Annotated in this window: 106 protein-coding genes (1 of these 106 cut by a window edge); 40 read left to right on the top strand and 66 right to left on the bottom strand. The window is 74.0% G+C overall.

Going from position 1 to position 113,353, the window contains the following annotated elements:
- Both hemG and hemQ read left to right on the top strand, forming a co-directional pair.
- Window positions 1-591, top strand: partial view of a protoporphyrinogen oxidase gene (gene hemG / locus CHF15_RS08260; protein WP_089222980.1) — the end only. 855 nt of this gene lie to the left of the window's left edge; 591 of the gene's 1,446 nt are visible here — the last part of the coding sequence; the start codon falls outside the window, past its left edge; it ends in the stop codon at window positions 589-591.
- 4 nt (window positions 592-595) lie between these two features.
- On the top strand, window positions 596-1,327 hold the full coding sequence (hemQ, locus tag CHF15_RS08255) for a hydrogen peroxide-dependent heme synthase (protein WP_018563206.1): 732 nt from the start codon (window positions 596-598) through the stop codon (window positions 1,325-1,327).
- 302 nt (window positions 1,328-1,629) lie between these two features.
- Here hemQ and CHF15_RS08250 read toward each other — a convergent pair whose 3' ends face one another.
- The 5 genes from CHF15_RS08250 to CHF15_RS08230 form a co-directional block, all read right to left on the bottom strand.
- Complete coding sequence (locus CHF15_RS08250; RefSeq protein ID WP_089222979.1) at window positions 1,630-2,379, bottom strand: TIGR04222 domain-containing membrane protein; 750 nt, start codon at window positions 2,377-2,379, stop codon at window positions 1,630-1,632.
- A 272-nt stretch (window positions 2,380-2,651) separates the two neighbouring features.
- Complete coding sequence (locus tag CHF15_RS08245) at window positions 2,652-3,809, bottom strand: DUF1996 domain-containing protein (protein ID WP_245938723.1); 1,158 nt, start codon at window positions 3,807-3,809, stop codon at window positions 2,652-2,654.
- Window positions 3,810-3,823: 14 nt separating this feature from the next.
- Window positions 3,824-4,561 (bottom strand): DUF4142 domain-containing protein, encoded by a 738-nt coding sequence (locus CHF15_RS08240; protein ID WP_089222977.1) that lies wholly within the window; start codon window positions 4,559-4,561, stop codon window positions 3,824-3,826.
- Window positions 4,562-4,722: 161 nt separating this feature from the next.
- Window positions 4,723-6,108, bottom strand: a complete 1,386-nt coding sequence (locus CHF15_RS08235) for a DUF692 domain-containing protein (RefSeq protein WP_089222976.1) — start codon at window positions 6,106-6,108, stop codon at window positions 4,723-4,725.
- A 107-nt stretch (window positions 6,109-6,215) separates the two neighbouring features.
- Window positions 6,216-6,896: an aminoacyl-tRNA hydrolase gene (locus CHF15_RS08230; RefSeq protein WP_089222975.1), complete on the bottom strand. Its 681-nt coding sequence runs from the start codon at window positions 6,894-6,896 to the stop codon at window positions 6,216-6,218.
- 68 nt (window positions 6,897-6,964) lie between these two features.
- Between CHF15_RS08230 and CHF15_RS08225 the strand changes: the two genes are divergently transcribed.
- Genes CHF15_RS08225 through CHF15_RS08215 form a run of 3 tightly spaced genes read left to right on the top strand, consistent with a single transcriptional unit; the run spans window position 6,965 to window position 9,133 of the window.
- Window positions 6,965-7,639, top strand: coding sequence for an AIM24 family protein (locus CHF15_RS08225; RefSeq protein ID WP_089222974.1), 675 nt, complete (start codon window positions 6,965-6,967; stop codon window positions 7,637-7,639).
- Window position 7,640: 1 nt separating this feature from the next.
- Window positions 7,641-8,465, top strand: a complete 825-nt coding sequence (locus tag CHF15_RS08220; protein ID WP_089222973.1) for an ABC transporter ATP-binding protein — start codon at window positions 7,641-7,643, stop codon at window positions 8,463-8,465.
- Window positions 8,462-9,133: an ABC transporter gene (locus CHF15_RS08215; RefSeq protein ID WP_089222972.1), complete on the top strand. Its 672-nt coding sequence runs from the start codon at window positions 8,462-8,464 to the stop codon at window positions 9,131-9,133. The genes CHF15_RS08220 and CHF15_RS08215 overlap by 4 nt, the downstream gene beginning before the upstream one ends.
- A gap of 26 nt (window positions 9,134-9,159) precedes the next feature.
- Here the strand turns inward: CHF15_RS08215 and CHF15_RS08210 are convergent, their stop codons facing one another.
- The 6 genes from CHF15_RS08210 to CHF15_RS08185 form a co-directional block, all read right to left on the bottom strand.
- On the bottom strand, window positions 9,160-9,783 hold the full coding sequence (locus CHF15_RS08210; protein ID WP_089222971.1) for a LysE family translocator: 624 nt from the start codon (window positions 9,781-9,783) through the stop codon (window positions 9,160-9,162).
- A gap of 4 nt (window positions 9,784-9,787) precedes the next feature.
- Window positions 9,788-11,860, bottom strand: coding sequence for a spermine/spermidine synthase domain-containing protein (locus tag CHF15_RS08205; protein WP_089222970.1), 2,073 nt, complete (start codon window positions 11,858-11,860; stop codon window positions 9,788-9,790).
- A 98-nt stretch (window positions 11,861-11,958) separates the two neighbouring features.
- Window positions 11,959-12,366 (bottom strand): peptide-methionine (R)-S-oxide reductase MsrB, encoded by a 408-nt coding sequence (gene msrB, locus CHF15_RS08200; RefSeq protein WP_018563195.1) that lies wholly within the window; start codon window positions 12,364-12,366, stop codon window positions 11,959-11,961.
- 14 nt (window positions 12,367-12,380) lie between these two features.
- Window positions 12,381-13,772: a UDP-N-acetylmuramate--L-alanine ligase gene (murC, locus tag CHF15_RS08195; protein ID WP_089222969.1), complete on the bottom strand. Its 1,392-nt coding sequence runs from the start codon at window positions 13,770-13,772 to the stop codon at window positions 12,381-12,383.
- A 79-nt stretch (window positions 13,773-13,851) separates the two neighbouring features.
- Entirely contained in the window at window positions 13,852-14,325 is a 474-nt protein-coding gene (locus tag CHF15_RS08190; protein WP_089222968.1) for an indole-3-glycerol phosphate synthase, read from the bottom strand.
- Between the two features lie 186 nt (window positions 14,326-14,511).
- The gene (locus CHF15_RS08185; protein WP_089222967.1) at window positions 14,512-15,282 is read right to left on the bottom strand and encodes a pyrimidine reductase family protein; all 771 of its coding nucleotides are present in this window, start codon (window positions 15,280-15,282) and stop codon (window positions 14,512-14,514) included.
- A gap of 86 nt (window positions 15,283-15,368) precedes the next feature.
- On the opposite strand from CHF15_RS08185, the gene zapE reads away from it, so the two are divergent.
- From zapE to CHF15_RS08170, 3 genes are all read left to right on the top strand, one after another.
- Window positions 15,369-16,475, top strand: coding sequence for a cell division protein ZapE (zapE, locus tag CHF15_RS08180; protein ID WP_179279698.1), 1,107 nt, complete (start codon window positions 15,369-15,371; stop codon window positions 16,473-16,475).
- A 145-nt stretch (window positions 16,476-16,620) separates the two neighbouring features.
- On the top strand, window positions 16,621-18,000 hold the full coding sequence (locus tag CHF15_RS08175; protein ID WP_089222966.1) for an alkaline phosphatase PhoX: 1,380 nt from the start codon (window positions 16,621-16,623) through the stop codon (window positions 17,998-18,000).
- Between the two features lie 65 nt (window positions 18,001-18,065).
- Complete coding sequence (locus tag CHF15_RS08170) at window positions 18,066-18,944, top strand: PPK2 family polyphosphate kinase (RefSeq protein ID WP_089222965.1); 879 nt, start codon at window positions 18,066-18,068, stop codon at window positions 18,942-18,944.
- Between the two features lie 16 nt (window positions 18,945-18,960).
- On the opposite strand, the gene CHF15_RS44755 is transcribed toward CHF15_RS08170, so the two are convergent.
- The 3 genes from CHF15_RS44755 to CHF15_RS08160 are packed head-to-tail and all read right to left on the bottom strand — an operon-like array spanning window position 18,961 to window position 21,806.
- Window positions 18,961-19,098: a hypothetical protein gene (locus CHF15_RS44755; protein ID WP_179279697.1), complete on the bottom strand. Its 138-nt coding sequence runs from the start codon at window positions 19,096-19,098 to the stop codon at window positions 18,961-18,963.
- A gap of 13 nt (window positions 19,099-19,111) precedes the next feature.
- Window positions 19,112-20,869, bottom strand: a complete 1,758-nt coding sequence (treZ, locus tag CHF15_RS08165) for a malto-oligosyltrehalose trehalohydrolase (RefSeq protein ID WP_089222964.1) — start codon at window positions 20,867-20,869, stop codon at window positions 19,112-19,114.
- 28 nt (window positions 20,870-20,897) lie between these two features.
- Window positions 20,898-21,806 carry a GNAT family N-acetyltransferase gene (locus CHF15_RS08160; RefSeq protein ID WP_089222963.1) on the bottom strand — a complete coding sequence of 303 codons (909 nt, stop codon included), beginning with the start codon at window positions 21,804-21,806 and terminating at the stop codon, window positions 20,898-20,900.
- A 238-nt stretch (window positions 21,807-22,044) separates the two neighbouring features.
- Here CHF15_RS08160 and CHF15_RS08155 point away from each other — a divergent pair, with 238 nt between their 5' ends.
- Window positions 22,045-22,599: a DUF1707 and FHA domain-containing protein gene (locus CHF15_RS08155; protein WP_089222962.1), complete on the top strand. Its 555-nt coding sequence runs from the start codon at window positions 22,045-22,047 to the stop codon at window positions 22,597-22,599.
- Between the two features lie 21 nt (window positions 22,600-22,620).
- Here CHF15_RS08155 and CHF15_RS08150 read toward each other — a convergent pair whose 3' ends face one another.
- From CHF15_RS08150 to glgX, 4 genes are all read right to left on the bottom strand, one after another.
- Window positions 22,621-23,157 (bottom strand): hypothetical protein, encoded by a 537-nt coding sequence (locus CHF15_RS08150; RefSeq protein WP_089222961.1) that lies wholly within the window; start codon window positions 23,155-23,157, stop codon window positions 22,621-22,623.
- A gap of 44 nt (window positions 23,158-23,201) precedes the next feature.
- Window positions 23,202-23,684, bottom strand: a complete 483-nt coding sequence (locus CHF15_RS08145; RefSeq protein WP_245938722.1) for a VOC family protein — start codon at window positions 23,682-23,684, stop codon at window positions 23,202-23,204.
- A 182-nt stretch (window positions 23,685-23,866) separates the two neighbouring features.
- Window positions 23,867-26,269 (bottom strand): malto-oligosyltrehalose synthase, encoded by a 2,403-nt coding sequence (gene treY, locus CHF15_RS08140; protein ID WP_089222959.1) that lies wholly within the window; start codon window positions 26,267-26,269, stop codon window positions 23,867-23,869.
- Between the two features lie 51 nt (window positions 26,270-26,320).
- The gene (gene glgX / locus CHF15_RS08135) at window positions 26,321-28,441 is read right to left on the bottom strand and encodes a glycogen debranching protein GlgX (RefSeq protein WP_089222958.1); all 2,121 of its coding nucleotides are present in this window, start codon (window positions 28,439-28,441) and stop codon (window positions 26,321-26,323) included.
- 234 nt (window positions 28,442-28,675) lie between these two features.
- On the opposite strand from glgX, the gene CHF15_RS08130 reads away from it, so the two are divergent.
- The 4 genes from CHF15_RS08130 (at window position 28,676) to CHF15_RS08115 (ending at window position 33,147) form a co-directional block, all read left to right on the top strand.
- Complete coding sequence (locus tag CHF15_RS08130) at window positions 28,676-29,515, top strand: Tat pathway signal sequence domain protein (RefSeq protein WP_245938721.1); 840 nt, start codon at window positions 28,676-28,678, stop codon at window positions 29,513-29,515.
- A 19-nt stretch (window positions 29,516-29,534) separates the two neighbouring features.
- Window positions 29,535-30,827: a copper amine oxidase gene (locus CHF15_RS08125; protein ID WP_089222957.1), complete on the top strand. Its 1,293-nt coding sequence runs from the start codon at window positions 29,535-29,537 to the stop codon at window positions 30,825-30,827.
- Between the two features lie 124 nt (window positions 30,828-30,951).
- Entirely contained in the window at window positions 30,952-32,199 is a 1,248-nt protein-coding gene (locus CHF15_RS08120; RefSeq protein ID WP_089222956.1) for an SAV2148 family HEPN domain-containing protein, read from the top strand.
- A 234-nt stretch (window positions 32,200-32,433) separates the two neighbouring features.
- Window positions 32,434-33,147 carry a 3'-5' exonuclease gene (locus tag CHF15_RS08115; RefSeq protein ID WP_018563177.1) on the top strand — a complete coding sequence of 238 codons (714 nt, stop codon included), beginning with the start codon at window positions 32,434-32,436 and terminating at the stop codon, window positions 33,145-33,147.
- Here CHF15_RS08115 and CHF15_RS08110 read toward each other — a convergent pair.
- Window positions 33,128-34,780 carry a hypothetical protein gene (locus CHF15_RS08110; protein WP_143681538.1) on the bottom strand — a complete coding sequence of 551 codons (1,653 nt, stop codon included), beginning with the start codon at window positions 34,778-34,780 and terminating at the stop codon, window positions 33,128-33,130. The genes CHF15_RS08115 and CHF15_RS08110 overlap by 20 nt on opposite strands.
- Window positions 34,781-34,837: 57 nt before the next feature.
- The gene (locus CHF15_RS08105; RefSeq protein ID WP_089222954.1) at window positions 34,838-35,698 is read right to left on the bottom strand and encodes a phosphotransferase enzyme family protein; all 861 of its coding nucleotides are present in this window, start codon (window positions 35,696-35,698) and stop codon (window positions 34,838-34,840) included.
- Window positions 35,699-35,731: 33 nt separating this feature from the next.
- Between CHF15_RS08105 and CHF15_RS08100 the strand changes: the two genes are divergently transcribed.
- The 3 genes from CHF15_RS08100 to CHF15_RS08090 all read left to right on the top strand — a co-directional run bounded on the left by CHF15_RS08100 (window position 35,732) and on the right by CHF15_RS08090 (window position 37,523).
- Window positions 35,732-36,088 (top strand): hypothetical protein, encoded by a 357-nt coding sequence (locus CHF15_RS08100; protein WP_089222953.1) that lies wholly within the window; start codon window positions 35,732-35,734, stop codon window positions 36,086-36,088.
- A 167-nt stretch (window positions 36,089-36,255) separates the two neighbouring features.
- A complete protein-coding gene (locus CHF15_RS08095) occupies window positions 36,256-37,155 on the top strand; it encodes a hypothetical protein (protein ID WP_089222952.1) in 900 nt (299 codons plus the stop codon).
- Window positions 37,156-37,223: 68 nt separating this feature from the next.
- Window positions 37,224-37,523: a YciI family protein gene (locus CHF15_RS08090; protein WP_089222951.1), complete on the top strand. Its 300-nt coding sequence runs from the start codon at window positions 37,224-37,226 to the stop codon at window positions 37,521-37,523.
- An 18-nt stretch (window positions 37,524-37,541) separates the two neighbouring features.
- Here CHF15_RS08090 and CHF15_RS46375 read toward each other — a convergent pair whose 3' ends face one another.
- From CHF15_RS46375 to CHF15_RS44750, 8 genes are all read right to left on the bottom strand, one after another.
- Window positions 37,542-41,225 carry a CHAT domain-containing protein gene (locus CHF15_RS46375; protein WP_089222950.1) on the bottom strand — a complete coding sequence of 1,228 codons (3,684 nt, stop codon included), beginning with the start codon at window positions 41,223-41,225 and terminating at the stop codon, window positions 37,542-37,544.
- Window positions 41,226-41,345: 120 nt separating this feature from the next.
- Window positions 41,346-42,410 carry a carboxylate-amine ligase gene (locus tag CHF15_RS08080; protein ID WP_322975674.1) on the bottom strand — a complete coding sequence of 355 codons (1,065 nt, stop codon included), beginning with the start codon at window positions 42,408-42,410 and terminating at the stop codon, window positions 41,346-41,348.
- Between the two features lie 57 nt (window positions 42,411-42,467).
- Entirely contained in the window at window positions 42,468-43,700 is a 1,233-nt protein-coding gene (locus CHF15_RS08075) for a condensation domain-containing protein (RefSeq protein WP_089222948.1), read from the bottom strand.
- A gap of 28 nt (window positions 43,701-43,728) precedes the next feature.
- A complete protein-coding gene (locus CHF15_RS08070; RefSeq protein WP_089222947.1) occupies window positions 43,729-44,640 on the bottom strand; it encodes an NAD-dependent epimerase/dehydratase family protein in 912 nt (303 codons plus the stop codon).
- A complete protein-coding gene (locus CHF15_RS08065) occupies window positions 44,637-45,785 on the bottom strand; it encodes a GNAT family N-acetyltransferase (protein WP_089222946.1) in 1,149 nt (382 codons plus the stop codon). The genes CHF15_RS08070 and CHF15_RS08065 overlap by 4 nt, the downstream gene beginning before the upstream one ends.
- On the bottom strand, window positions 45,782-47,023 hold the full coding sequence (locus CHF15_RS08060; protein ID WP_089222945.1) for an aminotransferase class I/II-fold pyridoxal phosphate-dependent enzyme: 1,242 nt from the start codon (window positions 47,021-47,023) through the stop codon (window positions 45,782-45,784). Before CHF15_RS08060 ends, CHF15_RS08065 begins: the two co-directional genes overlap by 4 nt.
- A 16-nt stretch (window positions 47,024-47,039) precedes the next feature.
- Entirely contained in the window at window positions 47,040-48,287 is a 1,248-nt protein-coding gene (locus CHF15_RS08055; protein WP_089222944.1) for a cytochrome P450, read from the bottom strand.
- A 316-nt stretch (window positions 48,288-48,603) separates the two neighbouring features.
- The gene (locus tag CHF15_RS44750) at window positions 48,604-48,777 is read right to left on the bottom strand and encodes a hypothetical protein (protein WP_179279696.1); all 174 of its coding nucleotides are present in this window, start codon (window positions 48,775-48,777) and stop codon (window positions 48,604-48,606) included.
- A 177-nt stretch (window positions 48,778-48,954) separates the two neighbouring features.
- On the opposite strand from CHF15_RS44750, the gene CHF15_RS08050 reads away from it, so the two are divergent.
- From CHF15_RS08050 to CHF15_RS44350, 8 genes are all read left to right on the top strand, one after another.
- On the top strand, window positions 48,955-50,067 hold the full coding sequence (locus CHF15_RS08050; protein WP_089223129.1) for an LLM class flavin-dependent oxidoreductase: 1,113 nt from the start codon (window positions 48,955-48,957) through the stop codon (window positions 50,065-50,067).
- Window positions 50,064-50,696: an FMN reductase gene (locus CHF15_RS08045; RefSeq protein WP_089222943.1), complete on the top strand. Its 633-nt coding sequence runs from the start codon at window positions 50,064-50,066 to the stop codon at window positions 50,694-50,696. The genes CHF15_RS08050 and CHF15_RS08045 overlap by 4 nt, the downstream gene beginning before the upstream one ends.
- An 8-nt stretch (window positions 50,697-50,704) precedes the next feature.
- Window positions 50,705-51,028 carry a GNAT family N-acetyltransferase gene (locus tag CHF15_RS08040; RefSeq protein ID WP_089222942.1) on the top strand — a complete coding sequence of 108 codons (324 nt, stop codon included), beginning with the start codon at window positions 50,705-50,707 and terminating at the stop codon, window positions 51,026-51,028.
- A gap of 143 nt (window positions 51,029-51,171) precedes the next feature.
- Window positions 51,172-52,161, top strand: coding sequence for a pirin family protein (locus CHF15_RS08035; protein WP_089223128.1), 990 nt, complete (start codon window positions 51,172-51,174; stop codon window positions 52,159-52,161).
- Complete coding sequence (locus tag CHF15_RS08030; protein ID WP_089222941.1) at window positions 52,158-52,526, top strand: tetratricopeptide repeat protein; 369 nt, start codon at window positions 52,158-52,160, stop codon at window positions 52,524-52,526. The genes CHF15_RS08035 and CHF15_RS08030 overlap by 4 nt, the downstream gene beginning before the upstream one ends.
- A gap of 128 nt (window positions 52,527-52,654) precedes the next feature.
- Entirely contained in the window at window positions 52,655-53,380 is a 726-nt protein-coding gene (locus CHF15_RS08025) for a VC0807 family protein (protein WP_245938719.1), read from the top strand.
- Between the two features lie 118 nt (window positions 53,381-53,498).
- On the top strand, window positions 53,499-54,896 hold the full coding sequence (locus CHF15_RS08020) for a carboxylesterase family protein (protein ID WP_089222939.1): 1,398 nt from the start codon (window positions 53,499-53,501) through the stop codon (window positions 54,894-54,896).
- Between the two features lie 49 nt (window positions 54,897-54,945).
- A complete protein-coding gene (locus CHF15_RS44350) occupies window positions 54,946-55,143 on the top strand; it encodes a hypothetical protein (RefSeq protein WP_143681537.1) in 198 nt (65 codons plus the stop codon).
- 108 nt (window positions 55,144-55,251) lie between these two features.
- Here CHF15_RS44350 and CHF15_RS08015 read toward each other — a convergent pair whose 3' ends face one another.
- Together CHF15_RS08015 and CHF15_RS08010 are read right to left on the bottom strand one after the other, a co-directional pair.
- Complete coding sequence (locus CHF15_RS08015) at window positions 55,252-57,474, bottom strand: MMPL family transporter (RefSeq protein WP_089222938.1); 2,223 nt, start codon at window positions 57,472-57,474, stop codon at window positions 55,252-55,254.
- Window positions 57,475-57,899: 425 nt separating this feature from the next.
- Window positions 57,900-59,111 (bottom strand): pyridoxal phosphate-dependent aminotransferase, encoded by a 1,212-nt coding sequence (locus CHF15_RS08010; protein ID WP_089222937.1) that lies wholly within the window; start codon window positions 59,109-59,111, stop codon window positions 57,900-57,902.
- A gap of 107 nt (window positions 59,112-59,218) precedes the next feature.
- Between CHF15_RS08010 and CHF15_RS08005 the strand changes: the two genes are divergently transcribed.
- On the top strand, window positions 59,219-59,830 hold the full coding sequence (locus CHF15_RS08005; RefSeq protein ID WP_375815373.1) for a winged helix-turn-helix transcriptional regulator: 612 nt from the start codon (window positions 59,219-59,221) through the stop codon (window positions 59,828-59,830).
- Between the two features lie 19 nt (window positions 59,831-59,849).
- Window positions 59,850-60,644, top strand: coding sequence for a class I SAM-dependent methyltransferase (locus tag CHF15_RS08000; protein ID WP_089222936.1), 795 nt, complete (start codon window positions 59,850-59,852; stop codon window positions 60,642-60,644).
- A 716-nt stretch (window positions 60,645-61,360) separates the two neighbouring features.
- Here CHF15_RS08000 and lepB read toward each other — a convergent pair.
- A complete protein-coding gene (gene lepB / locus CHF15_RS07995) occupies window positions 61,361-62,032 on the bottom strand; it encodes a signal peptidase I (RefSeq protein ID WP_245938718.1) in 672 nt (223 codons plus the stop codon).
- 112 nt (window positions 62,033-62,144) lie between these two features.
- On the opposite strand from lepB, the gene CHF15_RS07990 reads away from it, so the two are divergent.
- Both CHF15_RS07990 and CHF15_RS07985 read left to right on the top strand, forming a co-directional pair.
- On the top strand, window positions 62,145-63,620 hold the full coding sequence (locus tag CHF15_RS07990; RefSeq protein WP_179279695.1) for a glycosyltransferase family 39 protein: 1,476 nt from the start codon (window positions 62,145-62,147) through the stop codon (window positions 63,618-63,620).
- A gap of 183 nt (window positions 63,621-63,803) precedes the next feature.
- Window positions 63,804-64,655: an LLM class flavin-dependent oxidoreductase gene (locus tag CHF15_RS07985; protein ID WP_089222935.1), complete on the top strand. Its 852-nt coding sequence runs from the start codon at window positions 63,804-63,806 to the stop codon at window positions 64,653-64,655.
- Between the two features lie 42 nt (window positions 64,656-64,697).
- Here CHF15_RS07985 and CHF15_RS07980 read toward each other — a convergent pair whose 3' ends face one another.
- From CHF15_RS07980 to CHF15_RS07915, 15 genes are all read right to left on the bottom strand, one after another.
- A complete protein-coding gene (locus tag CHF15_RS07980; RefSeq protein ID WP_089222934.1) occupies window positions 64,698-65,453 on the bottom strand; it encodes a sirohydrochlorin chelatase in 756 nt (251 codons plus the stop codon).
- 2 nt (window positions 65,454-65,455) lie between these two features.
- Window positions 65,456-66,349, bottom strand: a complete 894-nt coding sequence (locus tag CHF15_RS07975; protein WP_089222933.1) for an ABC transporter permease — start codon at window positions 66,347-66,349, stop codon at window positions 65,456-65,458.
- Complete coding sequence (locus CHF15_RS07970; RefSeq protein WP_089222932.1) at window positions 66,336-67,130, bottom strand: ABC transporter ATP-binding protein; 795 nt, start codon at window positions 67,128-67,130, stop codon at window positions 66,336-66,338. Before CHF15_RS07970 ends, CHF15_RS07975 begins: the two co-directional genes overlap by 14 nt.
- A 53-nt stretch (window positions 67,131-67,183) precedes the next feature.
- Window positions 67,184-68,260 (bottom strand): ABC transporter substrate-binding protein, encoded by a 1,077-nt coding sequence (locus tag CHF15_RS07965; protein WP_089222931.1) that lies wholly within the window; start codon window positions 68,258-68,260, stop codon window positions 67,184-67,186.
- A 275-nt stretch (window positions 68,261-68,535) separates the two neighbouring features.
- A complete protein-coding gene (locus CHF15_RS07960; protein ID WP_089222930.1) occupies window positions 68,536-69,888 on the bottom strand; it encodes a sulfate adenylyltransferase subunit 1 in 1,353 nt (450 codons plus the stop codon).
- 2 nt (window positions 69,889-69,890) lie between these two features.
- A complete protein-coding gene (cysD, locus tag CHF15_RS07955) occupies window positions 69,891-70,826 on the bottom strand; it encodes a sulfate adenylyltransferase subunit CysD (RefSeq protein ID WP_089222929.1) in 936 nt (311 codons plus the stop codon).
- A 145-nt stretch (window positions 70,827-70,971) separates the two neighbouring features.
- Window positions 70,972-71,517 (bottom strand): adenylyl-sulfate kinase, encoded by a 546-nt coding sequence (gene cysC, locus CHF15_RS07950; protein ID WP_089222928.1) that lies wholly within the window; start codon window positions 71,515-71,517, stop codon window positions 70,972-70,974.
- Between the two features lie 32 nt (window positions 71,518-71,549).
- Complete coding sequence (locus CHF15_RS07945) at window positions 71,550-72,257, bottom strand: phosphoadenylyl-sulfate reductase (protein WP_089222927.1); 708 nt, start codon at window positions 72,255-72,257, stop codon at window positions 71,550-71,552.
- Window positions 72,254-72,433, bottom strand: coding sequence for a hypothetical protein (locus tag CHF15_RS07940; RefSeq protein WP_089222926.1), 180 nt, complete (start codon window positions 72,431-72,433; stop codon window positions 72,254-72,256). Before CHF15_RS07940 ends, CHF15_RS07945 begins: the two co-directional genes overlap by 4 nt.
- On the bottom strand, window positions 72,430-74,127 hold the full coding sequence (locus CHF15_RS07935; protein WP_089222925.1) for a nitrite/sulfite reductase: 1,698 nt from the start codon (window positions 74,125-74,127) through the stop codon (window positions 72,430-72,432). The genes CHF15_RS07940 and CHF15_RS07935 overlap by 4 nt, the downstream gene beginning before the upstream one ends.
- 169 nt (window positions 74,128-74,296) lie before the next feature.
- Complete coding sequence (locus tag CHF15_RS46575; protein ID WP_322975673.1) at window positions 74,297-74,380, bottom strand: putative leader peptide; 84 nt, start codon at window positions 74,378-74,380, stop codon at window positions 74,297-74,299.
- Between the two features lie 93 nt (window positions 74,381-74,473).
- Window positions 74,474-75,511: a carbohydrate kinase family protein gene (locus CHF15_RS07930; protein ID WP_089222924.1), complete on the bottom strand. Its 1,038-nt coding sequence runs from the start codon at window positions 75,509-75,511 to the stop codon at window positions 74,474-74,476.
- A 201-nt stretch (window positions 75,512-75,712) separates the two neighbouring features.
- Window positions 75,713-76,291, bottom strand: coding sequence for a GNAT family N-acetyltransferase (locus CHF15_RS07925; RefSeq protein WP_179279694.1), 579 nt, complete (start codon window positions 76,289-76,291; stop codon window positions 75,713-75,715).
- Between the two features lie 247 nt (window positions 76,292-76,538).
- Window positions 76,539-77,831: a helix-turn-helix domain-containing protein gene (locus CHF15_RS07920; protein WP_179279693.1), complete on the bottom strand. Its 1,293-nt coding sequence runs from the start codon at window positions 77,829-77,831 to the stop codon at window positions 76,539-76,541.
- A gap of 356 nt (window positions 77,832-78,187) precedes the next feature.
- On the bottom strand, window positions 78,188-79,822 hold the full coding sequence (locus tag CHF15_RS07915) for an acyl-CoA dehydrogenase family protein (protein ID WP_089222922.1): 1,635 nt from the start codon (window positions 79,820-79,822) through the stop codon (window positions 78,188-78,190).
- A gap of 18 nt (window positions 79,823-79,840) precedes the next feature.
- On the opposite strand from CHF15_RS07915, the gene CHF15_RS07910 reads away from it, so the two are divergent.
- Complete coding sequence (locus tag CHF15_RS07910) at window positions 79,841-81,001, top strand: YihY/virulence factor BrkB family protein (RefSeq protein ID WP_089222921.1); 1,161 nt, start codon at window positions 79,841-79,843, stop codon at window positions 80,999-81,001.
- Window positions 81,002-81,045: 44 nt separating this feature from the next.
- Complete coding sequence (locus tag CHF15_RS07905; protein WP_089222920.1) at window positions 81,046-81,723, top strand: helix-turn-helix transcriptional regulator; 678 nt, start codon at window positions 81,046-81,048, stop codon at window positions 81,721-81,723.
- Between the two features lie 638 nt (window positions 81,724-82,361).
- Here the strand turns inward: CHF15_RS07905 and CHF15_RS07900 are convergent.
- From CHF15_RS07900 to CHF15_RS07880, 5 genes are all read right to left on the bottom strand, one after another.
- A complete protein-coding gene (locus tag CHF15_RS07900) occupies window positions 82,362-82,754 on the bottom strand; it encodes a VOC family protein (RefSeq protein ID WP_179279692.1) in 393 nt (130 codons plus the stop codon).
- A 73-nt stretch (window positions 82,755-82,827) separates the two neighbouring features.
- Window positions 82,828-83,292: a hypothetical protein gene (locus CHF15_RS07895; RefSeq protein WP_089222918.1), complete on the bottom strand. Its 465-nt coding sequence runs from the start codon at window positions 83,290-83,292 to the stop codon at window positions 82,828-82,830.
- Window positions 83,276-83,794, bottom strand: coding sequence for an RNA polymerase sigma factor (locus tag CHF15_RS07890; RefSeq protein WP_375820182.1), 519 nt, complete (start codon window positions 83,792-83,794; stop codon window positions 83,276-83,278). Before CHF15_RS07890 ends, CHF15_RS07895 begins: the two co-directional genes overlap by 17 nt.
- An 82-nt stretch (window positions 83,795-83,876) precedes the next feature.
- Window positions 83,877-84,509: a class F sortase gene (locus CHF15_RS07885; protein ID WP_089222916.1), complete on the bottom strand. Its 633-nt coding sequence runs from the start codon at window positions 84,507-84,509 to the stop codon at window positions 83,877-83,879.
- Complete coding sequence (locus tag CHF15_RS07880; RefSeq protein WP_089222915.1) at window positions 84,506-84,823, bottom strand: LPXTG cell wall anchor domain-containing protein; 318 nt, start codon at window positions 84,821-84,823, stop codon at window positions 84,506-84,508. Before CHF15_RS07880 ends, CHF15_RS07885 begins: the two co-directional genes overlap by 4 nt.
- Before the next feature lie 287 nt (window positions 84,824-85,110).
- Here CHF15_RS07880 and CHF15_RS07875 point away from each other — a divergent pair, with 287 nt between their 5' ends.
- Together CHF15_RS07875 and rsgA are read left to right on the top strand one after the other, a co-directional pair.
- Window positions 85,111-86,175 carry a hypothetical protein gene (locus CHF15_RS07875; protein WP_089222914.1) on the top strand — a complete coding sequence of 355 codons (1,065 nt, stop codon included), beginning with the start codon at window positions 85,111-85,113 and terminating at the stop codon, window positions 86,173-86,175.
- A 231-nt stretch (window positions 86,176-86,406) separates the two neighbouring features.
- Complete coding sequence (gene rsgA / locus CHF15_RS07870) at window positions 86,407-87,528, top strand: ribosome small subunit-dependent GTPase A (RefSeq protein ID WP_089222913.1); 1,122 nt, start codon at window positions 86,407-86,409, stop codon at window positions 87,526-87,528.
- Window positions 87,529-87,570: 42 nt separating this feature from the next.
- Here the strand turns inward: rsgA and CHF15_RS46370 are convergent, their stop codons facing one another.
- The 5 genes from CHF15_RS46370 to CHF15_RS07850 all read right to left on the bottom strand — a co-directional run bounded on the left by CHF15_RS46370 (window position 87,571) and on the right by CHF15_RS07850 (window position 93,300).
- A complete protein-coding gene (locus CHF15_RS46370) occupies window positions 87,571-87,705 on the bottom strand; it encodes a hypothetical protein (RefSeq protein ID WP_018563125.1) in 135 nt (44 codons plus the stop codon).
- Window positions 87,706-87,846: 141 nt separating this feature from the next.
- Window positions 87,847-89,256 (bottom strand): GH1 family beta-glucosidase, encoded by a 1,410-nt coding sequence (locus CHF15_RS07865; RefSeq protein WP_089222912.1) that lies wholly within the window; start codon window positions 89,254-89,256, stop codon window positions 87,847-87,849.
- A 769-nt stretch (window positions 89,257-90,025) separates the two neighbouring features.
- A complete protein-coding gene (locus tag CHF15_RS07860) occupies window positions 90,026-90,931 on the bottom strand; it encodes a carbohydrate ABC transporter permease (protein WP_089222911.1) in 906 nt (301 codons plus the stop codon).
- Window positions 90,928-91,893: a carbohydrate ABC transporter permease gene (locus CHF15_RS07855; protein ID WP_089222910.1), complete on the bottom strand. Its 966-nt coding sequence runs from the start codon at window positions 91,891-91,893 to the stop codon at window positions 90,928-90,930. Before CHF15_RS07855 ends, CHF15_RS07860 begins: the two co-directional genes overlap by 4 nt.
- A 102-nt stretch (window positions 91,894-91,995) precedes the next feature.
- Window positions 91,996-93,300: an ABC transporter substrate-binding protein gene (locus CHF15_RS07850; protein ID WP_089222909.1), complete on the bottom strand. Its 1,305-nt coding sequence runs from the start codon at window positions 93,298-93,300 to the stop codon at window positions 91,996-91,998.
- 473 nt (window positions 93,301-93,773) lie between these two features.
- Between CHF15_RS07850 and CHF15_RS07845 the strand changes: the two genes are divergently transcribed.
- The 3 genes from CHF15_RS07845 (at window position 93,774) to CHF15_RS07835 (ending at window position 95,772) form a co-directional block, all read left to right on the top strand.
- The gene (locus CHF15_RS07845) at window positions 93,774-94,796 is read left to right on the top strand and encodes a hypothetical protein (protein WP_089222908.1); all 1,023 of its coding nucleotides are present in this window, start codon (window positions 93,774-93,776) and stop codon (window positions 94,794-94,796) included.
- 60 nt (window positions 94,797-94,856) lie between these two features.
- Entirely contained in the window at window positions 94,857-95,297 is a 441-nt protein-coding gene (locus CHF15_RS07840) for a roadblock/LC7 domain-containing protein (protein ID WP_089222907.1), read from the top strand.
- An 85-nt stretch (window positions 95,298-95,382) separates the two neighbouring features.
- Window positions 95,383-95,772: a hypothetical protein gene (locus CHF15_RS07835; RefSeq protein WP_089223123.1), complete on the top strand. Its 390-nt coding sequence runs from the start codon at window positions 95,383-95,385 to the stop codon at window positions 95,770-95,772.
- Between the two features lie 11 nt (window positions 95,773-95,783).
- Here the strand turns inward: CHF15_RS07835 and CHF15_RS07830 are convergent, their stop codons facing one another.
- The 4 genes from CHF15_RS07830 to CHF15_RS07815 all read right to left on the bottom strand — a co-directional run bounded on the left by CHF15_RS07830 (window position 95,784) and on the right by CHF15_RS07815 (window position 99,517).
- The gene (locus CHF15_RS07830) at window positions 95,784-96,833 is read right to left on the bottom strand and encodes a LacI family DNA-binding transcriptional regulator (RefSeq protein WP_089222906.1); all 1,050 of its coding nucleotides are present in this window, start codon (window positions 96,831-96,833) and stop codon (window positions 95,784-95,786) included.
- A 141-nt stretch (window positions 96,834-96,974) separates the two neighbouring features.
- Window positions 96,975-97,781, bottom strand: coding sequence for a polysaccharide deacetylase family protein (locus CHF15_RS07825; protein WP_245938717.1), 807 nt, complete (start codon window positions 97,779-97,781; stop codon window positions 96,975-96,977).
- Between the two features lie 184 nt (window positions 97,782-97,965).
- Window positions 97,966-98,448: a DUF456 domain-containing protein gene (locus CHF15_RS07820; RefSeq protein WP_089222904.1), complete on the bottom strand. Its 483-nt coding sequence runs from the start codon at window positions 98,446-98,448 to the stop codon at window positions 97,966-97,968.
- A gap of 79 nt (window positions 98,449-98,527) precedes the next feature.
- Window positions 98,528-99,517, bottom strand: a complete 990-nt coding sequence (locus tag CHF15_RS07815; RefSeq protein WP_089223122.1) for a helix-turn-helix domain-containing protein — start codon at window positions 99,515-99,517, stop codon at window positions 98,528-98,530.
- 224 nt (window positions 99,518-99,741) lie between these two features.
- On the opposite strand from CHF15_RS07815, the gene CHF15_RS07810 reads away from it, so the two are divergent.
- Window positions 99,742-101,154 carry a protein phosphatase 2C domain-containing protein gene (locus tag CHF15_RS07810; protein ID WP_089222903.1) on the top strand — a complete coding sequence of 471 codons (1,413 nt, stop codon included), beginning with the start codon at window positions 99,742-99,744 and terminating at the stop codon, window positions 101,152-101,154.
- Here the strand turns inward: CHF15_RS07810 and CHF15_RS07805 are convergent.
- Window positions 101,112-104,291, bottom strand: coding sequence for an alpha-mannosidase (locus tag CHF15_RS07805; protein ID WP_089222902.1), 3,180 nt, complete (start codon window positions 104,289-104,291; stop codon window positions 101,112-101,114). The genes CHF15_RS07810 and CHF15_RS07805 overlap by 43 nt on opposite strands.
- A 90-nt stretch (window positions 104,292-104,381) precedes the next feature.
- On the opposite strand from CHF15_RS07805, the gene CHF15_RS07800 reads away from it, so the two are divergent.
- The gene (locus tag CHF15_RS07800) at window positions 104,382-105,797 is read left to right on the top strand and encodes a glycoside hydrolase family 47 protein (protein ID WP_245938716.1); all 1,416 of its coding nucleotides are present in this window, start codon (window positions 104,382-104,384) and stop codon (window positions 105,795-105,797) included.
- Window positions 105,798-105,840: 43 nt separating this feature from the next.
- Here CHF15_RS07800 and CHF15_RS07795 read toward each other — a convergent pair whose 3' ends face one another.
- Entirely contained in the window at window positions 105,841-106,335 is a 495-nt protein-coding gene (locus CHF15_RS07795) for an OsmC family protein (RefSeq protein ID WP_089222900.1), read from the bottom strand.
- 2 nt (window positions 106,336-106,337) lie between these two features.
- On the bottom strand, window positions 106,338-106,991 hold the full coding sequence (locus tag CHF15_RS07790) for a GntR family transcriptional regulator (RefSeq protein ID WP_089222899.1): 654 nt from the start codon (window positions 106,989-106,991) through the stop codon (window positions 106,338-106,340).
- Window positions 106,992-107,156: 165 nt separating this feature from the next.
- Between CHF15_RS07790 and CHF15_RS07785 the strand changes: the two genes are divergently transcribed.
- A complete protein-coding gene (locus tag CHF15_RS07785) occupies window positions 107,157-107,606 on the top strand; it encodes an ATP-binding protein (protein WP_089222898.1) in 450 nt (149 codons plus the stop codon).
- A gap of 106 nt (window positions 107,607-107,712) precedes the next feature.
- On the opposite strand, the gene CHF15_RS07780 is transcribed toward CHF15_RS07785, so the two are convergent.
- Window positions 107,713-108,750, bottom strand: a complete 1,038-nt coding sequence (locus tag CHF15_RS07780; RefSeq protein ID WP_089222897.1) for a DUF2637 domain-containing protein — start codon at window positions 108,748-108,750, stop codon at window positions 107,713-107,715.
- A gap of 387 nt (window positions 108,751-109,137) precedes the next feature.
- On the opposite strand from CHF15_RS07780, the gene CHF15_RS07775 reads away from it, so the two are divergent.
- Window positions 109,138-109,950: a GntR family transcriptional regulator gene (locus CHF15_RS07775; protein ID WP_089222896.1), complete on the top strand. Its 813-nt coding sequence runs from the start codon at window positions 109,138-109,140 to the stop codon at window positions 109,948-109,950.
- 3 nt (window positions 109,951-109,953) lie between these two features.
- Here the strand turns inward: CHF15_RS07775 and CHF15_RS07770 are convergent, their stop codons facing one another.
- Complete coding sequence (locus CHF15_RS07770; RefSeq protein ID WP_179279704.1) at window positions 109,954-110,733, bottom strand: hypothetical protein; 780 nt, start codon at window positions 110,731-110,733, stop codon at window positions 109,954-109,956.
- Window positions 110,734-110,973: 240 nt separating this feature from the next.
- Between CHF15_RS07770 and CHF15_RS07765 the strand changes: the two genes are divergently transcribed.
- Complete coding sequence (locus tag CHF15_RS07765) at window positions 110,974-111,348, top strand: peptidoglycan-binding domain-containing protein (protein WP_089222894.1); 375 nt, start codon at window positions 110,974-110,976, stop codon at window positions 111,346-111,348.
- Window positions 111,349-111,615: 267 nt separating this feature from the next.
- Here CHF15_RS07765 and CHF15_RS07760 read toward each other — a convergent pair whose 3' ends face one another.
- A complete protein-coding gene (locus CHF15_RS07760) occupies window positions 111,616-113,262 on the bottom strand; it encodes a PucR family transcriptional regulator (RefSeq protein WP_089222893.1) in 1,647 nt (548 codons plus the stop codon).
- Window positions 113,263-113,353 lie beyond the last annotated feature (91 nt).

The following is a 113,353-nucleotide window of genomic DNA, read 5'->3' as shown; positions in this document are numbered from 1 at the left end:
CCCGCCCCGGCCGCGGCCAGGCTGCTGGCCGCCGAGTCGCCGGGCGCCGCCACGGAGCTGTCGGCGGTGGAGTACGCGAGCGTCGCCCTGGTCACCATGGCCTTCCGGCGCCGCGAGATCGCCCACGCGCTGCCCGGCAGCGGCTTCCTCGTCCCCCCGGTGGACGGGCGCACCATCAAGGCGTCCACGTTCTCCAGCCAGAAGTGGCACTGGAGCGGCGCCGCCGACTCCGACGTCTACGTGCTGCGCACCTCGATCGGGCGGCACGGCCAGGAGGCCGACCTCGCCTGGGACGACACCGATCTCGTCCGCCTCTCCCGCGAGGACCTCGGCGAGGCCGTCGGACTCACCGCGGCCCCCGTCGCGGCCCGTGTCACCCGCTGGGACGGCGGCCTGCCGCAGTACCCGGTCGGCCACCTGGCCCGGGTCACGCGGCTGCGCGAGCACGTCGCGAAGCTGCCCGGCCTCGAGATGTGCGGCGCCCTGTACGAGGGCGTGGGCATCCCGGCCTGCGTTTCGAGCGCGCGCGGCGCGGCCACGCAGGTCCTGGGCACCCTGCGGCGGGCCGCGGAACCCGGCGCGGGACAATAGCCCCATGACCGACTCCACTGCTTCCGCCGCCCCCGCCAAGGCCCCCAACGCCGGCAAGAAGGCCAAGGACCTCAACGAGGTCATCCGCTACACCCTCTGGTCGGTGTTCCGGCTGCGCGACGTCCTCCCCGACGACCGCATCCGCTACGCGGAGGAGGTGGAGGAGCTCTTCGCGCAGCTCGCCGAGAAGGACGTCACGGTCCGCGGCACGTACGACCTGTCCGGGCTGCGCGCCGACGCGGACGTCATGATCTGGTGGCACTCCGAGACCGCGGACGCCCTCCAGGACGCCTACAACCGCTTCCGCCGCACCCTGCTGGGGCGCCGGCTGGAGCCCGTGTGGTCGAACATGGCACTGCACCGCCCGGCGGAGTTCAACAAGAGCCACATCCCCGCCTTCCTCGCCGACGAGACGGCCCGCGACTACGTCTCCGTCTACCCCTTCGTCCGCTCCTACGACTGGTACCTCCTGCCCGACGAGGACCGCCGCCGCATGCTGGCCGACCACGGCAAGATGGCGCGGGGTTACCCGGACGTGCGGGCGAACACGGTGGCGTCGTTCTCGCTGGGCGACTACGAGTGGATCCTGGCCTTCGAGTCGGACGAACTGCACCGCATCGTGGACCTGATGCGTCACCTGCGGGCTTCGGAGGCGCGTATGCACGTCCGCGAGGAGGTGCCGTTCTACACCGGCCGCCGCAAGTCGGTGGCGGATCTGGTGGCGGGCCTGGCCTGACGCCCTGCCCCGCGGGGGCTGTCCCGGGGTGGCGCGTTCCGGACGGAGTCCGGCGGGCCGGTCGAAGCCTGGGAGGCCCTCCGGGGCCGAGCAGCGCGGGGGCGGGCGCAAGGAGGTTCTGCCGCGGCAAGCTGGCGTGGGGCGACCCCGACGTGCGGGCGAACTGCACCGTATCGGTGGACCTGATGCGTCATCTGCGGGCTTTGGAGGCGCGTGTGCCCGTCCGCGATGAGGCGCCCTTCCCCACCGGCCGCCGCAAGCTGCTGGCGGGTCTGGCCTGACGCCCGGCCCCGCGCGGCGCGTCAGCTCAGGGCCGCGCGGAGTGCGGGATCGGGGAGGGTGGAGGGGCCCCGGACGGCGAGCGCGGTGAGGATCTGCCGGCTGTCGTCGGGGGCCGGGCCGTGGGGGACGTCGACGGCGCGCAGCAGGTCCCGGCCCGCGGGCGCGGCCCAGCGGGTGTACGCGTGGATCTCGAAGCGCGCGACGGCCAGGCAGCCGAGGGCGGCCGGCAGGGGGAGCGCGAACCACGGCAGCACCGACCGGTCGGCGGGGCTGAGGGTCGTCGCGGCCGCGGGCATGACCAGGACGAGGGCGGCGGCCGCGCGGACCTCGCGGATGGCGGCGGAGATCGACTCCCGGGCCGCCGTGGGCACCGCGAGCCCCGCGTCGGTGAGCCGCTGCGCCAGCGCGCGGACGCCGTCGGAGGTGGCGTGCGCCGCGCGTATCGAGGGGACGGGGGCCTGACCCTCGGGACCGGTGGCGGCGATCAGGGAGCGCTCCACGGCATCCCGGCCGTCGGGGTCCACGACCGTCGCCCAGCCGGTCCTGGCGAGCAGCAGACGGCGTTCGCGGCCCATCATGACCATCGTCAGCTCGGTGACCCGGCGCGGTCCGCCGGACAGGAAGGCCATCTCGTAGAGCCCGAGCGTGTGGTCGGCGGCCGGTGCGGCGGCCCCGTCAGGCAGATCGGCCGCGGCGACCGCCGCCCTGCACAGGCGTGTGCAGGAGACGATCGCCGCGGCCCAGGCCACGAGCAGGAAGAGCATCCACATGGGGGAGTTCTAGGCCGTGTCGTCAAACGCCCGCCTGCCCCGCGGCGCCTGGCACGGCACCTCGCTGCGTTGTCGAATCGTCCGAGTAGCCCACTACGAGGACGACTCTCCGCCTTGCGATGCACCGCACCAGACACCGCGGGGCCCGCCCTCCGGGCGGCCGGCGCTCGTTTGACGACACGGCCTAGCGGACCCCCGCAGGAGGTCCGCCCGCGGGGTCCCGGATCGGGGCGGGCGGACCGGTGCCGGCGGGGGCCGTGCGCGCTACGGCGTCAGCCGCAGTTGCGGTTGCCGTTGATGCAGCTCACGACCTGGTTCATCAGGCGCGTCGGCATGAAGTTGGCGAAGTCCGCGTGGTCCGTGACCGGCTTGTGCAGCTGCTCGGGGAAGCTGTCGAGCGCGAAGTTCGGACCCTGCGGGACCTTGTAGGTCAGCCGCATCTTCAGCTGGGGCACGGCCTTGAAGCCGGCCTGGCACCGTCCCGCGCCGTCGGCGAAGACGATGTGCGTGCGGTGGTTGGCGCTGTCGGCGTTCGTCCCGTCCCAGCAGTTGGGGAAGTTCAGGGTGCGGACCACGCGGCTGCCCTGCGGGCACAGCGGGTACTTGTCGGTGAGCTGGCGGTTCTCGAAGCCCGTGCAGCTCCACGACGCCTTGGCGTTGGCGACGCCGTTGGTGAAGGACTTGGCGTCACCCATGATGACCCGCAGGGTGGACGGCATCGCCGTCACCTTGGACGTCGGGCTGCCGCCGAAGACCAGCTGGACCGAGGTCGCCTGCAGGATGGTGCCGGTGTTGCCGTCGGCGTCCGGCGCGTCGTTCGCGGAGCGGGTGCGAAGGACCGGCCAGAAGTACGTCGACTTGTCCCCGCGGGCGCAGGTGGTGCCGGCCGCGGCCAGGGACTCGTTCGTCGAGAAGCCGTCGGTGCTCAGGTTGCCGACGTAGTCGTGGACGTGGTGCGCGCCGTTGGCGACGCCGGGGGCCACGATGAAGTTGTCGGGGTTGTGGTGCTTGTTCTCGTTGCGGCCGCAGCGGGCCGTGAACGTGCCGCGCGAGGCGCCCCGCTGGTTCGCCGCCCGCTGGACGTTGGGCTTGACGGAGCGGATGTCGGCGAAGTCCTCGCGGGAGGGGCCGTTGGTCTGCGAGCCGCCGCCGGCGGGCGCGGACGCCGAGGCCGAGGCGGACGCGGAGGGAGCCGCGGAGCCGTTCTGGCCGCCGTTGTTCTGGCCCCCGTTGTCCGCCTTGGTGCTGTTCCCCGGGCTCGGGCTCTGCCAGCCGCCCGAGTGGCCGGAGTTGGACCGCCAGTGTGCCGAGGCCGATCCGGTGACCAGGGCGAAGGTTCCGCCGGAGCCGAGCAGTGCCAGCACGGCTATCAGCACGAGTTGCTTGGTGCTCAACCTGCGCCGGTGGTTCATGTGTTGTCGTGTGGGCATGGGATCGCTCATTTCTACTGCGACGGCTGGGGGGATGAGGCCGCTGGGGGAAGTGAGTACGTCGGGGAGGGGGTGACGATGAGGGTCGGCTCACCGGGGGCAGGCGAGACCGGCACCGCCGCTGCGGGGTTGGTGGGGCTGGCGGTCGTGTCCACGGCGACCTGGTCGAAGTTGACCATCCCGGTCTTCTCCAGAACGGTGATGTGGTCGAGCACCGTCGCGTTCGCCTGGTCGGCCAGTTCCCGTACCAGCGAATTGCGGGTGGTGGCACGCACCTGGGCCACGACCGAGAACACCTGGCCGTGGGCGAGCCTCAGGATATTCGCGAACTTCTGGTCGAAATCCTGCCCGCTCGCCGATGACATGGTGGCCAGAAAGCCCATTTGCTGCTGTGTGGGCTGGTTGGGAAGGGTGATGCCCAATTGGGGCGCGATCGTACGGCACGTGGCGTCGAGGCTCGTGTGCCCGTCGATGAGGTGCTGCCCCGCGCGCTTGACCGCGGGTGTCGTCCCCTTCTGCAGGCCCATCTGCCCGGCGGGGAACTCCCACAAGCCGGCCAGTCGGACCTTGGTGACGAAGGTGCGGTCCAGCTGGGTGAGCGGACCGTACTGCGTGGACACGGTCTGGGCGCCGGCCGCGGTCACGGCCGGGCTGTTCAGCCCGGACATGACGGGGTAGGCCAGTGCGGCGAGGGTGACCACGAGAGCCCCGACCACGAGGCTGAGTCCGGTGGCGTAACGGGTGGATCGCATGGGACCGCACGTTAGTGCGTTTGAACCGTCCAAGGCGAGGAACAGTCACGTATTCGCGAATTCCATGAATCGCGGCCCGGACCTTGATACGTTGTTGCCTTTTCGCGCCCGATGACCCCCGCCGCCATTTCCGCCGCAGGTCGGAGGCCTCTTGAAAAAGATTATGGCAGCTTTGAACGGAGCGTGTCCCGCATACGTATGAATACGTGTGAGGGCTGTCGCGGCCCTGGAAAAACCCTTCCGCGCAGCCGCGGCCTGCGGGCCGGGAGCGGTGCCGGGCCCGACCGTTCCCGCCACCACGCGGCCAACTGCCGCGTGACCGTGGGACCGTGCGTTCCGCCCCGGCCGTCGAGGACGTATGCGGCGAAGTCCAGGGCGTCGCGGCGGTAGCCGCCCGCGAACGGCCGCACGACGGCGTAGCGCAGGAACGCCGGGCGGTACGCGGCCCCCAGGATCTCCGGCAGTTCGGGCGCCACCTTGGCGACGACGCCCGCGCGCTTGGCGGCCAGCGCGCGGCTCTGCACGCCGATCCGGGTCCGGTCGAAGCCCTCCGGCACCGGTGTCCCGGCCACGAGTGCGGACAGCAGCGCGGTCTGGCGGAGCGCGAGGCGCTGGCGGGCCGCCCCGGACGCCCCGGCCGCCCCGGACGCCCCGGGCGCCGCGGCGGCCCTGCCGGGCACGTCCGGCGGCACCTCCGGGCGCACGCCGGTTCCGGCGTCCACCACGCGGCGTATCGCGGCCAGTTCGCCGGCCAGCTCCCCGTCCGAGGGGAAGTCGTCGTCGCGCTCCAGCAGCACACCGGGCGGGCAGGCCCGCTCGTACAGCGCCGCCAGCACCTCCAGGACTGCCTCGGGGACGGGATGCGCGTGGCTGTCGTGCCACACGCCGTCCTTCTCGAAACCGCCCGCCACATGGACGTAGGCGATCGCGTGCACCGGCAGCGCGTCGAGCGCCGCGAGGGGGTCCTCACCGCGGTTGACGTGGTTCGTGTGCAGGTTGGCGACGTCGATCAGCAGACGTACCCCGGTCCGCTCGACGAGCTCGGCGAGGAAGGCGCCCTCGCTCATCTCCTCGTCGGGCCAGGCCACCAGTGCCGCGATGTTCTCCAGCGCGAGCGGCACCGGCAGCGCGTCCTGCGCGATGCGCACGTTCTCGCACAGCACGTCCAGCGCGTCCCGGGTCCGCGGCACGGGCAGCAGGTGCCCCGCCTCCAGGCGCGCCGAGCCGGTCAGCTCCCCGCCGCCGCGGACGAAGGCGATGTGCTCGGTGACCAGCGGCGCGCCCAGCGCCTGCGCGCGCTGCGCGAGCGCGGCCAGCCGGTCCGCGCCGGGCCGCTCGGCGCCCCCGAGGCCGAGCGAGACTCCGTGCGGGACGACCGTGACACCGCGCTCGCGCAGTCGCAGCAGGGAGTCGGGCAGAGCGCCGGGGCAGACGTTCTCGGCGACCGCCTCGACCCAGTCGACGCGGCCGGCCTCCGCGAGCGCCTCGACCGCCGCCGCGATCTCCGGCCGCCAGCCGATGCCCGTGCCCAGATACGAGTGCTCCATGCGCCCCCCTTCCTCCTGCGGGGGTTCTCGCCCGGCGCGGGGCCGGTGAACCCCGGGGAGGCGGGTTTCAGAGCTTGATTTGAGCTTGGGGCCCCGAGCCTGCGGCCTCAGCGGCGCAGCGCGGGATGGTCCGCCACGACGGTGCACGACCCCGGGGCGATCTCGGTGAACCCCGCGTCGCGCACCACGGGCAGCCCGGAGGCGGTGAGCGCCTCCCAGCGGTCCTGCGGCGCCGTGCGCACCGCCAGCGGGAAACCGGTGTCGCGCCAGTGCGCGCGCTCGGCGGCGGACAGCGCGAGCCAGGCGAGCTGGGCGCCGTGCCCGGCCTGCGCCATGGCCTTGCCGGCCGACATCTGCACCCCCGGGTTGAGCCAGAGCACCGGCGTCCCGCCCTCCGGCGCCACGGGCGGCTCCGGGTCCTCCAGTTCCGTCCCGGACACCTGCAGCCGCGCCAGGTCCTTGGGCCAGCCGTCCAGCGGCACCGGCGGGAAGACGCGGATCTCGGCGGACTTGCCGGTGACCGTGATGCCGGGAAGCGTCTCGGCCCGCCGCCACTCGGCGCCGCGCGCCCGCCGTACGACCTTGCGGATGCGGGCGTCCTCCCAGCCGCGTACCGCCTCGGCCCACTCCCCGTCCGCGAGGGTGGCGCGCTCGTCGGAGCGCAGCAGGAGCACGGCGCGGGCGGCCGTCTCCAGTGCGTCGGTGCGCGCCGGCGGGGCGGCCCGCTCGATGCGGACGACCAGGGGCAGGACGAACTGGGGTGCGGCGTCACGAGGATCGGTTGTCACCTCGACAGTCTGCCACCCGACCCCGGAAGAGCTTGTCGGAGCCGATCCCTCCGGGCCAGGATGCCGGGGTGCACAGCGACCTCTTCGCGACCGAGAACACGGCGCAGCCGGCCACCGAGCCCGGCATGACCCTCCAGAACGCCAAGTCGATCAAGTACGCGGTGAACGGCGAGTGCCTGGCCCGCCAGGGCTCGATGATCGCCTTCCGCGGCAACCTGCAGTTCGAGGTGAAGGGCCAGGGCGTCGGCAAGTTCCTCAAGCGCGCCTTCACCGGCGAGGGCCTGCCGCTGATGTCGGTCCGCGGCCAGGGCGAGGCCTGGTTCGCGCACGAGGCCGCCAACTGCTTCGTCGTCGACCTCGACCCGGGCGACAGCCTCACCGTCAACGGCCGCAACGTGCTGGTCTTCGACTCGACCCTCTCCTACGAGATAAAGGTCGTGAAGGGTGCCGGGATGGCCGGCGGCGGCCTGTTCAACAGCGTCTTCACCGGGCACGGCCGCCTCGGCGTCATGTGCGAGGGCAACCCGATCGTCATCCCGGTCACCCCGCAGGCCCCGGTCTACGTCGACACCGACGCCGTCGTCGGCTGGAGCGCGCAGCTGCAGACCTCCCTGCACCGCTCGCAGAGCTTCGGCTCGATGCTGCGCGGCGGCTCGGGCGAGGCCGTGCAGCTGATGCTGCAGGGGGAGGGCTTCGTGATCGTCCGGCCCAGCGAGTCCACACCTCACCAGCCCTCCAACTGACGTGCGGCTGGAGGCGGTCGGCCGCCGGTACGGGGCGCGCGGGCCCTGGGTGCTGCGAGGGGTCGACCTCGACGTGCCCGGGGGACAGGTGCTGCGCGTCGAGGGGGCGAACGGCAGCGGCAAGTCCACGGTCCTGCGGATCCTCGCCGGCATCGACCGCCCCACCACGGGCCGGGTCAGCGGACGCCCGCGCACCGCGTACGTGCCCGAGCGCTTCCCGCCGGCGCTGCCCTTCGACGCGCACGGCTACCTCGTGCACCTCGGGCGGGTGCACGGGCTCGGCGGCCGCACCGCCGCCCGGCGGGCCGAGCGCTGGCTGGAGTGCTTCGGCATCGCGGGGTACGCCCGTACCCCGCTCGCCCAGCTGTCCAAGGGCACCTGCCAGAAGGTGGCGGTCGCCCAGGCACTGGTGGCCGAGCCCGAACTCCTCGTCCTCGACGAGGCGTGGACCGGGCTCGACGAGGACGCACGCGCCGTCCTCGATGACGCCGTGCGCGCCCGGAGCGCCGCCGGCGGCACCGTCGTCTTCGTCGACCACGACCCGCGCCGGCTGGCCGCCGACACCACGGCGGCCCACCGCGTCCAGGACGCCCGGCTCGTGCCGGTGCCGCCGGACGCCGCCGGCGGGCCGCGCGTCGTCATCGAGGCCACCGGCGGCGGGGTGCCGCCGGCCGGGCTCGCGTACGAGCCCGCCGCGCCCGGCACGCTGCAGGTGACCGTCCCGGCCGCCGAGTCCGACGCCGTCCTGCGGCGGCTGCTCGCCGCGGCCCCGCCCTGGCACATCCGCTCGGTACGTCCCGCGCAGCCGCCCACGGAGCCCGCATGACCGCGACCCTGCACTACCGGACCGCCCTGCTCCTGCGGTCCTTCCGCTGGCTGCCGCCGCTGCTGCTGCACCTGGCCGTCATGGCGATCGGTCTCGCCGCGGGGCCGCGACCGCTGCTGGACTCCCTCGGCTGGAGCGCCGCCGCGCTGCTCCCGGCCGCGGCCTGGCTGGTGCGGGTCAGCGTGACGGCGGAGCCGCCGGCCGCACGTGCCTGTGTGGCGGCCGCCACCGGACCGGGGCGGGCCCACACGGCGGGCGTCCTGGCGGCGCTGCTGTGCTCGGTGGTCCTGGGCGCGGTGAGCACCGCCGTGGTCGTCGCCGTCGCCGACCCGCACACCACGGACCACCTGAAGGCCGTACCGGTCGTCCCGGCGGCCGCGGCCGGTCTCCTGGCCGCCCTGGTGACCGCGCTGCTCGGCACCGCCGTCGGCGCCCTCACCAACCCCCCGGTGCTGCTCCGCCCCGGATGGGCGGTGCCCGTCACGGCCCTCACCGCGGTCCTGGTCCTCGTGGCCGCCGGATCGCCCGCCAACGCCGCGGTCACCGGGCTCGTCACCGGTTCCCGTACCGGCGTCGTCCCGTTCCCGCCGGCGCCGCTCCTGCTGGCGGCGTTCGCCGCCTGCGGCGCCACCTGGCTCGCGGCGACGCTCAGCGGCCGCCGCGGCTGAGGGGCCCGGGCGGGTACGGGGGACGCTCAGCCCTCCAGCGCCATCCGGACACCCAGCGCCACCAGCACCGTGCCGGACACCGCCTCCAGACGGCGCCGCACCGCGGCGCGGCCGAACACCGACCTCAGGCGGTCGACGAACCAGACGTACGCCCCGTAGTAGCCGACCTCGTAGACCGCCCACAGCGCCGCGAGCCCGACCATGGCGGGGAGCTGGGGCGCGCCCGAGGGCACGAACTGCGGCAGGAAGGACATCGCGAAGACCGCCGCCTTGGGATTGGCCAGGTTCATCCCGAGCCCCGCGCGGTAGGCCGCCCACGGGGTCACCGTCACGTCCTCACCCGCCGCGGCCCGCCCGGGGTCCGCGCCGCGGCGGGCGGCACGCAGCGCCTGCACGCCGAACCAGACCAGGACCGCGGCGCCGACGATCCGTACGGCGTCGTAGGCGAGCTGGGAGGCCGCCAGGAGCGCGGTGAGCCCGAAGGCGGCGCACAGGCCCCAGACGAACACACCGGTCTCGTTGCCGAGGACGGTCGCGAAGCCGGCCCGGCGGCTGCGCAGGGAGTGCCTGATGATCAGCACCGTGCTCGGCCCGGGGGCCGCGGCGACGAGGGTGCAGGCACCGAGGAAGGGCAGCAGGACGCTCAGCATCCCGTCATGGTGCTGCAGCGGGCCCCTCGCGCACCAGACGGTTCCCCTGCGCCGCCACGTCCTGCCCGCCCTTCCCCGCGCCGTCCGCGCCGTCCCCGGGACCGCCGCCGCCGGACAGCCGCATCGCCACGCAGGCCCCGGCGTACAGCACCGCGACCAGGATCAGCAGCGCCCGGTAGCCGGTGAGCAGCGCCAGGTACTCCAGGGCACCGCCCGTCAGGGCGCCCAGCAGGTTGGCGCCGAAGGCGGAGGTCGGGTCCGGTGACCTGGCGAGGCGGTCGGAGAAGATCAGGTTGGCGCAGAAGATCGGCGCGAAGGCCAGCGCGACGGCTGCCGCCAGGCGTGCCGCGAAGGGCAGCGACAGCACGGCCTGCACCGGGACGAGCCAGCCGACGGCGAGCGTGACGAAGAGCAGGATCTGCAGCGCCGTCTGGTTGAGCCGGCGCATGCGGCGCCGCACCTCGACGGCGGCCAGCACCGCCAGCAGCACCCCGATGAAGACCAGCGCGTTCACCAGCCAGGTGGTGCCGAAGTACAGCGCGAAGCCGATGACGTTCTTCGTCTCCAGCAGCAGGAAGGCCGCGCCCATCAGGAACATGTCGGCGTAGCGCAGCGTCCCGCGCAGCCGCACCCCGGCCAGCCGCACCGAGATCACGGTGACCAGCAGGATCAGTCCGAGCGCGCCGAGGTAGAGGCTCGGCACGGTGCGGTTCAGCAGGTACGGGAAGGGGTGGTCGTCGTCGGCGGGCGGGGGCACCGCCCCGGAGGCCTGCCAGGCCTTCCCGCAGCGCTGGTCCGCCGGCGTCAGCCCGGCCACCAGGACCGCGGCGCGCTTGCTGTACTCCGTCATGCACGGCGCGTGCCCGAAGACCTGGTCCAGGCTCCCGGCGAAGCGGTCGATCAGCCATTGCTGCCGGTAGTAGTTGTACATGGCGAACGCGCCGCCGGGCGCGAGGTGGTCACGCGCCGACTCGAAGGCCTGCTTGGTGAAGAGATAGCTCTCCAGCCGCAGGTTGCTCGCCCCCGACACCAGCGTGAGCGAGTCCGGCAGGGCCAGCACGATCAGGTCGTACTTCGTGTCCGTCCGCTCCAGGAAGGCCCGGCCGTCGTTGATGTGGACGTGCACCCGCGGGTTCTCGTACGGCCGCGCGGGGTGCAGCTGCGCCCCGATCTCCTGCAGCCGCGGGTCGATCTCGACGGCGTCCACGTGCTGCGCGCCGTTGGCCAGCGCGACGGCCACGTCGTTGCCGTTGCCCGCGCCGATCACCAGCACCTTGCGGTGCGGATTGCCGGGGGTCTCCCGGTAGGCCTCCTCGTACGGCGAATTGGGCTGCTGCAGCACCTGCAGCGGCGCGATGCTCTGGTGCGGAACGCCGTTTGCGGCGATCTTGTACGTCCGCGAGCTGGTGCCCGGCTCGGGGCGGGTCAGCTCGATCTTGTAGTACGGCGACCACGACACCCCCGGCGCCAGCGACTCGAAGAGCAGCGTCAGCACCATCGCGGCCAGCGGCAGCGCGTACCGCAGCGTGTTCCGCCGGCCGCCGAGCACGAACAGCGCCGCCGCGGCGACCAGCCCCCACACCAGCGAGGGCGCGCGCAGCCACGACAGCCCCGCGAAGGCCACCGAACCGGTCAGCGAACCGAGCAGGTCCCAGCGGTAGGCCTCCAGCGACGGCAGCTGCCGGAACAGATCGGCGGTGATCTTGCCGATCGCCATCATGGCGACCGCGACCAGCAGGAAGAGCACCGGCAGCGTCACCCACTGCGGCAGCCCGGTGGTCTTGACCGCCGTGAAGTAGATGATGTCGCCGCTGCTCTGCCGCACCTGGACCGGGAACTCCCGTACCAGCACCACCAGCACCGCCAGCGGCAGCGGCGCCCACCGCTTGAGCCACTGACCGCGTTCCGCCCCGATGAGGAAGCCCAGCCCGATGCCCAGGAACGAACCGAGCAGGATGAAGTTGGAGAAGTAGCTCAGATGGACGACGTTCGCCCCCGCCCACCGGATCAGCGCCAGTTCGACGAAGAGCATGGTGGCGCTGGCCAGCAGCAACCTGGCCCGTACGTGGTGTTCCATGCCGCGCCACGTTGCCACCCGGTGGGCGGGGAGTCGACGGACGCGCCCCGCGTGGCGCGCGGGCCCCACGCGGGGGGCCTATCCGTCGGATTTCGTGATCAGTCCCCCACGGGGGCCAGTCGCAGCGAGATCGAGTTGATGCAGTAGCGCTGGTCCGTCGGGGTGTCGTAGCCCTCGCCCTCGAAGACGTGTCCCAGGTGCGAGCCGCAGCGGGTGCAGCGGACCTCGGTACGGGTCATGCCCATCGAGCGGTCCTCGATCAGCTCGACGGCCTTGCTGTCCTTCGGGTCGTAGAAGGACGGCCAGCCGCAGTGCGACTCGAACTTCGTGTCCGAGGTGAACAGTTCGGCGCCGCAGGCGCGGCACGAGTAGACGCCCCGGGTCTTGGTGTCGGTGTACTCACCCGTGAAGGGACGCTCCGTGCCGGCCTGGCGCAGGACCGCGTACTCCTGCGGCGTCAGCTCCTGACGCCACTGCTCCTCGGACTTGTCGACTTCGTACGCCATGGTCCTCCCTCTCCTCAGTTCTCCAGGCGCGCAAGGATGCGCGGACCGAGATCGGTCACGTCTCCCGCGCCCATGGTGAGAACAAGGTCACCGGGCTTGGCCATTCCGGCGACGACCTCGGGGACCGCTTCCTTGTCGTGCTCGGCGGTGACGTCGGCGCCAGCGGCGGCCGCCGCGTCGATGATCAGGCCGCTCGTGATGCCGGGGATCGGGTCCTCGCGGGCCGGGTAGATGTCCAGCACCACCGAGGCGTCGGCCAGCGCCAGGGCCCGGCCCATCTCGAGGCCCAGCTGCTGGGTGCGGCTGAACAGGTGCGGCTGGAAGACCACGACGAGGCGCCGGTCGCCGGCCGCCTCGCGCAGGGCCTGCAGGTCGGCGGTCATCTCGGTGGGGTGGTGCGCGTAGGAGTCGATGACCTGGACGCCCGCGGCGGTGCCCCTCAGCTGCAGCCGTCGCTTCACCCCGGTGTAGGTGCCGAGGGCCTTCGCCAGGCCGTCCGCCGGGACGTCCAGCGCGACGCCCGCGGCGAGGGCGGCGACCGCGTTGTGGGCGTAGTGCCGGCCGGGCACGGAGACGGTGAAGACGTGCTCCTCGCCGCCGAGACGGACGGTGACCTCGCTGGACATCCCGTGCGGGGCGATCCGCAGGATGCGCACGTCGGCCTCCGCGTCCTCGCCGACGCGCACGACGTTCAGCCCCTCGCGGCCGGCCACCCGGTCGGCCAGCTCCCGGGCCCCGGGGTGCTCGCCGACGACCAGGGTGCCGCCCGGGACGATCTTGCCGACGAAGACCTCGAACGACTCGTGGATCTCGTCCATCGACGCGTAGTTCGCGTGGTGGTCGATCTCCACGTTGAGCACGATCGCGACCTCGGGGTCGTACTTCTGGAAGCTGCGGTCGCTCTCGTCCGCCTCCGCCACGAAGATCTCGCCGGTGCCGTGGTGGGCGTTGGAGCCGGGCGTGTCCAGGTCGCCGCCGATGGCGTACGACGGGTCGAGGCCCAGCGCGGACAGGCTCACCGCGAGCATGGAGGTGGTGGTGGTCTTGCCGTGCGTGCCGGCCACCGCGATCGGGCGCGAGCCCGTCATCAGCGCCGCCAGCGCGTCCGAGCGGTGCACCACCGGGACGCCGCGCTCGCGGGCCGCGACCAGCTCCGGGTTGTCGTCACGGATGGCGCTGGAGACGACCACACAGGTCGTGTCCGGCGCGAGGTGGGCCACCGAGTGACCGATGTGGACGGTCGTGCCCAGCTCGCGCAGCGCGTCCGTGGTGCCGGAGTCCTTCGCGTCGCTGCCCGCGACGACGGCACCGCGCTGGGTCAGGATCTTCGCGATGCCCGACATCCCGGCCCCGCCGATCCCGATGAAGTGAGGTCGGTCCATGCCGGGGGGAAGGGTGGGGCTCATGCGCGGTGCTCCCTGGAACTCACTGGGTCGGTTGTCGGCCGTGCCCGATTCTTCCACCAGTCGGAGGCACGGCGTCCGCTCAGTCCTCGGCGTTGTGCGCGAACAGCTTCAGCACCGGCACGCCGACCTTGTGCCGGGCCCGGGACGTCCAGTCGCGGTGGAAGAACTCCTCCACCAGGTGCGGGGCGGTCAGCACGATCACCTCGTCGGCGTGGGTCTGCTCGACCACCGACCTCATCAGCTCGATGGGGTGCCGCTCGACCACCTCGCCCACCGCCTCGCAGCCCGCGTCGCGCAGTGCCGTCAGGCTGTGGTTCAGCGCGCGCTCGGCCGGCAGCAGTGCCTGGTCGCCCTCCGGGCGGTCGCGTTCGTGGACGGCCTTGTCCAGTTCACCCAGGGCGACGTCGTCGATGGCCCGCAGCAGCCGGTCCTGGTCGCCGCGGGGCTGCATGAGGACGACGAAGGACACGGGCTCGTCGCCGTGGAGCGTGGTGACCAGTTCCACGTCGGCGGGGACGAGCGGCTGCTCGATCATGAGTACGGTCGTGAACACGGACGCGTCCTTCTCTCTCGCGGGCCGTCGGGCCTGCCACGGAAACCATCCTGCCCCGCCGGGCGCGGGGCACGCGGGGTCATCTTTTCCCGCGCCGTGGCACGCGGACGTGCGCGGGCGGGCAATCGGCGCCATCCGGGTGAGGCCGGTGGCACCGGGCGGCCGGTCCCGGTCGTGCCGGGCCGGTCAGCCACGTACGTAGCGGGTGAACAGGAAGCCGTCCTCCTCCAGGATCGACAGCGGGGTGTAACGGACGGGGTCGGTGATGCCGGGGCCGTTCATGATGCGCATGGCGTCCCCGGCGGTCAGCAGCGGCGCGATCGTCAGGCACAGCTCGTCGACCACCCCGGCCGCGGCGAACTGGGCGAGCAGCCGCGGGCCGCCCTCGGTCAGCATCCGGCGCAGCCCGAGCGCGGCGAGCTCGCGCACCACGCGCGCCGGCTCCACGCCCGCGCCCGAGCCGGCCCTGACGACCCGCGCCCCCGCCTTCTCGGCCGCCGCGACCCGGTCGGCCGGGGCGTCCTCGCCGGTCAGCAGGAGCGTCGGCACCAGCGGCTCGGTGAACAGGGGCAGCGCGAAGTCCAGGTCGAGCCGTGCGCTCACCACGGCGATCGTGGCGGCCGGGCCCTGCCCCGCCGCGGTCCTGCGGTCCGCGAAGGCCTCCCGGGCGCGGGCCGGGCGGTAACCCTCCTGGCGCACCGTCTCCGCGCCGACGACCACGACGTCGGCCAGGGCCCGCAGCACCCCGAAGACCCGCATGTCGGCGTCCGAGGACAGCGGCTGGGAGCGCCCGTCGTGCCGGGCCGCGCCGTCCAGCGACGAGACCATGTTCGCCCGCAGCCAGGGCGTGCCGCCGGCCGGGTACGCGTACGCGTCGGCCAGCGCCTCCGGGGTGTCCAGGGCCTCCGGGCCGTCCGGGGTCTCGGCGGGTGCGGGGGCGGGGAAGAGGCGGCGCATGGCTGCAGTCTTCCACGGCCCGCGCGCAGTGGGACCGGCCACACGGCGGCGAGGGGACCGCCGGCGAGGCACTAGGCTGGAGTGCTGTGTCCTCGTCCTTCGCCGCAGCGCAAGAATCCAGCCCGATACCCGGCGGGACGCCGCCCGTGTCGCTGAGCGGACGCGAGCCGCACGTCCCGGTGGACCGGCTGGTGGCGGAGATGGTCCCGCCGCCGCGCTTCGACTCCGTACGGTTCGACAACTACCTCCCCGACCCGAAGCAGCCGAGCCAGTCCGAGGCCGTCGGCACGCTGCGGGCCTTCGCGGAGGGGCTGGGCGCCCCCGACGACGCCGGACGCAGGCGCTGGTTCCGGCGCCAGGCCGCGCCGGCGGCCCCGGCCGGCCCCGGCGGGGTCTACCTCGACGGCGGCTACGGAGTGGGCAAGACCCATCTGCTCGCCTCGCTCTGGCACGCCACGCCCGCGCCGCCCGAGCAGAAGGCCTTCGGCACCTTCGTGGAGCTCACCAACCTCGTCGGCGCCCTCGGCTTCCAGCAGGCCGTGCAGGCGCTCAGCGGGCACCGGCTGGTCTGCATCGACGAGTTCGAACTCGACGACCCCGGCGACACCGTGCTCGTCTCGACCCTGCTGGGCAGACTGGCCGGCGCCGGGGTGAGACTGGCCGCGACCTCCAACACCCTGCCCGGCAGGCTCGGCGAGGGCCGGTTCGCCGCCGCCGACTTCATGCGCGAGATCCAGGGCCTGTCCGCCCGCTTCCGATCGCTGCGCATCGACGGCGAGGACTACCGCCACCGCGGCCTGCCCGAGGCCCCGGCGCCGTACGCCGACGAGGAGGTCACCGCCGCCGCGGGCCGCACCCCCGGCGCCTCCCTGGACGACTTCGGCGCCCTCCTCGCCCACCTCGCCCGGGTCCACCCCAGCCGCTACGGCGCGTTGTGCGACGGCGTCGAGGCGGTCTTCCTGCGCGGCGTCCGCCCGGTGGAGGACCAGGCCACCGCACTGCGCCTGGTCGTCCTGGCCGACCGGCTCTACGACCGCGAGGTCCCCGTCATGACCTCCGGAGAGCCCTTCGACCGCATCTTCGGCGAGGAGATGCTCACCGGCGGCTACCGCAAGAAGTACTTCCGGGCCATCTCCCGCCTCACCGCCCTCGCCCGCGACGCCGGGCGGCCGGCCGCCCCGGACGGTTCCTGAGCCGCGGCCCCGGCCGCGCCCCAAGAGGGGCCGCGGAGCATACGGAGCGGGGGCCGGGGGGTGAGGTGCCGTGTTCCCCCCGCGTCAGGAGCCGTGCTAGACACACTCGGGTCAATCGCCTGTCCGCCAGCAGGGAGAGTGACCCATGTCCGTGACCAGACGTCAGATCATCGCGAGGACCGGTGCGTTGGGCGCCGGCATCGCCTTCTCCGGAAGCGTCTCGGAGGTGTTCGCCGGCACGGCGTTCGCCGCGGGAGCCGGCGGGTACGGCCCCCTCGTGCCCGATCCCGACGGCCTCCTCGACCTTCCCCGCGGATTCCGCTACCGCGTGCTGTCCCGCCAGGGCGACGCACTGAGCTCCGGCGAGGGAGCGGTGCCCGGGAACTTCGACGGCATGGCCGCCTTCCCCGCCCGCCGCGGCGACGGGGCGCGCCTCGTCCGCAACCACGAGAACCGCGCCACCGCCACCGCTGCCGTCCCCCTGGTCGACGGGCTGGTCTACGACCCCGCGGCCAAGGGCGGCTGCACCGTCCTCGCCCTCGACCGGGGCGGCGCGGTCACCTCGGAACGGGTGGCCATCGCCGGTACCGCCGTGAACTGCGCGGGTGGACCGACCCCGTGGCGCACCTGGCTGACCTGCGAGGAGAACGAGGACAAGGCCGGTACCGGCGGCTACGCCAAGGACCACGGCTTCATCTTCGAGGTGGACCCCCACGACCCGCGGAGCACCGGCGCCGAGCCGCTGACGGCCATGGGCCGCTTTCAGCACGAGGCCGTCGCCGTCGACCCCCGCGACGGCACCGTGTACGAGACGGAGGACGCCTTCCAGGCCCCCTTCGGCATGTTCTACCGCTTCCATCCGCGCAAGCCCCTCGGCGGCCGCGGATCCCTGCGGGCCGGCGGCACCCTGGAGGCCATGCGCGTGCCGGGTGTGCCCGACCTGTCGGCGGTGCAGGAGACCGGTGCCTGCTTCGACGGGATCGAATGGGCGCGCGTGCCCGATCCCCTGGCGAAGGAGACCCCGCTGCGGCAGCAGGACTTCGGGCCGCGCGGGATCACGCACGCCCAGAAACTGGAGGGCTGCTACTGGGGCGGCACCAGCGTCTACTTCGTCTCCAGCTTCGCGCGTGCCGCCGAGGGCTCGGCGGCCACCCACTTCGGCCAGGTCTGGCGCTACGACCCGGCCAGGCGGCGGCTGACCCTCGTCGTGGTCTTCGGGCCCGCGACCGACGTGCAGCTGCCGGGCGAGTCCCCGGACAACATCGCCCTCGCCCCGCAGGGCGGCCTGATGGTCTGCGAGGACGGCGGGGGCGCCCAGCACGTCTACGGCGTCTCCCGGCGCGGCGAGGTGTACGCGATGGCGCGCGGCCGCCAGAACATCGGCACCGCCGACGCCCCCGAATGGGGCGAGTTCGCCGGGGTCACCTTCGCGCCGGACGGCCGGACCATGTACGTGAACTGCTACAACCCCGGGACCACCTTCGCCGTCACGGGCCCCTGGGGCCGCGCTGGCGGCCACGGCTGATCCGTCGCACCATCGGACCAACCACCCGGGCGCCCGCGGGGGCCGTCGTCACGGAGGGAGGCGCGGTGACGAGGAACAGCCCGAAGTCCGGATCCGGCAGCACGGCAGGGCTGCGCGCGAAGCTGCGCGTCCCGTCCGGCGGCGGTCCCGTGCGGCTGCGGTCGCACGACCCGCGGGGCACGCCGGGCGGCCCGGCGGGCAAGACCGAGGCGCTGGAGGGCGTGCCGTACGCCAGGGACCGGATCACGGCGCTGCAGGAGCGGCTCTTCGCGCAGAGCACGGCCGGCGACCCGCGTTCCGTCCTCGTCGTCCTCCAGGGCATGGACACCGCGGGCAAGGGCGGGTCGGTGCGGCACCTGGCGAGCCTGCTCGACCCCGCGGGATGCCGCATCACCGCCTTCAAGGCCCCCACGGCGGAGGAGAAGGCGCACCACTTCCTCTGGCGGATCGAGCGCGCCATGCCCGGTCCCGGGCGGATAGGCGTCTTCGACCGCTCCCACTACGAGGACGTGCTCGTCCCCCGGGTCCGGGGCCGTGCGCCGCTCTCGCTGTGGGAGGAGCGCTGCGAGACCATCAACTCCTTCGAGGCCTCGCTCGCCGACGACGGCGTCAGCGTCGTCAAGGTCTTCCTGCACATCAGCCGCGACGAGCAGCGCACCCGCCTGCTGGCCCGGCTGGACAACCCCTGCAAGCACTGGAAGTTCGGCCCCGCCGACCTGGAGGACCGGGCGAGGTGGGCCTCCTACCAGCAGGCGTACGAGGACGTGCTCGGCCGCTGCTCCACGGAGGCCGCGCCCTGGTACGTCGTCCCCGCGGACCGCAAGTGGTACCGGAACTGGGCCGTCGGGCGGCTGCTGATGGAGCACCTCGACCTGATCGACCCGGTGTGCCCGCCGGCCTCCTTCGACGTCGAGGCCGCCCGCAAGCAGCTGCTGGAGGACTGACCGGCCGCGGGGCGGCTCAGCCGCTGCAGGCCGTGCGCTGGGCCTCGTGCCAGGCGCAGACCGGGCAGAGGGTCGCACCCGGCTGGGAGTCGGGGTGCTCGGTCGGGTCGCCGCAGTGGACGCAGATCGCGCGGGGCTCGTCGTCGGTCGTCACCCGTTCAGGGTAATCAGCGCTCACGGAGCACCGCGACCGAGTGGCCGGGCAGGTGGAGGCAGCCGGTGTCGGCGGGCGGCGGGCAGGGACGCCAGGCCGCGACCGGGACGTAGCCCCTCGGGTCGGCGCGGCCCGGGTGGTGCAGGGCGACCAGCGCCTCCTCGGGGGAGAAGTTGACCGCGATCCGGAAGCGACCGCGGTCCAGCCGCAGGGTGTGGCCGCCCACGGTGACGTGGACGGCGTCCAGGGCCGGGTCGGTCAGCTCGGGCTCGGCGTGGCGCAGCGCGATCAGCCGCCGGTACCAGGCGAGCAGCTCCGCGTGCGGCTCCCGGGCCTGCTCGGACCAGTCCAGGCAGGAGCGCAGGCGGGTCGCCGGGTCCTGCGGGTCGGGGATGTCCTCGGCCTTCCAGCCGTGCTCGGCGAACTCGCGGCGGCGGCCCCGGGTGATGGCGGCGGCGAGCTCGGGGTCGTCGTGGTCGGTGAAGAACTGCCAGGGCGTGCGGGCACCCCACTCCTCGCCCATGAAGAGCATCGGCGTGTACGGGGAGGTGAGCACGAGCGCGGCGGCCGCGGCGAGCAGCCCCGCGGGGACGCTCGCGCCCAGGCGGTCGCCCGTGGCGCGGTTGCCGATCTGGTCGTGGGTCTGGGTGTAGGCGAGGAAGCGGTGGCCCGGGGTGGTCGTCAGGTCGACGGGACGGCCGTGGGCGCGGCCGCGGAAACCCGAACGGGTGCCGTCGTGGAAGAAGACCCGGCGCAGCGTCTTGGCCACGGCGGTCACCGGCGAGTGCGCGAAGTCGGCGTAGTAGGCCTGGGACTCGCCTGTGACGGCGGCGTGCAGGGCGTGGTGGAAGTCGTCGTTCCACTGGGCGTGCACGCCCATGCCGCCGGCCTCGCGCGGGTCGGTGGTGCGCGGGTCGTTGCGGTCCGACTCGGCGATCAGGAAGAGCGGACGGCCGACCGCGGCCGCCAGCGCGTCGACCGCGCCGGACAGCTCCTCGAGCAGGTGCACCGCGCGGGTGTCGACGAGGGCGTGGACGGCGTCCAGCCGCAACCCGTCGAGGCGGTAGTCGCGCAGCCACGCCAGGGCGCTGCCGACCAGGAAGTCGCGTACCTCGTCGGAGCCGGGGGCGTCGAGGTTCACGGCGTCGCCCCACGGGGTGTGGTGGCGGTCGGTGAAGTACGGGCCGAAGGCCGGCAGGTGGTTGCCCGAGGGCCCGAGGTGGTTGTGGACGACGTCCAGCACCACCCCGAGCCCGTGGCCGTGCGCGGCGTCCACGAAGCGCTTCAGCCCGTCGGGGCCGCCGTAGGGCTCGTGCACCGCCCACAGCGACACCCCCTCGTACCCCCAGCCGTGCGTTCCGGGGAACGGGCAGAGCGGCATCAGCTCGATGTGAGTGATCCCCAACTCGGCCAGGTGCGGCAGGTGTTCGATCGCCGCGTCGAAGGTGCCGGCGGTGGTGAAGGTGCCCACGTGCAGCTCGTAGAGGACCGCGCCCGGCAGCGGGCGGCCCGCCCACTCCTGGGCCCAGGCGAACCGCTCGTGGTCGACGACCGCGCTCGGGTCCTCCGGCCCGTCCGGCTGGCGGCGGGAGCGGGGATCGGGCCGCGGCGGGCCCCCGTCCAGCCCGAAGGCGTAGCGCGAACCGTGCTCGGCGGGCACGTCGGCGCACCACCAGCCGCGCCGTTCGGGGTCGCGCTCCATGTCATGAGCCCGGCCGTCGACCCGTACCTCCACCTCACCGGCGTCCGGTGCCCACACGTCGAAGCGCATGGGCACCATGCTGCCCGCCGTACGGGGGTCACACCAGGTTGACGCGCTCCTGGGAGACCGGATAACCCGCCTTGGCGAAGTGCGCCGCCATGGGTGCGTTGGTCTGGTCGGTGGCGGCGGCGATCTTCTCCGCGCCATGACCGACCAGGTCGTGCGTGCACTCGACCAGCAGGTCGTAGGCGTAGCCGTGGCCGCGCTGCCCGGGCAGCACGCCGATGAAGCCCACGCAGAATCCGCCCGGATTGCGCCCCGGCACATGGATGCCGGCGAGCTCGCCCTCGGGGGTGTACGCCAGGCGCCACCACGCGCGGGGTGACTGGAGCCAGTTGAGGAACTCCAGTTCCTCGCGGGCGGCCGCGTCCGGGCCGTGCAGCCGCACCATGCGGCGGGTGTGGGCGTCGAGGCTGCCGACCCCGATGCGCTTGAGCACGTCCAGGACCACGGCGTCGTCCGGTTCGGGCCGGTACTCCAGTCGTCCGGTGCGCTCCGGCAGCCCGCACTCGGGGGTCCAGGTGTAGCGGTAGCGCTCGACGACCAGCTCCATGCCGGAGACGATCGCCGCGTCGATGCGGGTCTGGGCGGCCTCGCGCACCTCGCGCCGGTCCCGCCAGCCGGGCGGCAGCAGCAGTTCGTACTCGGCCTTCAGCGGTGCCGTGCGCAGCAGCCGTACGGCCGCGTCGGCGTCGGTGAAGTCGAACCAGTCCAGCGCGATCGGCTTTTCGTCGGTGGGAGCGGCCCACCACGCCGCGCGGGCGACGACGGTGCCGTCGCGCAGGGCGACCCACGTCCAGTCGGGACGGTACTCGCCGCCCTCGTCGGTCATGGCGTAGGTGTGGCCCATCAGGGACCGGCCGACCAGGCCGTCGTCCTCGGGGACCAGGGAGTGGAAAAGATGGGATTCGCCCGCGGCGAGCGGGCGGAAGACCAGATCGGTCATGAAGGTGAAGTCCTCACGGGAGAGTGGTGCGCTCCCGGTCAGACGGAGTACGCCCTGCGGACGACGGGGCGGGAGCGCGGAACGTTGAACAGGCACATGGCTTCCGCCTCCTTCCTCGGTCAAGGGCGTGCGCCCACCGTAACCGGCCCGGCCCCGGGGCGTCCACGCAATTAACGGCGCCGCCGCACGGGCCGCACCTTCTGGACACCCCGCCCTCCCCGGCCCGACAATCACGCAGGTGAGCTATGAGTTCCCGACGCACCCGCCGCGTCCCACCGACGCCGAACGCGAGCGCGCCATCGAGGTACTTCGCGAGGGTGCCGTCGACGGACGGCTGTCCCACGACACCTTCGTGCGCCGTATGGGACTCGCGCTCGAGGCCCGGCACTCCGCCGATCTGGCCGCCCTCATCGCCGACCTGCCGCCCCCGCAGGGCCGTTGGGCGCGGATGACCGGCTCGATCGTCCGCGCCGTCACCAAGACCTCGGCCTTCCGCGCCCGCATGCGGCTCGCCTGGGCCGTCCAGCAGCTGCCGCCCCTGCTGCTGCCCGCCCCCGGCCCCTTCCCGGTGCGGATCGGCCGGGACCTGTCGTGCACCTTCCGGCTCAGCCACTCCTCGACCTCGCGCTTCCACGCCGAGCTGAGCCACGAGGGCGGTCTGTGGGTGCTGCGCGACCTCGGCTCGATGAACGGCACCTGGGTCAACGGCCACCGCGTCATGGGCGCGGCCGCCGTCCGCCCCGGCGACCAGGTCACCTTCGGCGCGATGAGCTTCCGTCTCACCACCGCCTGAGCCGCGGGTCGGGACCCCGCCTCACGGCCCGAACATCGGCTCGTACGACCCGTGGCCGTCGTCGTCCACGTACGGCAGGAAATCCGGCGCCGTGCGCGCGGCCGTCGCCCGCAGCCGGGCGACGACCTCCTCGGCCGGAGGGAGCGTCAGCCCCAGGGCGGCAGCCAGCTCCTCGCGTTGCCGGTCCAGGTCCGGGTGGTCCTCGCGCACTTCGGCCTCCAGCTCCTCGGGGGAGCACCCCGAGTCCACGTCGTGCCACCACACCGGGCAGGAGACGATCAGCTCCATCGCCTCGGGCAGGTCCGCGCCGATCAGCGCCGCCTGCCCCTCGGAGTCCGCGTAGACCACGGGCCGCTCGGCGTCGCCGGACTCACCGCAGAGGAAGAACGTGCCGCCGGCACCGTCGCCGGCTATCGGGCGCATCGCGAGGCCCGAGGGCAGGCGTACGTCCTCGACCGGGTCGCGGCGGGTGATGTCGAAGTCGCCGGGCCAGGCGAGGCGCTGTATCACGACCGGGTCGTTCTCGATGCGGGTGAGCAGGGCTTCCGAGGCGTCCATGGCAGGACGTTAACAGCGGGGTCCGACAATCCGGTCCGCGTCGCTCAGGCGGTGCGGGACCGCGGCGGCGCCTCCCGGCCACCCGCCAGGCGCAGCACCTGCCCGCGGAACGGCGGCGGCCCCTCGTCGGCGGTGGCGAAGCGCAACTCGTGGCCGTCCGGGTCGCGCAGTTGCGGGAGGAGCCAGCCGCGAGTGGTGCGGACGACGGCGCCGTGGGGTTCGCCGAGCGCGTCGAGCCGGGCCGCCAGTGCCTCCAGCGCCGGGAGGTCCGGGACGCCGAGGGAGAACCACGCGAAGCCCGCGGAGGCGGCCGCGAGGGCGGGGTCGTGGCGCAGGCACAGCACCGGCCCGCCTCCGGGGTGGGCCATGGCGATGCCGGCGAAGGCACCGCCCTCCGTGAACTCCGCGATCCTGTGGTGGCCGAGGACCCGCTCGTACCACGCCTGCGACCGGGCCGGATCGCCGACGGGCAGCGTGACGTGGTGCACCCCGGCCAGACGCGGGATGAAGGGAATATCGGTATACATGCGGCATACCGTACAGCGCGCCCGGTCGTGGGACGCGGGGCGGAAGCGGCGTGCCGAGGGGCGGTTGACGGGCCGTCAGCAGCGCGGCGCCGACGGTGCTCCCCGCGGCACCCGGCGGGAGGGACGCCGGCGGCCCTCCCGCCCCGCGCCCCTGCGCGGCGGACGTCTTCCGCCCCGGGGCCTCACTCGTCCACGTCGCGCACCAGCAGGCCGACCGGCAGCCGCTCCAGCAGCTCCGCCAGCGGCACCACGGCCTGGAACGGACGGCCCGTCAGTACCTCCGTCCAGACCCCCTCCGGCAGCACCAGTTCCGTGCCGCGCCAGCCACCCGCGTCCGCGAGCCGCCGCGACAGCCGGGTGACGACAGTGAGCGCCCGGCCGCCGCGGACGAAGGCCACGCAGTGCTCCCCGGCCGGGCCGCGTGCGTACAGCGGCTCGTAGGAGGCCTGCGGGCCGGTGAACCACTGCGGGCGCGCCCGGCGCAGGCGCAGCGCGAACTCCGTCACCCGCCGCTTCTCGCTCACCTCGTCCTCGTCCCCGGCCGTGCCCGGATCGTACGGACGGCGGTTGGCGGGGTCGACGAGCAGCAGCTGCCGCTCCTCGTCGCCCTGGTAGACGTCGGGCACGCCCGGCATGGTCAGGTGCGCCAGGTGCGCGCCGAGGACGTTGACGCGTTCGGGCCCGCGCAGGGCGCGGTCGATGCGCCCGGTGGCGAAGGCGGCCGGTCCGCCGACCAGTTCCCGGACGAAGCCGGTCATGTCCCGCTCGTACTCCGGCCGCTGCTCGGTCCACGAGGTCCGCAGGCCCGCCTCGCGCTCCGACTTGAGCATGGTCGCCGCCACCAGGCCGGCCGCGCCGGGGTCGCAGAAGACGGCCGCGTACTGCCAGGCCTGGTACTCCACATGGCGCTCCGGGCACGGGATCCCGCGGTGCTCCAGGTACTCCCGCAGATCCGCCGAGACCTCGCCCAGCCAGTCGGCCCACTCGCCGGGCAGCTCGCTCAGCGCGGCGAGCCGGGCGCGGACGTCGGCGCTGCGCTTGGTGTCGTGGGTGGAGCGCACGGTCCCGGTCAGCGGCCAGTCGCGCAGCAACCGCTCGCAGAAGGCGTGGAACTCCTCGGGGGAGGTGGCGGGACGGTCCGGCTCCCGGCCGACCTCGTTGAGGCAGAGCAGGGGGTGGTAGCGGTAGAAGGCGGTGTCCTCGGCGGACTTGGCGCGCAGCGCCGAGGAGACCTGGGCGAAGCGCACCGTGAAGTCCGCCGCCGCCTCCCCGCCGCCCTGGTGGCGGCCCAGGGCCAGGTCGCACACCGCCCCGGCCGCCGGGAGCCCGGTGGCGCCGGCCGCGGCCTCCAGCAGCGCGGTGTCCCGCGCGTCGGCGGGCTCGCCGGGGACGACGTACGGGCGGTAGCGCGGCAGCCGTACGAGCGTCGCCTCGACGGCCGCGCGCAGCGCGGCGGGCTCCAGCCCGGTGGCGCGGACCGCGGAGCGGGTGAGCCGGTCCACCTCGGCCGCCAGGTCGTGCGTGACGATGTGCTCGGCGGCGGCGCGTACGGTCGGCGGCCACTCGCCGCCCGCCTCGGCGGGGGCGGCGGTGAACCCGCGGTAGCAGCGGGTGATCTCCTCGACGCCCGCCGGGTCGGTGAACAGCCCGTCGAGCCGGTCCAGGGCGTCGTAGCCGGTCGTGCCGGAGCAGGCCCAGCCGGCCGGCAGCCGCTCGTCGCCGGTGAGGATCTTCTCCACCACCGTCCAGCGGCCGTTCGAGGCGTCCGCGAGTCGCCGCAGGTAGCCGGCGGGGTCGGCGAGGCCGTCCGGGTGGTCGATGCGCAGGCCGTCGGCGACGCCCTCGTCCAGCAGCCGCAGCAGGGTGGCGTGGGTGGCGGCGAAGACCTCGTCGTCCTCGACGCGGACCGCGATGAGCTCGGAGATGGTGAAGAAGCGCCGGTAGTTCAGCTCGGTGCGGGCCTGCCGCCACCAGGCGAGCCGGTACCACTGGGCGTCGACCAGCGCGCGCAGCGGCAGCTCCTCGGTGCCGGCGCGCAGCGGGAAGGCGTGGTCGTGGTAGCGCAGCACCCGCTCGCCGGCCGCGCGGTCCCGTTCGACGCGCAGGTCGGGCAGCACCTCCTCCAGCGGGCCGCCCAGCACCGGCAGCAGCAGCCGGTCGCCCTGCGCCGCCCAGTCCACGTCGAACCAGCGCGCGTACGGCGACCGCGGGCCGTCCCGCAGCACCTCCCACAGCGGCCGGGCCAGGTGCTCGGGCGCGGGGACGGCCATGTGGTTGGGCACCACGTCCAGCACGAGGCCGAGGCCGTGCGCGCGGGCGGTGCGGGCCAGCGCGCGCAGCCCCTTCTCGCCGCCGAACTCCTCGCGCACCCGGGTGTGGTCGACGACGTCGTAGCCGTGCGTGGAGCCGGGCACGGCCTGCAGCACGGGGGAGAGGTGCAGATGGGAGACACCGAGCGCGGCCAGACGGGGGACGACGGCCTCGGCCGCGGCGAAGGGGAAGTCGGGCTGGAGCTGGAGCCGGTAGGTGGCGCTCGGCACGGAGGGGACGACAGCGGTCGGCGGGGTCGCGGCGCTTTCTGTCATGAGGGACTGACTACCCCGCCGACCGGTACGCCCATCACATCGGGCGCCCGGTTACGCCGGGCGCTGCAGGACCACCATGCTCCGGTCGGCCAGCCGCAGCCGGTCGCCCTGGGTCACCTTGCGCCCGGAGCCGGGGGCCACGCCCTCCGGGCGCTGGGTGTCCACGACCACCTGCCACTCCTTGCCGTGGTTGACCGGGACCACGAAGTCCAGCGGTTCGTACCAGGCGTTGAACATCAGCAGGAAGGAGTCGTCGCCGATGCGTTCCCCGCGGTCGCCGGGCTCGGAGATCGCGCTGCCGTTGAGGAAGACCACCAGGGCGTTGGCCTGGGCCTCCTGCCAGTCGTCCTGGGCCATCTCCTCACCCTCAGGGGTGAACCAGGCGATGTCCGAGAGTTCGTCGTGCGTCCCCTCGACCGGGCGGCCGTGGAAGAAGCGGCGGCGCCGGAAGACGGGGTGGTCGCGGCGGAGCCACACCATCTGGCGGGTGAAGTCGTGCAGCCGCTCGGTGTCCGCGTCGCCCTCCTTGGGCCACGGCACCCAGGCCAGTTCGTTGTCCTGGCAGTAGGCGTTGTTGTTGCCCTGCTGGGTGCGGCCGAACTCGTCGCCGTGGGCGAGCATCGGCACGCCCTGGGAGAGCATCAGGGTGGCGATGAAGTTGCGCATCTGGCGCTCGCGCAGGGCGAGCACCTCCTCGTCCTCGGACTCGCCCTCGGCGCCGCAGTTCCACGAGCGGTTGTGGCTCTCGCCGTCCCGGTTGTTCTCGCCGTTGGCCTCGTTGTGCTTGTCGTTGTACGACACCAGGTCGCGCAGGGTGAAGCCGTCGTGGCAGGTCACGAAGTTGATGGAGGCGAGCGGCCGGCGGCCGTCGTCCTGGTAGAGGTCGGAGGAGCCGGTCAGCCGGGAGCCGAACTCGGCCAGCGTGGCCGGTTCGCCGCGCCACAGGTCGCGCACGGTGTCGCGGAACTTGCCGTTCCACTCCGTCCACAGCGGCGGGAAGTTGCCCACCTGGTAGCCGCCCTCGCCGACGTCCCAGGGCTCGGCGATCAGCTTCACCTGACTGACCACCGGGTCCTGCTGCACGAGGTCGAAGAACGAGGACAGCCGGTCCACCTCGTGGAACTGCCGGGCCAGGGTCGCCGCGAGGTCGAAGCGGAAGCCGTCGACGTGCATCTCGGTGACCCAGTAGCGCAGCGAGTCCATGATCATCTGCAGGACGTGGGGGCTGCGCATCAGCAGCGAGTTCCCCGTGCCGGTGGTGTCCGTGTAGTAGCGCGGATCGTCGGCCAGCCGGTAGTACGAGGCGTTGTCGATGCCCCGGAAGCACAGCGTCGGCCCCAGGTGGCTGCCCTCGGCCGTGTGGTTGTAGACCACGTCGAGGATCACCTCGATGCCCGCCCGGTGCAGCTCGCGCACCGCCGTCTTGAACTCCAGCACCTGCTGGCCGCGGTCGCCCATCGAGGCATAAGCGTTGTGCGGGGCGAAGAAGCCGATCGTGTTGTAGCCCCAGTAGTTGCGCATCCCCGCGTCCACCAGCCGGTGGTCGTGGACGAACTGGTGGACCGGCATCAGCTCCAGCGTCGTGACGCCCAGCTCCGTCAGGTGCGAGATCACCGCGGGGTGCGCGAGCGCCGCGTAGGTGCCGCGGATCTCCTCCGGCAGTTCCGGGTGGAGCATCGTCAGGCCCCTCACGTGGGCCTCGTAGATGACGGTGCGGTGGTAGTCGATGCGGGGGCTGCGGTCCTCCGCCCAGTCGAAGTACGGGTTCACCACCACCGAGGTCATGGTGTGCGGCGCCGAGTCCAGGTCGTTGCGGGACTCGGGCTCCCCGAAGCGGTAGCCGTACACCGCCTCGTCCCAGTCGATCGTCCCGCTTATCGCCTTCGCGTACGGGTCCAGCAGCAGCTTCGCGGAGTTGCTGCGGTGGCCCCGGGTCGGTTCGTGGGGGCCGTGGACCCGGAATCCGTAGCGCTGACCGGGCATGACGCCCGGGAGGTACGCATGGCGGACGAAGGCGTCCGCCTCGCGCAACTCGACGGCGGTCTCCGAACCGTCGTCGTGCAGCAGACACAGCTCGATCCGTTCGGCGGTCTCGGAGAACACCGCGAAGTTGGTGCCGGCGCCGTCGTACGTGGCGCCGAGGGGATATGCCTGACCCGGCCAGACCTGCATGTCGTCGACTCTTCCACTTCTTCGCCGGGCGCCGGTAGGCCGCACCCCGGCCACATCGGTGCCGAAAGGGCATCGTCACGCAATTGGGCCCCTCCCGGTATGGAATCGCCAAGATCTTCCCCGTTACGGGTGTCCCAATTCCCACGCCTGCCGCAAGAATCCACCGTCCCGGGGCAACCTGTGCCGTCGAAGCGCCGTCGAAACGAGTGACAGTACGACACAGGGGAGACCTACGTGACAGATCAGGGGGAAAGCCGTTCCTTACCGCAAAAGGGAGGGCTCGGGCGCGGAATCAAGCGCGCCCTGTGGGGCGGCGGCACGGCCGTCGTCGCCACGGCGGTGATGATCGGCATCACGCTGCCGCGTGACGCCTCCGGCGACGACCACTCCACGACGGGCGGCCCCGCCGCCGCGCCGGGAGCGCCGGGGCAGCAGGACGCGGGCAGCGGTGATGTGACGGAGAACGAAGCGCCCGAGGGCGCGCACCAGAGCGGTCGCGGGCCTCTGACCAAGGCCGAGGTCGACCGGGCGAAGTCCATAGCCCTGGGCCGCGACGCGCTGCGCAGCGCGCAGGACGTGGACGGCGGGCGCGGCCCGGAGTACCTCGACACCGACCTCGCCGAACCGGCCGACGCCACGGGGGCGCGGACCGACCGGGCCAGACGGGTCGAGGTGCTCTTCTACGACTACGGGCACGACCGGCTCGTGAAGAAGACCGTCGACCTCGCCTCCGGCACCGTCGAGCGCACCGACACCGCCACCGGCCTGCAGCCGCCGCCATCGGCCGACGAGACCCGGGAGGCCGCGAGCCTGCTCATCGGGGACGCCCTCGGTACGGGGCTCCGTGCCGACTTCACGGCCGCCACCAAGGGCGGGGACCTCACCTCGCCCGACCAGCTGCGGCTGCGCGGCATCTCGTTCAACACCGCGGAGCAGTCCGCCCCCGCCGGTCTGGCCAAGTGCGGTCGGCACCGGTGCGTACGGCTGTTCACGCAGGTGAAGGACGGGCCGTGGATCGACACGACCAATCTCGTCGTCGACCTCAGCGACCGCACCGTCGGCCGGATCCACTAAGAGCGGAGACCCAGAAACGATGCGCACCACCCATGTGCGCCGGGCCCTCGGAACGGCCTCGGCGCTCCTCCTCCTGCCCGCGCTCGTCGCGGGCTCCACGACCGGACGGGCCGTCGCGGCCCCCCGGGCCGGCACGGCCGCCGCGGCGGACTGCGGCACCGCCACCGCCCTCACCAGGACCCTGCCCAACGGCACCGGCTGGAGCATGTGCTGGCGCATGAGCGGCACCAAGGGCCTGGTCCTGGAGAAGATCGCGTACCGGCCGAGGAAGGAGCCGCAGCCCCTCAAGGTGCTGAACTCCGCCACCCTCGCGCAGGTCAACGTCCCGTACGACTCCGGGCTGACCGAGTACAACGACCTGTCCGACATCGGCTTCGGCAACACCGCCGTCGACATCGGCCCCGAGGAGTGCCCCGGCGGCACCATCAGCGCGGCCTACATCCCGCAGCAGGAACGCACCGTCAAGGCGCTGTGCGCCACCACCGCGCCGCGCGGCCACGCCTACCGCAGCGACGTGTACGACGAGCACGGCACCGCGAAGAAGTACACCGCTCAGGGCAGCGACCTGGTCGTCTTCTCCGTGTCCCAGCTCGGCTGGTACGAGTACGTCACCCAGTGGAACTTCTCCGACGACGGCACCATCACCGCCAAGATGGGCGCCACCGGCGACCTCTCGCCCGGCGACTACAGCGGCGAGGGGACCGGCTGGCCCATCGGCAAGGGCCGCCACGACCACGCCACCAGCCACTACCACTCGGTCTTCTGGCGGCTGGACTTCGGCCTGGACGGCTCCAACCGGGCGAAGGTCGAGCAGTACGACACCAAGAAGGCCGGCCGGGGCGCCGGCTCCGCCGTCCTGAAGACCACCCGGACGCCGGTCGGCAGGGAACTCGCCGCCAACTCCGCGCTGCGCCGCTGGTGGCGCGTGGTCTCCACGGCCGGGAAGAACACCGACCGGCACCCGCGATCCTGGGAGCTGGTCCGGCAGCACTCCGACCGCTACGACGCGCACGCCTACACCTCGAAGGACCTGTACGTCACCCAGTACCGGGCCTGCGAGCGACTGGCCAGCGGCAACAGCGACCCGGCCTGCCACGGCCGGGGCACCTCGGTGGACAAGTGGGCGAACGGCGAGACCCTCACGCACCCGGTGATGTGGGTCAACGTCGGCTTCCACCACATCCCTCGCGACGAGGACCAGACGCCCATGCCGATCCACTGGCAGGGCTTCCAGCTCGCGCCGCGCGACGTGACCGCCATGAGCCCGCTCACACCGGACGAGCTCTCGGGCCGCAACGGGCGGGGACACTGACCGTCCGGCCCCGCCGGAGCCGGTAAGCATGTGGTGAAGTAGCGGCGTTACGGCTGCACCGCCTCCCGCCCCGCAGTACCCTTCCTTGATCGTGGACGGGGGCGGGAAGGCGGGTGCAGTCGTGATGTCGGGAGGTCTGGTGCTCCCCGGTGGTGGTGATCAGGGGGACCCGGGCGGCGGCATCGGCGAGGCAAGCACCGGTACGGCCGCCCTCGCACTGCCGTTGGAGATCGGAGCGGAACTGGACTGGGGCGCCGACGAGTGGGCCGAGGTGCGTACCCGCGCACGGCGCGCCGGACGGGCGTACGTATGGCTCAATCTCGTCGAACAGCGCCTGCGCGCCGTCGTCAACGCCGTGCTGCGCCCGATCTACGAACCCGTGCACGGCGACGAGTGGGTGGTCGCGGCCGCGGGCCCGGCCGGTCACGAGTGGGTGCAGCGGGCGGCCGCCGTGCGCGAGGTCAGCCGGCGCAAGGGGTTCCTGCTCGACCCGGCCGACGACAACATCCTCAGCTTCCTGACGCTGCCGCAGCTGCGCGAGCTCGCCGTCCAGCACTGGCCGTGCTTCGAGCCCTACCTCGACGACCGCCGGGAGCTCGAACTCGCCCTGGACGAGCTGGAGGTGGCCCGGCACGTCGTCTCCCGCAACCGGGCCCTGACCCGCACCGTCCTGGACCAGGCCGAGCGGGCCGCCGCCCGGCTGCTGGACGTGCTCGGCTCCGGGCCCGGCTACCCCTCCGCCGAGCGGCTGCCCGTGGACGCCGTCGAGGAGCTCGTCGCCGACCGCTACGCCGACGTCGTCGGCGTCTACCCCGACCGGGTGCGGCTGCAGCGGCAGCTGCCGGCCGAGGACCTGTTCGGGAGCGCGCGACGGCTCGACGCCGTGGGCATCGGCCTCAACCTGCTCGTGCAGAACTACTCGGGCAAGCGCCTGGTGCGGCTGGCGGAGTCCGGCTGCCGGGTGCGGCTGCTCTTCCTCAACCCGGCGAGCAGCGCCGTCCGCCGCCGTGAGCGCGAACTCGGGCTCGGCCGCGGCGAGCTCAGCCGCTCCGTCGAGATGAACATCATGCACATGCGGCGGGTGCGGGCCCGGCTGCGGGACACCGCCGCGTTCGAGATCCGGGTCTTCGACGAGACCCCGCGCTTCACCGCCTACCTCGTGGACGGCGACACCTCGGACGGCATCGCGGTCGTCCAGCCCTACCTGCGCAAGGCCCGCGGCATGGAGGCGCCGGTGCTCATCCTGCGCGGCGGGCCGCGGGAACTCGTGCAGACCAGGGCCGGCGAGACCGCGGAGGCCGAGCACGGGCTGTTCGAGATCTACCGCGAGGAGTTCGAGGGCGTCTGGGCCGACTCCCGTCCGGTCTCCTGACGGCCCGGTGGCCGGCCCCGGCGGACCGCCCCGGGCGGGCCTCTCCGACAGCCCGGCCGCGGCAGTGTCAGTGGCGCGCGGGATGATGGAGCGACACACGGGGGAACCGCGGGAAGGACGTGCGCCAATGGGCATGGGACGACGCCGGGCAAGGCCGGCCGGCTCCGGACGGAGGAGGACCGCGGGCACCCGCCCGCGCGGCGCGGGGGACGCCGCGGGCACGGGGGCCGCGCGATGAGCTGGATCAGCGACGCGCTGGTCGCGTTCGACCTGGAGACCACCGGCACCGACGTCGAGACCGACCACATCGTCACCGCCGCCGTCGTACGGCTGGAGGCCGACGGGGCCGTCTCGCACGAGCGGACCTGGCTGCTCGACCCGGGCGTCGCCATACCCGAGCAGGCGTCGGCGATCCACGGCATCTCGACCGCCCACGCCCGCGCGCACGGCGCCCCGGCGGGCACGGCGGTCGGGGAGATCGCCCACGCCGTCGCCGAGGTGCTGCGCTCGGGCACACCGCTGGTGGTGATGAACGCCCGTTACGACCTGTCGCTGCTCGACCGCGAGTGCCGGCGGCACGGCGTCGCGTCGGTCGGCGAACGGCTGGGCGGCGTGCCCGCGCCCGTCATCGACCCGCTGGTCATCGACAAGCACGTCGACAAGTACCGCAAGGGCAGGCGGGCCCTGCAGGCGCTGTGCGCCCACTACGGGGTGGAGTTGGAGGGCGCCCACGACGCACGGGCCGACGCGGTGGCCGCGGCCCGCGTGGTGCGCCGCATGGGGGAGCGGCACGAGCCCGTCGGCCTGATGGCGCTGGCGGACCTGCACGCCCTTCAGGTCCGGGCGGCGGCCGAGCAGTCGGCCTCCCTCCAGGCGTACCTGCGGCGCACCGCCGACCCGGCGGCCGTCGTCGAGCAGGCCTGGCCGGTCATCCCCCGGCCGAGGTGACCGCGGGGTCCGCGGACGCCGACGGGGGCGCCGTGCCGCAGTCGAGGATCCGCCCGTCCACGGTGCCGACCAGCAGCCTGCCGGCACCGGCCGCCGCGAGGGACAGGGGCACCACCACCTGCCCGTCGACGCGCAGCCGGTGCCGCCCGCGCGGACTGCCGGTCCGCGCGTCGAGCAGCACGACCTCCCCGGACCGGTGCGCGGCGTAGACGGTGTCCTCGTCCGCGTCCAGGGCCGTGACCGGCTCGTCGGCGGCGAACACCCACTCCGGCGCGCCGTCCGGCAGCCGGCGCCGCACCACGAAGGCGTTCCGCGCGAGCGTCTCCTCGTCGTCACGGACCACGGCGGCCTGCACCAGCGCGGTGCCGTCGAGCTGGACGGCCGGGCCGGGGAAGAGGTGCGAGCCGCGCCCGTTCTCCCAGTCGAGGGCGAAGAGCCCGCGCAGCGCGGGCTCCGCGCCCGGCTCAGCGCCTGGCTCCCCGCCGTCGAGCGCGCCGACCCACGCCCGGCCCCGCGGCACACCGTGGAGGTCCCGCACGAACAGCAGCTCGGCGCCGCGCCGCAGACGGAAGTCGCTCGCCGTCAGCGGGAAGCGCGCCGTCTCGGTGCCGTCGGGGGCGAGGAGCCGGGTCTCGCCGCCCGGCTGGTCCGGCCCTCCCCGCCGGACGGCGAGCCGGCCGTCCCGGCTGCCGGTGAACGTCACGGCGTGACCGGGCTCGATGGCCTCCAGCAGCCCCCCGTCCGCCAGGGACACCCGCTGCACCAGCGTGCCGGACCGCTGCCACCCCTGCCCCGACGGGCGCAGGGTGTGCCGGACGTTGACCCAGGCCGACCGCTGGTCGGCGGCCACATGGATCTGCTGCCCGCCGTCCGGGTCGGGCACCGACCACTGGAGTTCCCCCGACGGCAGCCGGCACTCCAGCAGCGCGCCCTCGGCCGTCGCCAGCACCCGGCCGTCGGCGAGCACCTCGACGGCCCGCACCTGACGGCGCGGCGCCCATGCCGCCCCGAGGGCGGCGCCGCGCTCCGCCAGCAGGTCGCGGGCGTCGCCGCCCGCGGGGTACGCGTACGGCACCCGAGGGCCCATCACCTCGCGGTAGCCGACGGAGCGGGCGGGCACCGCCCGCCAGTCCTCGCGTTCCAGGACGGACTCGAAGCCGTGGCTGAAGGCGTACTCGTAGTCCTTGTCCTCGGGGGTGACGACCAGCCGCAGTCGCCGCTCGTCCAGCCACTGGACGGAGACCACCTCGCGGCTGCCGTCCAGGACCGGCCGCACGTCGCCCGACTGCAGGTCCATCAACAGCAGTTGGCCCTCGAAGTCCCAGCTGCCGTCGTAGCGGCCCACGCCCACGGCCACCAGCGGCAGGAGCGGATGGAAGGCGACCGAGTCCACCGGCCACGGGCAGTCGTGCACCTGCCGGCAGCGCAGGTCCCGCGCGTCGTAGACGCCGACGCGGTACCGGGGTCGGCGCTCGATGCCCGCCCGCCCCGAGTGCGGCCAGGCGATCCACCCCATGTCGCCGCCCACGACCAGGCGTTCCAGCCGCTGGTCCGCGACGGCGACACGAGGTTCACCGACCTCCGCGAAGGGACGGTCGGCGAGGACACGACGGACGATCGAGGGATCTGGCATGGACACCGCCCGGGCCGGAGGGGTGCCCATCCTCGCAGCCCGGGCGGCGCCACGGGGTCAGAAGGGGTACCAGCGCACGGACGGATCGCCGTCCCGCAACGAGGCCACCCGCCGGCGGAACTCCGCGAGCGCGGCCGGGCTGCCCGGCGCGTGCTGCGCCACCCAGGCGCAACTCGCCGTCTCCCGCGCCCCGCGCAGCACCGCGCAGCCGTCCCACTCGCGCACGTCCCAGCCGTAGGCGGCCGTGAAGGCGTCGTAGGAGCCGGGGGCGAGGCCGTAGCGGTCCCGGCTGAGCGCCATGACGACGAGGTCGTGCTCGCGCAGATCGGCGGAGAAGGTCTCCAGGTCCACCAGGACCGGACCGCCCGGGCCGACGTGCACATTGCGCGGCAGCGCGTCGCCGTGGACGGGCCCCGGGGTGAGGTGCGGGGTCAGCGCGGCCGCGGCGGCGGCGAAACCGTCCCGGCGCTCCCGCAGATACGCGGCGTCCGCGGGGTCGACCGCCGTTCCGGCCAGCCGCAGCCAGCGCTCCACGCCGTCGAGCAGGTCGCGGGGCGGCAGCGCGAAGTCCGGCTGGGGCAGGGCGTGCACGAACCGCAGCAGCGCGGCGAGGTCGGCGGGCTCCGCGGGCCGTACGGCGTCCGGCAGCCGCTCCCAGTACGTGACCGGGTGCCCCTCCACCAGCCGGGCCTCCGGCGCCGCCGCCCGAACGGCCGGCACGCCGTGCGCGGCCAGCCAGGACGCCGTGCGCACCTCGCGGGCGGCCCGGTCCAGCAGGTCGGGACCGCGGCCGACCTTCGCGACGGTCACGCCGTCCGCGAGTTCGAACACCGCGTTCTCGCCGAGCGCGATCAGCCTCGCGCCGTCCTGCCCGTCCGCCGCGAGCACGGCCCGGGCGAGCTCTTCGGTGAACGCCATACGGCAATGATCGCAGATCAGTAGGCTGGCCCGGTGACCGAGGAAGACGTCATGGCCTTCTGCGAGATGCTGCCGCGGCTGCGGCGCGCCGCGAGCGGCGACCCGCATGACGCGGCCGAGCTCGAGGCCGTCACCGAGACCGTGCGGCGGGGCGCCGGCGACATGCAGGCGGTCACCGACCTCGGGCACCGGCTCGGCGTACGGGTCGTCGACGGCCGCACATACGCCGGCGGCTACGCCCAGGTGCCCGGTACGACCGGTGGAGGCGGCGGCATCCTGCGCCACCGCTGCCCGCGCGGCGTCTGCGCCCGCAGCGAGGACCCGACGGCGTCCGTCACCACCCCGCGCTGCGAGATCTGGGACGCCGAACTGCGCCCCGTCTGGTACTAGACCCGCCGTGCGGGTCCCCGCGGGGGAAGAGGAGGAGCGTCCGGTGCGCGCAGCCGTACGGCGCGGGGAGCAGCCGGTGCCGGTGGCCGGCACTCCAGGGCTTCGGGGCGGACGCGCGCGCCGGCCGGCGCGAGGCCGCAGGGATCCGGAAGGCGGGTCGTAGCGCGGTGGCGGGTCTGCTGGACGAGATCGGCGGGAAGCTCGCCGAGCGCTGGGTCTCCCTGCTCGCGCTGCCCGGGTCGCTCTTCCTGGGCACCGCCTGGGCCGCCCATGTGCTGGGTGGCGGGCGGCCGTTCGACGTGGGCCGTCTGCTGCGCGAGGTCGAGCGCTACGCGGACTGGACCGACGTCCACGGCGGGGCCGGGCTCTTCCTGGCCCTGGTCGCCGCGCTGCTGCTCGCCGTCGTACCGGGCCTGGCGGTGCAGGCCCTGGCCCGCGCGGTCCAGGTGCTCTGGCTCGGGCCCTGGCCCGGCGGGGCGGGGGAGCGGCTCGTGCGGCGCCGCCGCGCCCGCCGTGCACGCGCCGACGCGGAGGTCGCCGCCCACCTGCGGAACCACGAACGCGACGGCGACGAGGGCGAACTGGCCGCCGCCCGCGCGGCCGAGGCGCGCCGGGACCGGATCGCACCCCTGCCCCCGGCCCGTCCCACCCGCATGGGCGACCGGATGCACGCCCTGGAGCACCGCGTCGGCGCGTACTACGCCGTGCCCTTCACGGCGGTCTGGCCGCGGCTGTGGCTGGCGGCGACGGAGGCCGACCGCGGGGAGATCCGTACGGCGGCCGGCGCCTTCGAGGCGTCCACCCGGCTGTGCGGATGGGGCCTGCTCTACACGGCGCTGGCCTGCGTCACCGGGTGGTGGCCCGCCCTCGTCGCGGGCGCGGTGGTCGTCCTCGCCGCCTGGTGGCTCGGCCGCGAACGCCTCTTCGCCCTCGCGGACCTCGTCGACGCCGTCGTGGACCTGCGCCTGCGCTCCGTCGCCCGCGCGGTGGGGATCCCCGTCCCGCCGGGGCCCGTCGCCCCGGCGACCTGGCGGGAGCTCGACCTGGTGCTGCGCCGCCGCAGGTGACGCCGCCGGAGCGGACGCCGCCATGATGTGCCGGGCCGCCCGGCCCGCCGCCACGAGATCGGACGCGGATGCTGCACCTGCTGTTCCTGACGTACACCGGACCGGAAGAGGACGCCGGGCCGTTCGTCGCCGCCCATGTGGCCTTCCTGGAACGTCACCACCGCGCCGGCACCTTCCTGCTCTCCGGGCAGACGGTGCCCTCGTCCCAGGGCGGGGTGATCCTCGCCCGCGGGACGGACCGCCGCACGGTCGAGCGGATCGCCGCGGAGGACCCCCTGGTGACCGCGGGGGTCGCCACGTACACGGTGACCACCGTCGACCCGGCCCGCGTGCACCCGGTCCTGGCCGGGCTGCTCGGCGGCGCCTGACCCCCGGCCGCGGTGGGCTCAGCGGCCGATGTGGACGAAGGGGGCCCAGACCGCGGGGGAGCGGGCGTAGCGGGTGCGCAGGGCGCGGGCGACGTGGTTGAGGGCGCGGCCCGCGTCGGCGGGGGCGACGGCACCGGGCGCCGGGGCGCGGAGCGCGGCGTACAGGCGGGCGGCCAGGAGCGCGGAGACCGCGTCGTCGGCCTCCCAGAGGGCGCCGACGACCTGCGGGTAGCCGGCGGTCTGGAAGGCCGAGGCGAGGTGGACCGCCTCGTCGGGCAGTTGCCCGGTGTGGGCGGTGTGGCAGGCCAGCAGCACCGCCAGTTCGGCGTAGAGGAGTTCCTGCCGGGAGACGTCCCCGGCGCTCAGCGGGCCGCCGTGCAGGAGCAGGCGGCTGGCGGACGGGTCCCGCGGGTCGCTGACGCCGTGGCAGGCGAAGTGCACCCAGCGCGCCGTGCGCAGGGCCGCGAGGACGCGTTCGGGTGTGGCCGCCTCGCCCTCGAGGGCGCGGACGCCGCCCAGCGCGTCCGCGATCGCGGCGATCTCACGGGCCGAGGCGCCCGCGGAGCCCGCCGTTCCGGTGGGGCGGCCCACGGCGAGCAGCCGTCCCCCGGTGCGGCCGGAGGAGACCTGCCGGGCGTGCCGCAGGGCGCGCAGGGTGGGGGTGTAGGAGGAGGCCACCCGGTCCAGGACGCTCCGCCCGTCGGGCAGTTGGTGCTTGCGCTGCAGCCCGGCGGCGTGCAGCGGCAGGTACGCCAGCGGTCCCGAGGCCGACCACCACAGCCGGGGCGCGGCCGACGCGGGGGCGTCCGCGGGGAGCGGGCGGGTGAGGCCGAGGGCGGTGAGCACCGGCTCGGCCACCGTGCGCCACAGCCAGGCGAGGGTGTCCAGCACGAGTTCGCGGGCGCGGTCGTGCTCCTCCTCGGGCGCGTTCCGCGGCAGACTCACGGCCGCCAGGAACTCCTGTGCGCGCAGGGCGAGCTGTCCCTCCGTCAGTTCCCGCAGCGGCACGGAGAAGATCCGCTCCCGGGTGACGACGACCGCGTCGCAGCGCAGCCGGTCCACGTTGACGGCGACGACCGGCCCCTGTGCGGCCACGTCCCTCATCTCCCGCTCCGTGGGCGGCATCAGGAACCGCTCGAAACCCGCGGTACCGCGGACGCGCATCAGCAGCGCCTCCCACTCGGCGGCCGCGACGTGCCGTTCCATGAAGTCCTCGCCCGCCTCGGCCCGCCGCAGCCGTCCCGCGAGCGCGGAGAACTCCCGGGCCAGCAGGGGATGCGCCGCGGACAGGGCGGTCAGATCGGCGCGGGCCTCCAGGTCCTGGCCCATCAGCACCGCCCGGCCCTGCTCCAGCAGCGCCAGCGCCTGCGCTGGCCGCCCCGCGGCGAGCGCCGCGGCGCAGCCGGTACGGCCCAGGCTGGTGCCCGTCAGCGGGTCGGGCCGGCCCGCCTCCGCCGGGTCGCCGCCGTCCGTGCGCAGGTGCGCCATGGCGTACCGGCGGCCGAGCAGCGCGCCGCCGACGAAGGCCCGGCGGTCCTCCCGGGTCAGAGCGCGGGAGGCCACCGACGGCAGGGTCTCCAGCGCCCGGGCCGCCGCGTCGGCGGCGGCCGCCCAGTCGTGGTGCTCCAGCGCGTCGGCCATCGCGATGCGCGCCACCTCGAACCGCAGCGCGGGCATCTCGCCGCCGGGCTCCGCCGCGAACGCGACCTCGGCGGCCCGCGCCGCCCGCCCGTCCCCGCGGACCGTGGCGTCGGTGTAGTCCGCCCAGTGGCCGTACGAGGCCACCATCCCGCCCAGCAGGTCCGTCAGGCCCGGGGTCCGCTCCACGCGCCGCGAGGCGTCGGCGATCCTGCGGCGGGCCTCGGCGGACAGGACGGGGTCCTGGGTGAGCCCGGCGAGGTTGGTGAGCGCGTTGGCGTACTCGGCCTCGCCCGCGGCGCGTTCCGGCGCGTCGTCGGGCAGCAGGTCGAGCGCCGCCCGCAGTTCCGCGCAGCAGGCGCGCAGTGCGGCGGCGTCCATGGCGAGCACCGCCCGCATGTGCTGCCACGGCGCCGAGGTGAGGAGCAGGCGGGCGTGTTCCGGGGAGCCGTGGGGGAGTTCGGCCAGGACGCGGTCGCCGAGCGCCGCCGCCTCCTCGATCACGGCCGCGTCCTGGTCGGCCGTGTAGCGCATCGCGATGAGCGCCATCAACAGGCCCGCCGTCTGCGCCCGTTCGGGGCTCCCGGCCTCCGTCCGCTCCAGTGCCCCGCGCAACCGCCGCTCGGCGTCGGCGAGGAAGGCGGGATCGATGCCCTGGGGTGTGCCGGGGCCCTTGGCCACGGCCCGCAGCAGGGGCTGCAGGTCGGGAGGGACGGGGAAGGCCGAGGCGAAGCGCGTGAGGAGGTCGTCGCCCGCGTCGTCCCCCGGTTCCGGCCCGGGCGCCGCTTCCGGTTCCGGCACCGCTTCGGGCACAGGTTCCGGCACCGGTTCCGGTGGGGGAGCGGGGCCGGTCAGGACGCCGCCCCGTGGCAGGGGCGTCCGCAACCGCACCGGTGGCAGCGCGGGCGCGAACCGCACCATCATCGGCAGGAACCGGGTCGCCACCGAGCCCAGGGCCCGCGGCAGGAGCCGCATCCTGCCGCGGAGTTCGCCCACCGCGGCGGCCTTCTCCGCGATGTGCGGCAGCAGCGGATGGCCCGGCGGCAGCCGCTCCAGGAGCGCGCGCAGCATCCGCTCCGCCTCGGCGGCGTCGGCGACCTCCCAGGTGACGACCGCGCGGGCGGCCAGCAGCGAGGCCGCGTTCACCTCGTAGGCGCCGTCCTCGTCCGGCAGGCCCTCGGCCCGGTACGCCTCCAGGTGACCCATCGCCTCGTCGATCGTCGCGCGGGCCGGTGCCCAGGGCAGCGTGCACATCAGTGCCACCGCCAGCGCGAAGTGGACGCTGCGCATCTCGTGCCGGTCCCGGAGCCCGCCCATGGTGCGCCCGCTCGCCGCGGCCAGCGCCAGCCGACCGCCCCGCACGGCGACGTCCACCGCCTCCCGGTCCCGCGGATGCGCCCGGACCCGGGCGACCCCGGCGAGCACCGCCACCCGGCCCGCGTCCGGGGCGTCGACGTGCCCGGGGGTGACCGCCTCGAAGGCCTCCCGGGCGCGCGCCCACAGCGCCGGCAACTCCTCCGTGGCCCCGCACTCGTACCGGACGAGCGCGGAGTGCGCGAGCCGGGCCAGCAGCCCGGGGCGGCTCAGATCCTCCGGGGGCAGCGTGGCCAGCAGCTCCGCCACCCTGCCCTCCAGGGGGTCCGCCGGCCGGAACGGCTGCTGCGCGGGGCCCGACGGGTAGACGGCCGCGACCGCCACGAGGTCGTCGGGCGGGCGGTGCTGGGTCTGCGCCCCCAGGTGATGGCGGACCTCGGGGGCGGTACGGAAGTCGCCGTGCACCTGCGCGAGGGTGCGGTCGGCCAGCTGCAGATGCAGGACGAGCCGGGCACGCGACGGATCGTCGCGCGCCGCCGTGTCCAGGCCCAGCACCATCAGCGCGAGCGCAGCGGCGGCCGGGGCCCGTCCGTCCCCGCCCCGCCACGATTCCCGCAGCAGGCCCTCCGCCGCCTCGAGCAGGCTTCCGGGCGTCGTGCCGGCACCGTCGACCAGGCGCGCGGTGCCCGGCGTCTCCGCCAGCCCGAAGCGCGTCAGCATGCGGTCCACGGCCGCCCGCGCGTCCGTCATCAGCCGCCCCCGATCCCCCTCGCCGACGTCGCGGCAGGATAGCGCGCCACCCGCGACCGCCCCCCGCTCCGGCGTAGGGCGAGGCCGGCCCGCCGCGTCCGCGCGGTCCGTTCGGGCGGGTCACGCCGCCGTACGGCGCACCGCGTCGCGCAGGACCGCGGTGCCGCCGCCGCGGGCGTACACCTCGCGTTGCCGGCGTGCGCCGGAGCCCTGCGAGGTCAGGCGGTCGATGCCGGCGCGCACGGTGTACAGGTCGCCCGCGTCCTTCAAGGCGTCCTCGACGTGGGCGACCAGGGTCTCGACGACGTCGTGCGCGCCCGCCGGGCGGAAGGTGCGCGGATCGAGCAGGGCGCCGTCCAGCCCGGAGCGGCTGGCGCGCCAGGAGGCGAGCCGGAGCAGGGCCAGATCGTCGTCGGGCGCCGGGCGGCCGTCGGCCCACTCGCGGGCGGCGGTCTCGACCAGGCCGCGGACGAGCGCGGCGAGCACCACCGCGTCCTGGTACTCCGGGCACACGTCGCAGACGCGCACCTCCACCGTGGGGAACTTCGCCGAGAGCCGGGCGTCGAAGTAGAGCATGCCCTGGTCGATCAGGATCCCCGTGGCCAGCAGCCGCGACACCGCGGCGCGGTACCCCTCGGCGGAGCCGAAACCGCGCGTCGGCCCCGCGGTGGGCCAGCGGCCGAAGACCTGGTAGCGGTAGCTCGCGTACCCCGTGTCGGCGCCCTGCCAGAGCGGCGAATTGGAGCTGAGCGCCAGCAGCGGCGGCAGCCAGGGGCGGATGCGGTCGACGACGGCGACGCCCTCCTCGTCCGACTCCACCCCCACATGGACGTGGCAGCCGCAGGTCAGGGTCTCCTGCGCGGTGAGGCCGAAGGCCTGGGCCATCCTGCGGTAGCGGCCCCTCGGGGTGAGCCGGGGCGGCACCGCCACGGGGGAGGTCCCCAGCGCCGCCACCGCGACGCCCTCCGAGCGGGCGAGGCCGGCCGCCCTTCGGCGCCAGGCGCGCAGCTCCTCCCTGAGCTGGTCGAGGGTTGCGCAGGGGGAGCTGTTCAGTTCGAGCTGCTGCTGCTGCAGCTCGGCCACCAGTTCCCGGGACCAGGGGCCGCCGTCCAGCACCGCGTCCGCCACCGCGCGCGGTTCGCCGGACCGAGCGTCCACCAGGAGAAGCTCTTCTTCCACTCCCACGGTGCGTGCCACCCCCTTCCGATACCCGCTGAGCCCGCCGCTATCCGTCCGCGGACCTCACTCGGCGGACAGCAGATGGTCCATGGCCCGCCGGCACAGCGCTTCCGCCTCCTCGCCCGCCGTGGACGTCACGCTGAGGAACAGCCGCCCGCCCAGCCCCACCACGATCACCAGCGGAGCCCCGGACAGGCTGGTGTGCGCCGCGCCGTGGACGGCGGCCAGCCGCAGCGGCCCGTACGCCTCGGGGAGGTCCAGGCGGGTGTTGCTCACGGACACGTCGAACCGGGGGCCGCGCGACTCGCCGCGTCGCAGCAGGGCGCCGACGGCGCGGTGCGGGAGGAACGAGGTCAGCCGGAAGACGCGTACGAGCGGCCGCAGCTCCTGCGGGGTGAGCCGGGCGTGGATCCCGGTCCTGGCCTCGCGCGCGGCCGCCCACAGGTCGTCTGCCGCGCCGTCCACGGGGACGACGAAGCTCGCCGCGTACAGGCCCATGGCCTCCCCGGGCGGCGGTTCGAGCACCCGGCGCAGGTCCGCGGCGACCGCGATCCGGGCCGGGCGGCCCGGCGCGGCGGCCCGTGCGAAGGCCGCGCACAGGGCGCCCTGCAGCGTCGCGCCCTGCGCCCGGCACCGCTTGAGCAGCAGCTCCGTATCCTCGCGCTCCAGCGACCACGCGCGATAGGCGAGCCGTCCGTCCGGGGGGTACGGCGGCCGTACGGGCCCGCCCAGGGCGCGGGCGGTCCTCAGCAGGTCCCCGGGGCGGGCGCGCGGGCCCGGGATCAGCTCGTCCGCGGGCGCCGCCAGCACCGGCACCGGTCCCGAGCCGGGCGGCGGAGCCTCCGCCGGGTCCGGCCCGCCCAGGTGGGTCAGCAGGTCGCGCAGGACGACGCCCGCGGAGACGGCGTCGGCGACCAGGTGGTGGTAGACGGTGACGAGGTCGAAGGCCTCGCCCGCGTCGACGAGCACGAAGCGGGCGAGGGGACCGCTGCGGGTGTCGAAGGGCCGCGGGAGCTCCTCCTCCACCACGCGGGACCAGGCGCCCGCGCCGGCGTCCCTGACCACCCGCACCCCCGGGTCCGGCACCCCGGCCGTGGTCAGCCGTCCCTGCCACCACCCGGGGTCGGCGACGCGGACGCCGAGCAGGGGGTGGCGGCGCCGGACGGCGGCCACGGCCGCGCGGACCCGCCCGGGCGTGGTGCGGCCCTCGACGCGGGCCACGGCGGCGATGTTGACCGGGAGCCGCTCACCGGCGGCCCAGATGACGCGTTCGTACGGGGACAGTCGGCGGCGCACGGGGTGCTCCCCCTTCCTCGCGGGGCGGTCAGCGGTTCAGGGCGCCGCGCAGCCCCTCGGGGAGCGTGACGGCGGGGCGGTACGGGAGCCGGCCGCCGGGGGCGCAGGTCCACGCGGGATGCAGCGCCTCGGCGACCTTGTCGGGGTTGAGCGCCGACGCGCGGCCGAACAGCCGCGCCGCGGCCATCGCCAGCGGCCCGGGGATGTGGACCACCCGCGGCGCGCGGCGGCCGAGCGCGGCCGCGACGGCGGCGCCGATGTCCTCCCAGCGGTGCTCGGTGCCGTCGCACACGTGGTAGGTGCCGACCTCCGTGGCGCCGGGATCGGCGGCGGTGATCAGCGCCCGGCACAGGTCGTCGACGTGGATCAGCGAGTAGTGCCGCGGCCCGGGCCGGCCGACGGCGGGCAGCAGGCCCGTGCGCACCGCCGCCACCAGCCGCGGCAGGAACTCCGGGTCGCCGGGGCCGTACACGATCGGCGGCCGGACCACGACCGCCGGCAGCCGGTCCGCGGCGTCCCGCACCGCCCACTCGCCGCCGAGCTTGCTGCGCCCGTACGCGGAGACCGGCTCCGGCGGAGCGTCCTCGTGGCGTCGCCGCCCGGGGCCGGAGGCGGCCAGCGACGAGCAGTACACCAGGCGGGGCGGCACGGCGAGCGCCGCGGCCGCCTCGCACAGCCGCCGCGTCCCGGCGGCGTTGACGGCCGCGTAGACCCGCGGGTCGCCGGCCTTGGTGACCCCCGCCAGGTGGACGACCCGGTCCACGCCCCGCAGCGCGGCGGCCAGCCCGGCGCCGGTGACGAGGTCGCCGGGGACGCTGCGGGCGCCGGGCACGTCGCGGCCGCCGCGCACCAGCGCGGTCACCTCGTGGCCGCGGGCGGTGAGATGGCGTACGAGGTGGCCGCCGACGAAGCCGGTGGCGCCGGTCACGAGGTACCTCACCGCAGGCCCCCGCCGTCGCGCTCGTACAGCCGGTGCGTCCTGAAGTGCACCCCGCCCATGGCCTGCGCGTGCCGGTTGGAGCCGCGGTTGTCCTCCAGGATCCAGGACAGGTCGGTCTCGGTGTAGCCGAGCCGGAACGCTGCGCGCTGCGCGTCGGCGAGCAGCACCGCGACCAGCCCGCGGCTGCGGTGCTCCTTGCGCACGCCCGACGTACCGCCCCTGACGCGGGTGATGCGCCCCATCGCCCGGCTGATCCGCAGCATGCCGATCGGCAGTCCCCAGGTGGTCAGCCTGCCCCGTGCGGCGCGCAGCGCCTGGTTCACGTCGGGCACCCACAGGGTGAAGGCGGCGGGCTCCCCGTCCACCTCGGCGATCCGCACCAGCTCCGGGTGGACGACCGACTTCAGCTGCGCGGCCATGTGCAGGAACTCGGCGTCGGTCAGCGGGACGGAGGCGTAGTTCTCGGCCCAGGCGTCGTTGTAGATGTCCTTGATGGCGGCCATGTCGTCCTCGTAGCGGTCCCGGTCGAGCGGCCGCACCCGCACGGCGGGGTCGGCCAGGGTGCGCGCGGCGACCCGGGCGATCGCGGCGGGCGGCTCCCCGTCCGGGGGCATCGGCACCAGCCAGGACAGCAGGTCCTTGGCCTTGCCGAAGCCGCAGCCGGTCAGCAGGTCCGCGTAGTACGGCGGGTTGTACGGGATGCCCACGCTCGGCGGCCCGTCGAAACCGTCCACGAGCACCCCGCACTCGTCGTTGACGGAGAAGCTGAGCGGGCCCAGCATCCGGGTCAGCCCGCGCCCGGCGAGCCACGCCGCCGCCGCGTCGAAGAGGGCCCCGGCGGCCTCGAGGTCGTCGGCGCACTCGAAGAGCCCGAAGTGGCCGCACCTGAAGTCGTGCCGCTCCTGGAAGCGGGGGTCCGCGACGGCCGCGATCCGGCCGACGGTCCGGCGCCCCCGGCGGGCGAGGAAGAGCCGCGCCTCGGCCGTGTCGAAGAAGGGGTTGCGGCGCGGGTCGAGGAAGGCGCGCATCTCCCGCTCCAGCGGCGCGACCCAGTACGGGTCGTCGCGGTGGAGCGCGTACGGCAGCCGGACGAAGGCCGTCGTGGCGGCGCGGTCCTCGACGGGGGTGACGGTGACCGCGTTCACCGGGCCACCGCCTGCGCGGGCAGCTCCGGGACCAGGCCGACCCGGCGGCCGGCGGCGGCGAAGGCGTCCAGGATCCGCTCCAGGTGGACGTCGGAGTGGGTGGCCTGCACCGTCACCCGGATCACACACCGCCCCTCGGGGACGGCGGGGGCCCCCACCGCGTTGGTGAACACGCCCTCGTCGAGCAGCGCCTGCCACATGAGCGCGCACGTGGTGGCGTCCCCGATGAGGACGGGCACGACCGGGGTGACCGAGTCCCCCGTGTCGTAGCCGAGCGCGCGCAGTCCCGCGCGCAGTGCCTCCGCCAGGGCGAGCACGCGCCGGCGCCGCCAGGGCTCGGCCGCCGCGATGCCGAGCGCGGCGATCCCGGCGGCGAGGGCGGCGGGCGGCATCGACGCGGAGAAGAGGATGGAACGGGCGCTGTAGCGCAGGTAGTCGACGACGTGCGCGGGCCCGGCGAGGAACCCGCCGGTGGAGCCGAAGCACTTGGACAGGGTGCCGGTGAACAGATCGACCCGGTCCATGAGCCCGAAGTGCTCCGCGACCCCGCGCCCGCCCGGGCCGAGCAGCCCGATGTCGTGGGCGCCGTCCACGACGAGGCGGGCGCCGTGCCGGGCGGCGAGCTCCGTCAGCGCGGGGAGCCGGCACAGGTCGCCGTCCATGGAGAACATCCCGTCGGTGACGAGGACCTTGCCGGCGGTCGGCTCCGCGGCCGTGGCCTGCTCCAGGAGGGTGTCCAGCCGAGCGGTGTCCGAGTGCGGGTACAGCACGCGGCGCCCGGCGCCGAGCCGGATGCCGTCGACCAGCGAGGCGTGGTTGGACATGTCGCTGAAGACGATGTCGCCGCGGCCGATCATGGCGGCCACCGCCAGGTTCGCCTGGAAGCCGGTGGTGACCACGGCGGCCGCCTCGGTGCCCAGGAAGTCCGCGATCCGCCCCTCCAGTTCGCCGTGCAGGGGGAGGGTGCCGTTGAGGGTGCGCGCACCGGAGCAGGACGCGCCGTAGCGGGTCAGCGCCTCGGCCGCGGCCGCCGTCACCCGGGGGTCCGTGGACAGGCCCAGGTAGTCGTTGCAGCCCGCCATGACGACGTCCCGGCCCTCGACGACGGCCTCCCCGGCGCCCGTCATGTGCATGGTGCGGTAGAAGGGCCGGACGCCCGTCTCCACCATGGCCCGCACGAAGGTCGACGACGACAGGTCCTTGCGGAACGCGTCCGTGGCGTCCTGGATTTCGGTCACTGGCCTTCGTTCTCCCTTAGGTGAGGGGCGAGTGGATGGTCAGCCGGGCGATGTCGGCCATGCTCGGCCCGGCGTGCCGCACCGGCGGGGCGGCGGCCCGGGCGCCGGGCAGCTCGCGGGCGAAGGCACGGGCGAACGCGAGCGCCTGCGCGCGGGCCAGATGGGACCCGAGGCAGTAGTGCAGGCCGCCGCCGAAGGCGAGCAGCCGCTGCGCCGGCCGGTCCGGGTCGAAGACGTGCGGGGCGGCGAAGCGCTCCGGGTCGCGGTGCGCCGCGCCGATGAGCGCGTGGACGACCCGCCCGGCGGGCACCGGGCGGCCGCCCAGTTCTGTGTCCGCGTCCGTCACACGGGTCACCACCCGTCCCGGCGGGTCCCAGCGCAGCAGCTCGTCCGTGAGCGGTCCCGCGAACCCCGGCTCCTGGCGGATCCTTTCGGCAAGCGCGGGGTCGGCGGTCAGTGCCAGCGCCGTCCCGGCCAGCAGCGCCGCCGTGGTGGGCACGCCGGCGGAGAACAGCGTCAGCAGCAGGTAGCGGGCCCCCGCCGGGTCCTGCGCGGCCCACCGTGACAGCAGGTCCCCCGCGGGGTGCCGCAGCCGCTCGGCCAGCGCGCGGTCGTACGCGTCGAGCAGGGCCAGCGCGGCGGCGTCCGCGCGCCGTACGACGCTGGGCGGCGCGGCGAGTTCCTCCACCCGCACCATGGCGGCACTCTCGGCGGCGAGCCACCCCCGGTCGATCCACTCCGGCAGCCCGGCCATCTCCGCCAGGACCGCGGTGGGCAGCGGCCGGCAGACCCGGGCGACGACGTCCGCGGCGCCGTCGCGGCGCACGGTCGCGGCGAACTCCCCGACGTGGCGCTCGGTGAGCGGCTCCACGAGCCGCTCCGCCGCCTCCCGCACGACCCGGGGGGCCAGCACCGCGTTGAGCGGGCGGCGGCGCGCGGTGTGCTCCGGCGGATCCTGCTGCAGCGGCGTCTCGCACAGCCCGACCGTGCTCGCGCTCTCCCGCCACCCGGGGCGGTGGGCGTCGCGCCACCGGGCCCCGAGGGTGAGCCATTCGCGCCCCGTCAGCACCTGCCGGCACTCCTCGTACCCGGTGACCAGGAGCGCGCCCCACGGCGTCGGCACCAGCGGCCCCGCCGCGGCCAGCGCGTCGTACGCCGCGGCGAGCGCCTCCGGCTCCACGGCCCTGCGCCACTGCCGGACGAGGCCCGCCGCGGAACGTGCGTCAAGGGTGGTGGGCTTCGGGGGCAGCATCACGTGGCTCATGTGTCAGGAACGGACTTCGGCTCGGAGGCGGGCGGGAAAGCGTCGCGGGGCACGGCGCACGGAGCGGTGTAGGGGCGGTGGCCGGGCTGGCGGCGCCCCCGAGAGTGCTCTGCCGGAGGTGTTCCGATCCAGTCACAAGGGCGCTTTTCACCCACCCGTGAACGTAATTCGCCTTTCCCTCACGCGGTCCGCTACGGTCGACCGTCCGTGTCCGGACCGCCCCGCGTCCCCCGCAGGTGGTTCGTGAGCGGCCCACGACCCCGGCGCGGTGCACCGATCGCGGCGTCGCGGCATCCGCTCTCGCTCACCGGCCCCGTCACAGCCGGACCGACACCTTGACCTGGGTGTGGGTGACGACAAAGCCGTTGACGTGCACTTTGATCACCGACATGAAGTCGTCCCCGTCGACGCGCCGAGCCATGTCGAGGAGCGGTGAGCGATCCGTCGCGGCGAGCACGGCCCCCTCGGTTCCGATTCCGTGCAGTCCCATGTCCGCGCCCGCGCCGAGGGCCCCGCGAACGGCCCGGAAGACGCCGTGGCCCGGGTCGCCGGGCCCGTGGGGCGCCGGGGCGGGGCGGGGGCGGAATAGCCCGATGGGGCATCCGGTTGAAAAGGATGGTTGAATACTCAACGAATATTGGTGAGACGACGGAGGAGGGTGAAGCCGGTGCAGTTCGGGATCTTCACCGTGGGTGACGTGACCATGGACCCCACGACCGGCAGGACGCCGACCGAGCACGAGCGGATCAAGGCCATGACGGCGATCGCGCTCAAGGCCGAGGAGGTGGGGCTGGACGTCTTCGCGACCGGCGAGCACCACAACCCGCCGTTCGTGCCCTCGTCCCCGACGACCATGCTCGGCTGGATAGCCGCCCGCACGGAGAGGCTGGTCCTCTCCACATCGACGACGCTGATCACCACGAACGACCCGGTGAAGATCGCCGAGGACTTCGCGATGCTGCAGCACCTGGCCGGCGGCCGCGTCGACGTGATGATGGGCCGCGGCAACACCGGACCGGTCTACCCCTGGTTCGGGCAGGACATCCGGCAGGGCATCCCGCTGGCGATCGAGAACTACGCGCTGCTGCACCGGCTGTGGCGTGAGGACGTCGTCGACTGGTCCGGCCGCTTCCGCAGCCCGCTGCAGGGCTTCACCTCGACGCCCCGGCCGCTGGACGACGTGCCGCCCTTCGTGTGGCACGGCTCCATCCGCTCGCCGGAGATCGCCGAGCAGGCCGCGTACTACGGTGACGGCTTCTTCCACAACAACATCTTCTGGCCGGCCGACCACACCAAGCGGATGGTCGAGCTGTACCGCACGCGCTACGCGCACTACGGCCACGGCACCCCCGAGCAGGCCATCGTCGGCCTGGGCGGCCAGGTGTTCATGCGGAAGAACTCGCAGGACGCCGTCCGCGAGTTCCGGCCGTACTTCGACAACGCGCCGGTGTACGGGCACGGCCCGTCCATGGAGGACTTCACCGAGCAGACCCCGCTGACCGTCGGCTCGCCGCAGCAGGTCATCGAGAAGACGCTGGCCTTCCGCGAGTACGCCGGCGACTACCAGCGCCAGCTGTTCCTGATGGACCACGCGGGACTGCCGCTGAAGACCGTGCTGGAGCAGCTCGACCTGCTCGGCGAGGAGGTCGTGCCGGTGCTGCGGGAGGAGTTCGCCAAGGGCCGTCCCGCGGACGTGCCGGAGGCCCCGACGCACGCCTCGCTGGTCGCGCGCCGTGACGCGCGGGCCCTGGAGGGCAAGGAGAAGGAGGCCGCGAAGTGACCGCCGCGCCCCTGAAGCTCGTGGTCGTCTCGGCGGGCCTGAGCACGCCGTCGTCCACGCGGCTGCTCGGCGACCGTCTCGCCGAGGCCGTACGGCGGGCCGTCGCGGACGGCGGCCGTACGGTCGACGTCCGCGTGGTCGAACTGCGCGACCTGGCCGTGGACATCGCCAACAACATGGTCACCGGCTTCCCCGGCCGCGCCCTGGCGGAGGCCGTCGCGGCCGTGACGGGGGCAGACGGCCTGATCGCGGTGACGCCGGTCTTCTCGGCCTCGTACAGCGGGCTGTTCAAGTCCTTCTTCGACGTCATCGACAACGACGCGCTGTCCGGCAAGCCCGTGCTCATCGCCGCCACCGGCGGCACCGCCCGGCACTCGCTGGCGCTGGAGCACGCCCTGCGGCCGCTCTTCGCCTTCCTGCGGGCCGTGGTCGTCCCGACCGCCGTGTACGCGGCGTCGGAGGACTGGGGCGGCAGCGGCGACGCGCTCACCGACACCCTGCCGACCCGTGTCGCCCGCGCCGCGGGCGAGCTGGCGGCGCTCCTGGTGACACGGCCGTCGGCCACCGTGACCGCGGTGGATACGGTCGTTCCGTTCGAGCAGCAATTGGCCGCCCTGCGGCCCGAGTAGGAGAGACGATGGCACTGCGCGTCGCCGACAACCCCGGCAAGTCCCGTTTCGAGATCTTCGACGCGGCGGAGGAGGGCGGTGCCGAGGAGGTGGCCGGCTTCGCCGAGTACCACCTGTACCGGGACCAGATCGCGTTCATCCACACCGAGGTGGACCCCCGCTTCGGCGGCCGCGGCCTCGGCGGCGCCCTCGCCCGCGCCGCGCTGGACGCCGCCCGTGAGCGCGAGCTCGCGGTGCTGCCCTTCTGCCCGTTCATCCGCGGGTGGATCGGCAAGCACCCCGAGTACGTGGACCTGGTACCGGAGGGCGAGCGCCCGCGCTTCGGCTTCTGAGGCCACCGGCGGCGGGGGAGCGCGGGGGCGGTGGGACGTCGTCGGAGGCGGGGCCGGGCGGGCGGAATGGATCCGGTTGGTTGAATGTTAAATCGACCGTGCGGGTCCGGACCGGGCCCGCCGGGACCGCCGAGGAGGGCGTCATGCCTGCCGTGACCGTGGAGAACACCCTGCTGCTGCCCCGGGTCGCCGAACCCGACCCGGTGACGGCGCAGCAGCGTCCCGTCCGCCGGGTGACCTCCGCACCGCAGGGCTTCGAAGGAGAGGGCTTCCCGGTGTACCGCGCCTTCGCGGGCGTGCCGACGCGGGAGCTCGACCCGTTCATCCACATGGACCAGATGGGCGAGGTCGAGTACGCCCCCGGCGAGCCCAAGGGCACCGCCTGGCACCCGCACCGCGGCTTCGAGACCGTCACGTACATGATCGACGGCCGCATGGACCACCAGGACTCGCACGGCGGCGGAGGCACCATCACCGACGGCGCCACGCAGTGGATGACGGCCGGCAGCGGCATCCTCCACATCGAGGCGCCGCCGGAGGACCTGGTCGTCTCCGGCGGGCTGTTCCACGGCGTCCAGCTGTGGGTGAACCTGCCGCGGGCGAACAAGTGGAACGCGCCCCGCTACCAGAGCATCGAGGGCCCGGAGTCCGCGCTGCTGTCCTCGCCCGACGGCGGCGCGCTGGTCCGCGTCATCGCCGGCGAGGTCGCGGGACACGCGGGACCGGGGAGCACCTTCACCCCGATCACGCTGGTGCACGCCACCGTCAGCCCCGGCGCGCGTCTGGTCCTGCCCTGGCGGCCGGACTTCAACGCCCTGGCCTATGTGCTGTCGGGGCGGGGCACCGCGGGTGCCGAACGACGCCCGCTGGACGCGCACCAGATGGCCGTGTTCGGCAGCGGCGACACCTTGACCCTGGAGGCCACCGACCACCCCGACAGCCGCACCCCCGCCCTGGACGTCCTGATCCTGGGCGGCCGCCCGATCCGCGAACCGGTCGCGCACTTCGGCCCGTTCGTCATGAACACCAAGGCCGAGGTCATCCAGGCCGTCGAGGACTTCGAGCGGGGCCGGTTCGGACTGGAGCCGGCCGGCCGCATGCCGCACACCGCACCCGGAGAGGAGCTCGCGTGAACACCGTCACCACCCAGGGGTCCTACGCCTCCCATGAGGAGACCACGGCGGAGCGCTGGGCGCGCGCCGGGCTCTACTTCGAGGCCAAGGAGTACACCGAGGCGGCCCGGCTGCTCACGGCCGTCGTCGACGAGGTGCCCGAGCAGGTCGCCCCGCGCCTCCTGCTCGCCCGCGCCTACTACCACTCCGCCCAGCTCGGCCGCGCCGAGGAGCAGTTGCGCGTGGTCGTCGAGCGCGACCCGGTCGAGCACTACGCGCACCTGATGCTGGGCCGCACCCTCCAGCGGCAGGGCCGCGAGGCCGAGGCCGCCCCCTGGCTGCGGCTCGCCGCCGCCTTCGCGGGGGAGCCGCACCCGGAGGACTGAGCCGGTGCCGGGCCCCGGCGGCATCTCATGGCGCCGCCGTCCTAAAGGCTGGGCAAAGTTCCCGGCCGGGCGGCGGCGTCGCGCATATGTTCCCCTGCGGCTTCGGCAACTACTACGGGGGGAAAGCCGTGTCCGAACGATCAGGCACGTCGTCCGCGCTCGGCTGGGCGCTCACCATCACCTTCAACATCGTCCTGCCCGTCCTCACCTACGGCCGGCTCACCGACGCCGGCTGGAGCGAGTTCTCCGCCCTGCTCGCCTCCGGCGTGTGGCCGGTGCTCGACACCGCCATCACGCTCGCCTGGCGGCGCAAGGCGGACGAGTTCGCCGTCATCACCCTCGTCTTCCTGGTGATCACTGCGGTCGTCACCGTCGTGGGGCCGCACTCCACGCGCCTGCTGCTGGTCAAGGACTCCGCCGTCACCGGCCTGTTCGGGGTGGTCTGCCTGGCCAGCCTGCTCGCGCCACGGCCGCTGATGTTCTACTTCGGGCGGAAGTTCGGCACCGACGGCACCAAGGAGGGCGCCGAGCGGTTCGACGGGCTGTGGCAGTACGCGGGCTTCCGCCATGTCATCCGCACCATGACCGTCGTCTGGGGCGTCGGCTACGTCCTGGAGGCCCTCTTCAGGGTCAGCCTTTCCTACCGACTGTCGACCGCCACCATGGTGACGGTCAACTCGGTCCTGTCGTACGCCGTCACCGGTGCCCTCATCGCCTGGACGGTCCTCTACGGACGGCGCGCCGCAGCCCGCGGCAAGGAGCAGGAGCGCCTGGCCGCGGAGGCGGCGGCGGTGGCAGCCGCCCAGGGAGGAGCGGGGGAGGCCGCCGGGGCGCCCGGCGCACCATCGGCCTGACGGCAGCGGCCGCACAGGGCGCGCGTTCGGCAGTCCGGGCGGCTTCGGGCACCCTTGCCGCCGCGTCGGCCGGGCGGGTCGTGGCCACCGGACGCCCGTTGCCGGTAGACCGGCTGCCATGGAGAGCGAGAGCGGGACCGAAGGACAGCGGCGGCCGGTGGTCGCCACGGAGCGGGGCTCCGTGCGCGGGGTGACCGGGGAGCGGGGGGTGGCGGCCTTCCGCGGTATCCCCTACGCGGCGTCGCCGGTCGGCGCGCTGCGGTTCGCCCCGCCCGCCCCGCCCACCGGCTGGCCCGGCGTCCGCGACGCCGCCCACGCCGGCCCCGACGTGCCGCAAGGGCCGTCCCGGCTGGCGGTCGTCACGGGCCCGCACGAGACGCACGGTGACGAGGAGGGCTGCCTCACCCTCAACGTGTGGAGTCCCGAGGGGGCGCTCGAGCCCGGCGCCGCCCCCCGGGCGGTGCTGGTGTGGTTCCACGGCGGCGGCTTCACCACCGGTTCCGGCGGCTGGGACTGGTACGACGGCGCGCGGCTCGCCGCCCTCGGCGGCATCGTCGTCGTCACGGCCAACTACCGCCTCGGCCCGCTGGGCTGGCTGTACCTGCCGGAGATCGGTGCGAACAACCTGGGCAGCCGGGACCAGGCCGCGGTGCTGTACTGGGTGCGCGACAACATCGCGTCCTTCGGCGGCGACCCGGCGCTGATCACCGTGGGAGGGCAGTCGGCCGGGGCGTACTGCGCGCTCTGCCTCGCCGCCGACCCCGGGACGCGACCCCTCGTACGGCGGGTGATCGCCGAGAGCGGGCCGTGGGGGCTCGCACCGCAGGAGCCGGCCGAGGCGGCCGAGGTCGCCGCCGCCTATCTGCGCCTTCGGGGTGTCAGGCACCCGTCGGAACTGCGGGAGATGCCGGCGGAACGGCTGGTGTCGGCGTACGGGCGGCTGTCGGCCGAGCGCGCCCGGCCCGGCGAGGTCGCACCGCAGATGTACCCGGTGCTCGGCGGGGCCGGCCTGCCGGTCGCCCCGCTGGCGGCGGTGGCCGCGGGCGGTCTGGACGGCACGGACGTCCTGCTGGGCAGCACGCAGGACGAGATCACGGCCTTCCGTGCCGCCTCGCCGGCCGGCTTCCCCGTTGAGGGCGCCACCGAGCGGGTCTTCGGGGCCGGGGTGACCGACATCGCGTCCCGCTGCGCGGAGCGCGGCCGGCCCGCGTACGCCTACCGCTTCACGCGGCGCCCGCCCGGGGACGACGGCACCCTGGGTGCCACGCACTGCTCCGAAATCCCCTTCCTCTTCGGCAACTTCGAGGCCTTCGCCGAGGCGCCGATGCTCGGCCCGGTGGACGAGTCCGACCGCGCTCTCGCCCGGGCCTTCGGCGGGGCGCTCGCCTCGTTCGTGGCGACCGGCCGCCCGGACGGCGGGGAGGGTGGCGGGAAGGACGAGGGGCGCGGGCCGTGGCGGGCGTACGAGCCGGGGGCGGGCGCGCAGGTGCGGAGGTTCGGGTCGCAGGGGCGTTGACCCTTTCGGGGGATCGCACAAATATTCGAACACGGGATACGCTGCAGGCATGTCGAATTCAGGCGATGAGCGAGACCTCTTCTCGGATCCCGACCGGACCGCGCCGTTCGCGGTGCGCGGTCCGGCACCCGTCCTCGACCCGTTCCGGACCGCCGGCTCCGCGGGTGCGGCCACGGCCCCGGCCGCATCCGCGGCGCAGGGCCCGGGGAGCGGGGCCATAGCGCCGCGCCCCGGCGCCGAGGGCTGACCGCGGCGCAGTCCCCTGGCGGGCCCTGAGCGGGCAGCCGGTACGCCGCGGCCCGGCCCCCGTGGCGTCGGGGGCCGGGCCGGATCGTGCTCACGGGGGTCTGCCGCGTCAGCGGCCCACACCCGAAGGCTCGACCGGTGCGGGGGCGGTCGCCTGCCGCACCGGGGCGGGCGCGACGCCTGCCTCGTCGTGGGTCATGTCCGGCAGCCAGCTGAGCCACTTGGGCAGATACCAGTTGCGCTCGCCCAGCAGGGACATGACCGCCGGGAGCAGCACACCGCGGATGACGGTGGCGTCGATGAGCACCGCCGCGGCCAGGCCCACGCCCATCTGCTTCATGCTCTGCATGGACAGCGTGCCGAAGATCGCGAAGACCGCCACCATGATGACCGCCGCGCTGGTGACCACACCGGCGGTCGTCGTGATGCCGTGCCGGATCGCGCCCTGCGTGGTCAGCCCCCGCATCCGCGCCTCGCGGATCCGGGAGACCACGAACACGTGGTAGTCCATGCTGAGCCCGAAGAGGATCACGAACAGGAAGAGCGGCAGCCAGGCCACGATGGCGCCCACGCCCTCGGCGCCCACCAGGCCGGCGCCCCAGCCGTGCTGGAAGACGATGGTGAGGATGCCGTAGGCGGCGCCCACCGACAGCAGGTTGAGCACGATCGAGGTGATCGCGATGGTCAGCGACCGGAAGGAGAGCAGCATCAGCAGGAAGGCGAAGGCCACGACGAAGGCGAACACCGGGGGCACCGAGTCGCCGATCTTGTCGGTGAAGTCCATCGACGCAGCGGTCGAGCCGCCGATCGGCGCCGTCAGGCCGGCCACCTCGCCCAGGGTGCCCGGGCGCACCTCGTCACGCAGGACCTTCAGCGAGGCCTCGGCCCTCTCCTCGTCGGTGCCGCCCGTCAGCGGCACCTTCAGGACGGCGACGCCCTCCTTCTCGTGGAGTTCGGTCTCCACGGGGCCGGGGGAGGCGCCCTCGGCCACGGCCGCCCGGGAGAAGGCGTCGATGGCCTGACGCACCTCGGGCGAGGTGATGTCCGAGGCCTTGACGACGACCTGGGCCGGGTCCGGGCCGCCGGGGAAGGCCTTGTTGATGTCCTCGTACGCCCGGACGATCGGCAGGCCGTCACCCAGTTCCTGGCTCAGCGTCAGGTTGGCGGTGTTCAGGCCGACCGCCGGGACGGCCAGCGCGACCAGCGCCCCGCCGGCGACGGCCGCGGCCACCACCGGGCGACGCAGTACGCCCCCGAGGATCGCCCGCCAGACGCGGGACTCCCCGCCCGTCCCCTTGCCCCGGCGGCGCAGGAAGGGGATCCGGCCCTTCTCGACCCGCTCGCCCAGCAGGGAGAGCAGCGCGGGCAGCACCGTGACCGAGCCGAACATCGCCACGGCCACCACCATCATCGTGGCCAGGCCCATCGCCTTGAAGTCGCCGATGCCGGTGAAGAGCATGCCCGCCATCGCGACGATCACCGTCACGCCGGAGACCAGCACCGCCCGGCCGCTGGTGGCCGCGGCGATCCGCAGCGCGGTCTGCGCGTCGTGGCCCGCCTCCCGCTCCTCGCGCTCGCGCCGCAGGTAGAACAGGCAGTAGTCGACACCGACCGCCAGACCGACCAGCAGCATCACGGAGTTGGCGGTGTCGCTCATGTGGACGGTGTGGCTCACCACGGCCACCAGGCCGGTCGTCGCGAGGAAGGCCGTCATCGCCAGTAGCACCGGCAGCAGCGCCGCCACCAGCGCGCCGAAGGCGATCAGCAGGATGCCGAGCGCGACCGGCAGCGCCGAGTACTCGGCGCGCTGGAAGTCGCTGCCGAAGGCGTCGTTGAAGACCTTCTCCGAGCTGGCCGCGCCGAACTGCTCGACCTTCAGGTCCTTGTGCTTGTCCTGGACGCCGCTGACGGCCTCGACGACCGGTTCGACCCGGTCGGGCGCCGTCTGCGGGTCGCCGCGCATGTCGAACCTCACCAGTGCGGACCGGCCGTCCTCGGAGATCGCCCCGGCGTCGTACGGCGACTCGACGGAGGCGACCTCGCCGGTGCCCTCGACCGCGGCGACGACCTCCCCGACCACGGCGCGGAAGGCCGGGTCGGTGGCCTTCAGGGAACCCCCGGCCGCCTGGACCAGCACCATCTCGCCGGCCGGTCCGTCGTTCAGCCCCGCGTCGTCCAGGATGGCGACCGCCTGCCCGAACTCCCCGGGCACCTCCTCCCGGTCCGTCAGGTCGACCCGCCCGGCCATCGAGCCGATGACCAGCGCGAGTACGACGAAGAGCAGCCAGCTCCCGACCGCCGTCCAGCGGTGCCGGGCGCTCCAGCCGCCCATGGCGGCGGCGATGCCCTGCCCGCGTACCGTCCCCGCGGTACGTGCCCTGCCGTGTGCGCTTGCCACGGTTGCGAACCCCCTCGAAGCCGGGCGGTGGACCTCACCACCGCCTCGTCCTCGACGCTATGGGCCCGCGGGACACCGCCCCATCCGGCTGACAGGTGAACCGGCGGCGGGTTTCTCCTCCCCAGGGAGTGGGGAAAACCCCCGCCCGCGGGAGTGCTGCCCCCTACACCGATCTCGGTCCGGGGCTCGGGCCGCACGAAAACGGGATGCGGCCGACCCGTCTCTCCCCGCTAGGGTGAGCGGCACGCGGGGGCGGCTCCGTGGTGTGCTTCCTTCTCTTCGCTCCTCTGTAAAAGGAATCCCAGCGCACCCTCTTCCCGCCCCCGCTTCCCTTCCGGGAACCCGGCCCGGGATCCGGGCTACTGCCGGTAGCCGGCCAGGAAGCGGCCGATGCGGCTGATGGCGGCGTCCAGGTCGTCGGCGCGGGGGAGGGTCAGGATGCGGAAGTGGTCCGGGCGCGGCCAGTTGAAGCCGGTGCCCTGGACGACCTGGATCTTCTCGCGCAGCAGCAGGTCGAGCACGAACTTCTCGTCGTCGTGGATCCGGTGCACCTTCGGGTCCAGCCGGGGGAAGGCGTAGAGCGCGCCCTTGGGTTTGACGCAGCTGACGCCGGGGATCTCGTTCAGCTTCTCCCAAGCCTTGTCGCGCTGCTCGTGCAGCCGTCCTCCGGGCAGGATCAGGTCCTTGATGCTCTGCCGGCCGCCGAGCGCGGCCTGGATCGCCTGCTGGGCCGGGACGTTGGGGCACAGCCGCATCGAGGCCAGCATCGTCAGGCCTTCGAGGTAGCTCTTGGCGTGCTGCCGGGGCCCGGTGACGACCAGCCAGCCGGAGCGGAAGCCGGCCACCCGGTACGCCTTGGACAGTCCGCTGAAGGTCAGGCACAGCACGTCGGGGGCGAGCTGTGCCGCGGAGTGGTGCACGGAGTCGTCGTAGAGGATCTTGTCGTAGACCTCGTCGGCGAAGACGACCAGGTGGTGGCGGCGCGCCAGGTCGAGCATCCCCTCGAGCAGTTCGCGGGGGTAGACCGCACCCGTCGGGTTGTTGGGGTTGATGATGACGAGCGCCCGCGTACGGCTGGTGATCTTGGATGCGATGTCGTCGAGGTCGGGGAACCACTCCGCCTGCTCGTCGCAGAGGTAGTGCACGGCCTTGCCGCCGGCCAGGTTCGTCACGGCCGTCCACAGCGGGAAGTCGGGCGCCGGGATCAGCACCTCGTCGCCGTCGTCGACGAGGGCCTGGACGGCCATCTGCACCAGCTCCGAGACCCCGTTGCCGAGGAAGACGTCGTCCACGCCGACGTCGGCGAGCCCGCGTTCCTGGTAGTGCTGGGCCACCGCGCGGCGGGCCGACAGGATGCCGCGCGAGTCGCTGTAGCCGTGCGACGCGGGGAGCGTGCGGATGATGTCCTGAAGGATCTCCTCGGGCGCCTCGAACCCGAACAGCGCCGGATTGCCCGTGTTGAGCCGCAGGACGCTGTGCCCTGCCTCCTCCAGTGCGTTGGCGTGCTCGATCACCGGACCCCGGATCTCGTAACAGACGTCGGCCAGCTTGCCCGACTGCTTGTACTCCATGCGACGGCCTCCCGATCCGGTCCCGCGGTCCTGCCCGGTGCGCTGCTCTCCTTGGTTTTACCAAGTACGCGCTTGGAAAGTCCAACTCATTGTCTACACTGGGGATCATGCCGCGCCGAAGTTACGACCAGTACTGCTCCGTCGCCCGGGCCCTGGACACCGTCGGGGAGCGCTGGACGCTCCTGATCGTCCGGGAGCTGCTGGCGGGCCCCCGCCGGTACACCGACCTCCACGCCGACCTGCCCGGCGTCAGCACCGATGTCCTCGCCTCCCGGCTCAAGGAGATGGAGCGCGACGGCCTGGTCACCCGCCGCCGCCTCGCGCCGCCCGGTGCCGCGTACGTCTACGAACTCACCCCGCGCGGCAGGGAACTGCTCGGCGTACTCGGTGCCCTCGCCGAATGGGGCGCGCCGGAGTTGCGGGACCCCCGGCCGACCGACGCCGTCCGCGCGCACTGGGCCGCCGTGCCCCTCATGAGGCACCTCGCCGCGCTCCCCGGAGTCCCCGCGGGGGTCGTGGAGGTCCGCCTCGACGAGGGCGCCTTCCACATCGAACTCGGCGGCGGGACCCCCTCGTACGCCGACGGCCCCGCCAAGCGCCCCGACGCGGTCGTGGCACTGCCTCCGGGAGCCGTCCGCGGCATCACCGGCGCCCTGCGGGACGGGGGCGCCGAGATCACCGGCGACGGCCCCCTCGCGGACGCCCTGCGCGGCGCGTGAACCGCGGTACGGTGCCGGGGTGGAGCGTCGCCGCGTGGAACTCGGCCGGGTCCAGGAGACCCTGCTCATACCGCTGCGGGCGCGCGCGGCCGAGACGCGCCGCCGACGTCCGCTGACCAGCGACCCCCGGTCGGTGGAGGTGGCCGAGGCCCTCGACCGCGACCTCACGCGCGTCGGCGGCCGGCTGACGCTGCTCGGCCCCGTGTTCCGCGGCGTCGTACTCGACGACTGGGTACGGGAGTTCCTGGAGGAGCACCCGGCGGGCACCGTCGTCGAGATCGGCGCCGGCCTCAACACCCGCTACGAGCGGCTCGACAACGGCACCGCCACCTGGGTCGAGATCGACCTGCCGGACGTCATCGCGCTGCGCCGCGAGCTCTTAGCGGAACACGACCGCCGACGCATGGTCGCGGGCTCCGCGGCCGAACCGGAGTGGGCGGCGGCCGTCGCGGCCGCCCCCGGCCCGTACCTCTTCGTCTCCGAGGCCGTGCTCATCTACCTCACCGAGGACGGCGCCCGCTCCGCCGTCGACGTCATCCGCGACCGGTTCCCCGGCTCGGTCCTCCTGATGGACACCGTCGGTTCCGCGGAGGCCCGCCGCCGGCGCGCCGTCGACGTCGGCTGGAGCTGCGACGACCCGGGCGAACTGGCCGCCTGGGGGCTGCGGTTGCGTGACTCCCGCACCCTGTGGGACCTCCCGCCGCGGGCCCGCGCACGGCTCACCCCGGGGCGCCGCGTGCTGAGCGCGCTGCTCGACCGCGCCTCACGCGGCGGTGGTTCGCGGCTGTCCCGCTTCGACGTCGACGGGTTGTAGGGGTACCCGAGCGGGGCGTGGTGCTGCCGGTGTTCGGCTGTCGCGCCGTCTCGCTCCCTTCGGTCGCAAGGAGGCAGGCTGCGGACGGGAGGGTGGGGGCGGGGCTTCGTGGCGGTGTGCGGGTGGGTGCTTGGCGGGGGTTCAGGCGCCGGAGCGGGTCTCGTTGCTCATGGGCTCAGGTCTCGTTGCCGTCCACGGGTAGAGATGGCTGGTGGCCACGCCCACCGTTCGTGGGTGGCGCGCCTGCCGTGACCTGCGGCTGCGGGTGATTCCCCGACAGGTGAGGGGCTCTGGCGGGTGGTCTGCCGAGATCGGGCTCTGTTTCGCCGACACAGTCGGTGAAAGCGGGCCCGATCTTCTCGGGCTCACAGATCGGGCTCTGTTCCGCCGACCATGTCGGCGAAGCGAGCCCGATGTCCCGCCCACCCCTCATCAGCACCTCGAATCAGCCGCAGACGCCGGTCACGGCGGGCGCGTCCACCACCAGGAGTAGGCGTGGAAGCGGCCGTCTGCACCCGCGGACGGCAACGAGACCCGCACCACGGGAAAGGCACCCCGCTCCGGCGCCGGAACCCCCGCGACCCACCGGCCCGCACCCTGCGGTGAAGCCCCGCCCCCCACCCTCCCGTCCGCAGCCCGCGTCCTTTCGCCCGAAGGGCGCGAGACACCAGCGGCACCACCCGCACGACCGCAGGCGCCGCGTCCTCGGCGCCCCTCTAGGGCGTCGGCGGTACGGGGCCCCAGGACGGCGGCACGGCCGGGCCGCGCCCGCGGCGGCGCGCGGCCCGGGCCACGATGCCCAGCACCAGGCCGGTGACGGCCGACGCGAAGCCGAACAGCGCCGCCAGGGCCAGCAGCAGGGGGCCGGTACGGTCCTCCAGCACGCGGGCCCGGACGCCCGCGGCAGGCAGCGTGCCCGACCGCTCCCGGAGGAAGTAGCGGGAGTCCATGGAGTCCGCGCGGTGGTCGCCCAGCAGGAACAGCCGCCCCTCGGGCACCGTGACGTCGAACGCGGGCGCCCCGCCCGACGGGTCCCCGTCCTTCACGTACGGCTCGGACAGCTCCTCGCCGTTCACCGTCACCGGTCCGCCGCGCCGCTCCGCGACCCGGTCGCCGCCCTTGCCGATCACGCGCTCCAGCACCGGCCCGCCCTGGTAGCGGCTCTGCCCGTCGATCAGCACCACGTCGCCGCGCCGCACCTCGCCCGCCCCGATCCGCTCGAACAGCAGCCGCTCGCCGGGGGAGTAGGCGGGCTCCATGGCCGCGCTCGACACCGTGCCCGTCGTGTAGCCCGTCCGTGACGTCACCACCGCACCGGCCAGGAGCACCAGCCCCACCGGTCCGAGCACCCACGCCGCGATGCGCCGCCGTCTTCCCGCGTCCGTCATGGCCCCTCCCAGAGTCCGTGTACGGCGACGGTAGGGCACCGCCCTCCCGCCGGAACCATGGCCCCCCGGGCACCGCCCCGGTACCGTCGTAGGGGAGCACCGGGGGGTGGGGATGTCCGCTACGCACGTCCGCGCGCAGGTGGCGTCCTTCGCCGCCGCGCCCGTGCTCGGGGTCGCGGTCGCGGTCGCCGCCGTGCTGACGGCGCTGTCCGGCCGCTACGGCTTCCACCGCGACGAGTTGTACTTCCTCGTCGCCGGCGACCACCCCGCCTGGGGCTACGTCGACCAGCCCCCGCTGACCCCGCTCGCGGCCCGCCTGTCCACCGCGGTCTTCGGCGACTCGCCCGCCGGGCTGCGGGTGGTGGCCACCCTCGCCTGCGCCGCGACCGTCGTGACCGTCGCCGCCGTCGCCAGGGAACTGGGCGGCGGACGGGCGGCGCAGGTGCTCGCGGCGGCGTGCACGGCGGTCTCCGGTTTCGTCCTCGCCGTCGGCCACCTGGTCTCGACCGCCACCTTCGACATGCTCGCGTGGGTGGTCGTCTGCTGGCTCCTGCTCAGGCTGCTGCGCACCGGCGACCGCCGCCTGTGGCTCGCGGTGGGCGCGGCCCTCGGCGTCGGCATGCAGAACAAGTACCTGGTCGCCCTGCTGGCCCTCGCCCTGCTCGCGGCGCTGCTCGCCACCGGCCCCCGGCACGTGCTGCGCGGCTGGTGGCCGCTCGCCGGAGCCGCCGTCGCGCTCGCGGTGGCCCTGCCCAGCCTGTGGTGGCAGGCGGCGCACGGCTGGCCCCAGCTGACCGTGGCGGGCGGCATCAGCGCGGACGACGGCGCCGAGAACCGCGTCCTGTTCGTGCCCCAGCAGATCGTCTTCCTCTCACCGGTGTTCGTCCCGGTGTGGATCGCGGGCGGGCTGCGGCTGTGGCGCGATCCCGCGCTGCGGTGGGCGCGCGCGTTCGTCCCGGCCTACCTCCTGCTCGCCGTCGTGGTCGTCGTCTCGGGCGGCAAGCCGTACTACTGCCTGCCGTTGCTGCTGGTGCTGCTCGCCGCGGGCTGCGTCGCCTCCGTCTCCCGGCCGCGCGCCATGTGGCCGGCCGTCGCGGTCACGGCGGTGATCAGCGCCCTGATCTCGCTGCCGGTGCTCCCGCCGGGCGCGGTGGGCGCGGTGAACGGCGTCAACAAGGAGCAGGGCGAGCAGATCGGCTGGCCGCAGCTCGCCGACGCCGTCGCCGACGCCTGGTCCGCCGTCCCCGCCGCCGACCGGCCCCGCGCGGTCGTATTCGCCCAGAACTACGGCGAGGCGGGCGCCTTGGCCCACTACGGTCCCGCCCGCGGTGTGCCCGCCCCCTACTCCGCCCACATGAGCTTCGCCGACTGGGGCCCGCCGCCCGACTCTGCGACGGGTCCTGTGCTGCTGGTCCGCCAGAGGGAGGCCGACGGCCTCGAACAGTACTTCACCGACTGCCGCCAGGTCGGCAGCGTGGACAACGGCCACGACGTCGGCAACGAGGAGCAGCTCGCCGCGGTCGTCCTGTGCGCCGCGCCGAACGCGCCCTGGTCACAGCTGTGGTCATGGCTGCGCCACTACTACTAGAGCCTCCGGCCGCCGCGACACGGGGAAATGAATCGCAGGGGCCGGGGACCGCGCGTTACCGTGAACGGACTCGACGACCACGCTCCCCGGAAGTACGCCGCGGAAAGGGAGCGGCCCGCACGGCAGGTGCGTGGTGAGGGAGGGGCGGCACCACATGTCCCTGCCCTTCCGGAGGAGTTCCCCATGAAGATCGGTCTCGGCCTTCCCGTCGACGACCCCGCCGTGCTGACGACCTGGGCCCGCCGCGCCGACGACGGCCCCTTCAGCAGCCTCGGCCTGCTCGACCGCCTCGTGTACGACAACCCCGAACCGCTGGTCGCCCTCGCCGTCCTCGCCGGGGCGACCCGCCGGATCCGGCTGCAGACCGAGGTCCTCATCTCCCCGTTCCGCGACGCCGCCGTCCTGGCCAAGCAGGCGGCGACGCTGGACCGCCTCTCCGGCGGCCGCTTCACCCTCGGCGTCGGAGTGGGCGCGCGCGAGGACGACTTCCGCGCCGCGGGAGCCGACTTCCGCCGTCGCGGCCATCTGCTCGACGAGCAGATGGCGGTGCTGCGCCGCCTGTGGGCGGGCGACCCGTACGGCGAGGGAGCCGGACCGATCGGCCCCGCCCCGGTGACCCCGGGCGGGCCGGAGGTGCTGTTCGGCGGTTTCGTCCCGGCGGCGCTCGACCGGGTCGGCCGCCACGGCGACGGCTTCCTCGGCGCCGGGATGCCGCCCAAGGCGATGGACCGCCTCTTCCGTGAGGCGGAACGGAGCTGGGACCGCCACGCGCGGCCCGGCCGGCCCCGGCTTGTCGCCCAGGCCAACGTCGCGCTCGGACCGGACGCGGTGGTCGCCGCGGCCCGCGCCAACATCCGCGCCTACTACGCCTTCAGCGAGTTCGCCGACCGTGTCGCGGAGGGCCTGCTGACCACCCCGGAGCAGATCCGCGACGCGGTCGCCGGGTACGTTGGCGCCGGAGCCGACGAAGTGGTGCTCTACTGCTGGGCGTCGGACCCCGGCCAGGTGGAGCGCCTGGCGGACGTCGTGTTCTGACGCCCCCGCCCCCCGCCCCCCGCCCCCCGCCCCCGCCTCGCCTCAGGCCAGGGCCAGCGACAGACGCGGCAGCAGCGCCTCGTCGAAGCGCCGCAGCAGCAGCCGGGCGACCTCCGGGGCGTCGCCGAGGACGTCGGCGAGGAGGTCCGCCCCGGAGGCCAGGGCGCCGCGGGCGATGCGGTCGGGCAGGAAGCCCGGCGCGATGACGTACGGCGCGACGGCGACGTGCCGTACGCCGTCGGCGCGCAGCGCGCGCACCGCCTCGTCCGTGGTGGGAAGGGATGCGGAGGCGAACGCAGGCCGCACGGCGCACCAACCGGTACGCCGCCACTCCCGCGCGATTTCTGCGATCACTGCGATCGCCTCCGGGTCGGAGGAGCCCGCCGAGGCCAGGACGATCCCGGTCGAGGGGCGGTCGCCGGGGCCGAGCCCGGCTTCGCGCAGCCGCCGCTCCAGCGCGGCCTGCAGCAGCGGTGAGGGGCCGAGCACGTCGGCCCGGCGGACGCGCATCCGCGCATGGCGCGCCGCGGACTCGCGCAGCACCGCGGGGATGTCCGCCTTGGCGTGGAAGGCGCGGGTCAGCAGCAGCGGCAGCGCCACCACGTCGCGCACGCCCTCCGCGGCCAGCCGGTCCACGACCTGCGGCACGCTGGGCGCGCAGTGGTCGAGGAAGGCCGTCTCCACCCGCAGCCCGGGACGGGCCGCCCGGACCCGCTCGGTCAGGGCGTGGACGGTCGCGGCGTGCCGCGGGTCGCGGCTGCCGTGGGCGATGACGAGGAGGACGTGCCGGGCGGTCACGGTCAGCTCCGTACCAACAGGCCGCGGCTGCGCAGCACCGTGCGCTCCAGCGGCGCGAACACCAGCAGCTCGATGCCGATGCCGACGACCAGGATCAGCAGGATCGCCGCCAGCACGCTCGGCATGTCGGACAGTTCACGCCCCTGCTCCAGCAACTGGCCCAACCCCACGCCGAGGTCGGGGGAGGTGGCGATGAGTTCGGCGGCCATCAGGGAGCGCCAGGAGAAGGCCCAGCCCTGCTTGAGGCCGGCGAGGTATCCCGGCAGGGCGGCCGGCAGCAGCACATGCCGCACCGCGTGGACACCGGTGGCGCCGATGGTACGGCCGGCCCGCAGGAACAGCGGCGGGATCTGGTCGACGCCCGCGACCAGGCCGTTGGCGATCGAGGGCACCGCGCCCAGCAGCACCACGCAGTAGATCGTGGCGTCCGACAGCCCGAACCAGATGATCGACGCGGGCACCCACGCCACCGACGGCAGCGACTGCAGACCCGACAGGATCGGCCCGATCGCGGCCCGCACCACCCGGACCCGCGCGACGAGCAGGCCGAGCGGCGTGCCGATCGCGACGGAGGCCACGAAGCCCAGCGCGCCGCGCGACAGGCTGGTCCAGACGTAGCCGAGGAGGGTGCCGTCGAGCCACTTGTCCTGCAGGGCGCGTGCGACCTCCGCCGGACTGGGCAGCTGGTAGTGCGGCTTGACCTCGTAGTGGTAGGCGAGCTGCCACACCACCAGCACCAGGGCGATGGCGACGAGCGGGGGAACGGCCTTCTGCAGCAGCACGCGGGCCACCGGCACACGTGTGGTGGAGCGGGTCTCCAGGGCGTCGAGGCCGGCCTCGAGCCCCGCGAGGTCGCCGGTGTGCGCGGTGTGCGCCTTCGTCTCAGTGCTGGCCATGTCGGCGGATCTCCCCCCGGAGGTGTTCGGTGATCTCCACGGAGAGCTCGGCGACCGCCGAGTCCTCGATGCGGCGCGGCTGCGGGATGTCGACCGTCCATTCCCGGGCGATCCGTCCCGGCCGCGAGGAGAGCAGCACGACCCGCTGGGCGAGCCGCACCGCCTCGCGGACGTTGTGGGTCACGAAGAGCACAGACAGGCGGGTCTCGGCCCAGATACGCGTGAGTTCCTCGTGCAGGACGTCGCGGGTGATGGCGTCGAGCGCCGCGAACGGCTCGTCCATCAGCAGCAGCTGGCTGTCCTGTGCCAGTGCCCGGGCCAGTGCGACGCGCTGCCGCATGCCGCCGGACAGCTCGTGCACCCGCTTGCCGTAGGCGCCCCGCAGACGGACGAGCTCCAGCAGCCGCTCGGCCTCCGGGCGCCGTTCGGCGCGCGGCACGCCGCGCATGCGCAGGGCGAGTTCGATGTTCCTGCCCGCGGTGAGCCACGGGAACAGGGCGTGCTCCTGGAACATCAGGGCCGGGCGGCCGCCGGGGGTCTCGATGCCCCCGGCGGTCGGCCGGTCGAGTCCCGCGACCAGGTTGAGCAGCGTGGACTTGCCGCAGCCCGAGGCCCCCAGGAGGCAGACGAACTCGCCGGGGGCGACGTCGATGCTGATGTCGTCCAGCACGTGCGTCTCCGCGCCGGGACGGCCGAAGGACTTCGAGACGTGCTCGAGCCGTGCGGCGTGGGGGGCCGCGTCGACCGTCACGGCGGGCTGCTTGGTGAGTGCGGTGGCCATGGCGTCACCTCCTGAGGGCTGGGGCTGCGGGCTTCATGGGGTGCTGCCGGCCGTCAGCCGCCGAGACCGGCGTCGTCGATGGCGGGCTTGCCGTCGGCCTGGAGGACCTTGTTGAGGAGCGACAGGTCGTAGATGCCCTTGAGGGCGGGCTTCTCCAGCAGGCCGGCGGTGACGGCGTGGTCGGCCTCGGTCTGCAGGGTGGACGCCAGCGGGTCGTCGATCACCTGGATGCTCTGCCACGCCGGGTCGATGACGTCGGCGGGCAGCGGCTTGCCGGAGAGCCTCTCCAGCTGGGCGTTGGCGTCGGCCTTCGCCTTGTCCGGGTTGGCGTTGATCCAGGCGTTGGTCTTCACCGAGCCGCGCAGCACGGCCTCGACGACGTCCGGGTGCTCCTTGAGGAACGACTGGGAGACGATCACGTTGGTGATGACGAACTTCTTGTCCGGCCACAGGTCGCTCTCGTCCAGGAGCACCTTCGCGCCCTCGGCGACCAGCTTGGAGGCGGTGGGCTCGGGCACCCACGCGCCGTCGATCGAGCCGGTCTTGTAGGCGTCGGGCGTCACCTTGTTGTCCGTGCGGACCACGGAGACGTCGCCCTTGCCGCTGGTGGCGTCGACCTTCCAGCCCTGCTCGGCGATCCAGTTGAGGAAGGCCACGTCCTGGGTGTTGCCGAGCTGGGGGGTGGCGATCTTCTTGCCCTTGACGTCCTTCAGGGACTTGATCTTCTCCGGGTTGACGACCAGCTTGACGCCGCCGGAGGCCGAACCGGAGATGATCTTCAGGCTCTTGCCGCCGGACTTCGTCCAGCCGTTGACGGCCGGGGAGGGGCCGATCCAGCCGATGTCGATGGAACCGGCGTTGAGGGCCTCGATCTCCGCGGGCCCGGCGTTGAAGACCGACTCCTTGATCGTGGTGCCCGAGCCCAGTTCGTCGGCGAAGAAGCCCTCCTTCAGGCCCACCAGCGGGGTGGCGTGGGTGAGGTTCGCGAAGTAGCCGATCTTCACCGTCGAGGCGGACAGCTTCTTGCTGGTGCCGCTGCTCGCGGCCGCGTTGGTGGTGTCGTCCTTCTTCTCGGAGCCGTAGCCGCAGGCGGCGAGGGCCAGCAGCGGCAGAAGGGCGGCGCCCGCCATGAGGCGGCGACGGGCGGACGTTCTCGGGGCGGTGGTGCGATCGGCAGTCACGGGAGGTGATCCTCTCGATGGCCCCGGTCGGCGCCGTCTAGGGCGCGCCGGGGTGGTGGCTGTCTGGTGGTCGTCGGTGCGGTGCCGCCTGCGCGGCGCGGGTGCGGTGCTCGGCCGGGGTCAGCGCGCACATCGCGTGACACCGCCCGTGCCGCTGCCCAGACAGCCGCTGCCGACGCGACCGCCCTCCTTGGCGAATCCCGCGAAGGCGTCGTCGAACGCCATCAGAAGTCCCACCCCTCGTCCTCACCGGCCGCGTCCGCGGCGGCCGTGGCGGTGCGGGCGGCGAAGGCCTCGCCGGCCATGCCGGCGGTCAGCGTGGTGCCGTCCGCCGGGTCGATCAGCAGGAAGGAGCCGGTGAGCCGCGAGTCGGCGTACGCGTCCAGCGGCAGCGGCTCCGAGGTGCGCAGCACCACCGTGCCGATGTCGTTGACGCCGAACTCGCCCGGATCGTCCTGGTGCTCCAGCCCCCGGGTCAGGTCGATCCGGTACGGGAGCCGCTGCACGATCGCCTTGACCGTGCGGGTGCCGTGCTTCAGCAGCACGCGCACGCCGACCGCCAGCGGCCGCTCGTGCAGATGGCACACGGTCGCCTCGACGTCCCGGGTGGTCGCCGGGGCGGTGCCCGAGGGCGCTATCAGGTCGCCGCGCGAGATGTCGAGATCGTCGCTGAGCAGCAGCGTCACCGACTGCGGCGCCCATGCCACCTCGACCGCGGTGCCGAGCACGTCGATGCCGCTGATCGTGCTCGTCAGCCCGGACGGCAGCACCGTCACCGGGTCACCGACCCGCAGCACGCCCGAGGCGATCTGCCCGGCGTAGCCGCGGTAGTCCGGGTGCTCGGCGGTCTGCGGGCGGATGACGTACTGCACGGGGAAGCGCGCCGGCTGCGCGCCGGGGTCGCTGCCGACGGGGACGGTCTCCAGGTGCTCCAGGATCGTCGGGCCGCCGTACCAGTCCATGTTCGCCGACGGGGTCACGACGTTGTCCCCGGCCAGCGCCGAGATGGGGATCGTGGTGATCTCCGGGACGCCGATCGAGGCCGCGTAGGCGGTGAACTCCTCGGCGATGGCCGCGAAGACCGGCTCCGACCAGTCGACCAGGTCCATCTTGTTGACCGCGAGCACCACGTGCGGCACCCGCAGCAGCGCGGCCACCGCCGCGTGCCGGCGGGTCTGCTCCACGACGCCGTTGCGGGCGTCGACCAGGACCACGGTCAGCTCGGCGGTCGAGGCGCCGGTCACCATGTTGCGCGTGTACTGCACGTGCCCCGGGGTGTCCGCCAGGATGAACCGCCGCCGCGGTGTGGCGAAGTAGCGGTACGCCACGTCGATGGTGATGCCCTGCTCGCGCTCGGCGCGCAGGCCGTCGGTGAGCAGCGCCAGGTCCGGCGCGTCCTGCCCGCGGCGCGCGGAGGCCAGCTCCACGGCCTCCAACTGGTCGGCGAGCACCGACTTGGAGTCGTGCAGCAGCCGCCCCACCAGCGTGGACTTGCCGTCGTCGACGGAGCCCGCGGTGGCGAAGCGCAGCAGGGAGGTGGCCGAGAGCTGCTCGGCGGCGGTGGTACCGGTGGTCATGGCTAGAAGTACCCCTCGCGCTTGCGGTCTTCCATCGCGGCCTCGGAGAGCTTGTCGTCGGCCCGGGTGGCGCCCCGCTCGGTGAGCCGGGACGCGGCGATCTCGGCGATGACGGCGTCGATGCCGGCGGCGTCGGAGTCCACCGCGCCGGTGCAGGACATGTCGCCCACCGTGCGGTAGCGGATCAGCCGGGTCTCCACCGTCTCGCCGTCCTTCGGGCCGCCCCAGTCGCCCGCGGTCAGCCACATGCCGCCGCGCCGGAACACCTCGCGCTCGTGGGCGTAGTAGATCTCCGGCAGGTCGATCCCCTCACGGGCGATGTACTGCCACACGTCCAGCTCGGTCCAGTTGGACAGCGGGAAGACGCGTACGTGCTCGCCGGGGGCGTGCCGGCCGTTGTAGAGCTGCCACAGCTCGGGGCGCTGGCGGCGCGGGTCCCACTGGGAGAACTCGTCGCGCAGCGAGAACACCCGCTCCTTGGCGCGGGCCTTCTCCTCGTCACGGCGGCCACCGCCGAAGACCGCGTCGAAGCGCAGCTCCTGGATGGCCTCGGTCAGCGGCACCGTCTGCAGCGGGTTGCGGGTGCCGTCGGGGCGCTCGCGCAGCCGGCCGTCGTCGATGTAGTCCTGCACCGAGGCGACGTGCAGCCGCAGCGAGTGCCTGGCCACCGTGCGGTCCCGGTACTCCAGCACCTCGGGGAAGTTGTGGCCCGTGTCGACGTGCAGCAGCGAGAAGGGGACCGCCGCGGGGGCGAAGGCCTTCAGCGCCAGGTGGAGCATGACGATGGAGTCCTTGCCGCCGGAGAAGAGGATCACCGGCCGCTCGAACTCTCCCGCCACCTCCCGGAAGATGTGCACCGCCTCCGACTCCAGCGCGTCCAGGTGCGACAGCGCGAAGGGATTGCCGGTGCTCTCGTCGACCGCGACTACCGTGGTCACGCTGTACCCCCTTCGATCTCCCCCAGAGCTCGCGCCTGGGTGGTGCCCCCATCTCCGCCCGCGCGGCGAACGTGCCTCTGGCCGGTCGGGTGCGGCCCGGTAGCCGCGCGTACTCCCCCGGCTGTCGCCGGGAGGTGCCCCCAGCTCACAGGAGTCCCCTTTCCACCAGCAGCGCCGTCAGCAGCGCCGCCGAGTCCTCGACGGTGTGGTCCTGGGTCTCGATCCGCAGATCGGGGAGTTCGGGTGCCTCGTACGGGTCGTCGACACCGGTCAGCCCGGATATCTCGCCCGCGGCCTGCTTGGCGTACAGGCCCTTCACGTCGCGGACGGAGCAGACCTCCACCGGCGTGGCGACGTGCACCTCCAGGTACGTCGTGCCCCGCGCCTCGTGGCGCTTGCGGACGGCCTCCCGGCTGTCGGCGTACGGCGCGATGACCGGGACCAGCACCTTGACCCCGTTGGAGGCGAGGAGTTCGGCGACGAAACCGATCCGCTGCACATTGGTGTGCCGGTCCTCGCGGCCGAAGCCGAGGCCCGCGGAGAGGAACTCGCGGATCTCGTCGCCGTCCAGGACCTCCACACGGTGCCCGTCGCCGCGCAGCCGGCCGGCCAGCGCCTGGGCGATCGTGGTCTTGCCCGCGCTCGGCAGACCCGTGAGCCACACCGTGGCCCCTGTGCCCGTCACACCCATCCGCCCCTCCCGGGAGGTCCGTTCCGTCGTCATCAGCCGTGCAGCCCGCACTCGGTCTTCGCCTGTCCCGCCCAGCGGCCGGCCCGGGCGTCCTCGCCCTCCAGCACCCGGCGGGTGCAGGGGGCGCAGCCGACCGAGGCGTAACCGTCCATGAGCAGTGGATTCGTGAGTACCCCGTGCTCGGCGACATAGGAGTCCACGTCGTCTTGCGTCCAGCGGGCGATGGGGGAAACTTTGACCTTGCCGCGCCGGGCGTCCCAGCCCACCACCGGGGTGTTCGCCCGGGTCGGGGACTCGTCGCGGCGCAGACCGGTCGCCCAGGCGTCGTAGCCGGTCAGTCCCTCCTCCAGCGGCCTGACCTTGCGCAGCGCGCAGCACAGGTCGGGGTCGCGGTCGTGGAGCTTCGGCCCGTACTCGGCGTCCTGCTCGGCCACGCTCTGACGGGGCGTCAGCGTGATGACCCGCACGTCCATCACGGCGGCGACCGCGTCACGCGTGCCGATGGTCTCCGGGAAGTGGTAGCCGGTGTCGAGGAAGACGACGTCGACGCCCGGGGCGGCGCGCGAGGCCAGATGCGCCACGACCGCGTCCTCCATCGAGGAGGTGACCGCGAACCGGGACCCGAAGGTCGCGGTGGCCCAGCGCAGGATCTCGAGCGCGGGGGCGTCCTCCAGGTCACGGCCCGCCTGCTCGGCCAGCGCCCGCAGTTCGTCCGCGGTGTGCCGCTGCGCGGTGGTCACGAAGGGCCTCCCTCACCGGTCTCGGTACGCAGCCCCCGGGCCAGCAGGCCCAGGAACTTCAGCTGGAACGCGCGGTTGCACGACCGGCACTCCCAGGCGCCGTGCCCCTGCTCCGCGGGGTGCAGGTCCTCGTCCCCGCAGTAGGGGCAGTGGAAGGGTGCGGCACGCTCGCTCACGACAGCGCCTCCTCGCTCGCCCGCGTCACCCACTGCGCGAAGCGCTCGCCGTCCGTGCGCTCGGCCTGGAAGCGCTTCAGGACACGCTCGACGTAGTCGGGCAGCTCGTCCGCGGTGACCTTCAGACCGCGGACCTTGCGGCCGAACCCGGCCTCCAGGCCCAGTGCGCCGCCCAGGTGCACCTGGTAGCCCTCCACCTGGCGGCCGTCGTCGTCCAGCACCAGCTGGCCCTTGAGTCCGATGTCGGCGACCTGGATCCGCGCGCAGGCGTTGGGGCAGCCGTTGACGTTGATCGTGATCGGCTCGTCGAACTCCGGGAGCCGGCGCTCGAGTTCGTCGATCAGCGAGGAGCCGCGCGCCTTGGTCTCGACGATGGCCAGCTTGCAGAACTCGATGCCGGTGCAGGCCATCGTGCCGCGCCGGAAGGGGGAGGGCTGCACCTGCAGGTCCAGCGACTCCAGGCCCGCGACGAGCGAGTCGACCCGGTCCCGCTCCACGTCCAGCACGATCATCTTCTGCTCGACGGTGGTCCGCAGCCGGCCGGAGCCGTGCGCCTCCGCCAGCTCCGCGATCTTGCTGAGCGTGGTGCCGTCGACCCGGCCGACGCGCGGCGCGAATCCGACGTAGTAACGGCCGTCCTTCTGGCGGTGCACGCCCACGTGGTCGCGCCACTGCTGGACCGGCTGGTCGGGGGCGGGGCCGTCGGTCAGCGCGCGCCCCAGGTACTCGTCCTCCAGCACCCGGCGGAACTTCTCCGCGCCCCAGTCGGCGACCAGGAACTTCAGCCGGGCGCGGGTGCGCAGCCGCCGGTAGCCGTAGTCGCGGAAGATGGAGATGACGCCCTCGAAGACGTCGGGGACCTCCTCCAGCGGCACCCATGCGCCCAGCCGGACACCGATCTTCGGGTTGGTGGACAGGCCTCCGCCGACCCACACGTCGAAGCCCGGGCCGTGCTCGGGGTGGCGGACGCCGACGAAGGCGACGTCGTTGATCTCGTGGGCCACGTCCAGCAGCGGCGAGCCGGAGATCGCCGACTTGAACTTGCGGGGGAGGTTGGAGAACTCCTTGTTGCCGACGATGCGCCGGTGGGCCTCGTCGACGGCCCAGGTGCCGTCGACGATCTCGTCCTCGGCGATCCCCGCGACGGGCGAGCCGAGGATGACACGCGGGGTGTCGCCGCACGCCTCGGTGGTGGACAGGCCCACGGCCTCCAGCCGCCGCCAGATCTCGGCGACGTCCTCGATGCGGATCCAGTGCAGCTGGATGTTCTGCCGGTCGGTGATGTCCGCGGTGCCGCGGGCGAACTCCTGGGAGACTTCGCCGATGACGCGCAGCTGCTCGGTGGTGAGCCGGCCGCCGTCGACGCGCACCCGGAGCATGAAGAACTTGTCGTCCAGCTCCTCCGGCTCCAGGATCGCGGTCTTGCCGCCGTCGATCCCGGGCTTGCGCTGGGTGTACAGGCCCCACCAGCGCATACGGCCGCGCAGGTCGGCGCCGTCGATCGCGTCGAAACCGCGGTCCCGGTAGATCGTCTCAATGCGTGTCCGCACGTTGAGACCGTCGTCGTCCCGCTTGAACTGCTCGTTGGCGTTGAGCGGCGTCATGTGGCCGACCGCCCACTGGCCCTCGCCGCGGTGGCGGCTGACCTTGCGGCGCGGCGCGGCGGCGTTCGGCTGGTCAGGCGTGGAAGCCATGGCGATGGAGTCCTTCTGGCAGGCTGGAAAGAGTCGGTCGTAGCGCAAATAGTCCCCGTGGCCTGCGGATACGCCGGAACGCCACGAACAGCGCACGGCGTGGGCGCGTCATTGCGCCCGCGAGACCGGGGACGGCCGGATCAGTCCTGGACGGGACGGCGGCGAGTGCTCAGCACGCCTGACAGATGGCGCTGGACATGCGTCCGAGATCGACGTGCAGCCGACCTACCAAGGCGATTCCAGTGCGAGACATGTCGAAAGCGTGTCACGCGCATCTCGGGCCAGTCCACCGTTATCCATATGGTGGACATCTATATCCCGCATGGTGAGACGTCCGTTTTGTCGGTCACCTGACAGGACTCGCCGGGCGCAGGAAATCGGCCGCGATGGCCCGGAATCCACCGTGCCCACGGGTCCCGACGTGCCGCAGCTTGTGGCCCGCCAGCGCCGAACCCAGCCGTACCCCCGCACCGAGCAGGGCGCGGTCCGCGACCAGCGCCGCCAGCAGACCCGCAGCGAAGACGTCGCCCGCCCCCGTGGCGTCCTCGACCTCCCCGTCGGGCAGCGGACGGTGGGCGTATCGCTCCACGGTGCCGGGCCGGTGCACCTCCACCCGGTCCGGGTACTTCACCACGGACACGCCCTCCCGCCCCTTCCGCACATGGCCGAGCCGCTCGAACTCCCGCCCGTTGACCAGCAGGTAGTCGCTCATCGCCGCCATGGCCAGCACATCGGGGGTCGGCTCCGCCGACCAGGCGTGCCCCGGGTCGAAACTGATCAGCGTTCTCGGCGAACGCCGCCGCACCTCCGCCAGCAGCCGGTGCAGCGCCGACCCGCCGTCCGGGTCCAGGAACGAGGTGACGTGGACCGCCCGGGCCGCCGCCAGGTAGCCGGCGATCTCATGGAAGCGCTCCCGCACATGGGCGGCGATCCGCGTGTTCGCCCCGGTGTGGGTCAGCAGCGTGCGTTCCCCTCCGTCGTGCACGGACAGGCAGATCCCGCACAGCCGGTCCGGGTCCGTGGCCACCAGCCGCCGGTCGATGCCGAGCCCGTCGAGGACGGCGAGCGGACCGGCCGCGCCCAGCGGATCGCGGCCCGCGACGCCCACGTAGCCGAGCCGCAGCCCGCGGCCCAGGCGCCCCAGCGCGTGGAGGGTGTTGAAGGCCGAGCCGCCCGGCTCCGGCGTCAGCGGCACCCCCTCGTCCCGCAGCCACTCCAGGCCGGCGCGGACGGCGGGCTCGTCGACCATGCGCTCGCCGCCGCTCTCCGGCGGCTGCCGCAGCCGCATGTGCGCGCCGAGCCTGGCCAGCACGGGGCTGCCGTTCAGGGCGGACGCCCCCGTGATGAGGTCCAGGTTGAGCGCCCCGACCCCGACCACGTCCATACCCGCCCCTTCCCGCCGGCCGGTCCCTAGGCCGTGTCGTCAAATGCTCGCCTACCCAGCGGCGCCTGGCACGGCACCTCGCTGCGTTGTCGAATCGTCCGAGTAGCCCACTACGAGGACGACTCTCCGCCTTGCGATGCACCGCACCAGACGCCGCCGAGCCCGCCCTCCGGGCGGCCGACGTTCATTTGACGACACGACCTAGCGGGCTCCGGGCCAGGGCCCGGTCACGGGCCTCTTCTCCTCTTCCCCCGTCTCGGTGCGGAAGATGCGGAAGCCGCGCTTCTCGTAGTTGGCCAGTGCGTGCGGCCCGTCCAGGCTGCAGGTGTGCACCCACACCCGCTTCGTCGGGGTGCGGTCCGGCCGGCGCTCCGCCAGGTCCCAGGCGCGGGCGATGCCCACGGAGAGCAGGTGCCCGCCGATCCGCCGCCCCCGGAAGGCGGGCAGCAGCCCGAAGTAGGCGATCTCGACCTGGCCGTCGTCCTGCGGGTCCAGTTCGATGTAGCCGGCCGGGGTGTCCCGGTCGTACGCCACCCAGGTCTCCACGCCCGGGCGTTCCAGGAAGGCCCGCCACTGCTCGTACGACCACGGCAGACGGTCCGTCCAGGCGCAGTCCGCTCCCACCGAGGTGTAGAGGAAGCGGCTGAACTCCGGGGACGGCACCTCGGCCCGCACGATGCGGACGCCCGACGTCGCGGGGTCCGGCTCCAGGGAGGGCCGCAGATCTGCGTGGGAGGTCTGCTCCAGGGACCACGTGGTCACCGTGACGCTAGTGCTCATGCGCCACATTCTGCGGCCTCGGCCCTGTCGTCGAAGTCCCTCCTGCCCCGCGCCGCCTGGCACGGCCCCTCGCTGCGTTGTCGAATCGCCCGAGTAGCCCACTACGAGGACGATTCTCCGCCTTGCGATGCACCGCACCAGACGGCGCGGGGCCCGCCCTCCGGGCGGCCGGAGCCACTTTGACGACACGACCTCGCGGGCCCGGCGGGTCCCCGGCTCGCTGCCGCGGCCCGTCGGCTCCGCGCCCTCACGTCCCGAAGCGCGCCGCGCGCACCGCCGGCGCCGTCGAGTGCGGCAGCAGGTCCGCGGGATGGGCGGGGCGCACCACCGCGACCTCGACGCCGTCGGCGAAGCGGTAGGGACGGTGGTCGAGCACCCCGGCCAGGGTGCGGCGCAGGCGGGACATCTCGGCGCGCACCGTCACCGTGCGGGAGGGGTCGCCGAACAGGTCGCCGGCCAGTTCCGCGGCGCTTCGGCCGTCCCGGTGCAGGGCCAGCACGAAGAGCAGTTCGGCGTGGCGCGGGCTGAGCTCCTGCGACCAGCCGCCGGCCGCACCGGAGACGCTCACCGTCCACGTACGGGGCCGGCCGAGGTCCAGCACGACGTGCCCGGCCCCGGGCGCCACCTCCTCCGGCGGGACGACCCGCACCAGCCAGCCGCCCGGGAGGGGCTCCAGGGTGCAGGTGCCCAGCGCGGGCACCCAGGTGCGCCCGGCGCTCGGCGCGGCGGGCAGCGTGATCCGTTCCACCGGGGGCATCCCGGTCACGGCGGCCGTCCAGCCGTTGGGGTCGACGACCGCCGCCCGGCCCGGCATCCGGGCGAGCAGCGGGGCGGAGACCGAGCGCAGCCGGTCCACGGCCGCCCAGTGCAGGCTGCGCAGTTCGGCCTCGGCGACCTTGGTCACCGCCGTCACCAGCGACAGCACCGCGGGGTGCATGCCGGCCGCGGGCCCGCTGACGTCCACCGCGCCCAGCAGCCGACCGTCGCGCGGGTCTATGAGCGGTGCCGCGGCGCAGGTCCACTGGTGGTGCACCCGTACGAAGTGCTCGGAGGAGTGCACCTGCACCGGCCGCCCGGTGACCAGGGCGGTGCCGATCGCGTTGGTGCCGACGGCCTCCTCCGACCACGAGGCGCCCTCCGAGAAGCCGAGCCGGTCCGCGCTCCTGCGGACGGCCAGACTGCCGTCCCGCCACAGCAGCCGCCCCTCGGCGTCGGTGACCACCATGATGTGCCGGGCCTCGTCGGCGACCGAGACCAGGCCGTCGCGCAGCGCGGGCATGACGTCGCCCAGCGGGGTGCGGCGCCTGCGCACCTCGATCTCGTCGGCGGTCAGCATGCCGGCGTGACTGCCGTTGTCGGGGTCGACGCCGAGGTCCAGGGCGCGCCGCCAGGAGTCCTGGATGACCGGTCTGGCCTCGGTGCCACCCGATCCGCCGCCCAGCGCGGCGTCCCGCATGCCGGCCAGCAGCCGTGCGGAACGACGCGGTTCCTGGACGGACTGGACCGACAACGACCGTGCGTCGATCGGAACCTGGCTCATGGTGCTCCCCGCGTCCGTGTGCGCCGCGCTTTGTGCGCCCCGGCAGTGGCCGCGCCGTTTCTCCGCTGCCACACCATGTGCATATGGTGCCGTCGGGCCGGTCCCTCCGGTGGGATATCCGGCCAATACCTTGCAACTGTCTGCAACGGTTGCGAATATGCGCGCACTCGACGGACAGTGACGGCGCATCACGCTACTCGTACGGAACCCTGAATCCGTGCGACGGTGACGCGAGACCGGGGGTGGTGCCGAGTCGGCGCGGCACCACCCTCAGTGCGGCGCGGCGGCGGAACGTTTCCCCGAGGGTCCCGGTCCTTCCGCCGGGACCACGGGCGGACCGCCGCCGCACCCGCCCCTCACTCCCGCGGCTGTGCCCGCTCCACGATCGCCGCCAGGTCCAGGCCGCGCGGCAGCGTGCCGAAGGTCGCCCCCCAGTCCCCGCCCAGCCGCGAGGCGCAGAAGGCGTCCGAGACCTCCACCGGGGCGAACCGCACCAGCAGCGAGCCCTGCAGCACCAGCGCCATGCGCTCCACCACCCGGCGCGCCCGCGCCTCGACGCCCTCCAGATCCGCCAGTTCCGTCAGCAGCGACGTGATCGCGCCGTCCAGCCGGTGGTCCGCGCCGCGCGCCCGGCCGATCTCGCCCAGGAAGGCGTTCAGCGCCCGCGGCTCGCGCTGCAGCACCCGCAGCACGTCCAGGGCCTGCACGTTGCCCGAGCCCTCCCACACGGAGTTCAGCGGCGACTCCCGGAACAGCCGCGGCAGCCCCGACTCCTCCACGTAGCCGTTGCCGCCCAGGCACTCCAGCGCCTCGGCCACCAGCGGCGCGCAGCGCTTGGTGACCCAGTACTTGGAGACCGCCACCGCCAGCCGCCGGAAGTGCCGCTCCTGCTCGTCGTCCGCGTCGTACGCCGCCGCCAGCCGCAGCACGGTCGTGGTCGCCGCCTCCGACTCCAGCGCCAGGTCCGCCAGGACGTTCCGCATCAGCGGCTTGTCGACCAGCGGCCCGCCGAACGCGCTGCGGTGTTCCGCGTGGTGCACCGCCTGCGCCACCGCCTGCCGCATCAGCGCCGCCGAACCGGTCGCGCAGTCCAGCCGGGTGGCCGACACCATCTCGATGATGGTCGCGATCCCGCGCCCCTCCTCGCCGACCCGGCGCGCCCACGTGCCGTCGAACTCCACCTCCGCCGAGGCGTTGGAGCGGTTGCCCAGCTTGTCCTTGAGCCGCTGGATCAGGAAGACGTTGCGCGAGCCGTCCGGCAGCACCCGCGGCAGCAGGAAGCAGGTCAGCCCGCCGGGTGCCTGCGCCAGCACCAGGAAGGCGTCCGACATCGGCGCCGAGCAGAACCACTTGTGGCCGGTGAGCAGATAGGCGCCCTCCTCCGCCAGCGGCTCCGCGCGCGTGGTGGTGGCCCGCACGTCCGAGCCGCCCTGCTTCTCGGTCATCCCCATCCCGAACAGCGCCCCGGGCTTGTCCCCCGGGGCGACCAGCCGCGGGTCGTACACCCGCGACCCCAGCCGGGGCTCCCACTCCGCGGCCAGCGCCGGGTCCGCCCGCAGCGCCGGCACCGCGGCGTGCGTCATCGACACCGGGCAGCCGTGCCCGGCCTCCGCCTGCGACCACACCAGGAAACCCGCCGCGCGCCGAAGGTGACCGGCGGGGCGGGACCACGCGTCGGTCAGCCCGGACGAGACCGCCCGCCCCAGCAGCCGGTGCCAGGCCGGGTGGAACTCGACCTCGTCGATCCGGTGCCCGTACCGGTCGTGGGTGCGCAGCACCGGCGGATGGGCGTCGGCGGCCTCCGCCCATCCTCGCGCCTGCGCCGAACCGGCGACCCGGCCGAGTTCGCCGAGCTCACGGTCGACCTCCTCCCGGAGCTCGGGCGCGACGTGCCGCGCCACCCCCTCCACCAGCGCGGCGTCGGCGGCGTACACGTCATACCCGACCAGGGGCGGAGGCTGGTTGGTCACGGTGTGTGTGGGGGGACTCATGACGGTTACGGTAGGCGCGTGCAGGCAGCAGACGAAACACCCGAGCGGCCCAGGCGAGGCCGTCTCCACCGGGCGCGGGCCCTCTACCGGAACGTGTCCAAGCGCAAGGTGGGCTGGCTGCTGCTCAAGGACACGGTCGACTCCTGCATGGAGTACCGCGTCACCGGACTCGCCGCCGAAGCCGCCTTCTTCGTGCTGCTGTCGCTTCCGCCGCTGCTGCTGAGCCTCGTCGGCGCCATCGGCTACGTCGACGGGATCATCGGCACCGACACGATCGACAACATCCGCCGCAACATCCTCGACGCCGCGGCGACCGTACTGTCCGACAAGGGCGTCGACCAGCTGATGCGGCCGCTGGTCGACGACGTCTTCGGCGGCGGCCGGCCCGACGTGATCTCCATCGGCTTCGTCATCGCCCTGTGGTCCGGATCGCGCGCGCTGAACGTCTTTGTCGACACGATCACGATCATGTACGGGCTGGAGGGCAGGCGCGGCATCGTCAAGACGCGGCTGCTGGCCCTGCTCCTCTACATCGTCGCCCTGGTGATCGGCGCGGTCGTCATGCCGCTGATGGTCGTCGGACCGGACGCGGTGGTGTCGTTCCTGCCATGGAGCGAGGCCGTGATCCGGATACTGTACTGGCCGGTCGTCCTCCTGCTGTCGATCGCGTTCCTCACCACGCTCTACCACGTCTCCGTACCGGTGAGATCGCCCTGGTACGAGGACATGCCGGGGGCGGCCGTCGCCCTGCTGATGTGGGTCCTGGGCAGCTTCGTGCTGCGCATCTACCTCACCCAGACCGTCGAGGGCCCGACCATCTACGGCTCGCTGGCGGCGCCCGTCGCCGTGCTGCTGTGGATCTTCGTGTCGGCCTTCGCGGTGCTCGTCGGAGCGGCCGTCAACGCCGCCATCGACCGGGTGTGGCCCTCGATCGAGACCGCGGCCGCCCGCGAGGAGAACGCCCGGGCCAGGGAACGCGCCGCCGCCGACCTCGTCGCCGAGGCCGCCGCCCGCCGCGCCGCGTTCGAGTCCGGCCCGGACGACGAGGTCGGCCCGGAGGACCCGCCCGCCGAATTCCCCGAGCGCTGGGCGGGCTTCCTGCCGCCGGAGGACGTACGGTCCCGGCTGCGCGGCCGCCGCCCCTCAGGCAAGGACGGCGGCAGGCGACCGCGCGGCTGACACGGACCCGCCGCGGTGCCGGGGGCCGGTGTCATGCTGGAGCGATGTACCGGGAACGGACCTCGACGGTGCCGGGCGCCGTGCTGTGGACGAAGACGGCGGCTGCCGGGGCCGCCCGCGTGCTGCCTGACGGCTGCATCGACCTGATCTGGGGCGAGGACACCGGGCTCTTCGCGGCGGGGCCCGACACCACCGCCCACCTCTCCGGCAGCCCGCCCGGCACGCGCTACGCGGGGCTGCGCTTCGCCCCCGGGGTCGGGCCCGCCGTGTTCGGACTGCCCGCGCACGAACTGCGCGACCGCCGCGTGCCGCTGGACGCGCTGTGGCCTGGCGCAGAGGCACGCCGGCTCACCGAACGTGTGGCCGCGGCCGCCGACCCCGCCGCCGCGCTGGAGTCCCTGGTGCTCGCGCGCGACGTCCGGCACGCGACGTCCCCGTGGGGCCCGGGGATCGCCGCGAGCCTGGCGGCCGGCGCCCGCGTCGGCACGGTCGCGGAGGACACCGGGCTCAGCGAACGCCAGCTCCACCGCCGCTGCCTGGACGCCTTCGGCTACGGCCCCAAGACCCTGGCCCGCATCCTGCGCCTGCAGCGCGCACTTGAGCTGGCCCGGCACGGCCACGCCTTCGTCGACGTCGCCGTCCGCGCGGGCTACGCCGACCAGGCCCATCTGGCCCGCGACGTCCGCGCCCTCGCGGGCGTCCCGCTCGGCGAACTGCTCTAGGTGCCGGGGCTCGCGCGGGGGGCGGGGTGGTGTGTGAGCGCGGCTGGGTGGGTCGGCTGTCGCGCCGTCTCGCGCCCTTCGGGCGCAAAGATGCGGGCTGCGGAGGGGAGGGTGGGGCGGCTCTCCTCGGCGATTTGCGGGTGGGTGCGTGGTGGGGGTTCGGGCTCCGCAGCGGGTGGGGTTTCGGTTGGCGGGTGTCTCGTTGCCGTCCGCGGGTGCGGATGGCCGCTTCCACGCCTACTCCTGGTGGTGGGCGCGCCCGCCGTGACCGGCGGCTGCGGCTGATTCGGGGTGCTGTTGGGCGGTCTGCGGGAGATCGGGCTCTGTTTCGCCGACATGTTCGTCGGAACAGGGCCCGATGTCGGGGAAGCACCCGCAGACGCCGGTTACGGCGGGCGCGCCACCCACGAACGGTGGGCGTGGCAACCGGCCATCTGTACGCGCGGACGGCAACGAGACCGGGACCGTACGAGCAACCGGCCCCGCTCCGGAGCCTGAACCCCCGCCACCGGCCAACCCGCACGCCGCCGGGAAGGCCCGGCCCTCCACCCTCCCGTCCGCAGCCCGCAGTTTTGCGCCCGAAGGGCGCAAGACGAACCCGGACGGCTCAGGTCGCGCCCGGCGCCCGGAGTACCCGGCTAGGAGAACCGCGCGAAGAGGTCGACCGGGTTCCCGTCCGGGTCCAGGACCACCGCGTACCGCATCCCCCAGGGCGCGTCGAAGGGCTTCAGATGTCCCGCGTACCCGGCCCCGGTCAGCTCGGCGAACGTCGCGTCCACCTCCTCCGGTCCGTCACAGGTGAAGGCCAGCGCCATCCGGTGACCGCCCTGCGGCGGCTCCCACGAGGAGTCGAAGGAGCGGACCATCTCCACGGAGTCCCAAGCGATCCGCAGCCCCCCGGGCAGCGCCGCCTCCACGTGCGGCTCCGCCTCCGCCCCGGCGGGGATCTCCAGTCCCAGCCTGCGGTAGAAGGCCAGTGAGGCGGCCATGTCGGCCACGACGATCTCGACGACATCGAAACGAAGAGTCATGCCGCAACCGTAGGCGCGCACCGCCCGGCCCGTCTTGAACGAATCGGACACGCACCGGGCCGGTCGGCGCCGGTCAGCGCCGCGGGCCGGCCGGGGAGTCCGCCCCGGGGCCGCCGAGCGGGGTGGCCGAGACGGACCGGGACTGGCGGGCGGTGGACGCGGCGCGGCGAGGGTCGTGGGAGCCGGTGCGGCGGTCCGGGCCGCTGCTCTCGGACGGCTCCGGGACAGGGGACGTCGTCGGGTGCGGCGATGGCGGCGGGTCGGCCGCCGGGGGGACGGACACCGCGGGCACGGTCGGCCCGACCGCGGGGCCCTGCCCCGGGGAGGACAGCAGGTGCAGGGGTACGGCGACGACCGCCGCCACCGCCAGGGAGACCCCGGCTCCCGCGGCCGTCCGCAGCAGCCTGCGCCGCGCCGCCGCGCGGCGGACCTCGCGGAAGCGGCCGGGCGGCGGCCCGAGGAGCACCGTGCCGGGCCCGAGCAGGGCGCTCAGCTCGGGGTCGCGTTCCTCGTCCGGACCGTCAATGGGTGTGATCAAGGCTTCTCCTCAGTCCGGCTCGCAGCATTTCCCTGGCCGCGTGGAGGTCGGCCTTCACGGTTCCTTCCTTCCGTCCCGTCGCGGCCGCCACCTCCCGGACCGGCATGTCGGCGTAGTAGTAGAGCAGGATGGGCACCCGCAGCCGCTCGGGCAGCGACTGGACGAGCATCCGCACCGAGGGGTCGGTCTGCCCGTCGCGCCCCTCGCCCTGCCCGCCGACGAGGACCTCCGCGGTGGCGCGCCGCATGGCCCGGCGTTCGCGCTCCATCTTCCGCCAGTGGTCGCGCACGATGTTGGCGGCGGTGACGTAGAGGAAGCCGCGCGGTTCGTCCACGCTCGTCCAGCGCGCCCACAGCCGGGTGAAGGCCTCCGAGGCGATCTCGTGGGCCGTCTCGTCGTCGTCGACCAGCCGCCGGCACCAGCCGGCCAGGCGCGGGTAGAGGGCGGCGAACAGCTCGGACGCCGCTTCGTCCCGGGAAGACCGTTTCAACACTCTCCACATTCCGTCGTTCATCATGCCGCAGGCCTGCCGAGGGGCGGCCGGGCCGGGGGCGCGCAGCCCGACCGGCCCGGCCGCCCGTCGGCTAGTCGCGGCCCGCCGGGGTCAGGGAGGCGTACACCACGACGTTGTCGCGGTACCCGCTCCCGTCCGCGGTGCGGGGGCCGCCGCAGGTGATCAGGCGCAGCTCGGGGCGGTCCACGTCGCCGTAGACCTCCTCGGTCGGGAACCGCGCCTTGGCCACCGTCTGCACCCGGTCCACGGTGAACCGCGCGGACGCGCCGTCCCGCAGCCCGGCCACGACCCGGTCGCCCGGTCGCAGCCGTGCCAGGTCCCGGAAGACCCCGTCGCCGAACCGGCCGACGGTGACGTGGGCCAGCAGCACCGACGGACCGAGCTGCCCCGGCGTGGGGGAGTGCCGGTACCAGCCGGCGGGCGAGTGGCGCGCCACCGGCGGGACCTCCACCGTGCCGTCCGGGGCCAGCCCCAGCTCCATGACCGGGGTGTCGACCCCGATCGCCGGGATCCGCAGCCGTACCGGGACCGAGCGGGCGAGCGGGGGCGGCGGGGACGGATGCGTCCGGGCGGCCGCGGGCGGTGCGGAGACGACGGGCGGCGCGGCGACGGAACCGCCACCGGACCCGCCCGCGCATCCGCCGGCCCAGGGCAGGACCGCCAGGACCGCGACGGCCGCCGCCCACCTCGCGCCCGGGGTCATCCGGCGGTGGTGCGCCTGCGCCGCGTCACCACGAACGACCCGGCGGCCAGGAGCAGCAGGCCGCCCGCGGCCGAGGCCACCACCGCTCCGTCGGGACCCTGCGCGGCGGCCGGGGGCTGCACGCCGGTGTCGGGGGCACCCGCCGGCACCGTGCCGACCTGACGCGGCGACGGCACCGCGGACGGCGCCTCGGCCGGCGCGGCGCTGCGGGCCGGCGCGGGCTGCGCGCTCGGCCCGTCGGCGAACGCGGGCGCCGTCCCCGCCAGCACCGCGGTGCACGCCAGGGCCGCGGCGGTGAGAACACTCCTGCGCATGTATCGCTCTCCTTCGTCACCCCGCCCCTGCCCCCGGTGGGGCACGGGCGGGTTCTGGCAACTGATCGCGCGAAGAGACGAGGCGGCCCGCGAGCCGGTTGTAAAGAACGGGCAAAGTCGCTTCGGCGGTGCCGTCGGTGAACGGCGGGCGAAGCGGCGGCGACCGGCCGGAGCCGCCGTCCGGCCGGGCGTCACGGTTGGGCAACACCCAGCTCACGGCCGCAGCCGCACGTCCCCGCGAGCGCATCATGAGATCCGGGTGGGGACGTCAAAGGGGGCGGGGAGCAGTGGAGTTCACGGTAGAGCGGACGCTCGTGAGACGGGGCCGGCGGTGGCTGACCGGAGGCCTGGTCGCGATCGGCGCGTCAGTGGTGTGGCTGGTCGCCTCACGGAGCGCGACGGGCCCCTTGATGGTCGGGTTCCTGGCGGGCGTGGCGGCCTGGAGCGGTGCGAAGGACCTGCGGAGGGCGCGGCAGCCGTTCCGGCTGCGGGTCGACGCGTTCGGCATCACGCTGCAGGACGCGGAGCTCGCCTGGGAGCAGATCGACAGGGTCTCGCTGTGGCACGTCCCCAACACCGGTGAGGACAGCGAGACCACCACGCCGCCCAAGCCGCGGCTCACCCTCTGGACGGCGCCCGGCGTCGCCTTCCCCCGCAGGCCCGACCGCACCCGCGGCGACCGGCCGCGCTACACGCTCGTCGACTGCGAGGACCTCGACCAGAGCGTCTCCGAACTGACGGCCGTGCTGGCCGAGCACGGCGGCGCCGCCTTCGAGACCGCGCCGCGCGCCGTGCGCCCGCCGATCCCGGTGACCTTCTCGGGGCCGGAACTGCGTGTGCCCGGCGGGGAGCGGCAGTTCGTCGACGCTCGGCGGGCCGGCACCTGGACGCTGGTCTGGGCGGCGCTCGCCCTCGTCTTCGGCTACTCGTTCTGGGAACTCGTCCACGGCCGCCCCGTCGGTCCCGAGCCCTTCACCGCCTTCGGGCCGCTCGGCGCGATCGGCTGCTGCTACCTCACGGGGCGGTCGTACCGGCGCTGGCGCAAGCCGCTGCGGCTGCGCGTCGGACCGGCCGGGATCGGCATGCGCGAGGTGACCCGCGAGGAGTCGTTCTTCTCCTGGCAGGACATCGCCGCCGTCACGGTGGGCCGCCCGCCGACCACCGGCGACACCCGCCCGTGGCTGGTGGTGTGGCCGCTGCCGGGCAGCCGTCCGCACGACAACCCCTCCTACCTGGTCGACGGCCACAAGGCCTACGCCCTGGTGCGCCTCGACCGGCTGCCCGGAGGGGCCGAGGCCGTCGTCCCCGTGGTGCGGGAGTACGCGGGGGAGCGCTACGCCGAGACGGCGTGAGCCGTCGGCGGAAAATCGGTTGCGGGGTCTCCCGGAGCACCGGCTAGGGTGTCCCCGTCAGACCGCGAGTGAACCGGGAGGTGTTGGAGAGATGACTGTCGCCGTGATGGGCGCTGCCCGCATCCAGAAGATCATCAACCCCACCTCAGCGGTCGCCGGCTGACCCGGCCCGTCGCGAAGCACCCGACGGCGCAACCCCGCGCGACCGCCCTCCCGAAGGGCTCTCCTCCGTTGACCAACGGATCCGTCCCGCAGCCGTCCACCGCGCTCACCGCGTACGGCTGGGACTCCGCATTCGACTCCGACTTCGCCGTCCACGCGGAGCGGGGACTCACACCCGGCCGCATCGTCCGCGTCGACCGCGGGCTGTGCGACGTCGTCCTGCCCGACGGCCCGGGCGGTCTGAGGACCGTACGCGCCGACACCGAGGACGTCTTCACCCGCGACCCCATGAAGGTCGCCTGCACCGGCGACTGGGCCGCCGTCGACGAGACGCCGGACGCCGGCCCCGCGGTACGCGCCCTGCTGCCGCGCCGCACCACCTTCGTCCGCTCCACCTCCTCCAAGCGCTCCGAGGGACAGGTCCTCGCGGCCAACGTCGACCTGGCGGTCATCGCCGTGTCGATCGCCGCGGAACTCGACCTCGGGCGGCTGGAACGCTTTGTGTCGCTGGCGTGGACCAGCGGCGCGCAGCCGCTGGTCGTCCTCACCAAGGCCGACCTCGTCGACGAGCCCTCACACCTGCTGGACGACGCCCGCGGCGCGGCGCCCGGCGTGGAGGTCCTGGTCGTCAGCGCGGCCACCGGCCACGGCGTGCCGGAGGTGGCGGCGGCACTGGCCGGGACCACGTCCGTGCTGCTCGGGCAGTCGGGTGCGGGCAAGTCCACGCTGACCAACGCCGTGCTGGGCCGCGAGGTCCAGGAGGTGCAGGCCATCCGCGACAGCGACGGCAAGGGCCGGCACACCACGACCACCCGCGACCTGCTGCCGCTGCCGGGCGGCGGGGTGATCATCGACACCCCGGGGCTGCGCGGGGTCGGACTGTACGACGCCGACGCCGGTCTCACCCAGACGTTCTCCGACATCGAGGCGCTGGCCGGCGCATGCCGCTTCCAGGACTGCTCGCACGACTCCGAACCCGGCTGCGCGGTCCTCGCCGCCCTGGACGACGGCACCCTGACCCACCGCCGGCTGGACAGCTACCGCAAGCTGCTCCGTGAGAACGCGTGGATCGCCTCCCGCACCGACGCCCGGCTCCGCGCCGAGATGCGGCGCGAGTGGAAACTGCGCTCCGCCGCGGGGCGTGAGATGTACGAGCGCAAGCGCGGCGGCGGCCACCGCAAGGTGTACTGACCGGACCCGGCCCGGCTCCCCGTCGGGGAGCCGGGCCGGCGGTCATCCGGCTCCGTTGTGGCGCTCGCCCCCGCCGCGGCGCAGGGTCAGCGGGCTGCCCTCGTGCCAGAAGGTGTAGACGATGCTGCCGAGGCCGAGTGCGACGATGACGACGCCGAGGACGATCGAGTAGACCATGGCTCCTCCAGCCCGTTCGGGGTGCGCTTTACCGCACCTTCACCTTCGATGTCCGAACGTGACCTTCCCGTGGCCGTACCGTCTCACACGCGCGGCGGCCCAACTCCCCGTCGCACAGCCCGGGTTGTCCGCATGTGCGGCTCATTTCACCGGCAGGCCGCCCCGGGCGACGACCCCGGCGTACCAGCGGGCGCTGTCCTTGGGTGTGCGGCGCCGGCTCGCGAAGTCCACGTGCACCACGCCGAACCGCTTGCTGTAGCCGTGGGCCCACTCGAAGTTGTCCAGCAGCGACCACAGGAAGTACCCCTGGACGTCGGCACCGTCGGCGATCGCCCGGTGCACCGCGGCCAGATGGGCGTGCAGGTACGCGATCCGCTCGGGGTCGTGGACCGCGCCCTCGGGGTCGGCGTAGTCGTCGTACGCGGCGCCGTTCTCGGTGATGAGCAGCGGGGTGTCCGGCAGTTCGTCCCGCAGCCGCAGCAGCAGTTCGCGCAGACCCCCCGCGTCCACCGGCCAGTCCATCGCCGTCCGCGGCCCCGGCGCCGGCACGAACCGCACGTGCTCCCCGGCCCCCGGCCATGGCGACGGCCCCGCATGGCCGCCCGCGGCCACCACGGTCGGGGCGTAGTAGTTGAGGCCCAGCGCGTCCACCGGGCGGGAGATCACCGCGAGGTCGCCGTCCTCCACGAACGACCAGTCCGTCAGCGCGGCCGTGTCCCGTAGCAGATCCTCCGGGTAGGACCCGCGGAACACCGGGTCCAGCCAGATCCGGTTGGCCAGCGCGTCGACCCGCCGGACCGCGTCCGCGTCGGCGGCGCTCCCGGTGTGCGGGCGCACCGCCGCGAGGTTCAGCGTCAGCGACACCTGCGCCGGCACCGGAAGCCGCTCGCGCAGTACGCCGACCGCCAGGCCGTGCCCCAGCAGCAGATGGTGCGCCGCCCGCAGCGCCGCCTCCGGCTCCGTCCGGCCCGGCGCGTGCACCCCCTGCGCGTACCCCAGGAACGCGGAGCACCACGGCTCGTTCAGCGTCGTCCACAACGGCACCCGGTCGCCCAGCGCGTCCGCGACGAGCCCCGCGTACTCCGCGAAGCGCTCCGCGGTGTCGCGGACGGGCCAGCCGCCGGCGTCCTCCAGCTCCTGGGGAAGGTCCCAGTGGTACAGGGTCAGGACGGGGCGGATGCGGTGGTCCAGCAACTCGTCGACCAGGGCGCGGTAGAAGTCGAGCCCCTTCTGCACGGCCGGGCCCCGGCCGGTGGGCTGCACGCGCGGCCACGACACGGAGAAGCGGTAGTCCGTGAGGCCCAGCTCCGCCATGAGCGCGACGTCCTCGCGCATGCGGTGGTAGTGGTCGGCGGCGATGTCCCCGGTGTCGCCGTTGCGCACCTTGCCGGGCGTGCGGCTGAAGGTGTCCCAGATCGAGGGGGTGCGGCCGTCCTCGTCGGCGGCGCCCTCGATCTGGTAGGCCGCGGTGGCGGCGCCCCACCGGAACCCTTCGGGGAACGCGAGTGTCGTGTGCGGCGCGTTGTGGGTGCGTGGTGCGGTCGTGGTCATGCGTGCGCTCCTTGTGTGCGGGGTGGTTGTGGGTGCGGTCCGTTGACGTGTGCGGGTACGTTGCGCCTGCGGCGGGCTGTTCTCCCGCCCGCCCTCCCGATTGCCCGGCGCGGTTGGTGCGGGCCTCGCACCGTGTGCCTGGGTCGGTGCCGCGCCGGCGCACGTCCTCAACGCTCGCGGTTTACGCCTACATCATTCGGCGCCGGGTTCGCCGCTCGTCGTTTCCGGGCGCACCCCGCCACACCCCCTCCCGCCGGTTTGGGCGCATAACGGCCGGAGGGTGGTGAGTGGGCGGTCCGGGGTTGCCGCACGCGTCTTACCGAACGCCCACAGCATCCAGCTCGATGCTGGCGGGTCGGCCGCGCCACCGGTGCGCGGACCTTCGCTCGGCTTTCGGCCGGGGGCCCCTGGTGGAGCCAGTTCCCGGCGGTGCGGGGAGGGGCGCCTCCCTTCACCCCCCTCCGGCCGTTGGTCGCCGAACCGACCGAGGGGGCGGGGGAGTTGGGGGCACCCCCGACCGAAGGTTGGGGGAGGGTGGGCGTTCTGGACGCTGACGTGTATTTGTTGTGCGGCATCCGGGGTCCGACCTGGACCGCCCGTCATGCACATAAATATGCGGTACAGAATGCCCAGCCCCGGAGGCCCCGCCCCCGGCCCACCACGAACCGGGCGAGGCCCGCACCAATCGCGCCGGGCAATCGGGCGGGAGGGCGGGGGAGAGACCGCAACCGCAACCACGACGGCGCCGCACGTTGCGAACGGGCAACCCCTACCCCTTCACCGCCCCCTGCATGATCCCCCCCACGATCTGCCGCCCCAGCACCCCGAACACCACCAGCACCGGCACCGTCCCCAGCAACGTGCCCGCCATGATCACGGACTGGTCGTGCACATACCCCCCACCCAGCTGCCGCAAGGCAACCTGCACCGTGGGCTCCTGCGACGTCAGCGCGATGATCGGCCAGAAGAAGTCGTTCCAGGACGCCATGAACGTGAGCATCCCCAGTACCGCCATCCCCGGCCGGGCGATGGGGACGACGATGCTCCAGAAGATCCGCGCCGTCGAGGCCCCGTCGACGCGGCCCGCCTCGATCAGCTCGTCGGGCAGCGACTGCGCGAGGTACTGCCGCATGAAGAAGACCCCGAACGCCGAGACCAGCCCCGGGAGGATGACGGACTGGAGCTGGTTCACCCAGTGCAGCTCGGCGATGAGCATGAAGAGCGGGATGACGCCGAGCTGGGGCGGGATCATCATCGTGCCGACCGTGAGCGTGAGCAGCGCGTTGCGGCCGCGGAAGCGAAGTTTCGCGAAGGCGAACCCGGCGAGGGTGGAGCACAGGACGGTGCCGACCGTCACCGAGCCGGAGACGATGAGGGAGTTGAGCAGCGCCTTGCCGATGTCGGCCTGCTCCAGCACCTGGCGGAAGTTGTGCGCGAGGTTGCCGCCGGGCAGCAGCGCCGGCGGGCTCGCGGCGAGCTCCGCGTTGGAACGGGTCGCGGCGACGATCGTCCAGTAGAAGGGGAAGGCGGAGATCACCGCCGCGACGATCAGGATGGCGTAGGCGAGGCGGCCGCCGTGGTGCTGCCGGCCCGCCCGGGCCGGGCGGAGGCGGGGGAGGGGACGCGCGGTCCCGGCGGCGCGGCCGGACCGCGGTCGTGTGAGGAGCGCGCTCACCGGCGGGTCCCCTTCCGTGAACGGCGCCGTGCCAGCGCGGTGTTGAGCAGCACGAGCAGGACGATGAGGACGAACGTCACCCAGGCGATGGCGGCGGCGCGGCCGAGGTGGAAGTAGCCCCAGCCCTGCTCGTACATGTAGAGGCCGAGGGTCTGGTACTGGTGGGAGATGCCGCCCGAGATGCTCCCCTCGAACAGCAGCGGTTCCCCGAAGAGCTGGGTGGCGCCGATCGTGGAGACCACGATCGTGAACAGGACGGTGGGCCGCAGGCCGGGCAGCGTGACGTGGAGGAACTGCCGCCAGCGCGAGGCGCCGTCGAGTTCGGCGGCCTCGTACAGCTCCCCGGGGATGGACTGCATCCCGGCGAGGTAGATCAGCGCGTTGTAGCCGGTCCACCGCCAGGTGACGATCGTCGACACCGCGATCTGCGAGGCGACGGTCCCGGACTGCCAGTCGACGGGCCCGATGCCGGCCAGCCCGAGCGCCCAGTTGACCAGGCCGAAGTCGCGGCCGAAGAGCTGGGCGAAGACCAGGGTCGCGGCGGCCACCGACGTGGCGTACGGCAGGAGCATCGTGACCCGGAAGAAGGTGCGTCCGCGCAGTCGGTAGTTGAGCAGGTGGGCGAGGCCGAGCGCCATGAGCAGCTGGGGCACGGTGGAGACGACCCCGATGGTGAAGGTGTTGCGCAGCGCGGTCCAGAAGAAGTCGTCGCGCAGGAGAGCGGTGTAGTTGTCCAGGCCGCGCCATTCCATCTCGCCGGGGGTCTGGAGCTCGACGCGGTAGAGGGAGACGTACGCGGTGTAGAGCAGCGGGAACAGCCCGAACGCGGCGAACAGCGCGAAGAACGGCGCGATGTAGGCGTAGGGCGACAGCCGGGCGAGCAGGCGTCGCGGGGGCGCCGCGGGCGCCTGGGCTGCCGGGGGCCGGGCGGGGGGCACCGGCGCGGTGGCGGTCAGGGTCATGGGGCGGACCTTCGGCTCGGGGGAGTACGAGGGCGGTGCGGCCGGGCGCGGAGGACCGGGGGAGCGGTCCCGCGCGCCCGGCGCCGGCGGGTCGGGGGGCCGTCAGCCGACGGCGTTCTCGACGCCCTTCCTGGCGTGGCTCCACGCCGTCGCGGAGTCCGTGCCCTTGCGCTCGACCTCACCGAGCGCGTTGGTGATCTGCTGGTTGACGTCACCGTCGTGCACGCCGAGCACCTGCACCGGCGAGGCCTCGGCGGCGGCGCCGAAGATCCGCCCGATGGGCGCGTCGCTGAAGTACGGGTCGGTGACGTCCTTGACGGACTCGATCGCCCCGATGTTGGAGGGGAAGCTGCCCTGCTTCTTGAAGAGCTTGGCCTGCTGCTCCGCGGCCGTCAGCCATTTGACCAGCGCGAAGGCCTCCTTGGCGTGCGCGGAGCCCTTGGGGACGGCCAGATAGGACCCGCCCCAGTTGCCCGCGGCGCCCCCCGGGAGCGGGGCGATGTCCCACTTGCCCTTGCCCGCGTCGCCCGCCTGGCCCTTGATGTAGCCCAGCATCCAGGCGGGGCAGCCGATGGTGGCGAAGGAGCCGCTGCTGAAGGCCTGGTTCCAGGCGGGGGTCCACTGGGCGAGCTTGGCGCTCAGCCCGTCCTGGGCTGCCTTCACGGACAGGTCCCAGGCAGCCTTGACCGCGGCGTTGTCGTCGTAGACCAGCTTGCCGGAGGCGTCGTAGTAACGTTCCTTCTCCTGCCCGACGATGACGGAGTAGAGGCTGCCGACGCTGTCGAGCCAGGCGCTCTTGGCCCCGGCCTTCGCCTTGTACTGCCGGCCGAGCTCCAGATAGCCGTCCCACGTGGCCCACTTCTGCGCCAGTTCGGCCCGGTCGGTGGGCAGACCGGCCTGCTGGAAGAGGTCGGTGCGGTAGCAGATCGCCTCGGGGCCGACGTCGGTGCCCAGTCCCAGGGTGCGGCCGTCGGCGGTGGTGGCGGCGGCCCACTTGGCGGCGGAGAAGTCGTCCTGGAGGTCCTTGGCGCCCAGGGGGCCCAGGTCCTCGAATTTGTCGGCCTGCTGCTGGGTGACCGACGCGATCCGGCCCACCTCGATGCCCTGGACGTCGGCGAGGCCGCCGCCGCCCGCCAGCCGGGTCTGCAGGGCCTTCCAGTAGTCGGCCTCGTTCTCGGTGCTGCTCTGCTTGATGGTGACGCCGGGGTGGAGCTTCTCGTACTCGTCGTACAGGCCGGCCTCCTTGTAGCCGAAGGTGCCGAACAGGTCGACGGTGATCGTGACCTTGCCGTCCTTGTCCGCGGACGTGCCGGTCGAGCCGGATCCGCAGGCGGCGAGGAGTGCCCCGGCGAGTGCGACCGCCCCGAGTCGGAGGGTGGCGCGTCTGGCGGCTCGGGCAGTGGGCATGGAAGCCTCCCATGGCTTCGGGACGGGTGAGAGCACCCCGGTTGCGGCTCTTGAGAGCGCTCTCAAGCGATGCCCAGGAGAGTGCCGCCGCAGCCGGTGATTCGTCAAGAGTCGAATGGATAACGGCCGGTGGGGCGGCTCCGGGTCCCGTGCGGCTCCACGTCCTGACGGCATCGCCGCCGGCTCCATGACCATCCGTGAAGCTCTCCGGATGCCTGCGGCCATGGGAGCGGAAACGGTCGTGGAGGGGCACGAAATTGACATCTGTAGGACTCAATTACTCGTCCTCGGCCATGTCGTGCGATGGCCGGAGAGGCCTGTCGGAGGGCTGCTAGAAATTACCCGCCGGCGTGAATGTTCGTGCATGAGTACGGCTTTTCCGCGCCTCCCGTCCCTATGTCCGCGAGCCCGCCCGCCCGTATGCCCGAACAGACGCAGCAAGGGGAGCGATGACCTCGGCACCATCCGGTTCCGTGCCCGCCCGGAATGCCGCTCACGGTCTGCTCGGCCGCGCGCTGTCCAGGTGCCGCGACGAACGGGCCACCGGGGTGCTGCACGTCCAGGGCAGCCCCGGCGGGGCCTTCCATCTGCTCGACGGCGCGGTCGTGGCCGTGGAGAGCCCCGGGGCGCCGGGGGTCGGCACCCTGCTCGTCCGCTCCGGGCGCATCGACGCCGACGAGTGGAACGCCGCCCACGACGCCGCCGGTACGGGGCTGTTGCCGGGCGCGGCGATCGCCGCCGGGGGGCGGCTCGGCACGGCCGAGTTCCAGGTGCTGCACATGATGGCCGTTCAGGACGCGGTCTTCGCCGTGCTGGCCGGACGGCTGGACAACTGCGCCTTCGACCCCGCCGCGCCGGCCGCCCTGCCGCCGGGCCTGGCCCCGGGGGTGGAACCGGAGGAACTGCTGGTGGAGGCCGGTCGCCGGCTTGCCGCACTGGCGTCGCTGCCGCGCCGGGTCTCCCCCGACCGCGACCGGGTCACCGCCGTGGGGCCGCCCGCGTGGGCCGACGAGCCGCTGGCCCCGGTGCGCCGCGAGATCCTCGGCTGCGCCAACGGACGGCGCAGCCCCCGGGACATCGCGTTCCTCATCGGACGGGGGGTCTACACGATCACCGTGGAGGTCGCCAGGATGTGCGCCGAGGGCCTCGTCGAGACCGTCCCGGCCCCGCCGGCGCACCCGCTGCCGCCGCCCGTCGCGGACCCGGCGCCGCCGCCTCCCGAGCCGCTCGCCCCGGCCCCGGCCGAGCCGGCGGGACCCGCCGCGCCGCGCCCTTCCCTCGCGCCCCCGGAGGACGTCGCGGACCCGGGCCCGTACCCGCCCCTGCCGCAGTGGGGGCCGGGGGAGGCCCCGGGCGGGGCCCCGGCCGCCGAAGGCCTGCCCCGCCGTGAACCGGGCGCCAGCGGTATTCGCGAGGCGCTCGACGCGAGCCGCCCGCAATCGGGCTGGAAAGGATTTCTCCGGCCGCGAGGACGGAGCCGGACCGATTCCCCGTGAACGAAATCCCCGGGGACCGACGCAACACCGACCGAAGGGAATTCAAGGAGGTGCAGGTGCATGAATCATGACGCCCTGGTCGCGGAGATGCGCACGTTGCGGGACCAGGTGGTCGGCGTCACCGACACGGTCGTGGCGGCCGTCGACGGCCTGCTGATCGCCGCCGACACCGAGGACGCCATCGACCCCGACGGCCTCGCCGCGCTGGCCGCGGCCAGCCTCGGGCTCGCCCGGCGGATCGCGGCGGCGGCCCTGCGCGGCCCGCTCCGCAGGACCGTGACCTGCAGCAGCGGCGGCTACACCGCCGTCTACGCGGTCGGCGAGACCGCGATCCTCGTCGTCGTGGGCGACGAGGGCATGAACGTCCCCCAGCTCCACGTCGAGGCCAGGTCCGCCGTCGAGCGCATCGGCGCGATCCTGCTGGCCCCCGAACCCGAACCCGGACCGGGCGCCGTGCCCGCGCCGGACTCCGCGTACGACCCGCAGGGAGTCCTCGGATGACGACCCCGCCCCCCGCGAAGACCACCGAAGGAGTGCTGTGAGCACCACCGGAAAACGCCCGCACGGCAACCTGTCCGACCAGGTCATGGGCCTGGTGAAGAACCTGCGGCAGGAGGTCCCCGACTGCCTCGCCGCAGGTGTGGTCGACATGTCGACGGGCATGCTGCTGTCCGTCGACACCGTCGACAGCCATCCGCCGGAGGTCCTGGACCTGCTCGCCGCGGCGACCCTCGACCTCTTCCAGGGGCGCACGGTGGTGATGATCGAGGACGTCTTCAAGGAGCGCCGCGGGGTCACCAGCGACGCGCACTACTTCCAGGAGATCCTCGTCAACAGCGACAACCTGACCCACCTGTTCATGCGGCACAACCTGAACGAGGAGGTCGTCGCCGTCGTCGTCTGCCGCCGCTCGGTCAACGTGGGAATGCTCTTCGCCCAGGCCCGCCGTGTGGTCAAGGAGCACAGCACGCTCTGAGCCCCGGCCGGTCAGGCGCTGGCGCGCCGCACCAGCCGGGTCGGTGTGACGAGCGAGGACAGCGGGCGGCCGCCGCTGTCCTCCTCCGACCGCCGTTCCAGGCCCCGCACGAGCAGCCGGACCATCAACCGGCCCATCTCCTCGATCTCCTGACGGACCGTCGTCAGCGGGGGGTCGGCCAGCTCCGCGACCGAGGCCATGTCGTCGAAGCCGACGATCGCGACGTCCTCCGGCACCCGGCGGCCCCGCTCGCGCAGCACCCGCAGGGCACCGCAGGCCATCAGGTCGGAGGCGACGAAGACGGCGTCGACGTCCGGCGCCCGGTCCAGCAGCTGGGCCATGGCGCGGGCCCCGCCCGCCTCGGAGAAGTCGCCCTCGACGACCAGTCGCGGGTCGGCGTCCATCAGGATGTCGTGGTAGCCGTCGAGCCGGTCCACCGACGCGGTCTGGTCCAGCGGGCCGGTGACGGTCGCGATGCGCTCCCGCCCCAGCGAGACCAGGTGCCGCACCGCCTCGCGGGCGCCGCCGCGGTTGTCCGAGTCCACGTACAGCACACTGCGGTCCCCCTCGGCCGCCGGCCAGCCCGGGCGCCCGCCGAACACGGTGGGCAGCCCGATCCGGCGGGTGATGCCGGGCAGCGGGTCCTCGGCGTGCAGCGAGAAGACCAGCGCGCCGTCCACGTGCCCGCCGGACAGGTAGCGGCCCACGCGGTCGTAGTCGGCCGTGCCCTCCACCAGCAGCAGCACCAGCTGCGAGTCGTGCACCGCCAGCTCACGGCTGATGCCGAGCAGCTGCTGCGCGAAGAAGGGGTCCGCGAAGACCCGGCTCTCCGGCTCCGCGACGACGACGGCGACCGCCCCGGTGCGCCGGGTGACCAGCGAGCGGGCCGCCTGGTTGGGCACGTAGCCCAGCTCCTCGACGGCCTTGCGGACCTTCTCCACCAGCGCCTCGCGCACGCCCGTCCCGCCGTTCACGACCCGGGACGCGGTGGCCCGGGAGACACCGGCCCGTTCGGCGACGGCCTCGAGCGTCGGGCGCGCTCCGGAGATCTGGTCGGACAAGGGGTGCTCCTCTCGGGACGGGAACAGCGTAGTCCCTCCCGGAAGCGGGGAGAGAGCGCTCTCCCCGCAGCTCGGAGGCAGTTTCTGAGAGCGCTCTCTGCCCGTATTGCGCGAACGGGCTGCGGCCGGCCCTCAGGGCGGTCAGCGCACCGGGAAGCCGAAGGTGTAGCCCTGCTGCTTCAGCCAGGGCAGGATCTGCCGCAGCGCCTCGACGGTCTGGCCGCGGTCCCCGCCCGCGTCGTGGAAGAGCACGGTCGGCCCGTTGGAGATCTCGTTCCTGACGGTGGAGACCAGCGCGGCGGTGCCCGGCTGCTTGAAGTCCTCGGAGTCGACGTTCCAGCCGAGCGGGCGCATGCCGCGGGACGCCGCCAGCTGGCGGCTGTACGGGGTGAAGGCGCCGCCCGGGGCGCGGTAGTAGAGCGGCCTGACGCCCCCCGAGGCGCGGGTGATCATGCGTTCGGCGTCCAGGATCTCCTTCGCCTGGTACTCCCGCGGCTTGCCGTTCATCGTCGTGTCGTGCGTGACGGAGTGGTCGCACAGCCGGTGCCCGGCGGCCACCACCGCCTTCACCAGGCCGGGGTGGGCTTGGGCCTGCGTGCCGACCATGCAGAAGGTCGCCTTCACGCCGTTGTCCTGGAGCACCTGGAGGATCCGCGGGGTCCACTGCGGGTCGGGGCCGTCGTCGATGGTGATGTTGACGCCTCGCGGGCCCTTGTCGGAGGCGTGGGCGATGTCCATGTTCACCACCGGGGCCGGCAGCGTGGCGTCCGGCACGGAGGTCTGCCCGGGTATCGGCCGCGGCTCGGCGGAGGCCGTGGGCTTCGCCGTACGCTGCACCGCCTGCCGCCCGTCGGCGGTGCCGGCATGGGCGGTCCACACCGACGCCAGCGCGGCCACCCCTGCCACGCCCAACGCCGCCGCCAGTATCCGGCCGTTCGTCCCCCGCATCCCGCTCCACCCCATGTCCGCACCGCTCCCCGTGTCCTGTGTTCCGTGTTCTGTGTTCCGTACGTGCACACGGGAGGACGGGAGCGGGACGCCGGGGGATCCGGCTGTTACGGAGCCCTGACCGTTCCGTCGGGGGACGGCGACGGAAGCGGCCGCGGACCTGTGAGCGGACCTGTGAGCGGACCTATGAGGTGACGACGGCCACCAGCCACGCCCCGGCGACGAGCAGGCACGCGAACAGCTCGGCCAGCAGCGCCGTTCCCGCGGCCCGCATGGCCGTACGGGTGGAGGACCAGGCCGCGCCGTGGCTGCCCAGCCGCATTCGCTCGCCGCCGTAGAGAGCGAGGGTGAAACCGGCCGGCGCACCCACGACCGGCAGCAGGAAGAAGCCGGCGACGGCCCACAGCCCGGCGACGAGGAACGCCTGCCGGGGCACCCCGGCCTCCCGTACCGACCGTGCGGGCAGCAGGAGTTGAACGGCCTGGTTGAGCAGCAGCACACCGGTGGCCGCCGCCAGGACACCCCAGGACAACGGGGTGTGCAGATGCGTCGCCCACCACAGGACGGCGGCCCAGCACATCAGCGGGCCCGGCGCGCCCGGTACGAGCACGCCCAGCAGTCCGGACAGCATGACGGCACCGATCAGGCACAGCTGTCCGGTCCCCATGGGCCCAGCGTGCCGGAAGCCGGGCTCCGGCGCCCCCTGGTTTTCCGGCCTTGTCGCCTGCGCCCCAAGTCCCCGTAGGTCAGTGGTGGTTGCGTTCCACCCAGCCCCGCTCGTACGCGTGCCAGCCCAGCTGCAGCCGGGTCGTCACGTCGGCCAGCTCCATCAGCCGCTTCACGCGGCGCTGCACCGTCCGCAACCCCACCTCCAGCTGCTTGGCGACGCTGGCGTCGGTGAGCCCGGCCAGCAGCAGCGACAGGATCTGCAGGTCGACGGCGTCGGGCGCGTCGGGCGACTCCTCGTACGGGGCGCCCCCGGTGTCCAGCCGCAGCGGCAGGGCCTCGCGCCAGACGCTCTCGAAGAGCGCCATCAGCGAGTCCAGCAGCCCGCTGCCGTGGACGACCAGCGCGGCCGGGCCGCCCGCGTCCCGGGCCATGGGCACCATCGCCAGCGAACCGTCGGCCACCACCAGCTTGGTCGGGACCCGGTCCACCACCCGTACCCGCTCCTCGCGGCCGAGCGCCGCCGTGAGTTCGGCGATGCCGTTCGGCCCGCTGATGACCTCGCGCTCGACGACCACGCGGAAGCCCACCCCGCGTTCGGCGGCGCGCTCCTCGGCGGTGTTCTCCATCCCCGACACCACCATCGGGGTGCCCGTCACGAGGGCGCAGACCTCCTTCTCCGCGCCCAGTTGGAGCTGGTTGAAGCGGTGCGCCACGGCGCTCGCCCCGGTCACCACCTCGACCAGGTCGTGCGCCGAGGGCTCCGCCGCCTCGCCCCGGTACTCCTCCGCCAGTACGGCGGCCGTCAGTTCGGCCTGCTCCAGCTGGTGCCGCTGCTGGGTGAGCAGGGCGCCGAGCGCCACCGTGGGCGGGGCGGCCACCCAGCGGCCGGGCCGGGCGGAGGACTGCGCGACGAGCCCCTGCCGTTCCAGCAGCCGCAGGACGCGGGCCGCCTCGTCCTCGGGCATGCCGAGCCGGCGCGAGAGGTCGACGACCTCCGCGGCACCCAGCCCCACCAGGGCGCGGTACGCCGCCTCCTGGGCATCGTCCAGCCCTATGGCACCGAGCACGGGCACCCCTTCCGGATCCGGCGAACGCAACACGCGGGTATGGCGGAAATGAGCCATGGCGTAATCCCGCCGCCCGCCATCATCCCTGCTCGAACCCCTGTCCTGGCAAGGTGTCCCCACTGGATCGTCCGACGTGCGGCCCGAGGAGGGGGCCGGCCGCCCGTCGGGCCATTCGCGTTCCCGAACCCTGTTTCGCCGCGCGCCCTCCGGTGGACAATAGGGGCATGAGCCAGCAGGGGGAGACGGACCGCCGCCAAGAGGACGAGTGGTGGCGGCAGTTGTACGGGCAGCCCGACCCCGGGGGCCGCGAGCCCGGTGACACGCTCGACGACCGCTACAGCTCGGCCCTCAGCGCCCTCGGCGAGGAGGCCGACGGGGGCGGTACGGTGCCGCGGCAGACCGCCCCGCAGGACACGGCCCCGCCGGCCGCGCCCGGTGACGGCCGGTACGCCGGCGCCGACCCGGACACGGCCCCGCGCGGCCGGACCGGGACGGGCCCCGACGAGGACGACGCCGGCCCGCCCGACACCCTGCGGCTGCGCCGCCCCGCCCCGCCCCCGGCGACCGCCCCGCGCCCCTGGCAGTACCAGGGCCCGCCCCACCCCCAGGCGGCGCCCGAACCTGCCTCGGAGCCGCCCGGACTGCCCCCGGGCTGGGCCCCGGCCGAACCCGCCTTCGAGCCCCTGTCGTCCGAGGCGCCCCATGAGCCCCCGGCGCCCGCCGCCCCGGCCGCCGGGTCCGCACCGACCGTTCTGCCGGGGCCGACCCTCACCGAGGTGGCGTACATCGGCGACGGCCCGCCCACCTACGACCCCGAGCCCACCGCCTGGCCGGCGGCCGACCCGGACGGCCTCGACGACCTCGTCCCGGACACCGAACTCGACGGCGCCCGCTACGGCCTGCTGACGGTCCGTACGGCCTCGGTGCGCGGCGACTCCGCCCGCTACCGGGGCGAGCCGCGCCGCGACGCCGTCCTGACCGCCCGCTTCGGCGGCGGCGACGACGCGCTGCTGCTGATCGCCGTCGCCACCGGCCCGCGCACCTCGGACACCGCCCACCGCGCCGCCCGCGACGCCTGCACCTGGATGGCGACGGCGGTGGGCCGCAGCCAGGCGCGGCTCAGCGAGGACATCCGCGCCTCCCGCCGGGGCTCCCTCAAGTCGGGCCTGCACCGGTTGACCGACCGCTGCTACGGACGGCTGCGCGCCCGCGGCGAGGACCTGGGCCTTGACCCGGCCGAGTACAGCGCCACCCTCCGCTGCCTGCTGCTGCCCGCCGACCCCGACTGCCGCATCCGGCTCTTCTTCGGCGTCGGCGACGGCGGGCTCTACCGCATCCGCGGCGGCGAGTGGCAGGACCTCGACCCCTGGCGGCCCGACGAGCGCGCCGAGACCGAGGACAGCCCGGCCGTACGCTTCCGCTTCCGTGCCTCCGTGGCCCGTTCCGGCGACACCCTCCTGCTGTGCAGCGGCGGTCTGGCCGGGCCGCTGCGCGGCGAACCCGCCCTCGCCGCCCTCCTGACCCAGCGGTGGGGTGCCGCCGGGCCCCCGGGCCTGCCGGCGTTCCTCGGCGACACCCAGACCCGGGTCAAGGGCTACGCCGACGACCGGACGGCGGTCGCCGTCTGGGACGCCTGACGCGGCCCGGGGGTGAGCCGCAGCGTCAGGATCTGGAACGGCCGCAGCGCGAGGGCGACGGCGTCGCCCTCGAACCCGGCGTCCTCCAACGGCCGCTCCAGCAGGTCGGTGACGCGGGCCCCGGCGAGCGGGAAGCCCGTGGTGAGCGTGCCCGAGGCCCGGTCGCCCCGTGACTCGTACAGGCGCACCACCACGTCGCCGGAGCGGTCGTCGGCGAGCTTGACCGACTCCACGGTGATGCCGGGGTGGCCGACCCGCAGCAGCGGCCGCGGCGGCGGCAGTGAATCCGCCCGCCGCAGCGGCAGGTTGAGCGCCAGCCCCTCGGCGACGGCGTCGCCCACCGTCGCGCCGGGGAGCAGCGCGTAGCGGAAGCGGTGCGTGCCCTGGTCGGTGTGCGGATCGGGGCTGTGCGGGGCGCGCAGCAGCGTGAGCCGGACGGTGGTGTCGGTGCCGGAACGCCCCGCGTCGTGGCCGTACGTGGAGTCGTTGAGCAGCGCGACCCCGTAGCCGGGCTCGCCGACGTGCAGCCAGCGGTGGGCGCAGATCTCGAACCGGGCCGCGTCCCAGCCGGTGTTGGCGTGGGTGGGGCGGTGCAGGTGCCCGAACTGGATCTCGGCGGTGGAGCGCTCCGCGAGCACGTCCAGCGGGAAGGAGGCCTTCAGCACCTTCTCCGACTCGTGCCAGTCGACCTCCGTGAGCACGTCCAGCCGGCGGCTGCCGGCGGTCAGCCGGAGCTCCTGGACGACCCGGCTGCCGCCGAAGGCCCGTACGACCCGGACGGCGGCCCGCAGCGGCCCCTCCTCGACGAGCTCGACGGACTCCGCCGACGTCAGGTCGGTCCGCTTGCGCCGGTAGTGCCGGTCGATGTCCCAGGCGTCCCACTTGGAAGGATGGTCGGGGTGCAGCTGCAGCAGGTTGCCGCGCGCCCCCGGCGCCAGCACCTCCCGGCCGGCGGTCAGGTCGCGGACGGAGGCCAGCAGCCCGTCCGCGTCGACGGCCACCCGCAGCAGGCCGTTGCCGAGCACGACCAGCCCGTCCTCCCGCACCGCGCGCACCGGCTCCGCGGCGCTGACCGCCCGGCCGCCGGCGACCGCCGCGCCCAGCGCCGGGACGCTGACGGGCACCACCGCCCCGCCGTCCGCCAGGGGCTGGGCGCCGCTGCCCTCCGGCAGGGCGGCCGCCGTCGCGGCGTCCAGCTCGACGACCTCCTCCCGCGCGTACGGCGAGGCGTTGAGCAGGACCGGGGAGCCCTGGGAACCAGCGCCGCCCAGCGCCCGCACCGCCGACGCGATCAGGGCCTCCAACTCCTCCCGCACCTCCGCGTAGGTGTCGCGCGCCTCGCGGTGCACCCAGGCGATCGAACTGCCCGGCAGGATGTCGTGGAACTGGTGGAGCAGCACCGTCTTCCAGATCCGGTCCAGCTCCTCGTACGGGTAGGCATAGGGGGCCGGAGCGTCCAGCGCGGCCGCCGCGCACCACAGCTCGGCCTCGCGCAGCAGGTGCTCACTGCGCCGGTTGCCCTGCTTGGTCCTGGCCTGCGTGGTGTACGTCGCGCGGTGCAGCTCCAGATAGAGCTCACCGGACCACACCGGGGCCCGGTCGCCGTACTCGGCCTCGGCCGCCGCGAAGAAGGCGGCCGGCTTCTCGATCTCGACCCGGGGCGACCCCTCCAGGGAGCGCAGCCGGCGGGCCTTCTCCAGCATCTCCCGGGTGGGACCGCCGCCGCCGTCGCCCCAGCCGAACGGCACCAGGGACCGGGTGGCGCGCCCCTTCTCGGCGAAGTTGCGCACCGCGTGGGCCAGCTCGCGGCCCGCGAGCTGCGAGTTGTAGGTGTCGACGGGCGGGAAGTGGGTGAAGACCCGTGTGCCGTCGATGCCCTCCCACCAGAAGGTGTGGTGCGGCATCTTGTTGGACTGGTTCCACGACAGCTTCTGGGTGAGGAACCAGCGGACCCCCGCGAGCTTCGCCAGCTGCGGGAAGGCGGCGGTGTAGCCGAAGGTGTCCGGCAGCCAGATCTCCTCGGTCTCCACGCCCAGTTCGTCGAGGAAGAAGCGCTTGCCGTGGACGAGCTGCCGGGCCAGCGCCTCACCACCGGGCATGTTGGCGTCGGACTCGACCCACATGGAGCCGACGGGCGCCCAGTTGCCGTTCCCGACGGCCTGCCGGATGCGCTGCCACACCACCGGCTGATGCTCCTTCACCCAGGCGTACTGCTGGGCCTGCGAGCAGGAGAAGACCAGCTCGGGGTAGTCGCGGGCGAGCGCGGTGACGTTGGCGAAGGTGCGGGACGCCTTGCGGACGGTCTCCCGCAGCGGCCACAGCCACGCCGAGTCGATGTGGGCGTGGCCGGTCGCCGAGACGCGGTGCGCGCCGGTATGCGCGGGCCGGGACAGCGCTCCGGCCAGTTCGCGGCGGGCGTCGGCGGCGGTGCCGTGCACGTCGTGCAGGTCGAGCGCGTCCAGGGCGTCCTCCAGCGCGCGCAGGATCTCGTGGCGGCGCGGATCGCCGAAGTCCAGCTCGTGCATCAGGCCCTCGAGGACCTCGACGTCCAGCACGAGGTGCCAGACCTCCTCGTCCAATACGGCCAGTTCGGCGGTGTCGAAGCGGTAGAGCGGATCGGACCCGGCGGTCAGCACGTCGCCCAGCGGGGTCGGCCGCCAGTCGCGCAGCACGGCGGGATTGGCCGCGGCCTCCAGCAGCAGGTTCACCCGCTCGCCCCCGGCAGCGGGAGCGGCCACCGGGACATGGCGGTTGAGCGGGTGGACGCCCTTGACCGGCACCCCCTCGGAGTCGTACACCATCCCCTCGGCCACGAAGCCCGGGCCGTCGTTGCCGAACCCCGGGTCGATCACGGCCTCGACCCGGCGGCCCGTCCAGGCCGCCGGCACCGTGCCCTCCAGCCGGAACCAGCTCGTCGACCACGGCGGCCCCCAGGGCGTGCCCACGGAGAACGGTTCGAACATTCCGTCCGACCATGCCTTCAGGGCCTCGCCGACCGGCGGCGGATCGCCCCGCCGGTCCTCCACGTGCCACACCGACATGCCCAGCGGCACCCGTTCGGCGTAGCGGGCGGGCCGGACGAACTGGTTCATGGCCCTGGTCAGGCGCCCCTCGACCAGCAGACGGTCGTCGTGCATCTCAGCTCCTCGGGTCGGCTCACCGGATGGATTCCCCGTCAATGCGGTGGTGTCCCGTAACGCCCGGAAGGCGGACGGGGTTTTCGGGGCATGAGAAAAATCGCGCGTCCCCGCGGACTCTCCCGGCGCGGATTGCTCGGCGCCGCCGCCCGGCTCGCCCCCCTCGCCGCCGTCCCCACCGTCTCCCTGCCCGGGTCGGCGGCGGCCGCCACCGACCCGTACGCGGCGCTCGCCCGCGCGTCCGTCACCGAGTTCCGCAGCGCCTGGGACGCCTACCGCAGACTCGCCTGGGGCCGGGACGAGTTGCGGCCGCTCACCGGCGCCGGCTCGGACTTCTTCATCCCCGGCAGCACCCTCGGCCTGACGATCGTCGAGGCGCTGGACACCCTCTACCTGATGGAGCTGGACGAGGAACTGGACGCCGGCGTCCAGTGGGTGCGCGACGATCTCGTCCTCGGCCAGGACGCCCCCGTCCAGGTCTTCGAGACGATCATCCGCCTGGTCGGCGGGCTGCTCTCCGGGCACCTGGCCACCAAGGACACGGTGCTGCTCGACCGCGCCCGCGAACTGGCGGACCGGCTGCTGCCCGCTTTCACCCGGTCGCCCACCGGGGCCCCCTACCGCTATGTGAACCTTGCGACCGGTGCCGTCTCCGGCAAGGAGAACCACCTCGCCGAGATCGGCACCTGCATCACCGAGTTCGGCGAGCTGTCCCGGCTCACCGGGGACCGGAAGTACTACGACGCCGCGAAGAAGGCCCTGCACGCCGTCTACGAACGCCGCTCGCGGCTGAACCTGCTCGGCACCGGCATGAACGTCGAGACCGGCGCGTGGACCGGCACCACCGCCACCCTCGACCCGCCCGTCGACTCCTTCTACGAGTACCTCTGGGACGGCTGGGAGCTCTACCGCGACGAGGACCTGCGCACCTGGTACTCCACGCTCACCGCGGCCGTGCTCGAGCACCTGACCGAGCGCCGCTCCGGACGGCTCTGGTTCCGCCAGGCCGACATGCGCACGGGCGCCGCCACCGGGCACGCGCAGTCCGAACTGACCGCCTTCTACGCCGGGTTGCTCGCCCAGAGCGGCCGCGTCGCCGAGGGCGAGGCCTACCACGCCAGCTGGGCGGCCGCGCTGCGCTCCTTCCGCCTGCCGCCCGAGAGTCTCGACTACCACGGCATGCGCGCCCTGGACCCCTCCTACCCGCTGCGCCCGGAGTACGTGGACTCCTGCCTCTTCCTTTGGCTCACCACCGGCAAGGAGCTCTACCGGCGGCGGGCCGCCGAGATGTTCCGGCGGCAGAAGCAGTACTGCAAGGTGGTCAACGGGTACACCGTGGTGCGCGACGTGACCGCCCGTCCCATGAAGCTGGGCGACCTGACCCCGGCCTACTGGTTCAGCGAGAACGCCAAGTACTACTACCTGCTGTTCGCCCGGGCGCGCCGCTTCGACTACCGCTCCAACTACCTCACGACCGAGGGCAACGTCCTGCGCGGACTGCGCTGATCCGGGCCCGGGCCGGGGCCCGGTGGCGAAGGGCCGAAGCCGGCTAGCCGCCCGCCGCCACGGTGACCTCCGCCTCGTGGTGCACGGGGAAGTTGACCGAGCCGGCGATGAAGCACAGCCGGTGGGCGTCGGCGTGCAGCCCGACGGCGGCGTCCACCATGGCGGCGGAGGCCACTTCCACCCGCGGCCGCAGCAGGGCCCGCGTGAAGTGGCCGCCGCCGTCGCCGGTCTCCTCCATCGTGCCCTCCGCCCGGTCGGTGTAGGAGGTGACCACCACTCCGGCGACGGTGCACACGTGCAGATACGAGAGCATGTGGCACTGCGACAGCGCGGCGAGCAGCAGCTGTTCGGGGTTCCAGCGGGCGGGGTCGCCGCGGAAGGCCGGGTCCGAGCTGCCGGGTATCGGCGGCACGGGCAGACCGGGCGCGGCGATCTCGTGCTCCCGCCCGTACCCGCGGTACGTGCCGGTGCCCGTGCCGCGGTTGCCGGTCCAGACGACCTCGGTGGTGTAGGTGTGGCGCTTGCTGATGTCGGGCACGGCTAACGCTCCTCCTCCGTCCCGTCCCGCTCGTGGGCGGCACAGGTGTCCATGACGTGCTCACGGGCGGCCGCGTGGGCCTCTTCGGCACGGCCTGCGGCGATCGCGGCGAGCAGCCGCCGGTGCTGCGCGGCGACCTGGTCGGGGCGCTCCGGCGCGGCCAGCGACCGCCGGGTGGAGACCTGGATCTGGTCCCACAGCCGCTCCAGGGACGCGGCGGCCACCGGGTTCGCCGACAGGGTGGCGATCCGGCCGTGGAAGCGCCGGTTGTGCCGGACGGCCTCGGCCAGCCGGCCCGCGGCCGTGGCCTCCTGCGCGTCCGCCGCGAGCCGCTCCAGCGCGGTCAGTTCGGCGGGCGCCATCTCCCCGCGCCGCTGCCGCTCCGCTGCCAGCTCCGCCGTCAGGCCCTCCAGCACGCCGCGTACCTGGTAGGCGTGCCGCAGCGCCTGCGGCCCCAGTTCGACCACGCTCACCCCGCGTCCCGCGGAACGCACCAGCCCGTCGGCGACCAGCGCCCGGAACGCCTCCCGCACCGGCGTACGGCTCATGGCCAGTACCGCCGCGGCCTCGAGCTCGGTCAGGCGCTGGCCGGGGGCGTACACCCCGTCCAGGATCAGTTCCCGCAGCCGCGTGCGCGCGGCGTCCGTCTGCTGCACCCCACCACTGTATCCATTGCATGCAAAGTATTCAATGCATGCAATGGATGCAGTGCATACAGAAGCGCTCCGTCCCCGGCCCATGACTGGACGTGGTCGTGGTGGGGCATGCATTGCGCGTAGATGTTCGAACCCGAATGGGCGTCAGCGGCCGGAGCGGAGCCGATGGAACGTCAGCCTGTCCAGCCGGGCGGCAGGGAGGCCGGGGGGCCCGTCGAGGCGCGCCGGCTGCACCGGCCCCTCCAGCATGCCGACCTGCCGGCCGTCGCCGACGTCCGCAGGCTGCTGCGCGAGGCGTTACGCAGCTGGGGCGTGCCCGCCCTCGCCGACACCGCGGAACTCCTCACCACCGAACTCGTCACCAACGCCCTGCGGCACACCGACCGCGGCGCCGTCCTCACCGTGACGCTGCAGCACGGCCCGGCCCACTGCCTGCGCGTGGAGGTACGGGACTTCACGACCCGTCACCCGCGCCTGCGCGCCCCCTCCGACCGCCGCACCTCCGGCCGCGGACTGCTGCTCGTCCAGTCGCTCGCCGACGCCTGGGGGGTCCGCCCGGACGGCGACGGCACCGGGAAGATCGTCTGGTTCGAACTCGACGCCGGGGCCGGCTGACCCGCCGCCGGCCCGCTGACCCGCCGTCCGCCCCCGACGCGCCGCCGCCCCGGCCGGGGTTCCGGGCCGGGGCGGCGCACCGATGAGACGTCACGGACGCGCGCGATCAGCCGTACTGGCGCTCCAGGTCGGCGAGCTTGCGCTCCAGCGAGTCCAGCTTGGGGAGCGCCATGGTGTCGTCCTCGGCGGTGAGGTCGATCGTCGTCCGGGCGGTCTCCTCACGCACGGGCGACAGGGCGGGCCGGGAGCGCGCGGGCGGTCCGGCCTTCTCCGGTTCTATGGCAGGCTCCGCGCCGGACTGGGCGCCCGCCGCGGCCGAGGAGGGCAGTTCGTACTTGCTGCCGCCGCGGTTCCAGATCCGGTGCTGCCGGTTGATCGCCTTGATGCGGGCCCGTTCCAGGCGCTCGTGCCCGCGGCGGCGCATGGCCTCCTGCTCCTGGCGGGCACGCTCCTCGCGGACCTCCTCGACGGCCTCGTCCAGGGTGCGGACGCCCTCGAGCAGCATCAGCGACCAGGCGCCGTAGGTCTCACGGGGCGCGCGCAGCCAGCGGACCATGCGGATCTGCGGCAGCGGCCGCGGGATCAGCCCCTGCTCGCGCAGGGCGGCCCGGCGGGTCTGCTTCAGGGCGCGGTCGAAGAGCACGGCCGCGGAGAGGGACATGCCCGCGAAGAACTCCGGGGCGCCCGCGTGGCCGCCGCCGCGCGGCGCGTGGACCCAGTTGAACCATGCCGCCGCGCCCGCGAAGAGCCACACCAGCATGCGCGAGCCCAGCGCCGCGTCTCCGTGGCTCGCCTCGCGGACGGCGAGCACCGAGCAGAACATGGCCGCGCCGTCGAGCCCGAAGGGCACCAGGTACTCCCAGCCGCCGGAGAGGCCGAGGTTCTGCCGGCCGAAGCCGACCAGGCCGTGGAAGGACAGCGCCGCGGCTACCGAGGCGCACCCGAAGAGCAGGACGTAGGAGGCCGTTCCGTACAGGGCCTCCTTCTTGCGGCGCCGTTCCTCCGAGCGCTCCCAGGAATCGGCCTGGCCCGCGTCCTCCTTGCGGGCCTTGCGGTTGCGCAGGAACACCGCCGCGGCGGCGAGGACCGCGAGACCCACGGCGCACGGGAGCGCCCAGTCCAGCGTTGTGTCCGTAAGTCTCATCGTGCGATTCCTTGCGTCGCAGTACCGTCGCGCTCGGGCCGCGAGACGGCGTCCGCGCGCCATCCTGGCGAACACCCCGGACGTGTGATGCGGTTTCAGGGCAAGAGCACGCCAACGGTGGGGCGGCGTGGGGCGAGATCGCCAGAATGCTCGAACTGGGTAGCGGGTGTGGTTCAGTTGATCGAGCCGGAACCTGTGACCTGACGGGTGATCGGATGACATGGGTGAAAGATCCACATGAGGTGTGCCACACCTCGGACGATCTTGCCCGGGGGAGAGCGGGCCCACAGGGGGCTCGAAGCCGGTCGCCGAGCGTGTTGCAATAGATGGCGGCGCACACTCCCCGGCAAAGTGCGCCAGCGCACACGACTGCCCGAAGGAGCCCCTGTGGAGTACGCCCCCCGCGCCCAGCGGCGCCCCGCGGCGCCCGCCGCCGCGGCCCCCGGGCTGCCCCCCGGTCACGACGAGCGGGTCCGGGGTGCCCATCCGCACGCCGAGCCCGGCACGGGGGCCGCCCCGGAGCGGGCCGAAGGCCTTCCCCGGCCGCGCCGGCTGCCCGAGCGGTCCACCGTGCGGGACCAGGTCCTGCGCGCCCTGCGCGGCGCCCTGCTCACCGGAGAGCTGCGCCCCGGGGCGGTGTACTCCGCGCCCGCGCTCGCCGAGCGCTTCGGGGTCTCCGCGACGCCCGTGCGCGAGGCGATGCAACTGCTGGCCCGCGAGGGCGCGGTGGAGGCCATGCCGAACAAGGGCTTCCGGGTCGCCGAGCGCAGCAGCCGGGACCTCGCCGAGCTCGCCGAGGTGCGCGCGCTCCTGGAGGTCCCCGTCGTGCTGCGCATGGCCCGCACCCTGCCCGCGTCCCGCTGGGAGCAACTGCGTCCGCTCGCCGAGGCCACGGTGGCCGCCGCGGCCCTGGGCGACCGCGCCGCCTACGCCGAGGCCGACCGTGCCTTCCACCGCGCACTGCTGGAGCTCTCCGGCAACCGGCAGCTCGTCGCCGTCGCCGACGAGCTGCACCGCAGGTCGCAGTGGCCGGTCACCGAGGACCACGGCCACGCCCGCCCCGGCGCCTCACCCGTGCGCGGCATCAGCGCCCGTCTGGTCGCCGACGCCACGCAGCACGCGGCGCTGCTGGAGGCACTGGTCTCCGGCGACCTCACCGCCGTCGAGTCACTGGTGCGCCGGCACTTCGCCGGGGCGTGACGCTCAGCCGGCGTCCGCCGCCGGCTCCCCGGCCAGTTCCTCGGCCAGCCACACGGGCACCCCGCCCAGCGTCCGGAACAACCGCGCCGCCTCCGCGCGCAGCCGTCCCGCCTCGGGATCCGGCGTCACCCCGGCCAGCGCGGTCAGGGCCGGTGCGACGCCGACGGCGTAGCCGAGCTCCACACGGATCCGCAGCGACTCCGTGAAGCCGTGGCGCGCCTCGGCGACGTCCCCGTCGCGGGCCGCCAGCCCGGCCAGGTGCCGCCAGGTGTACGAGGTCAGCAGCACGTCTTCGTGGGCCACCGCCCCCGCGTGCGCCCGGCGGTACGCTGCCCGCGCCGCGGCGGGGTCGTCGCCCAGGTTCTCCGCGACCAGCCCGCGCCGGAAGTCCAGCAGCGGACGCCCCGCCGCACCGGGAGCCAGCAGCGCCGCGCTGCGCATCAGGGCCGCCCGCGCCTCGTCGGCCCGGTCGCGCAGCCCGAAGAGCGTCGCCAGGTACGCCAGGTTGCCGCGTTCGCAGGCGGCCTCGCCGCGCTCGTCGTCCGTACGGGCCAGGGCCTCCGCCGTGCGCAGGGCGTCCTCGGCCTCCGCCCAGCCGTCCAGGGTGAACATGCAGCACTCGATCAGCAGCGCCGCCCGCCGTGTGGCCGCCGCCGGCGACCGCTCCGCATGGGGCGCGAGCAGCAGCGCGGCCTCCGTCCAGCACCCGCGGCCCCGCAGCCGCGTCACGTCGGGCGGCGTGTCGCCACCCGGCGCGTTCGGTCCCACCTCTGCGTCCGACATGGCGGTGTCCGCCACTTGCCCTCCCCGAAGCGCGTCATCGAGCCGGTTGGGCCGAAGTCCAGCACGACACCGGGTGCCACGCCAAGAGGGCGGACGTCGCCGTGATCGATTTCCTGCCCGTCAATTGATCTCCATCGCCGCGACCGCGGCGCAACCGGCGCGCAACCGCTGCGCATCCGTGCCGCATCCGGTGGGGCGGACGGTGTTCACCGACCGCCCATGGTGCGGAGGGGACAGACCGTGCGCTTTTCCCGTGCCCGTATCGGTGCCGCCGTCGCCGCGCTCTGCCTCGGGGGCCTCGTCGCGCCGAGTGCCGCCCACGCGGCGGACACCTACGGCAGATGCAATCACGTGAACGACTGGTACCGCCCGACCCTGAAGAAGGGCCCGTACAACTCGAGTACCGCGGCCGCCGTCAAGCGGGTTCAGTGCCTGATCGACGTAAGGGCCTGGTATCCCCAGCCGCTGTCAAAGGACGGCGAGTTCGGGGCGAGGACGGATGCGGCGGTCCGGTGGGTACAGGACTGCGACGAGACGACCGGCGGCGTGGACGGCATCGTCGGCTCCAACACCTGGCTCGACCTGTACCTCCCCGACCCGGACTGCTCGCTCTGATCCGGGGCGACTCCCGAGCGCCCGGCCGGTACGCGAGCCGTCATGGTGATCCCCACGGCTCGCACGGGGACCGCGGGTGGCCGCCCAGGGCGAAGGAGATCGCCTCCTCCAGGTCGAGTGCGCCGCCCGCGCCGAACACCGCCTCGTACGCGGCGTCGCCATGAGCTTGCGGGCCTGCTCGGCGCACAGGTCCTGGGCGGTGCGCGGTTCCGCGGAGCCGAACTGCGCCGGGCCGAACGCCGGCCTTCTCCCGCCGGGGTCCCGCCGTCAGCTCATCCGCAGGGCCAGGAAGAAGTCCAGCTTGTCCTCCAGGCGCGACAGGTCGCGGCCCGTCAGTTGCTCGATCCTGCCGATGCGGTAGCGCAGAGTGTTGACGTGCAGATGCAGCCGGTTCGCGCAGCGCGTCCAGGAGCCGTCGCACTCGAGGAAGGCCTCGAGGGTGGGGATGAGCTCCGCGCGGTGCCGCCGGTCGTAGGCCCGCAGCGGGTCGAGGAGCCGGGCGGTGAAGGCGCGGCGGACGTCGTCGGGGACGAACGGCAGCAGCAGGACGTGGGAGGCCAGCTCCTCGTGGCCCGCGACGCAGACCCGTCCCGGGCGGGCGGCGGCGACGCGCCGGGCGTGGCGGGCCTCCTCCAGGGCGCCGCGCAGGCCGTCGGCGGAGTGGACGGCGGCGCTGACGCCGATGGTGAGCCGTCCGTCGCCGTCCAGGCCCCGGGTGAGGGGCGCGCGCAGGAAGGAGAGCAGGCCCTGTGCGGACAGTTCGGGCGCGGTGCCCTCGGAATCCGGCGACGACAGCGGGACGAGGGCCATCGCCTCCTCGCCCGCGTGGGCGACGGCGATGCGGTCGGCCTGATCGGGGCCCACCGCGCCCGGGTCGACCAGGGCCTCCTCCAGCAGTGCCTGGGCGACCGGGCCGGCCGCGGGCCCACCGCCGGCCCAGTCGACGCGGGCGACCACGACCTGCCACTGCGGAGCGGTGCCGAGCCCCGGCACCAGTACGGGCGCGGCCACCCGCAGCCGTGCCGCGATCTCGCCCGGCGGCGCGCCGGTCTGCACGAGGTCCATCACCTCGGCGGCGAGCCGGCGGCGCACGGTGCGCTCGGCGTCCCGCCGGTCGCGCTCGACGGCGATGAGCTGGGTGACGCCGTCCAGCAGGTCCAGGCGCTCGGCCGGCCAGTCGCCCGCGTCGGCGTCGACCGCCAGGAACCAGTCGGAGAGCAGGGTGCCGCGGACGTCGTCGGCGGGGTCGCCGCTGCGGATGGGGAAGAGCGAGTAGTGGCGGCCCGCGGTGTAGGCGCGGTGCGGCGAGGGGCGGCCGGTCCGGGCGGCGGCCAGGTGCTCGCCGGCGAGCTCGGCCGCTACGCCGGCGGGCAGCGGGTGGTCGGAGCCGGCGATCCCGCGCCCCGTCGTGGACAGCACCCAGGCGCGCAGGTCGAGGTCGCTGCCGAGCAGGTCCAGCACGGCGTCGGGACCGCCGCCCTCGGGTCCGGACGTCATCAGGCGGCGGTGCCGTTCCACCACGGCGGCCAGGTCCCCGGCACGCTCGGTGGACACCTGGCGCACGACGTGCTCGGTGATGGAGGCGAAGGCGACGTCCTCGTCGACCGCGAACAGCGGCAGCCGGTGCCGGGCGCAGGCCAGCACCAGGTCGTCCGGGACGGAGCCCAGCTCCGCCTCCCCGGCCGCGAGACCGGCGACACCGGCCGCGGCGAGGATCCGCACGAAGCGCTCCGAGTCGTCCGGCCCGCGGCGCCAGGCCAGCCCGGTCAGCACCAGTTCGCCGCCCGAGAGGTAGCGGCTGGGGTCCTTCAGGTCGGTGGTCATCACGCCACGGACCGTGCGGTCCAGCTCCTCCCCGCCGCCGAGCAGCCGCAGGCCGAGGGCATCGGTGTCCAGCAGTGCGCGCAGCCGCATCGTCGTCGCCTTGTCTCGAACGCTTCCTTGTCCGAGGCGCTACCGGGGAGGTGCCCGCCCGGTCGCGTCGGTGGTGCCGTGTCGATGCCGA

This window comes from Actinacidiphila glaucinigra, from assembly GCF_900188405.1.
GTDB classification, from domain to species: Bacteria; Actinomycetota; Actinomycetes; order Streptomycetales; family Streptomycetaceae; genus Actinacidiphila; species Actinacidiphila glaucinigra.
Note: the sequence above shows the minus strand (reverse complement) of the source record. Positions and strands in the feature narration are given on the sequence as shown.

Coding starts and splice junctions, on each gene's coding strand:
- hemQ (WP_018563206.1), top strand. CDS start 596: ATGACCGACTCCACTGCTTCCGCCGCCCCCGCCAAGGCCCCCAACGCC.
- CHF15_RS08250 (WP_089222979.1), bottom strand. CDS start 2,379: ATGTGGATGCTCTTCCTGCTCGTGGCCTGGGCCGCGGCGATCGTCTCC.
- CHF15_RS08245 (WP_245938723.1), bottom strand. CDS start 3,809: ATGCCCACACGACAACACATGAACCACCGGCGCAGGTTGAGCACCAAG.
- CHF15_RS08240 (WP_089222977.1), bottom strand. CDS start 4,561: ATGCGATCCACCCGTTACGCCACCGGACTCAGCCTCGTGGTCGGGGCT.
- CHF15_RS08235 (WP_089222976.1), bottom strand. CDS start 6,108: ATGGAGCACTCGTATCTGGGCACGGGCATCGGCTGGCGGCCGGAGATC.
- CHF15_RS08215 (WP_089222972.1), top strand. CDS start 8,462: ATGACCGCGACCCTGCACTACCGGACCGCCCTGCTCCTGCGGTCCTTC.
- CHF15_RS08210 (WP_089222971.1), bottom strand. CDS start 9,783: ATGCTGAGCGTCCTGCTGCCCTTCCTCGGTGCCTGCACCCTCGTCGCC.
- CHF15_RS08205 (WP_089222970.1), bottom strand. CDS start 11,860: ATGGAACACCACGTACGGGCCAGGTTGCTGCTGGCCAGCGCCACCATG.
- msrB (WP_018563195.1), bottom strand. CDS start 12,366: ATGGCGTACGAAGTCGACAAGTCCGAGGAGCAGTGGCGTCAGGAGCTG.
- murC (WP_089222969.1), bottom strand. CDS start 13,772: ATGAGCCCCACCCTTCCCCCCGGCATGGACCGACCTCACTTCATCGGG.
- CHF15_RS08185 (WP_089222967.1), bottom strand. CDS start 15,282: ATGCGCCGCCTCTTCCCCGCCCCCGCACCCGCCGAGACCCCGGACGGC.
- CHF15_RS08175 (WP_089222966.1), top strand. CDS start 16,621: ATGTCCGTGACCAGACGTCAGATCATCGCGAGGACCGGTGCGTTGGGC.
- treZ (WP_089222964.1), bottom strand. CDS start 20,869: ATGCGCTTCGACGTGTGGGCACCGGACGCCGGTGAGGTGGAGGTACGG.
- CHF15_RS08160 (WP_089222963.1), bottom strand. CDS start 21,806: ATGACCGATCTGGTCTTCCGCCCGCTCGCCGCGGGCGAATCCCATCTT.
- CHF15_RS08150 (WP_089222961.1), bottom strand. CDS start 23,157: ATGGACGCCTCGGAAGCCCTGCTCACCCGCATCGAGAACGACCCGGTC.
- CHF15_RS08145 (WP_245938722.1), bottom strand. CDS start 23,684: ATGTATACCGATATTCCCTTCATCCCGCGTCTGGCCGGGGTGCACCAC.
- treY (WP_089222959.1), bottom strand. CDS start 26,269: ATGACAGAAAGCGCCGCGACCCCGCCGACCGCTGTCGTCCCCTCCGTG.
- glgX (WP_089222958.1), bottom strand. CDS start 28,441: ATGCAGGTCTGGCCGGGTCAGGCATATCCCCTCGGCGCCACGTACGAC.
- CHF15_RS08125 (WP_089222957.1), top strand. CDS start 29,535: ATGCGCACCACCCATGTGCGCCGGGCCCTCGGAACGGCCTCGGCGCTC.
- CHF15_RS08120 (WP_089222956.1), top strand. CDS start 30,952: ATGTCGGGAGGTCTGGTGCTCCCCGGTGGTGGTGATCAGGGGGACCCG.
- CHF15_RS08115 (WP_018563177.1), top strand. CDS start 32,434: ATGAGCTGGATCAGCGACGCGCTGGTCGCGTTCGACCTGGAGACCACC.
- CHF15_RS08110 (WP_143681538.1), bottom strand. CDS start 34,780: ATGCCAGATCCCTCGATCGTCCGTCGTGTCCTCGCCGACCGTCCCTTC.
- CHF15_RS08105 (WP_089222954.1), bottom strand. CDS start 35,698: ATGGCGTTCACCGAAGAGCTCGCCCGGGCCGTGCTCGCGGCGGACGGG.
- CHF15_RS08090 (WP_089222951.1), top strand. CDS start 37,224: ATGCTGCACCTGCTGTTCCTGACGTACACCGGACCGGAAGAGGACGCC.
- CHF15_RS46375 (WP_089222950.1), bottom strand. CDS start 41,225: ATGACGGACGCGCGGGCGGCCGTGGACCGCATGCTGACGCGCTTCGGG.
- CHF15_RS08055 (WP_089222944.1), bottom strand. CDS start 48,287: ATGAGCCACGTGATGCTGCCCCCGAAGCCCACCACCCTTGACGCACGT.
- CHF15_RS44750 (WP_179279696.1), bottom strand. CDS start 48,777: ATGGGACTGCACGGAATCGGAACCGAGGGGGCCGTGCTCGCCGCGACG.
- CHF15_RS08040 (WP_089222942.1), top strand. CDS start 50,705: ATGGCACTGCGCGTCGCCGACAACCCCGGCAAGTCCCGTTTCGAGATC.
- CHF15_RS08035 (WP_089223128.1), top strand. CDS start 51,172: ATGCCTGCCGTGACCGTGGAGAACACCCTGCTGCTGCCCCGGGTCGCC.
- CHF15_RS08020 (WP_089222939.1), top strand. CDS start 53,499: ATGGAGAGCGAGAGCGGGACCGAAGGACAGCGGCGGCCGGTGGTCGCC.
- CHF15_RS44350 (WP_143681537.1), top strand. CDS start 54,946: ATGTCGAATTCAGGCGATGAGCGAGACCTCTTCTCGGATCCCGACCGG.
- CHF15_RS08015 (WP_089222938.1), bottom strand. CDS start 57,474: ATGGGCGGCTGGAGCGCCCGGCACCGCTGGACGGCGGTCGGGAGCTGG.
- CHF15_RS08010 (WP_089222937.1), bottom strand. CDS start 59,111: ATGGAGTACAAGCAGTCGGGCAAGCTGGCCGACGTCTGTTACGAGATC.
- CHF15_RS08005 (WP_375815373.1), top strand. CDS start 59,219: ATGCCGCGCCGAAGTTACGACCAGTACTGCTCCGTCGCCCGGGCCCTG.
- lepB (WP_245938718.1), bottom strand. CDS start 62,032: ATGACGGACGCGGGAAGACGGCGGCGCATCGCGGCGTGGGTGCTCGGA.
- CHF15_RS07990 (WP_179279695.1), top strand. CDS start 62,145: ATGTCCGCTACGCACGTCCGCGCGCAGGTGGCGTCCTTCGCCGCCGCG.
- CHF15_RS07985 (WP_089222935.1), top strand. CDS start 63,804: ATGAAGATCGGTCTCGGCCTTCCCGTCGACGACCCCGCCGTGCTGACG.
- CHF15_RS07975 (WP_089222933.1), bottom strand. CDS start 66,349: ATGGCCAGCACTGAGACGAAGGCGCACACCGCGCACACCGGCGACCTC.
- CHF15_RS07970 (WP_089222932.1), bottom strand. CDS start 67,130: ATGGCCACCGCACTCACCAAGCAGCCCGCCGTGACGGTCGACGCGGCC.
- CHF15_RS07965 (WP_089222931.1), bottom strand. CDS start 68,260: ATGGCGGGCGCCGCCCTTCTGCCGCTGCTGGCCCTCGCCGCCTGCGGC.
- CHF15_RS07960 (WP_089222930.1), bottom strand. CDS start 69,888: ATGACCACCGGTACCACCGCCGCCGAGCAGCTCTCGGCCACCTCCCTG.
- cysC (WP_089222928.1), bottom strand. CDS start 71,517: ATGGGTGTGACGGGCACAGGGGCCACGGTGTGGCTCACGGGTCTGCCG.
- CHF15_RS07935 (WP_089222925.1), bottom strand. CDS start 74,127: ATGGCTTCCACGCCTGACCAGCCGAACGCCGCCGCGCCGCGCCGCAAG.
- CHF15_RS46575 (WP_322975673.1), bottom strand. CDS start 74,380: ATGTCTCGCACTGGAATCGCCTTGGTAGGTCGGCTGCACGTCGATCTC.
- CHF15_RS07930 (WP_089222924.1), bottom strand. CDS start 75,511: ATGGACGTGGTCGGGGTCGGGGCGCTCAACCTGGACCTCATCACGGGG.
- CHF15_RS07925 (WP_179279694.1), bottom strand. CDS start 76,291: ATGAGCACTAGCGTCACGGTGACCACGTGGTCCCTGGAGCAGACCTCC.
- CHF15_RS07920 (WP_179279693.1), bottom strand. CDS start 77,831: ATGAGCCAGGTTCCGATCGACGCACGGTCGTTGTCGGTCCAGTCCGTC.
- CHF15_RS07915 (WP_089222922.1), bottom strand. CDS start 79,822: ATGAGTCCCCCCACACACACCGTGACCAACCAGCCTCCGCCCCTGGTC.
- CHF15_RS07905 (WP_089222920.1), top strand. CDS start 81,046: ATGTACCGGGAACGGACCTCGACGGTGCCGGGCGCCGTGCTGTGGACG.
- CHF15_RS07900 (WP_179279692.1), bottom strand. CDS start 82,754: ATGACTCTTCGTTTCGATGTCGTCGAGATCGTCGTGGCCGACATGGCC.
- CHF15_RS07890 (WP_375820182.1), bottom strand. CDS start 83,794: ATGTGGAGAGTGTTGAAACGGTCTTCCCGGGACGAAGCGGCGTCCGAG.
- CHF15_RS07885 (WP_089222916.1), bottom strand. CDS start 84,509: ATGACCCCGGGCGCGAGGTGGGCGGCGGCCGTCGCGGTCCTGGCGGTC.
- CHF15_RS07880 (WP_089222915.1), bottom strand. CDS start 84,823: ATGCGCAGGAGTGTTCTCACCGCCGCGGCCCTGGCGTGCACCGCGGTG.
- CHF15_RS46370 (WP_018563125.1), bottom strand. CDS start 87,705: ATGGTCTACTCGATCGTCCTCGGCGTCGTCATCGTCGCACTCGGCCTC.
- CHF15_RS07865 (WP_089222912.1), bottom strand. CDS start 89,256: ATGACCACGACCGCACCACGCACCCACAACGCGCCGCACACGACACTC.
- CHF15_RS07855 (WP_089222910.1), bottom strand. CDS start 91,893: ATGACCCTGACCGCCACCGCGCCGGTGCCCCCCGCCCGGCCCCCGGCA.
- CHF15_RS07850 (WP_089222909.1), bottom strand. CDS start 93,300: ATGCCCACTGCCCGAGCCGCCAGACGCGCCACCCTCCGACTCGGGGCG.
- CHF15_RS07840 (WP_089222907.1), top strand. CDS start 94,857: ATGAATCATGACGCCCTGGTCGCGGAGATGCGCACGTTGCGGGACCAG.
- CHF15_RS07835 (WP_089223123.1), top strand. CDS start 95,383: ATGGGCCTGGTGAAGAACCTGCGGCAGGAGGTCCCCGACTGCCTCGCC.
- CHF15_RS07825 (WP_245938717.1), bottom strand. CDS start 97,781: ATGCGGGGGACGAACGGCCGGATACTGGCGGCGGCGTTGGGCGTGGCA.
- CHF15_RS07820 (WP_089222904.1), bottom strand. CDS start 98,448: ATGGGGACCGGACAGCTGTGCCTGATCGGTGCCGTCATGCTGTCCGGA.
- CHF15_RS07810 (WP_089222903.1), top strand. CDS start 99,742: ATGAGCCAGCAGGGGGAGACGGACCGCCGCCAAGAGGACGAGTGGTGG.
- CHF15_RS07805 (WP_089222902.1), bottom strand. CDS start 104,291: ATGCACGACGACCGTCTGCTGGTCGAGGGGCGCCTGACCAGGGCCATG.
- CHF15_RS07800 (WP_245938716.1), top strand. CDS start 104,382: ATGAGAAAAATCGCGCGTCCCCGCGGACTCTCCCGGCGCGGATTGCTC.
- CHF15_RS07785 (WP_089222898.1), top strand. CDS start 107,157: ATGGAACGTCAGCCTGTCCAGCCGGGCGGCAGGGAGGCCGGGGGGCCC.
- CHF15_RS07780 (WP_089222897.1), bottom strand. CDS start 108,750: ATGAGACTTACGGACACAACGCTGGACTGGGCGCTCCCGTGCGCCGTG.
- CHF15_RS07770 (WP_179279704.1), bottom strand. CDS start 110,733: ATGTCGGACGCAGAGGTGGGACCGAACGCGCCGGGTGGCGACACGCCG.
- CHF15_RS07760 (WP_089222893.1), bottom strand. CDS start 113,262: ATGCGGCTGCGCGCACTGCTGGACACCGATGCCCTCGGCCTGCGGCTG.